Origin of the sequence: Azonexus sp. (genome assembly GCF_049652925.1) — a bacterium.
Classification (GTDB): domain Bacteria; phylum Pseudomonadota; class Gammaproteobacteria; order Burkholderiales; family Rhodocyclaceae; genus Azonexus.
The window spans coordinates 1-94,161 of record NZ_JBASFI010000027.1; the positions used below are offsets into that span (position 1 = coordinate 1).

A 94,161-nucleotide genomic window follows, 5' to 3' on the forward strand; every position below is an offset into this window, starting at 1 on the left:
TCGGCGAGGACTGTCTGAGGGGCGCAGCCCCGAGTTCCGCAGCCGCCCGGCGTTCCGAGTAGCGCAGGGAACCGGCGTAGCCGGCACCGACCCAGGGGTGGCCTTTTCTTTGGCTACTTTCTTTTGGCCACACAAAAGAAAGTACGCCCGCCAGCAAGGCGGAAACCCAAGCCAAAAATCAGGAAACCCTGATTCAGGCCACAAAACATCTATCCCCAACCTTGTCCCAAAGTGCCAAAATCGGCGAAAATCACCGGTTCTAGGCTTTTGCCTGAAGCACCCCCCATTTCCCCAAGGATTCTTCATGTCCAACCCCGAACAGCAAGCCCCGGTCCAGCAGGACGAAAACCAGCTCATCGCCGAGCGCCGCGCCAAACTGGCCGAGTGGCGAAAGACGGGGAAAGCCTTCCCGAACGACTTCCAGCGCGAGAACACCGCTGCCAAGGTCCTCGAAGGCTATGGCGAGAAGACGGCGGAAGAACTCGAAGGCTTGCCGGTCGAAGTCAAGGTCGCTGGCCGCATGATGCTCAAGCGCGTCATGGGCAAGGCTTCCTTCGCCACCATCCAGGATCTGTCGGGCCGCATCCAGATTTACGTGACGCGCGACCGCGTTGGTGAAGAGGTTTATGCCGATTTCAAGACCTGGGACCTCGGCGACATCATTGGCGTCACAGGCATCCTGATGAAGACCAAGACCGGCGAACTGTCGATCCAGGCCGCTGAAATCCGCCTGCTGACGAAGTCGCTGCGCCCGTTGCCGGACAAGTTCCACGGTCTGGCTGACCAGGAAATGAAGTACCGCCAGCGTTACGTCGACCTGATCATGAACGAGGAAACGCGCGCCACCTTCCGCGCCCGCTCGGACATCGTCGCCGCCATCCGCAACTACATGACCGGCCACGGCTTCATGGAAGTCGAAACGCCGATGATGCACCCGATCCCCGGCGGCGCCTCGGCCAAGCCTTTCGTCACGCACCACAACGCGCTCGACATGCAGCAGTTCCTGCGCATTGCCCCTGAGCTTTACCTCAAGCGCCTGGTCGTCGGCGGTTTCGAGAAGGTCTTCGAGATCAACCGCAATTTCCGCAACGAAGGTCTCTCGCCGCGCCACAACCCTGAATTCACGATGATGGAGTTCTACGAGGCGTATGCGAACTACCACACGCTGATGGATTTCACCGAAGGCCTGCTCCGTCACGCCGCCCGCGAAGCGCTGGGCAAGGAAGTCTTCATCTATCAGGGCCGCGAACTCGACCTCTCCAAGCCCTTCCATCGCCTGACCATCAATCAGGCCATCCAGCGCCAGCAGCCGGACTTCACCGACGAGCAACTGGCTGATACCGAATTCCTCAAGGCCAAGATCAAGCACTTCGGCGAGCCGCTCAAGCCGGGCGGCCTGGGCAGCCTGCAGTTGCAGCTGTTCGAAGCCTGTGCCGAAGCCCAGTGCTGGGAGCCGACTTTCATTATCGACTACCCGGTCGAAGTGTCGCCGCTGGCGCGTGCTTCCAATACCAATCCTGAAATTACCGAGCGTTTCGAGCTGTTCATTGTTGGGCGGGAGATTGCCAATGGCTTCTCCGAGCTGAACGATGCGGAAGACCAGGCGGCGCGCTTCCAGGAACAGATGAAGGCCAAGGATGCGGGGGATGAAGAGGCGATGTATTACGACGCCGATTTCATTCGCGCGCTGGAATACGGGCTGCCGCCGACTGGCGGGTGCGGGATCGGGATTGACCGGTTGATCATGCTGCTGACCGATGCAGCAGCGATCCGCGATGTGATTCTGTTCCCCTCCATGCGCCCCGAATGATGATCGGCTGCGCTTGGCGATACGGCGTTGCAACCGACCTTGCATAGCGCTGCTATGCGGCGGTCGGCTGCGCCTTGTCTCGCCGGCGCTCGCTCGATCATCGAGTTTTTCCGGTAATTTCTGATGCAAATTCGTCAGCTTCAAGTTGCTTGCGACCAAGTCCAGGATCGTCTGCTTCTGCGCATCTCGACGCAGGAAGACGAGGAATACCGGATCTGGCTGACCCGGCGCTTTCTGCGTGAACTGTGGCCGCACCTGTCCCGGCTTGCCGGGAAGCAGGCGGCGACGACGCCGATTGTTGGCGAAATTCCAGCCGATGATGCGGCCAACTTCGATCAGCCGTTTTCTGAAGAAAACGCCACTTTTCCACTCGGCTCAATACCGCTGCTCAGCAGCGAGCTCAAGGTCGACACCCTGAGCGATGGGACGTTTAACCTGAGCTTCCGCGAAGGCCGGGAGCGCAGTTTCCAGCTCGCCATGAACGTCGAGTTGCTGCAAACCCTCTGTGCCATGCTGCGCGCCGGCGCCGAGCATGCCCAATGGAATCTGGCGCTCGACGACGCCCCGGTGCCAGCGAGCCTCACGCCTGCCATCGATATCTCGCGCCTGCATTAGTGGAAAAACTGCAGCCCGCGCAGATCGAATTTGTCGCCTACGGCACGCCCTACTCCGCTGCCTTCGACGACGTCTATCACTCCGCCCTGGGCGGCCCGACACAGGCCCGCCACGTCTTTCTCGGTGGCAATGAACTGCCGCAGCGCTGGCAGGGCCGCGACCGCTTCGTCATCCTTGAAACCGGCTTCGGCACCGGGCTGAATTTCCTCGCCACCTGGCAAGCCTGGCGGGACGATCCGCAGCGTTGCCGGCGCCTGCATTTCATTTCCTGCGAAAAATTCCCGTTGACCGTGGCAGACCTCGCCACCTGCCAGCAAGCCTGGCCGGAATTCGGCGAGCTGGCGGCGGAACTGCAAAAGCACTGGCCGCCGCTGGCGCCCGGCATGCACCGCCTGCATCTCGACGGCGGACAGGTCATTTTGACGCTGCTTTTCGGTGATGCGTCAACGCAACTCCGCGCCATTGATGCCTCGGTCGATGCCTTCTTCCTCGACGGCTTTTCACCACAAAAGAATCCCGAACTGTGGTCACCGCAATTCTGCAAGGGCCTCGCCCGGCTCACCGCACCGGGCGCCACGCTGGCCACGTGGACAGTCGCCGGCCACGTCCGCCAGGCATTGAAAGACGCCGAGTTCGACGTCGAAAAACGTCCTGGCCCGGTCGGCAAGCGGCAGATGCTGGTCGGCCGCTTCCGTTCGCGCCGACCGGACCGTCACGTCGCGCCGACGGATCGCCGGGCCATCGTCATCGGTGCCGGTATCGCCGGCAGCGCCACGGCCTACGCGCTGGCCGCCGCCGGCTGGCAGGTCACCGTGCTCGAACAGGCAGAGGCCTCAGGAACCGGCGCCTCGAGCAATCTGGCCGGCATGCTGCGTCCGCTGCCCAGCGCCGACGACAACCGTCTTTCCCGCCTGACCCGCGCCGGCTTTCTCGCCACCCGCGCCCTGCTCGCCGGCCTGCCCGACGCCCGCTTGTCGCCCTGCGGCGTGCTGCATCTGGCCCGCGAGCCCGAACACGAAGCGCAGCAAAAGCGCGCCGTCGAACAACTCGGCTTGCCGCCCGAAATCCTGCAGTTCGTCGACAAGGATGAAGCCAGCCAATTGCTCGGCCAACCGGTCAATATCGGCGGCTGGTGGTTCCCGAGCGGCGGCTGGGTGCAACCGCCGTCGGTCTGCAAGGCAGCACTGGCCGCCTTTCCCGAAAAAATCACGACGCGCTTCAATGCCACGGTCAACCGGATTTTTCGGCCAAAAACGGAATGGCAGGCGCTTGATGCGGCCGGCAACATCCTGGCCGAAGCGCCGATTCTGATCATGGCCAGCGGCGCCGCCGCCCCGCGCTTCGAGCAATTCGCTTGGCTGCCGCAACGTTCCGGCCGCGGCCAGGTCAGCCATTTGCCAGCTGCCAACAGTACACCGCTCAAGGCCGTTCTGTTCCAGGTCGGCTACGCCATCCCGCCAGTTGACGGCACGCAACTGATCGGCGCCTCGCTTTCCTATGAGGACGAGGAGACCGCAGAACGCGAAAGCGACCACAGCGACAACCTCGCCCGACTCCGCCTGACCCTGCCCGACTTCGCCGCCGGACTCGACCCGGCCGCCCTGCACGGCCGAGTCGGCTTCCGCCCAATGTCGCCGGACCGCCTGCCCATCGTCGGCGCCGTCCCGGACACCCTGGCCGCCACGCCCAACACCCGCCTGCACAACATCCCGCGCCAGCCCGGCCTGTGGTGCGTCCAGGGTTTCGGGGCACGCGGCATCGTGTGGTCGGCGCTGATGGCCAACCTGCTGCTCAGCCAGATCGAAGGCGAACCGCTGCCCCTCGAACGCGACCTCGTCGATGCCCTCGACCCCGGCCGCTTCATGATCAAGGCGGCGCGCCATTCAGCCGAGACCTTTCCGGGTGATGAAGAAGCCAGCGAACCGTCAGCATGACGTTTGGGCATATCAATAGAAGACATCGATATTGGCGCCCGGCGCCGGGCGCGCTAAGCTAGGCAGCCCGTTTCCCGACTTTCCTTTTTCAACAACAACACAAAGAGAGACACGCATGAAGATCGAAACCATCGCCGTCCATGGCGGCTATTCGCCCGACCCGACCACCAAGGCCGTCGCCGTCCCCATCTACCAGACGACCTCCTACGCCTTCGACAGCACCCAGCACGGCGCCGACCTGTTCGACCTCAAGGTCGCCGGCAACATCTACACGCGCATCATGAACCCGACGCAGGACGTGCTCGAAAAGCGCGTCGCCGAAATGGAAGGCGGCATCGCCGGGCTGGCCCTGGCCTCGGGCATGGCGGCCATCACCGCCGCGATCCAGACCATTGCCGAAGCCGGCGACAATATCGTCACCTCGAGCACCTTGTACGGCGGCACCTACAACCTGTTCGCCCACACCCTGCCGCAATACGGCATCGATGTCCGCTTCGCCGACTACCGCGATCCGGCCGCCTTTGAAAAGCTCATCGACGCCAAAACCAAGGCCGTCTTCTGCGAATCCGTCGGCAACCCGCTCGGCAATGTCGTCGATTTCGAAAAGCTCGCCGAAATCGCCCACAAGCATGGCGTGCCGGTCATCGTCGACAACACCGTGCCCTCCCCCTACCTGTGCCGCCCCTTCGAGCACGGCGCCGACATCGTCGTGCACGCCCTGACCAAGTACCTCGGCGGCCACGGCAACAGCCTCGGCGGCATCATCGTCGACAGCGGCAAGTTCCCGTGGGCCGAGCACAAGGCCAAGTTCAAGCGCCTCAACGAGCCGGACGTGTCCTACCACGGCGTCGTCTACACCGAAGCCCTCGGCCCCGCCGCCTACATCGGCCGCGCCCGCGTCGTCCCGCTGCGCAACATGGGCGCCGCCATCAGCCCATTCAACGCCTTCCTGATCCTGCAAGGCATCGAGACGCTGGCCCTGCGCATGGACCGCATCTGCGAAAACTCGCTCAAGATCGCCAATTTCCTCAAGAGCCACCCGAAGTGCAGCTGGGTCAATTACGCCGGCCTGCCCGACCACAAGGACCACGCGCTGGTCCAAAAATACATGGGCGGCCGCGCCTCCGGCATCCTCAACTTCGGCGTCAAGGGCGGCAGCGTGGCTGGCGGCAAGTTCCAGGATGCCCTGCAACTCGTCACCCGCCTCGTCAACATCGGCGACTGCAAAACCCTCGCCTGCCATCCGGCATCGACCACCCACCGCCAGCTGTCGCCGGAAGAACTGGCCAAGGCCGGCGTCTCCGAAGACATGATCCGCCTGTCAGTCGGCATCGAGCACATCGACGATCTGATCGCCGATCTGGATCAGGCACTCAACGCCGCGTGATTAAAAGGCACTCAACAAAAACCCGGCCTCGTGCCGGGTTTTTTCTTTGAAGCGCGGCCAGTGTTGAGCCTGATTTTTCGGTCTGGGATGCGCCCTTTGCGGTCACAGGCGAGTTTGATCGCTTCAATGGTTCTAGTTCGATCCGATCAAGCGGAGCACAACAAAAGCAATCGCAAACAGCAATAGCGATAAATGTACCCCTCGAAGCAAATTGCCAATAATGGGGCGACTCTTAGCCACTTCTCTTGTTATCGAAAGGTATGACCCGCCTTGGCTTTCTGCAATTCGCTGAAAGTCATTTCGACAAAGAATACTCAGCACAAGGCCAAGGACTGCGAACGCAAGAAGCCCCAAAAACAATAGATCATCCGAAGATGCCATTTGCGCCAACCCAGTGATTAAACGGCAATGATCCTAGCATAGTGACTGGCTGGTCATGGCCGATTGCCGGCGTTCACCTGCAAACAATCTTGATTAACCCGGCAACAAATAAATTACTAGACGACTGGTCTATTTGTTGGCAAACTACGCCCCATGAACACTCGTCACGACAACACGCGCCAGCACATTCTCGACACCGGTCTCGGTATCTTTGCAGGGAAGGGCTTCGCCAGCGTTGGTCTGAACGAATTGCTGAAGGCCGCCGGCGTGCCGAAGGGCTCGTTCTATCACTATTTCGAATCGAAGGAAGACTATGGCAAGGCCCTGCTCGAAGACTACTTCGCGCGCTATCTGGCCGATATCGACAGTCTGTTTGCGCTCGAAGCAGCATCGGGCCATGAGCGCCTTATGCGCTACTGGCAGCGCTGGGTGGACAAGCAGTGCACTGAATGCGCCGAGCAGAAATGCCTGGTGGTCAAGCTCGCCGCCGAGGTCTCCGACCTGTCGGACACCATGCGCCTGACTTTGCGCGATGGTACCGACCGCATTGTGGACCGCATCGCCGGCGCCATTGAAGGCGGCGTCGCCGATACCTCGTTGCCAGCACTTGAGGCCCGGCCGACTGCGCAATTGCTCTATCAACTCTGGCTGGGCGCCAGCCTGCTCGGCAAGCTGCACCGCAACAGCCAGTCCCTCGAAAATGCTATGCGCTTTACCAGACAGTTGCTGACGCCTTGAATCATTGAACATCCGACCACAGGCCGCATGCTGTTGCGGCCTATTTTTAACCCGAACTCATAGACGACCGGTCTAATTTTCATCAGTTACCAATCAGGAGATTCAACATGACTTCCCTGTTCGACCCGATCCAAGTCGGCGATATCGCCCTCGCCAACCGCATCGTCATGGCGCCGCTGACACGCAACCGCGCCATTGCCGGCAATGTCGCCGGGCCGCTGACCGTCGAGTATTACCGCCAGCGCGCCACGGCCGGCCTGATCATCGCCGAGGCCAGCCAGATCAGCCCGATGGCCCAAGGCTACCTCGCCACCCCGGGCATCCACAGCCCGGAACAGATCGCAGGCTGGCGCCAGGTGACCGATGCCGTGCATGCCGCCGGCGGCAAGATCGTGCTGCAACTGTGGCACGTCGGGCGCATTTCGCACACCTCACTGCTGCCGGATGGCGCGGCGCCGGTTTCATCGACCGACAAGGTGGCCGAAGCCTCGACCTTTACCAGCGACGGTTTCGTCCCGGTGTCGAAGCCACGCGCCCTGCGCGACGATGAAATCCCGGGCCTCGTCGAGGATTACCGCCGCGCCGCGCGCAACGCCATCGATGCCGGCTTTGATGGCGTCGAGCTGCATGCTGCCAACACCTACCTGATCGAACAGTTCCTGCGCGACAGCGTTAATGACCGCAGCGGCCCCTACGGCGGCAGCATTGCCAACCGCACCCGCCTGCTGCTCGAAGTGGTCACGGCGATCACCAAGGAAATCGGCGCCGGCCGCACCGGCATCCGCCTGAGCCCGATGACGACTTTCACGGCGCCGCTCGACAGCGATCCGCAGGCGCTCTACGGCTATGTCGTCGAACAGTTGGCACCGCTCGGCCTGGCTTATCTGCACGTGATCGAAGGCGAAACTGGCGGCACGCGCACGCCCGAGGCCAAGGCTTTCGACTACGAAGCCCTGCATCGCGCCTTCCCGGGCGCCTGGATGCTCAACAACGGCTATTCGCGTGACTTGGCCATCGAGAATGTCGCAGCCGGCAAGGCCGACCTGGTTGCCTTCGGCCGCTCGTTCATCAGCACACCGGACCTCGTCCGCCGCCTGAAGGACGACCTGCCGCTCAATGAACTGCAGGCCGACAAGCTGTATGGCGGTGGGGCGGAGGGTTACACCGACTACCCGGCGCTGGCTGCCTGATCATCAACTGACTCGCGCCCCGACCGGCCAAGCGCCCGCCGGGGCCGACTTTCCCGGAAATACCATGTCCGAATACCGCCGCTGGCTGCCCGCCCTCGCCCTGATCGTCCTCTCGCTGACCTGGGGCTACACCTGGGTGCTCGCCAAGCAGGGCCTGGCCTACGCGCCGCCCTTCGCCTTTGCCGCTGAACGCTGCGTCGGCGCCGCCCTGGCGCTGATCATCGCGGTCAAGCTGAGCGGGCGTTCGCTGAAGCTGGTCGCCCCGCGCCAGACCATCGCCATTGGCCTGGCGCAAGTATCGGGGTTCATGATTTTCCAGACGTGGGCGCTGGTCGAAGGCGGTCCCGGCAAGACGGCGGTACTGATTTTCACCATGCCGATCTGGACGTTGCTGCTCGCCTGGCCCATCCTCGGCGAGCGCGTGCGCGGCAAGCAGTGGCTGGCCGCGGCGAGCACGCTGGGCGGACTGCTCCTCATCATCGAACCGTGGGACATGCACGCCAGCCTGTTCAGCAAGTTCCTCGGCCTCATGGCGGCGCTGTGCTGGGCGACCGGCACCATCCTGATCAAGCGCCTGCGCAGCAAAACGCCGGTCGACCTGCTGACCCTGACCACCTGGCAGATGATCATCGGTGCCGTTCCGCTCGTCCTGCTCGCCTTGATCGTGCCCGAACACCCGACAGAATGGAGCGGTAGCTATGTCGGCATCCTCATTTTCATGTCGATCGGCAGCACGGCTATGTGCTGGTGGCTATGGATCTATATCCTCGACCGCGTGCCGGCCTGGGAAGCAAGTCTGTCGGTGCTCGGCACGCCGGTGGTGGCCATTATTTCGTCGCGCCTGATTTTCGGCGAGGCCTTCAAAACCAGTGAAATCGCCGGCATCGTGCTGATCGGCAGCGGCCTGGCCCTACTTTCCCTGCTCGGCTGGGCAGCGAGCCGGCGCGATCCGGCAAAACAGATTGAGGAGGCAGCATGAACACCCTGCACGACACCAAACTCTCGATGCTCGACCTCGTTGCCATCCGCGAGGGCGGCACGACGGCCGAGGCGCTGGCCATCGCCCGCGATACGGCTCGCCATGTCGAGAAGCTCGGCTTCACCCGCTACTGGCTGGCCGAGCACCACAACATGCCGGGCATCGCCAGTTCGGCCACGGCCGTGCTGGTCGGCTACATTGCCGGGGCGACCAGCCGCATCCGCGTCGGATCGGGCGGCATCATGCTGCCCAACCATGCGCCGCTGGTCGTTGCCGAAGCCTTCGGCACGCTGGCCGAAATCTACCCCGGCCGCATCGATCTCGGCCTCGGCCGCGCACCGGGAACCGACCAGATGACCATGCGCGCGCTGCGCCGCGATCGCATCGAAACGGAAGCCGATTTCCCGCGAGCCGTCAGCGAACTGCAGCAACTGCTCGGCCCCCGTTTGCCGGAGCAGAAGGTGATCGCCGTGCCCGGCAACGGCACCGAAGTGCCGATCTGGCTGCTTGGATCGAGTCTGTTTTCCGCCCGCCTGGCGGCCGAACGCGGCCTGCCCTATTCCTTTGCCTCGCATTTCGCGCCGGCCATGCTGTTGCCAGCCATCGATATCTACCGGCGCAATTTCCGCCCTTCGGCCAAATTCGACAAGCCCTACGTGATGATCGGCGTGCCGGTCATTGCCGCGCCAACCGACAACGAAGCCGAGTTCCTGGCCAGCAGCACCTACCAGCGCGTCCTCGGGATCCTGCGCGGCGACCGGCGCAGCCTGCCAGCGCCAGTCGCCGACTTCCTGAGCGGTTTGCATCCGCAGGAACGGTCGGGCATCGCCGACTTTCTTGGCGCGGCTGTCATCGGCGGGCCGGATACCGTGCGCGCCGGCCTGAAGGCGTTGAAGCAGGCAACCAGTGCCGACGAAATTATCCTGGTCAGCGATATCTTCGACCCCGCGCTGCGTCTGCGTTCGCTTGAAATCACGGCTGATTTGTTTGTACCAGACGCCAGCTGATTCTCACCCATCACGATTAAACAACCCGGCCTAGCGCCGGGTTTTTTTACGTCATCTCATGCCAATAAATTTAACAATAAACAATAAATTCAATAATTTAAAACAAACACACGATACGAAAAAGCGATTCACCAAAAACCAGCCGATCTGTTGACCTGGATCATGATCCGCCCCGATTTATGACCAGAGAATGCCCCACACAGTCGCCGGAGGCTCCCGGCGACCAACAGACCAAAATCAAAATGGAGATAGCGCAATGCAGCAGCCAGTCAGCGAAATCAAGATCGTCATGTCCGACCCCACCGCACTCGGGGTCTTCGGCCTTTCCATGGTTACCTTTGTAGCAGCGTCGGCCAAGCTGGGCTGGACCAGCGGCGTCACCTACATCATTCCCTGGGCGCTGTTCCTCGGCTCCGTGGCGCAAATCTGGGCATCGATGGTCGACTTCAAGAAAAACAATTATTTCGGCTCCATCGTCCTCGGCGCTTATGGCTTGTTCTGGATCGCCGTCGCCATGCACTGGGCGATCAGCCTTGGCTGGCTGGGCCCCATTGGCGACAAGGGCGATCCGAAGCAACTGGCTTTCGCCTGCATCGGTTATTTCATCCTCTCCCTGTTCATCATGGTCGCCGCCTTCGAGGCCAACAAGGTCTTCGCCGCCATCCTGGTCCTCATCAACGTCCTGCTGCCGTCGCTCGCGCTGTCCATCCTCGGCATCAACGTGCCGCTGTTCGGCACCCTGGCCGCCTATTCCGAACTGGGCATCGCGCTGCTGGGTTTCTACGCAACCGGCGCCATCTTTCTCAACAACTTTTTCGGCCGCACCATCCTTTCGCTTGGTGCCCCGCTCGGGCTCATCGCCAAGGGCCCGGCACTGGTCAAGCCACAACTGGTCAAAGCCGCTGCCTGACTTGTCTCTGCGCCCATGACAAACCCGGCCAGACGCCGGGTTTGTCGTTTTTTTGCAGCGTAAAACATTTCAAATTTGGCCGTTTTTTCCGGTTGACCGTGGCATATCCGCCGGCGCCGGCCTGAGCCTCGCCGCAAACGCCTGTCGCTCTCCCGATGGCATTTATTTGTCCCCGCGAGCCGACGACGGAGAATGTCATCGTGCTATTCTGAATTGCGTTTCAACGTGATCAACCGGCAAGCGAAAGGAGTTCCCTCCATGCTGACCCCGACTCAGAAACAGACGGCGCAATCGATCATCAACCTCTTTGAAACCGGCGTGGTCCTCGGCGACTATGGCAGTGTGACGGTAATTCCCGGCGATACCGGCCACCTCACCTTCGGCCGTTCGCAAACAACCCTCGCCTCGGGCAATCTGCTCGATCTGCTGCAGCGCTACTGCACCAACGACGGCGCCCGTTTCGGGCCACGGCTGTCACCCTGGCTGCCACGTTTCGAAGCCATCGATCTGGGCCTGGACAACGAGCTTCGCTTGCACAACCTGCTGCGCGCGACGGCCGACGATCCGGTCATGCGCGAAACCCAGGACCAGTTTTTCGACGAGGTTTACTGGCAGACGGCCGCCCGCATCGCCGCCAACCTCGGCATCACCTCGGCCCTTGGCACTGCGGTGGTCTATGACAGCACCGTGCATGGTTCCTGGAAAGCTATGCGTGACCGCACCATGGCCCAGTCCGGCAGCCTCGCGGCGCTTGGCGAAAAGAAGTGGATCGCGGCCTACGTCGCGACCCGCCGCGCCTGGCTGACCAATCATCCGCGCAGCGATTTGCGCAAAACGGCTTACCGGATGGATGCCTTCCAGCGCCTGATCGAGCAAGGCTACTGGGGGCTGGAACTGCCGCTCGTCATCCGCGGCGCCGAAATCTCGCTGAGCACCCTGCGCGCCATGCCGCCCGGTTGCTACGACGGCCCGCAGCCCGGCACCCGCGCCATCGCGCTGCAAAGCCCGCTGGCCCGCGGCCTCGATGTCCGACTTGTGCAGTTGGGACTATCCGAACAAGGCGTCCCGATCAAAGCCGACGGCATCTTCGGCCAGACCAGTGCCAATTTGCTCAAGCAGTATCAGGCAAAGACAGGCTTACCTGCCACCGGCGTCGCCGACAGCACTTTGATTGCTCGCCTGGTCGCCTAGATTCGGGCTTGGGGCTGGACCTCCCCGGCCGGCAGCGGCGGTTGCGGCCGACTGATGACGTAGAGCACCACGGCACAGGCCACCAGAAAGGCGACCGTGGCCAGCGCACTTGGCACCCAGCTATCAGCCAGCCCACGCTCCATCCACAGCCAGATGAACAGGCCAAAGGCCGGCAAGGCCAGCAGGGCACAAAACACTGAGGTGGCCAGGGCCACCTTTTGCCCTATATGTCGTTTCAGATCACTCATTCGACTTCCTCTACCATCAGCCATATCGAGCGATTGTCACGCGCATCGCTGGTTGAAAGACTGAGCGCGCCGCCCTGATTACCACTGGCCTGGCGACCGCTGCCGCCGAGCTCGATCCATTCGCCCAGACGCCCGGAAACCGTCGTCGAAAGGCGCTGCGTGTTAATGCTGCCATAGCCGCCCTGACTGGCCGCCTGCTGGCTGATGTCGAGTGTGACATGGCTGCCGTTTACGCGCGGCACGGCATAAAAGCCGCGGCCTACATCCTGATAAATGACGTTCTCGTTGATCACCGCGCCGCCGGGGCCAATCACGACCTGGCGCATCGGGACGGGCAGCGAACGACCAACCTGGATGAAGGCCTGGCCACCTTCGACGGTCTGCACCATCTGCGCCGCGCTCTCGCCACGCACGCTCTTGGTATCCCAGACACTGGCTTCGACATGACTGCGCCGGGTGCTGCCAAGGACGACCTGACCGCTCGCCTCGGCACCCCTCGCGCTGTCTTCGGCCTGGCGGTTTTGCGAAACACGAATGATCAGGCGCCGGGTCGGCTTGTCGATGGCCGCCAGCGCCCGCTTGATGTCGGCCCGGTTGCGCGGCGAGGCCTTGAGAAACAGCTGGTTGTTCATGCCGGTCAAGGTGCCGCCCGGCTCGACCAGCGGCAACAGCGCCGGCAGCACATCCTCGACGTTCTTGCTCCGGAGTTCGATGACTTCCATCTGCTGGGCCCACAGCGAAGTGCTGAACAGGCAGGCCAGCAGGCAAAGAATGCGAAGGATCATGGACGTTCTCCGGTTGGCGTGACAGGTCACTCGAGACAGACGGCGACCCGGTAGCATTCGGCCAGATCTTCGGCAACCAGGCTGACGACGCCCGGATCGGCGCGTCCCAGATCAGCGCGTTCCTGAAGGATGGCCAATATCTTGGCCGGCGTCATTGATCTGCGATAAGGACGGTCCTGCGCCAGCGCCTGAAAGATATCGGCCACATTGATGATGCGCGCCTCGATGGGCAGCGCGGCCCCGCCGATGTGGAACGGATAGCCATGGCCATCCGGCGTTTCGTGATGCAGCGAGGCCCAGCGGGCGATTTCGGCGATGGCATGCAGCCGTTTGAGGACTTGCAGCGTCCCGTAGCTGTGGCTCTTCATGATGTCGAACTCATGCGCCGTCAGTGCACTTTCACCCTCGATGATCTCGTCGGGAATCTGCAGCTTGCCAATGTCGTGCAGCAAACCGGCCACTTCAATTTTTTCGCAGGTGATGGCATCGAGCCCGAGTCGTTCGGCGAGGTGGCGCGACAGCCGCGAGACGCCTTGCGAATGCCGCTCGGTGTAAGGCGATTTGGCGTCGATGATGCGCGAAAAAATGGTGGCGCACTGCTTGAACTCGATCCAGCCGATCATCTTCAGGTCGCCATGGGATTCCATTTCGGCTTGATATTGCTGCACCCATTCCGGCTGCAAGGCGAGCCAGAAAGCCTCTTCCTGCGAGATCAGTTCGAAGGCATCGACCAACTCGGGCGAAAACAGGCGCCCGCGCGCCGAAGCCAGACGGGCGCGAATCTCGTCAGCATGCGACAGCACGCTCTGATCGGCATGGTAGGGCGCAGCCAGGACATCAATGCGGTCGGCCAGATAGATCAGGTTGGCAAAGCGCACCGTATCACTGGGCAGTGTCTGTGTTACCAGCCATTCCCAGGCGCTGTGGTGATAACGGATGATCGGAGCCAGATGGGCCAGCGGCGGGAAGTCGGCCAGCAGTTCGTCGCCGCGAATGCAATGCTCTTCGGCGCCATCCCATTCGAGATCGACGACCAGACGATGGTGTACCCGCGTCGAAGACACGCCGCAATCATGCAGCAGGCCGGCATCGTAAAGGATCAGCTGATCGGCCTCGCTCCACCCCATGCGGATGGCCATCTCGCGTGCCAGCATGCCAACCCGGCGGCCGTGCATGACATCATCGACACCCACCAGATCGATGGTGTTGGCGATGGTCATCACCAGCTGCCGAAGATCAATGGCCAAGTCAGCAGGGAGCAAGGTTTCGGTCATCAGGTCAGCTCACCGCGTGGGGCAAGGCGAGGTACTCCCTGGAGTTCATTTCGGTCAGCCGGCTCACCGTGCGTGCAAACTCGCTGGCCTGCGTGCCCTCGGTGTAGAGCCCGTCAGCCGCACAGTCGGCGGTGATGATGAGCTTGACCTTGTGGTCGTAGAAAACGTCGACCAGCCACGTGAAGCGGCGCGCCTCGGAGGCCTGATGCGTGGTCATTTTCGGCACATGCGAGAGGAGCACGGTGTGGTAGCCGCGGGCGATTTCGAGATAGTCGTTCTGCGAACGCGGTCCGCCACAGAGGGTGCGAAAATCGAACCAGATCACGCCATGGCCACGTCGTACGGAATCGATGTCGCGGCCCAGCACCTCAATATGGCCACCCTTCTTGCCATCCTCCCCGGCAACCATTTTGAAATAGTCGAGCATCTTTTTTTCAGCCGTGGCGTCGGCCGGGTGATGATAGATTTCGACCTGTTCGAGCGCCCGCAAACGGTAGTCCGTACCGGCATCGACCTCGAAGACATCGAGATGCTTGTTGAGCAGAGCGATGGTCGGCAGAAAGCTTTCCCGATGCAGGCCGTTCGGATACAGCATATCCGGCGGATAGTTGGAAGTCATCACGATGATGACCCCTTGGGCAAACAGACCGTCCATCAAACGGCCAAGAATCATGGCGTCGGCAATGTCGGAAACGTGGAATTCGTCGAAACAGAGCAGGCGCACTTCCTTGGCGATCTGCTCGGCCAGCCTCAGCATCGGGTCCGGTTCGCCCTTGTATTTTTCGAGGTCATGATGAATCTGCTGCATGAAGGCGTGGAAGTGAATGCGACGCTTGCGCCGATAAGGCACCGAGTCGTAAAAGCAATCCATCAGGAAGCTCTTGCCGCGGCCTACCCCGCCCCAGAAATAGACGCCCTTGGGCGGCTTGGGCGGCGAAAGCAGGCGCTTGAAGGTGCTGCCACGGTCAACCTTAAAAAACAGCAAATTTGTATAAAGGCTCTGCAAGGCAGTCGCAGCAGTCATCTGGGCGGCATCGGCCATGTAGCCACGGGCATCGAGCAGGTTCTTGTAGGCGTCGAGCATGCCCTGCGCGGCGACATTGAGTTTTTTATGGGGCATTGGGGGTGAATCAGGTTTGGGGTAAAAACGTATTCTGCCAAAGAAAAAGGCGGGTGCGTTGCCGCAACCCGCCTTTCTGGCAAAGAAGAGTCAGCTTAGAAGTGCAGCGGACGCTTGTCGCAAGCCAGAGCTGCTTCATGCACCGCTTCCGACAGCGTCGGGTGAGCGTGGCAGATGCGGGCAAGATCTTCGGAAGCACCACCGAATTCCATTGCCACAACGGCCTCGGAAATCAGTTCGGAGGCATTGGCACCGATGATATGGACGCCGAGGATGCGGTCGGTCTGCGCGCAGGCCAGCATCTTGACGAAGCCGGACGGCTCGCCCATGCCCAGTGCGCGGCCATTGGCCATGAACGGGATTTTGCCAACCTTGTAGGCGGCGCCATCCGCCTTGAGCTGCTGCTCGCTCTTGCCGACCCAGGCGATTTCCGGTGCGGTGTAGATGACGCCTGGAATGGTGTCAAAGTTGCAGTGACCAGCCTGACCGGCCATCAATTCGGCAACCATGACGCCCTCTTCCATGGCCTTGTGGGCCAGCATCGGGCCACGCACGACGTCACCGACTGCCCAGACACCCGGGAGGTTGGTCTTGCAGTGGCCGTCAACTTCAACCATGCCGCGATCGGTCAGCTTGAGGCCAACGGCTTCGGCATTCAGGCCGTCGGTGTTCGGAATGCGGCCAATCGAAACGATCAGGCGGTCGGCGTCGAGCTTCTCGGCCTTGCCGTCCTTCGTTTCATAGGCAATCGAGACGCCCTTCTTGGTCGTCTTGATATCGCCAATCTTGACGCCGGTCTGGATGTTCAGGCCCTGCTTGGTGAACAGCTTGAGCGCTTCCTTGGCAATATCCTGATCAGCAAAAGCCAGAAAGTCGGGCATTGCTTCGAGGATGGTGACTTCGGAACCGACGCGACGCCAGACCGAACCCATTTCCAGGCCGATGACGCCGGCACCGATGATGGCCAGCTTCTTGGGCACGGATTCCTGATTCAGGGCGCCTTCGTTGTCCATGACGATCTTGTTGTCGACCGGCACGTTCGGCAAGTGACGCGGCTTGGAGCCGGTCGCGATGATGACCTGCTTGGCCAGCACTTCCTCGGCACCGACCTTGACCTTCCACAGATCGCCTTCCTTGCCGACGAAGGAACCGTGGCCGTTGAGCATGGTGACCTTGTTCTTCTTGAACAGACCCTTGATGCCGGAGGTCAGCTGGGTAACGATGGTGTCCTTGCGGCCCTTCATGACCGGCACGTCGATGGTGGCTTTGCCAACCTTGATGCCCTGGGCTTCAAAGCTGTGACCGGCTTCCTCGAACAGGTGCGAGGTGTGCAGCAGGGCCTTGGAAGGAATGCAGCCGACGTTCAGGCAAGTACCGCCAAGGCGCGGTTCGCCCTTCGGGTCGGCATACGGATTGGATTCGCAGCAGGCGGCTGAGAAGCCGAGCTGGGCGGCACGGATGGCAGCAACATAGCCGCCGGGGCCACCACCGATAACGAGCACGTCAAATTGCTTGGACATGTGTAAACCTTTCAGATTTCAGATGTGCAAAAGCGCCAGCGCCCTTTGCGGGACACTGGCGCCGGCCAACGTCGATTAGACGCCGAGCAGCAGGCGGGACGGATCTTCCAGCGCTTCCTTCATGGTCACCAGACCGAGGACGGCTTCGCGGCCGTCGATGATGCGGTGATCGTAGGACATGGCCAGATAGTTCATCGGACGCACAACGACTTGACCGTTCTCAACCATGGCGCGGTCCTTGGTGGCATGAATGCCGAGGATCGCGGATTGCGGCGGGTTGATGATCGGGGTGGACATCATGGAACCGAAGATGCCGCCATTGGAGATCGAGAAGGTACCGCCGGTCAGGTCTTCGATGGTCAGCTTGCCATCCTTGGCCTTGGCACCGAATTCGGCAATCTTCTTCTCGATTTCGGCGATGGACATCTGATCAGCATTGCGGATGATCGGCACGACCAGGCCGCGCGGCGAACCAACAGCGATACCGATGTCGATGAAGCCGTGGTAAACGATGTCGTTGCCATCGACCGAGGCGTTGAGGATCGGGAACTTCTGCAGGGCGGCACAGGCAGCCTTGACGAAGAAGCCCATGAAGCCGAGGCGAACGCCGTGGGCCTTTTCGAACTTCTCGCCGTACTGCTTGCGCAGCGCCATCATCGGACCCATGTTCACTTCGTTGAACGTGGTAAGGATAGCGTTGGTCGCTTGCGATTGCAGCAGGCGCTCGGCAATACGCGCACGCAGGCGGGACATCGGCACGCGTTGCTCGGTGCGATCACCAAGCGCAACGCTAACCGGCGGCGTCGGCATGGCTGCCTTGGCAGCGGCCGGAGCAGCGACCGGGCCAGACTTCGGCGCAGCAGCAACAGCATCTTCCTTGGTAACGCGACCACCACGACCGGAACCGGCGACGTCAGCGGCAGCGATGCCCTTTTCGTCGAGGATCTTGCGGGCCGACGGACTGGCCGTACCAGCCGGTGCGGCAGCAGCGGCAACCGGCGCAGCGGCGGCGGCAGCCTTCGGTGCCTCGGCAGCCGGGGCGGCAGCGCCAGCCTTGGCTTCGGTGTCGATGCGAGCGATCAACTCACCGGAGACAACGGTTTCGCCGTCAGCTTTGATGATTTCGACGAGAACGCCAGCAGCCGGCGACGGAACCTCGAGAACGACCTTGTCGGTTTCGATGTCGATCAGGATTTCGTCGCGAGCAACAGCCTCGCCGATCTTCTTTTTCCAGGAAGCGAGCGTGCCTTCGGCGACGGACTCGGAAAGCTGGGGAACTTGAACTTCGATAATGCTCATAGTGACTCCACTCTGCTGTAGTTATCAGTACTCGATCTTGCCCAGTGCGGACTCGATCAGTGCCTTTTGTTGCTCGTTGTGCTTGGCCAGATAGCCAACCGCCGGAGACGACGAAGCCGGACGAGAGACCAGCAACATCTTCTGTTTTACGCCCAACTGGGTATCCAGATGGTGACGGGATGCAATCCAGTACCAGGCGCCCTGATTGCGCGGCTCTTCCTGAGTCCAGACCACTTCGGTCGCCTTCGGATACTTGGCCAGTTCCTTCTCGAGCGAATCCTTCGGGAAGGGATACAGCTGTTCAACGCGAACGATGGCGATGTCGGTAATCTTCTTCTCGCGACGCGCTGCCAGCAGGTCGTAGTAAACCTTGCCGCAGCAAAGGATGACGCGCTTGACCTTCTTGGCATCGATCTCATCAACTTCGCCGATAACACGTTTGAACTCGCCGGTGGCCAGTTCTTCCATGCTGGAGGCAGCATCCTTGTGACGGAGCAGCGACTTCGGCGTCATGACGATCAGCGGCTTGCGCTGCATGCGAACACCCTGACGGCGCAGCATGTGGAAAACCTGGGCTGCCGTAGTCGGCACGCAGACTTCCATGTTCATTTCGGCACAAGCCTGCATGTAACGTTCGAGACGAGCCGAAGAGTGCTCCGGACCCTGGCCTTCGTAGCCATGCGGCAGCAACATCACCAAACCACAGGCGCGGCCCCACTTGGCTTCGCCGGAAGCGATGAACTGGTCGATGACGACCTGGGCGCCGTTGGCGAAGTCGCCGAACTGGCCTTCCCAGATAACCATTTCGTAGGGATTTGCTGAAGCGTAGCCGTAGTCAAAAGCGAGAACGGCCTCTTCGGACAACACCGAATCGAAGCACTGGAAGGTGGCCTGCTTTTCCTGCAGATTGCGCAGCGGGTAGTAGGTACCTTCATCCCAGTTTTCGCGATTCTGATCGTGGAAAGCAGCGTGACGATGGAAGAAAGTGCCACGGCCAACGTCTTCACCGGAAATACGAACGCCATAGCCAGAAACCAGCAATGAAGCGTAGGCGAGATTTTCGGCCATACCCCAGTCGACCGGAAGCTTGCCTTCGCCCATGGCGGCGCGATCTTCGGCAATTTTCTTGACACGGGAATGGAGTGTGTAGCCTTCCGGGAAGGTGGTCAGAGCCTTGGAGAGGCGCTTCAATTCCTTCATCGGTACGGTGGTATCGCAGGTTTCGATGTAGCCCTTGGTCAGGAACGGCGTCCAGTCGATAGTCATCGGATGCTTGTAGCCAGCCAGCACCGGGTTGTAGAGCAGCTCGCCCTTGTCGAGGTGTTCGCGATATTCCTTGATCATCTGATCAGGACCTTCGGCGGGTAGCACACCCTCAGCAATCAGACGGTCGCCATAGAGCTTGCGGGTACCCGGATGTTTGCTGATGATCTTGTACATCAACGGCTGGGTGACCATCGGTTCGTCCTGCTCGTTATGGCCGAGCTTGCGGAAACAGATGATGTCGACAACCACGTCCTTCTTGAACTGCTGACGGAACTCCATGGCCAACTGGGTGACCAGCGCCACTGCTTCCGGATCGTCGCCATTGACGTGGAAAATTGGCACATCGGCCATCTTGAAAATGTCGGTGCAGTAGTGGCCCGAGCGATAGTCACGCGGGTCGCTGGTCGTGAAGCCGATCTGGTTGTTCACGACGATGTGCAGCGTGCCACCAGTACCGTAGCCACGGGTCTGCGCGAAGTTGAGCATTTCCTGGTTGACGCCCTGGCCGGCAAGGGCAGAGTCGCCGTGCACCACGACCGGCAAAACCTTTGACTTGCCCTCTTCGCCACGACGAACCTGGCGTGCATACACGGAACCTTCGACCACTGGATTGACGATTTCCAAATGCGATGGATTGAATGCCAGTGTCAGGTGGCACGGACCTCCCGGCGTCGAAACGTCGGACGAGAACCCCATGTGGTATTTGACGTCACCAGCGGACAGGTCGCTCTTCTTCTTGCCTTCGAATTCGGCAAAAAGCATCGACGGGGCCTTGCCCAGCGTATTGACCAGCACGTTCAAACGTCCGCGGTGGGCCATCCCGATGACGACTTCGTCAATGCCCAGCTTGCCGCCAGTACGGATGGCCTCATCCATGGAGACGATCAGCGATTCGCCACCTTCCAGCGAGAAACGCTTCTGACCAACATACTTGGTATGCAGGTAGCGCTCCAGCGTCTCGGCTGCGGTCAACCGCTCCATGAGGCGTTTTTTCTGCTCGGCAGAGTAGGTCGGACGCGAACGAATACCCTCGAGACGCTCTTGCAGCCAGCGTTTCTCGTTGTAGTCGGACATGTACATGTACTCGACACCGACCGTGCCGCAGTAGGTCTGCTTCAAGGTTTCAAGGATATCGCCAAGCCTGGCCGTTTCCGGAAGCCCTTTCAGCGAACCAACGCTAAACGACTGATTCAGGTCGGCATCGGTGAAACCATAGAATGACGGCTCAAGCTCATCAATTTTCGGACGCGGCAAGCGCTTGAGCGGATCAAGATCGGCCCAGCGCGTACCAATCGAGCGATACGCCGTAACCAACTGACCAACTGCGGATTGCTTCTTGTTGTCGCCGCCTGCAGCAGGAGCCGGGCGGAAGCCGCCGTCTTTGGCCAGTTCGGCAAAAGCGGAAATCACCGGAGCATGCGCAACGTCACGCGCAACAAAGCCTGGCATCTGAGCCAGGCGGTCAAAATACTCGCGCCATTCTTCAGGCACGGCGGTCGGGTTGTTCAGGTAGTTTTCGTACAGCTCTTCGACAAATGGCGCATTCCCGCCAAAGTACATTGTGCTGTCAAATAAGTTGTTCATCGTAGTCATAGGCGTCCCCTCAAGGGTATTTTTTTCCACTGTAGCCACAGATAGCTTGATCACAAGTTTCCGCAGGTAAAAAAAGGGCGGCCACGCGGCCGCCCAATTTCTTTCTTAGCCGCGTTGGGCGAGCGGCACCACGTCGCGCTTGGCCGCACCCATGTACAGTTGACGCGGGCGACCGATCTTGTATTCCGGATCGGTAATCATTTCTTCCCACTGCGTCATCCAGCCAACCGTACGGGCCAGCGCGAAGATACAGGTGAACATTTCGGTCGGAATGCCGATGGCCTTCTGGACGATGCCAGAGTAGAAATCGACGTTCGGGTAGAGCTTCTTTTCGACGAAGTACGGATCTTCCAGAGCGATCTTTTCCAGTTCCATCGCCAGCTTGAAGAGGCGGTCGTTTTGCAGACCGAGTTCAGAAAGAACGTCAAAACAGACTTTGCGCATCAGCTTGGCGCGCGGATCAAAGTTCTTGTAAACACGGTGACCAAAGCCCATCAACTTGAACGAATCGTTCTTGTCCTTGGCACGATTGATGTACTCACCCACTTTCGAGACATCACCAATCTGCTCGAGCATCTGCAGACAGGCTTCGTTGGCACCACCGTGGGCCGGGCCCCACAGACAGGCGATACCGGCAGCGATACAGGCAAACGGATTGGCACCGGACGAACCTGCCAGACGGACTGTCGAGGTCGAGGCATTCTGCTCGTGATCGGCATGCAGCGTGAAAATGGTATCCAGCGCATTGACCAGAACCGGATTCGGCTTGTATTTTTCGCATGGATTGCCAAACATCATGCGCATGAAGTTGGCAGTGTAATCCAGATCATTATCCGGGTACATGAACGGAGCGCCGGTATTGTACTTGTACGCCATGGCGACAATAGTCGGCATCTTGGCGACGAGGCGATTAAAGCTGACATTCCGATGCTCCACATCAGAGAAGTCCATCGCATCGTGGTAGAAAGCAGAGAGGGCGCCGACAACACCGGTCATCACAGCCATCGGGTGAGCATCACGACGGAAGCCGGAATAGAACTTGGTCAGTTGCTCATGCACCATCGTGTGATTCTTGATTGTGCTTTCAAAAGCAGATTTCTGCTTCGCGTTCGGCAACTCACCGTTCTTCAGCAGATAAGTAACCTCGAGGAAGTTACAGTTCTCAGCAAGCTGCTCAATCGGATAGCCGCGATACAGCAATTCGCCTTTGTCACCGTCAATGAAGGTAACAGTGGACTTGCAACTGGCAGTCGAAAGGAAGCCGGAGTCATAAGTAAACAAGCCGGTCTTGGCACCCAAGGTGCGAATATCGACACAATCGTTGCCATGCGTCGGGGTCATAACCTGGAATTCGACGGGAGCCTGTCCATCGATTGTCAAAATTGCCTTGCGTTCAGTCGTCATGGAGTCATCCCTTTACAGGTGTTGGTTGTAACTGCAATGCCAAAAAAGCGGTCAACATTCCAAAGATAGAATGTAAACCTTACTCAACTCTTACGAATTAGCGCCACCATCTGCGCCAAGCGAGGATCATCGATCTCCGCCTTGCCTGTCAGCAAGTCCCAGAGATCGTAATCCTCCATGTCAGCAAGCTCCACGAACGCCTGTTGCTGGTCGTCGTTCAGTTTCTCAAACTCGCCACCATCAAGAAAACGCGTGAGGGTGATATCAAGCTCGAGAAGCGCACGACGAATACAGCGCCAGCGCAAGCGCTCGTAGTCCGCTCTTTCCATCAGACTGCGCGACGAACCATCATGTCCTTGATCTTGCCAATGGCCTTGGTCGGGTTTAGACCCTTCGGGCACACGTCAACACAGTTCATGATGGAATGGCAACGGAACAGTCGATACGGGTCCTCGAGGTTGTCGAGACGCTCGTTGGTCGCTTGGTCGCGCGTATCGGCGATAAAACGGTAAGCAGCCAGCAGACCAGCCGGGCCGACAAACTTGTCCGGATTCCACCAGAACGACGGGCAGGCCGTTGAACAGCAGGCGCACAGAATACACTCGTACAGGCCATTCAGCTCCTCGCGATCCTCTGGCGACTGCAGACGCTCGCGCTCCGGTGGAGGATCGTTATTGACCAGGTAAGGCTTGATCGAGTGGTACTGCTTGAAGAACTGAGTCATATCGACGATCAGATCCCGAATGACCGGCAGACCCGGCAGCGGACGCAGCACGATCGGCTGCTTCAAGCTGTCTATATCGGTCAGGCAAGCCAAGCCATTCTTGCCGTTGATGTTCATGGCATCGGAGCCACATACACCCTCGCGACAAGAACGACGATAGGAGATTGCGTCATCCTTTGCCTTCAGCTTGGTCAACGCGTCCAACAGCTTGCGGTCAGTCGGTTCGAGTTCAACCGAGATGTCCTGCATGTAAGGCGCGTCGTCCTTATCCGGATCGTAGCGATAGATACTGAATTGAACCATGCGTTTGCTCATTCTCGACTCCAATTAGTACGAGCGCGTCTTGAGCTCAACGGGCTCGACGGACAGGGGTTGCATGTTAACTGGCTTGTAGCAGATCGAGTTATCGACCGGCGAGAACAGCGTGTGCTTGAGCCACACAGCGTCGTTACGGCCATTCGGGAACTCGGCACTATCCGGGGCATCGTCACGCACATGTGCACCACGGGACTCCTTACGAGCCTCGGCGGAAATCATCGTAGCCTTGGCGACTTCGATGAGGTTTTCCATTTCCAGCGCTTCGGTCCGGGCCGTATTCCAGGCCATCGACTTGTCCTTGATTTCCAGATTGCGCGCAGCCTTTTCGACTTCGAGAATCTTGCTGACACCCTGCTTCAGCATGTCACTGAAGCGGAACACGCCGGCATGGTCCTGCATGGTACGCTGCATGGCCAAGCGAGTTTCGTGCACATTCGCACCGCCCTTGCGATTGTCGAGTGCGCTGATTCGGGCCAGCGTCTTATCGGCAACATCCTTCGGCAAATCGCGGTGAGCACGACCAGCCTTGAGGTCTTCAACAGCGGAGTCACCAGCCGACTTGCCAAAGACCAGGAGATCGAGCAGCGAGTTCGTACCGAGACGGTTAGCACCATGCACCGAGGCACAGGCACACTCGCCACCAGCATAGAAACCCGGAACAACGGCACTCATGTCGCCACCTTGCGGCATCACGACACGGCCGGAGTAGTGGGTCGGAATACCACCCATCTGATAGTGGCAGGTCGGCACGACCGGCAACGGCTCCTTCAGACAATCAACTCCAGCAAACTGCAGGCCGATTTCGTGGATGCCCGGCAAGCGCTTCATGATGGTAGCCGGATCGAGGTGGGTGATATCGAGCAGGACGTAATCCTTGTTCGCTCCACAGCCTCGACCTTCCTTGATTTCGGTAGTCATGGCACGGGAAACCACGTCACGCGACGCCAAATCCTTGGCGTTCGGCGCATAGCGCTCCATGAAGCGCTCCTTGCTGCTATTACGCAGGATGCCGCCTTCTCCGCGCACACCTTCGGTAATCAGCACACCGGCACCCGCCACCCCTGTCGGGTGGAACTGCCAGAATTCCATGTCTTCAAGCGGAATGCCAGCGCGAGCCGCCATACCCAGACCGTCACCGGTATTGATGAAGGCATTGGTCGAAGAATAATAAATACGGCCGGCACCGCCGGTCGCGAAAATGGTTGCGCGGGCGTGGAAAATCACGACCTGGCCGGTTTCCATTTCCATGGCGGTGACACCGAGGACATGGCCCTCTTCGTCGCGGATCAGGTCCAGCGCCATCCATTCAACGAAGAACTGGGTATTGGCCTTGACGTTGCGCTGGTACATCGCATGTAGCATGGCGTGACCGGTACGGTCAGCGGCAGCACAGGAGCGACGCACCGGCTTTTCGCCAAAGTTGGACATGTGACCGCCAAATGGACGCTGATAGATCTTGCCATCATCGGTACGGTCAAACGGCATGCCGTAGTGTTCGAGCTCGACGACCACTTCATTGGCCTTCTTGCACATGAACTCGATCGCATCCTGGTCACCGAGCCAGTCGGAACCCTTGACGGTATCGTACATATGCCACGTCCAATGATCTTCCTCGGAATTGCCGAGCGAAGCGGCAACGCCACCCTGCGCCGCAACCGTGTGCGAACGAGTCGGAAAAACCTTCGAAAGCACGGCAGTCTTCAGCCCGGCTTCAGACAATTGGATCGCTGAACGCAGACCAGCACCGCCAGCGCCAACAATCACTGCATCAAATTTGAGAACAGGAATACTCACGCTTACAGCCTCCAGAGAATCGCAGCAGCCCACGCGGTGTAACCTACCAACGCAGCAGCGGTCAGAACGTGCAGGGACAGGCGCAGGCCGGTCGGCTTCACGTAGTCCATCCAGATGTCACGCACGCCAATCCAGGCGTGGTAGAACAGACTGACAAAGAAAAGGAAGGTCAGGAACTTGATGACGCCATTGGCAAACACACCCTGCCAAGCGTCAAAGGTCGAAGGACGCACAACCAGCAGAACCGCGGCAATCAATACCGAATAGACCGCCATGATGACGGCCGTGGCACGCTGGATGATCCAGTCTTTCAGGCCGTAGTGGGCACCGACAACTATACGGTTGATCACAGCAACACCCCCCAGAGAATCAGGGTCAGCGGAATGCTGACAGCGAGAACAACGCCGGCAGACTTCCGGGCAGCCTCTTTTTCGATACCGACATGCAGATCGAGCAGGAGGAAGCGGATACCAGCACAGAAGTGGTGAACAAACGCCCAAAGAAGACCAGCCAGAATCACCTTGACCGGCAACATCCCAGCAATCGATTGGAAAGCAGCAAAGCTTTCAGGAGAGCCCACACTAGCCCCGAAGAGCCAGAGCACAACCGGGATACAAAGAAACAATCCCGCACCGCTGACACGATGAAGAATTGAAACCTTGCCCGGCAGCGGCAACTTTATTGTAGTCAAGTCCAAGTTTTTTGGACGTTTCTTGATGGTCATTTCTGCCATGAACGTCATCCCTCGCGTGAAGATGCGGTTAACCGCTTTTACGTGGTTTGAAAAGAGCTGTAATTATACATTCAAAACCATACGGAACGTGCCTTGCAGGGCGCTTTCCGAGCTAATCCAATAGTACTGCTTTATCTCACCCCAGATCATTCCGGTAGTAATGATGCTGCGTGGAATAAAGACCACGACGCCACTCCACCGGTTTATTGCCATAGGTATACGCCGTGCGTTCGACGAGCAGAAGGGGCTCGCCTAACTTGACTCCGATCATTTCGGCACTCTGAGCATCTGCGCCAACTGCACGTAAATGCTCTTCGGCGTGAATCATGCGAACCCCAAAATCGCTCTCAAAAAGACTGTAGAGCGAACGCTCGCCGCCCCGTAAGCGATCCAACGTCAAGCCATCAAACAAGTCGGCAACCAGATAGATCTGATCGAAAACTACCGGCTCGCCACTGAAACGCAGCAGGCGCTTGACATGAACCACCTTGCCACCTGCCTGCAAACCCAGGACAGCAGCAACCTCAGGTGACGCGTCGATGGTCTCGCAAAAGAACGGGTCGCTTACTGCATGCGCCGCCTTGCCATCATCCGGCACCAGCCTCAGAAAACGATAAAAGGATCGCGGATCGCTATGGGTCGCGACAAACGTACCCTTTCCCTGACGCCGGACCAGCATATTTTCAGCGGCCATTTCGTCAATGGCTTTGCGCACTGTCCCCTGGCTGACATTGAATCGCGCCGCCAACTCGCCTTCGCTGGGTATTGCATCACCCGGCCCCCACTCCCCCTCCTCCAGGCTACGAATCAAGAAATCCTTGATCTGGCGATAGAGGGGGCTGAAAGTCGGGGAACTTAGGCGGGGAGCAGGACGGGAGGCGTCACGAGTCATGGTCCAAATTTCAGCACATTTTGACCATACCGTCCACGAAAAGTTGTCTTATATAAGACAGATGATGAATTGACAGCCCGACGCTGAACTTTTACCATCTTGAGTTCTCGTGCCTGCTGACGCAAGGAAGTACAAAAAGCAGGTATTCGGGCAAATACGAACAATTTCAACCACGCTGTTTCAAACAGGAGCGATACATGTCCAAAGCCCCCATGCGCGTTGCCATTACCGGCGCCGCCGGCCAGATCGGTTATAGCCTGCTGTTCCGCATCGCCTCCGGCGAAATGCTCGGCAAAGACCAGCCGGTCATCCTTCAGTTGCTTGACCTGCCGCAGGCTCAACAAGCCGTCAAGGGCGTGATGATGGAACTGGAAGACTGCGCCTTCCCGCTCCTCGCTGGCATGGTTGCCACCGACGACCCGAATGTCGCTTTCAAGGACGCTGATGTCTGCTTGCTGGTTGGCGCCCGTCCGCGCACCAAGGGTATGGAACGCGCTGACCTGCTGACCGCCAATGGCGCCATCTTCACTGTTCAGGGCAAGGCCATCGCCGAGAACGCCAACGAGAACGTCAAGGTTCTGGTCGTCGGCAACCCTTGCAACACCAACGCTTTCATCGCCGCTGCTGCTGCCAAGAAGGTCGGTCGCACCAACCCGAACAACTACCACGGCATGCTGCGTCTGGACCACAACCGCGCCCTGTCGCAACTGACCAACAAGATCGGCCGCCCGGTTGCTTCCCTGAAGAAGCTGGTCGTCTGGGGCAACCACTCCCCGACGATGTATGCCGACTATCGCAACACCACCTCCAACGGCGACAGCGTCAAGGCCCTGATCAACGATCACGCCTGGAACAATGACGTCTTCCTGCCGACCGTCGGCAAGCGCGGCGCCGCCATCATCGAAGCCCGTGGCCTGTCTTCGGCTGCTTCCGCTGCCAATGCCGCCATCGACCACATTCGTGACTGGGTGCTCGGTTCCGACGAATGGGTTACCCTGGGCGTGCCGTCTGACGGCTCCTACGGCATCCCGGCCGGTATCGTTTTCGGCTTCCCGTGCGAGTGCAAGGGTGGTTCGTTCAAGATCATCCAGGGTCTGGAAATCGACGAGTACAGCCGTGAGAAGATCAACTTCACGCTCAAGGAACTGACCGACGAAGCCGAAGCTGTCAAGGACATGCTGTAATCCAGCATTAGTTCCCAGCTTCATTTAAAGGCCGCGGTAAAATACCGCGGCCTTTTTCATTTCCTGGTCCGAAAATCATGCGCCACCCCAAAGCAGTCCTTTTTGCCGGCGAAAAACCGTTCCCCATTCTGCCTGCCGTTGACCACTATGCAGGTTCGGAAAAACTGATGAAGAAGGCGCTGCAACTGCAGAACGAACTCGGCCCGATCTTCGACATCACTTGCGATTGCGAAGACGGCGCCCATGCTGGCGCCGAGCGTGAGCATGCTGAAATGGCGGCAGGTGTGATCATGAGCGACGACAATCGTTTCAACCGGGTCGGCGCCCGCGTCCATGACGTCACCCACCCGCACTGGCGGCAGGATATAGAGATACTGGTCGGCATTGCCGGCAGCCGACTGCCCTTCATCACGCTGCCCAAGCCGTGCAGCGCTGGCGATGTTCAGGTGCAGATCGAAGCTTTGCGTGAAATTGAGCAGCATTTTGGCGTTGACCGCAGGATTCCGGTCCATGTGTTGATCGAAACCCACGGAGCCCTGCGCGAGGTCTGGGAAATTGCCGCCCTGCCCGGCATTGAGAGTCTTGATTTCGGCCTGATGGATTTCGTCTCCGGGCACCACGGAGCCATCCCCGGCAGCGCCATGAAGAGCCCCGGCCAGTTCGATCATCCGCTGGTCGCCCGCGCCAAGTGCGAGATCAGTGCCGCCGCGCTGGCCTGCGGTGTGGTTCCGTCGCATAACGTGACAACTGAACTCAAGGATATCGACTACATCCGCAACGATGCCGAGCGCGCCCGGAAGGAATTTGGCTATCTGCGCATGTGGAGCATCCACCCGAACCAGATCGTGCCGATTGTCGAAGCCATGCGCCCGGATTTTTCCGAAGTGCAGGCTGCTGCCGAGATTCTGATTGCTGCGCAGGACAAGGATTGGGGGCCGATCCAGCACGATGGCAAGCTGCACGACCGGGCTTCCTACCGCTACTACTGGGAACTGCTCGAGCGCGCCCACGTCACCGGAATGGAGATTCCGGCGGCAGCGAGGATTCGCTTTTTTGCCTGAAATTCCGGTTGACCGTGGCATTGAGCCACCGCTGCCCATCCTCTACCGCGACGAGCAAATCGTCGTCATCGACAAGCCGCCCGGGCTGCTCGTTCACCGCTCGGAAATCGACCGTCACGAAACACGCTTTGCGATTCAAATCCTGCGCGACCAGATCGGCCAGTACGTTTGGCCAGCCCACCGTCTCGATCGTGGCACATCCGGCGTCCTGCTCTTCGGACTGAGCAAGGAAATCGCCAGCCAGCTCGGCCGACAATTCGAAGCGGGAACCGTGGAGAAGCGCTATCTGGCCGTTGTCCGTGGTTTCCCACCGGATTCTGGCAGCATCGACCACGCCCTCTCGCGACAACGCGACGCTTACGAATTTCAAGGGGAGCGCAGCAGTACCGAGCCACAATCAGCGCTGACGCACTTCCGAAAACTGGCGGAAATCGAACTACCGGTCGAGGTTGACCGTTATCCGTGCAGCCGCTATGCCCTGCTCGCGCTAGAGCCAGTCACCGGCCGCCGTCACCAGATCAGGCGCCACCTCAAACACATTGCCCACCCGATCATTGGCGATGCCACCTACGGCAAGGGGCGACACAACCGCTACTTCGCCGAACACCTCGGTTGTAATCGCCTGTTGCTGGCTTGCGTCGGCATGAGCTTCAACCATCCACTCGATGGACGGCGCATCGAAATAAAAGCGCCAGTGTCCGGCGAATTCGCCGCCACACTGGCGCTTTTTGGCTGGCCTTCCAGCGCAGATTAGGCGATATTTTCCTCAAGATGCTCCCTGAACTTCAGGTCGCGCTCAAGCTGGAGCATGTCCTGACCCAGGGCATCGCGAGCGGAAACCATCCCCACCGGCGCACCATTCTGATCGACCACCGGAACATGGCGAAAACCACCATCGACCATGAATTGCAAAGCGTAGCCGAGAGGTTTGTCGGCTCGAATCGTTTGCGGGTTGGCGACCATCACCTGCGACAAAGTTGTTTTATCCGGATCAAGGCCGCCAGCCAGAACCTTGTTGAGTGCATCGCGCTCGGTGAAGATGCCGACGATCCGGTTGCTTTCGACGACCAGCAAGGCACCGATACGCTTTTGGGCCATCAGGCTGCAAGCTGAGCGAACGGTACTTTCCTTGGTAGCCGAAACGACAGTTTGGCCGGCGATGATATTGCTAATGATTCTATTTGGCATATTTGTCTCCTGCGTTGTTGTAAAAATCAGCGGCGAGCTCCCGGCAAGCCGGAAAGCAGAGCACACGCGGAGATTACCCCAGCTTGATGACAATCACCGCAATGGCCACAAAGATGATGACCATGCCGATCAGCTCAACGTTCAATGAAAACCCCAAAAATATTCATTCACGGGGTCAGCTCGTAAACCACGCGAACCCGAGCATCTGCCTTGGCCAGATCAACAAAACCAATACCGCCCGGATGGGAGACCACCCATTTCAGCACCTCCTCAACGGAACCAACCTTGGCCGGCGGCTGCATGCGCCCTGAGAAAACCTGCCTCGACCAGTAGGCGTTTATTTCGGACAAATCCTTGCCAACCAGCAAGCCATAAAAACGCCCCCGGTCCGGATGGTTATCAGACAGATCGACCGGCTGCGCCTCGGCGCCATTGAAGTACTGACGATTGCGCCCAAAGAAAACGTTGATCACCTCGTTGCGCGTCATGGCCGCGACACCGCAGCGGGCATTGACGACGACCACCAGTTCGGCGCGCACCTTCGCTGCTGGCTGAACCAGCAGCCAGAAAACCGAGCCGAGAAGGATCAGGCGACGAAGTGGCATGGCCTCAGAAAACGAAATCCACGGTCAGCGAGAACACATCCATTTCACCATCCCACCGCGCCCGGTTGTCCTGGCGATAGGGGAAAAGCGAAGATGCTTCGCCACGGACGCCATCCCATTGCGCCTTGATGGCTACATTGCGGACCAAATCCCAGCGCATACCGGCAAAAATGGTTTGCTGGTCGGCATGTGAATCCTGCATAACATAGGCAGCGACAGCGCTTGGGGCGTTGCCACGCGACCTGGAGAGCACCCAGGAGTAGCCGAGATAAGGGGTTACTTGACCAATCCGGTAGCCAACCAGTGCGTAACCACCATCTGAACTCTCCAGCGCCTGACTACCCTGTTCAATGTGATTGAGCATCAACTGGGCTTGCCAGGGGCCGCGATCATAGACCAGGCCGAGTGAGTAATAGTGGGTCCGCGTGCCATGCGTCGCCAGGAAAGCCGCATCCTGCGCAGAAAGGGTGGCGCCGACCGCCTTTTTCAATACGGGCGCGATCGGCAAATCGTTCTTGAACTCAATATTGGCGTAGCTTGCCCGGACCTGCCAAGGACCACGCTGGTATTCGAGGTAGCCACCCAGCATCGGCGAGCCGGCAATATCCCACTGCTCGTCAGCCAATGGGATCCGGCCGTCGGAATGGCCGTAGAAGACCTTGCCCCGCAGAACGCTTTCGCCAAGGGGAACGGTGATCGCCGCATCGGCACCGTGAATGCTGTAAAAAGGCAAATACCAGAAATAGTCGCCGGGCGGACGGACCGTCAGGAAGGAATAACCGACCCAGCGCGAATCGGCCATCATGAAGAACTCAGTACCCAGCCGACCGGCCCGCAGGCTCAGATTGGGCATCGGATCATATTTTAGGAAGGCCCAGGAAATATCCGGGGTGAAGGTCTTGTCGTAGCGATAGCGACTGGTTGCCTGAACCACCGCCTCAAGCTGCGGATTGATGCGCCAGGCAGCTTGCAGACCGAGGACGCTGTCAATCAACGCGCTCCAGTCTTTGCCGACACCCCGGGGCTGGGAAATATCGCGGACGAACTCGACGTTATCGGTGGTCGTCCGGGCCAGGCCAAAGGTTCCGAATCCGTTCAGGCTGAAAGCCGAATCGGATTCGGCAATGACCGGCGGAGCGACTGCGAGGAATACTGAACTGGCAAGGAACAGGAGCGACCTGTTAAGTGAACACGCCCGCCCAGCTCGGCGAAATAGATTGGCAATCGTCATCAGTCGAATTTTCGTCAACATTCCGGACTGGCAACGCGGAAAGCGTTGTTCCCGCGCAGCCCGGTTCGCAGTTATTCCGGCAAGGCGATCTTCTGTTCAGTGCTGAACTGATAGTCCTTGAAGATGTGTTCTGCCGTCAGCAGTTGATAGCTGCCGTCAGCTGCCTTGCGCGTTGTGTCCTTGAGCCGATAGGTCAGGTGGCCACAGGTCCAGATATCGAAGTTGCGCATGTGGGTGCACAAACAGGTCTTGTCCATCACCGAAATCTTGCGGGCTTCGGGGTGCAACGCCACTTCCCGGTTGTAGGAGGTCACGTAGGCGCACTTGCCATTGGCGTCGAGCAGGTAGCCGTAGGCTTCGCAGTTCGGGCGGATGCCGGCGCCGATGCCCGGACTGCTCTTGATCATGCGCATCGGATAGCCGGTCGGGGAGATCTGGTTAACCTCGATGTCGTCTTCGCTGGCCTTGAAGTATTCCTGCTTGACCTTCTCCGGGAGACCGCACTCTTCGGAGACGGTAAAGCGGGTGGCCACCTGGACGGCAGCCGCGCCGCTTTCGAGGAAGGCCGTCGCATCGGACCCGGTGAAGATGCCACCGGCCGGAATGACTGGAATATCAAGGTGCTCATTTTTCAGGAACTGCATCACCTCGACGACGATGGTCGCCAGGTCGTACTTGGCCCAGTCCATGCCGAAGCCGAGGTGACCGCCGGCCAGCGGGCCTTCGACCACGATGTAGTCGGGCAGGCGACCGGTACGCATGCTCTTTTTCAGGAACAGTTGCAGGGCACGCACCGAGGAAACGATGATGCCGAGCTGGACGTCGCGAAAACGGGGGTGCTCCTCGATCAGCGCAAACGAGCCAAGGTGCAGGCCGGCCGCCAGCGTGATGCCTTCAATGCCGGAATCCATCGCAGCTTCCATGCGGACCTTGAGCGTCTCTTTCGGCGCGTTCATGGTCAGCTTTTCCATGCAGTTGATGAAGATCAGGCCGTTGCCAGTCTTGCGCGACATGGCTTCCTCAACGTGCAGTCGGGTGGCTTCGACCAGCTTGCCGAGGTCGAACTTGACCGATGACTTGTCTTCGTTCTCGACGTTGTATTTGTAAAGCGCGAGCTTTTCCTTGACGAACTTGGTCTTGTAACGACGATCCGAGACGGTCTTGATCATCGCATCGGAGATGTGGCCGACGCCGCCCAGACGGGCAACCTCGACAGCCAGATCGGCACTGGAAATATCAACACCCATGCCGCCGATCATGATTGGTACTAGCTCGTGCTTGCCAAGGCGCAAGCGGAAATCGTCCACACGCTTCATCATTTTCCTTATGAATACAGGCCGGTCCCCTCGCTCACGGCCAAGTGGCGGATTTTACGCCAATGTTAAGTCCGATGCGTGACGAGCCGGGGATAAATCAAGTTTCGCTTCGTCGACTGTGGCTAAACTTGTCACTTCGATCGACTCCTTGGCGATAGGTTCACATGCGTTTCTCAAATCACCCGTTCTGGCTGGTCGGCTTCCGGCCATTCTTCACCCTGGCTTGCCTGGCCGGCATGTTCCTGCCGGTCGTCTGGGCTTTGATCTTCAGCGGTGCCATCGAGGCGCCGACGGCGACTTTCACCTCCGTCCAGTGGCACGCTCACGAAATGTTCTTTGGTTTCGGCTGGGCGGTGCTCGGTGGCTTTCTGCTGACCTCGACCAAAAACTGGGTCAATATCCGCGGCTACCATGGCCCGGCGCTCATGCTGCTGGCCGCCGCCTGGATCATCGAGCGGATCGGCATGAGTTTTGGCGGAAGCTGGCCGAAAGTCCTGTTCCTGCTCAGCAACAATCTCTTTCTCGGCAGCATCGTCGCCATGCTGCTGTGGACGCTGATCCGCCATCGCGAGAAAGACAGCTACCGCGACAACGCCTTTTTCCTGGTCATGTTGCCCGGCTTCCTGCTGGCCAAATACTGGATGCTCGAAGGTGGCGACTTCACGGCCGGCTACAGCATGGCCATGGCGCTCTTTCGCCTGGCCTTCCTGGTCATGCTCGAACGGACGCTGACCGGTTTCATGAAGGCAGCGTTCCAGGCGCAGATCCTGCGCCATCCGGGACTGGACATGGCGATAAAACTGCTCGGCCTCATGCTGGTTGTCGAATTTGCCCTGCCCCGCCCGCTAACCGCAGCCATCTCGCTACTTCTCGCCACCCTGCTCGCCATCCGTTTTTTCTACTGGAAGCCGCAGTTGGCCTTCAAACGTCTCGACATCGGCGTCATGTACATCGGTTACCTGTGTATCGTCGCGCAACTGTTGATCGAAGCGCTCGGCCACGTCATGACCTTTGTCTGGATCGGCTCGGTGTCCGTCCATCTGTTTACCTTTGGCGCCATGGGCCTGGTCATTCCGGGAATGATCGTCCGCATTTCCAAAGGCCACACCGGCCGCAAGGTGGTGTTCGATGGTGGCGACAAGCTGGTGCTGGTCATCATGCTCGTCGCCCTGCTTGCCCGCATCATCGTCCCGCAATTCGCCCCGGCCGCCTATCTTGGCTGGATCCACCTGTCAGCAACCTGCTGGTTCGCTGCCTTCGGTATCCTCGCCTGGCGTTACATCCCCATCCTCATGCGGCCGCGCATCGACGGCCGCGAACACTAAAGCACGGCTTCGAACAACTCCAGTTGCGGCGGGCCGAGGTAGAAATCGCGCGGCGACTGGCCGGCCTGCATGTGCGCCTTGCGGAAGGCGTCCGACTGCGTCCAGTCGGCGAAGGCCTGCTCCGACTCCCAGACCGTGTGCGAGGCAAACAGCGTGCGTTCTTCGTTGGTATCGCCGCGCAGCAGGTTGAACGAGACAAAACCCGGCACCTCACTGAGGTAGCTGTTGCGATTGCACCAGTGGGCGACGAAATCGTCCTCCTTGCCGAGGGCGATGCGAAAACGGTTCATGGCGAGAAACATGGAATCTCCAGTGAAAAAACTGCGCATGCTTGTTGCTTACTCGGAAATACCGCCATCCTGACAGCAGCCACCATGAACGCATTCGATAACGACGACAAACTCGACTTCGGCCAACTGCCGCCGGCCGTAGACCACCTGCTGCAACAAGGCGTTGCCGCCCATTTCACCCACCCGGAGCTGGCCGAAAACGCCTTCCTGACCGCGCTCGCCCTGGCCCCGGATGCACTGCCAGCGCACCGCTGTCTGGTGAAACACTACAATCGCTGTCGGCAATTCGACAAGGCCCTGAGCGCCGCCCAGGGCTGGGTCGCCGCCGCAGCCGACCAGGCCGGACTGCCCGACAACTGGTTGCTCTGGCAATCCGCCCCCGGCAGCGCGCTCGCCGCGCTCAAGGCCCTGGCCTTCATCCATCTGCGTAACGGCCAGCCGGCTCAGGCCGAAGTGGCCATCAAGCGCGTGCTGGTTTTGGACCCGGAAGATGGCGTCGGCGGCTCAGTGATTGCTGCCTTGATCGACGAAACCCTAACCGCAGCCGAGTTTTCCGGCTGACCGGGAGGCATTCCACGGTCAACCGGAAATTTCGGCCAAAAACGAAATTTCAGGCCGGTATCTCAGCCTGATCCATGGCCCGGAACATCGAGCAGCGGCGGAAGACGTCCTCGGTCGGCGGCAAGGCTTTCTGGCTGCAGTATTTCGCCACCAGTTTGGCCAGCCCCTTGATGTCGCGGCCCGAGGCTTTCGGGAAAATATCGGGCAGGCGGTCGTGCAGGTCAGCCGGCAGATTGAGCCCGAATTGCGCCGCCATGACGCCCCAGATCTTCTTGCGGTCGACACGGTCCGGCGGATAAAAACGGATCAGCGCGATGCACCGCGAGACGATGGCTTCATCGATGTCATCGACGCGGTTGGTCGTCAGGAAGAGCAGTCCGTTGAAATACTCCAGCACGCGCAAGAACACGCCGACGACGGCGTTCATCGTGATGTTGTCGTCGCGCTTCTTGATGTAAACATCGGCCTCGTCGATCAGCATGACGGCACCCCAGCGCTGGGCACGGGTCAGCACTTCCTTGAGTGCCACCTCCATCGCCGCGACGTTGAGCCCGAGCTGGCCGGAATGCACGCGGTAGAGTGGCCGGCGGATGATCTCGGAATACACCTCGGCGGTCAGCGTCTTGCCGACGCCGGGAGGCCCGGCGCACAACACGGTCGTTCCGCCCGACTTGCCGGAGACGATGTCGTCCATCAGCACGTCCATCTCGGCGGTCAGGATGTCGATCAGGTCGGTCTGCTCGGGCGGCAGAACGAGCTTGGTCTTGAGTTCCGGCTGGTAGGCGTAGGGCTGCATGTCGTCCACATGAACCCAGACGTAATGGTGCAGATCGAGGTGAAACATCAGCATGTAGAAATGCACCGGCAGCTCGGTAAACAGGCCCTTGGCGATGCCGGCCTGGGTTTCCTCGATCTCGGCCTCTTCCTTGCCGGACAGCCGCGAATTGCGCTGCACGCGGCGGATGAACTTGGCCATGATGTCGCCCGTCGCATCGAGCGCCAGGACGCGCTCGCCGAGGATGCTTTCGTCGTTGACCAGCCGCGCCGGGCTGCCGGTCGATGACAAAATGATCATGTCCTTGCGCGAGTAGTCGGTATCGCGGTGCGTCGCCGTCGGGTTCTCGGCGAAGTAACCGACGCCGGTTCCGGAAAACTGCGCGCCGTACTGCCCGCGCCAGTCGAAATAGCGCTCGACGCCTTCGTCGTAGCTGGCCAGCAGCGCCGGTGTTTCCTTGACGAAACCCTTGGTGGCAAAGACTTCGGGGATCGTCCGGCCAGCGATGTCTGGGCCGGAAATGCGCAGCGTCGCCGTCGCCAGCCGCGCCTTGGCGTTAGCCTTGAGTTCGACGAAGATCTTGCCGGTTTCTTCTTCAGAAGGCGGCGTGAAGTCGAGCCGCGTCACCACGTAGGCCAACGGCTTGCCGGTGATGCCGGCCGAAAACAGCCAGCCGCGCGAGGCATTTTCGGCCAGATAACGGGCGATGGCCGGCACCGCCATCTCCAGTTCCTCGGCCTCGAAGCGCCGGCCGCCTTCGTGCAGCGCCTGGCGCAAGGTGGCGATCTGCGCCGCCCGCGCCCGCAATTCGCTGTCGCCTGCCGCGTAGAGGCTTTGCAACAGGTCGAGCTCGCCGTCCTCAAGCTGGTTGAACGAGACCTCGACACGATTGCCGAAACGCAATTGCTCGCGCACGAATTCCAGTCGCGGAAAAGACTGCATCATCGATTCGATGTGCCGCCGGTCGATTTGCAGCTTCATGCGCTGCCTCCCTGAGTTGTGCGATAGCAAGCACCTAGCCAGTTTCATGCCGCCACGGTCAACCGGAAAAATCGCCCAAAATCAGAATCTTGCCGGGCGCTGCCGATGTCGCCTTCGTGACATTCGTGGGACAATCCCGTCCCCGCTGTAGGAAGGACCACCATGCATCCCCGCAACAAGAACGCCGATGGCTACGATTTCGCCGCCCTGGCCGCCACCTCGGCCGCGCTCGCCAAACACATCAAGACAACGCAGGCCGGCACGCCGAGCATCGACTTCGCCAACCCGGCCGCCGTCAAGATGCTCAATCGGGCGATCCTCATGCATCACTACGGCGTCAAGGGCTGGGACATTCCGGCCGGCTACCTCTGCCCGCCGATCCCCGGCCGCGCCGATTACATCCACAGCGTCGCCGACCTGCTCGCCACCTGCAACAAGAAGAACATTCCGAGCGGCCCCGGCGTGCGTGTGCTTGACATCGGCACCGGCGCCAACCTCGTCTATCCGCTCATCGGCCACGCCGAATACGGCTGGTCCTTCCTCGGCGTCGACATCGACGAGGCAGCGCTGGCCAACGCGGCAGCCATCATTGCCAAAAATCCCGAGCTGGATGGCGAGATCGAACTGCGCCACCAGACCGTCTGGGAAAACATCTACACCGGCCTGCTGCGCTCCGGCGAAAACTTCGACCTGTCGATCTGCAATCCGCCCTTCCACAACTCGCCGGATGACGTTCACGCGGTCAGCCAGCGCAAGTGGAACAACCTCAACAAGCCAGGCGCCAAACGCGGTGCGGCCGAACCGCGCCTCAACTTTGGCGGCGGCGGTAGCGAACTGTGGTGCAACGGCGGCGAACGCGCCTTCGTCAAACTGATGATCGAGCAGAGTTGCAACATCCCGAAGCGCGTCATGTGGTTTACCAGCCTGCTCTCGCAAGGCGACAACCTGCCGCACATCGAATTGGCGCTCAAGAAGGCCAAGGTCGTCGACTCGCGCATCATCCCGATGGCCCAAGGCCAGAAGCAGAGCCGGCTGATCGCCTGGACCTTCTTCGGCAACGGCGAACGCGAGAAATGGCGCAAGGAACACTGGTCGTCCGCCCCGGCCTTCGGCACCACGGCACCCGACGCGCTACCGGCCTTCCCGGTCAGCGAAAGCGCCGACTAGGCTTCGCCCTCGCCGCGCGCCGTAGCCAGGTAGTCGCGCCAAAGATGGCCGTAACGGTCATCAAAAGCTGCGTCTATCAGCTCGGCCACCTGGATACGATCAACCCGGAAAGTTCGAAAGCCCTGGCGCAACTCGCACCAAGCGCCGAGCGTCCAGCAATGCCCCCAGAAAACCAGGCCGAGCGGCAGCAGCGTACGTTGCGAAAGCTCACCATCGGCCCGCCGGTAAGTAACTGACACCTTGCGGCCGCTTTCCATGCCGGCCCGCAGCAAGGCCATCGGCTCGCGCAAGGGCGCCGGCTGCAGGCAATCGAGTGCCAGAAAACGTCGGCTCGACGCCCCCACCCGTTCCTCCAGCGTCCGCGGCAGGACGGCCTCAATGCGCGCCATCGCCTGTTCCGCCGCCTTGCCCAGGGCAGAATCACCCCAGGCCCGAACCAGCTTGGCGCCGACCACCAGCGCCTCGAGTTCGTCGCCGGTGAACATCAGCGGCGGCACCTGGTAACCGCGGCGCAGGCGATAACCGATGCCGGCCTCGCCGTCGATCGGCGCGCCGGACTTCACCAGGTCGGCGATATCGCGATAGATGGTGCGCTCCGAGACCTCCAGCGTTTCGGCCAAGGTAGCGGCGGTAACGACGCGCCCATTACGAAGGAGCAGGATGATCTGGAACAGTCGGTCGGCCGGGCGCATGTCATGACAGGGAAAACGGGAATTTCAGCATAGCACGCCGTTTCGCAGGCCATGACAAGCCTCCTGACACCATGCTGTCAGGAGCCCCCAAGCAGAATGCAGCGCATCAACGGCATCCCGCCGCTGAACATTTACGGAGAAAACATCATGGACAATCCGCTGCGCTGGTTCGAAATCCCCACCACCGACCTTGACCGGGCCGTCGCCTTTTACCAGACCATCCTTGCCATCGAACTGCGCCGGGAACACTGCGGCGGCGGCAACATGGCCATCTTCCCCTACGCCGAGCCCTACCCGAGCGGCGCCCTGGTCGCCATGCCGCAACTGCAACCACGCGACAACGGCACGCTGATCTATCTCAATGGCGGCCCCGACCTCAATGTCGTGCTGGCGCGCATTCCGGCCGCCGGCGGCCAGGTCGTCATGGCCAAGACCGATCTTGGCAATAACATCGGCCACATCGCCCTGTTCATCGACTGCGAAGGCAACCGAGTCGGCCTCTACTCGAAGGACTGAGTTCGACTCCGGCAGTCTGGCGACAATAGGATTGCCAAGCGGCTAGCCCGTATAATTGCGGGCTTCCGTTTCCCTGGCTCCTCCATGTCCGACCGCCTTGCCGTCCTGCCCCAATACCTGATCCCGAAACAGGCGTTGACCGCCCTCGCCGGCAAGCTGGCCACAAAAGAAGCCGGCAGCCTGACAACCAGCGTCATCCGCTGGTTCGTCGGTCGCTACAACGTGAATATGGCCGAAGCAGCCAATCCGGACATCGCCAGCTACAAGAGCTTCAACGAATTCTTCACCCGGCCGCTCAAGGATGGCGCCCGCCCGCAGGCCGAGGCCGCTTTCATCAGCCCGGTGGATGGTGCGATCAGCCAGTTCGGCCCCATCGCACGCGACCAGATTTTCCAGGCCAAGGGCCACAGCTACTCGACCACCGCACTGGTCGGCGGTGACCGCGAATTGGCCAAGCAATTCGAGAACGGCAGCTTCGCCACCCTCTACTTAAGTCCGCGCGACTACCACCGTATCCACATGCCCTGCGCCGGCAAGCTCAAACGCATGATCTACGTGCCCGGCGAACTGTTCTCGGTCAATCCGACCACGGCGCGCGGCGTACCCGGCCTGTTCGCCCGTAACGAGCGCGTTGTCTGCGTGTTCGAATCCGAGTTTGGCCCCTTCGTCCTGACCCTGGTCGGCGCCACCATCGTCGGCAGCATGGCCACCGTCTGGCACGGCATGATCAATCCGCCGCGCCCGGGCGTCGTGCGCGAATGGCGCTACGACGAGCAGAACATCGTGCTGGAAAAGGGCGACGAAATGGGCCGCTTCCTGCTCGGCTCGACCGTCGTCATGCTCTTCCCGAAAGACACGCTGGCCTTCAACCCGGACTGGGCGCCAACCGGCGCCATCCGCATGGGCGAGGCGATGGGCGCCAAGCCCGTCTGAGTTACTGGAAAGCCCCGGGCGCCAGCATGCTGTTCGGGCGCATCGGGCGGCTGCCGACCGGGAACCGAAATTCCCCGCTCGGCATCAATTCGACCCCTCTTGCCTGACCCGGCGGCCTGACCGCACCACGCAGCGGCGACATATTGGTCAGGCGCAGCGGTACACCACCCGTTTCAATGAGATCGCCACGCGCCACCAGACGATTGCCATCGAACCGCCCCTGCGCCGGCTTGTACAGATCGCCCGGCCCGACCATCAGGTTGTTGAGCAGCCAGACTTCGACATCCGCCCCGATCTTTTCGCCAAAAACGTTCAGAAATTTTCCGGCATGGCTGTCGTTGATCAGCGTGTTGTGCGCCATGTACAGCGCGTTATCCGGCCAGCGCCGGCCTTCGGCGCCGTAGGCGACGATGCTCGGATTGTCCGTCCCGCCACTCTGGCCGATGGCGTTGCCGATGACGTAGGCGAGGCCGCCATTCGGGAACTCCAGTTCGTAGGACGCCCGACCGCCAGCGCCATCGACCAGCATGTTGTACAAAATATGATTTTCGCGGGCCCGCGACTTGACCAGATGGCCGATGTAGCCGTTGCGGAAGCGGCTACCGCGCAGCACGAACTTGCCGATCCCTCCGACATAGAGCAAGTGATGTAAGCTCCCCTTATGGTGCGGCGCATCGGCGAATTCGCTATCGACCACATCCAGGCTCTGTTCCGGTGAGTTCGCCGTCAAGATCCCCGTTTCATTGTCGAAAAAGGCGCAGGACTGGATCGTCAGCTCGCCCTTTTCGAAGCGGATTCCGGCGCCGTTAAGGTCAGCCACCCGGGCGCCACGGAATTCGATGTTCTCAATGCGCACCTTGCCGCCGCGGACGACCCAGATCGCCTTGCCCTCGGCGCTCTTGCCGTCGGCCAGCATGACCGGCCGGGCGCCGGAGCCGCGGATGATGATTTCATTTTTGGCCCAAATTACCGGTTGACCATGGTAATCGCCTGGACGAATCTCGATGACCTCGCCATCCTGCGCCAGCCGCGCCGCCTCGGTAATCGTGGTGATTTTCTCTCCCGGACCGACGACCATCGTCGCCGGCTTGGCGGCAATAGCGGCCAGCTTGGGATCAGCGGCAACCGTCTTCAATTGGCCATCCGGCGAACGGCGGATTTCGCCGAGATAATCCGGCGCCGGCGGTAGCTTGTCGGGAATTTGTGCTGCCACCCACCCGGTCTGAGCCAGGAGCAAGATCAGCAGACCCAAAGGCTGGAGGGTGCGACGGAAGCGTTCTCGAATCATCGGATTCTCCACAGGGCGGAAATTGAGCAGCCAGGTGCGGGCAAGGAAAACGGGAGATCAACCCGTCCCCCATGAAACGGCAGCAAGCATGCATTTGTCAACCGGCCAAGCCGTGGCAATATTCGCCATTCGGCCAAACTGGCGACAACCAGCCAGTCCGCAGCCCAATCCCGTTCATTCCCGTCAGGAGAAATCGATGCCCAGCTCCGCTTCATCCCTCCTTCGCCGCTGCATTTTTGCCGGCCTGCTCGCTGTCGCTTCCAGCTTCGCCACCGCCGAAGCACCACAACAGAAGGCCCAGGTTCCCGGCTATTACCGCCTGATGCTTGGCAATTTCGAAGTCACCGCGCTCTACGATGGCGCCATCGACCTCGACGAAAAACTGCTCAAAAGCATCGCCAAGCGCGACATCCAGCGCCTGCTTGCCCGCCAATTCCTGCAAGGCCCCAAGGTACAGACCGCCGTCAACGCCTACCTGGTCAACACCGGCAGCAAGCTGGTGCTGGTCGACGCCGGTGCCGCCAAGCTGTTCGGGCCGGGCCTCGGCAACATTGTCGATAACCTGAAGGCCGCCGGCTACGCCCCGGAACAGGTCGACACCGTGCTCATCACCCACCTGCATGGCGACCACGTCAATGGTCTGGTCACGGCTGAGGGCAAGGCCGTTTTCACCAACGCCGAAGTCTGGTCAGCCATGGCCGACAACGATTTCTGGTTGAGCGAAGAAATTGCCGCCAAGGCGCCGAAGGACTTCCAGGCCTTCTTCAAGATGTCGCGTGATGCCGCGGCTCCCTACCTGGCCAGCGGCAAGTGGAAAACCTTCGACAGCGACCGCGAATTGCTGGCTGGCGTCAGCAGCGTAGACACCCACGGCCACACCCCGGGCCACGCCAGCTACATGATCCAGAGCGACGACCACCGTCTGCTCATCCTCGGCGACCTGGTGCATAACCATGCCGTCCAGTTTGCCCGGCCCGAAGTTGCCTTTGAATACGACAATGACACCAAACAGGCCGTCGCCACCCGCAAGCGCATTTTCTTCATGGCAGCCAAGGAAAAGCTGATGGTGGCCGGCATGCACCTGCCCTTCCCCGGCATCGGCCACGTCCGCAAGGAATCGGCCGGCGGCTACGCCTGGGTACCGGCCGAATTCGCCCCGATGCCGAAATAGGGCGCCGCATGCAAATCTGGGTCGATGCCGACGCCTGCCCCGGCGTAATCAAGGAAATCATCTTCCGCGCCGCCGAGCGTCGGCAGATCCAGACCATCCTGGTCGCCAACCAGATGCTGCGCACGCCGCCATCGAAGTTCATTCGCGCCATTCAGGTGCCGAGCGGCTTCGATGTCGCCGACGCGCACATCGTCGATCAACTGACGGCAGGCGATCTCGTCATCACCGCCGACATCCCGCTCGCCTCGCTGGTCATAGCGCGCGGCGCCCACGCACTCAACCCGCGTGGCGAGATGTACACCACGGCAACCATCCAGGAACGCCTGACGATGCGTAATTTCATGGAAGAACTGCGTGGCGCCGGCCTCGAAACCGGCGGCCCCAGCGCCTTCAGCCAAGCCGACCGGCAAGCCTTCGCCAATCAGCTCGATCGTTTTCTGGCCAGAATTCCGATTGTCTGATCGGCTTCAACATTGCCATGAGGCAACCACGGGCCAGCCTTTAGCCAGCCCCGCCGGGCCATTAACTGACCCGAAAACCCATCACGTTGCTCATCAAAAACAACTGAGGCTGGGCGTCCAGCCAATCCCTTGCTTCAGCAAGCGTCGGGCGGATTTCGGTTTGGTAGGAAGCTAGGCCGACCACGGCTGGTATATTGATGACCTGCGCCGCCAGTGCTGTGTCGGTGGTCACGAAAACGACCCGGCAATTCGGATGTGATGCATAAGCGCCAAACAGAAGCGCGGCATACTCGGTCAGCACATCCTCGGTCAGCCCGTGTTTCGTCACCGCCGAAAAATCGTTGATGACGTAGCGCGCCTCATCGAAGCGAAAGTCGCTCTGAACATTCTTGACAGACTCGATGAACTCCCAGCCAGGAACAACCCCTGAAAACTGATTGACCACGCCTTCAGGTTCCCAGACGATTTCGTAAGCCATACACCACCTTGGTAAAGGATTAAATCGCAACGACCGCGACCATTCTATTCATTCAAGATAATACATCCGGCACAACCTGTTCAACATCTAGTGCAAGCCATAGGTATCCCGCACGGCCATTTAATTGGACAACCATTGAAAAGAAAAAATCCCCTGTCGGTTGCCCGACAGGGGATTTTTACGGTCGACCGTAAAAAACGGCCAGAACCGAAATTACATCTCGACGGTAGCCGCCTGTTCCACAAACTCCGGAATCTGGTCGAAGTTCATGTAGCGGTACACTTCGGCAGACTTGGCATTGACCAGCTTGATCTGCTCCATGTATTCCGGAACGGTCACGATGCGGCCGGCCAGGGCGCACATGGCGGCCAGTTCGGCGGAACCCAGATAGACCTGGGTGTCGATACCAAGGCGGTTCGGGAAGTTGCGGGTGGAGGTGGAGATCGCGGTGGAACCCTTGCGGATCTGTGCCTGGTTACCCATGCATAGCGAGCAGCCCGGCATTTCCATGCGCGCGCCGGACTTGCCGAGGACGCCGTAGTAGCCTTCTTCGGTCAGGATCAGCGCATCCATCTTGGTCGGCGGGGCGATCCACAGACGGGTCGGGATGTCGGACTTGCCTTCGAGGACCTTGGCGGCAGCACGGAAGTGGCCGATGTTGGTCATGCAGGAGCCGATGAAGACTTCGTCGATCTTGGCGCCGGCGACTTCGGACAGAACCTTCACATCATCCGGGTCGTTCGGGCAGGCCAGGATCGGCTCGGTGACTTCGGCCAGGTCGATTTCGATGACGGCGGCGTACTGGGCGTTGGCGTCAGCCTTGAGCAGCGTGCCATTCTTGATCCAGTCTTCCATGGCGTTGATGCGGCGCTTCAGGGTGCGGGCATCGGCGTAGCCTTCGGCGATCATCCACTTCATCAGCGTGATGTTCGAACGCATGTACTCGACCATCGGTTCCTTGTTCAGGGCGACGGCACAGGCAGCAGCAGAACGCTCGGCGGCGGCGTCGGACAGCTCGAAAGCCTGTTCAACCTTGAGATCCGGCAGGCCTTCGATTTCGAGGATGCGACCGGAGAAGACGTTGATCTTGCCCTTTTTCTCGACGGTCAGCAGGCCGGCCTTGATGGCGTACAGCGGAATGGCGTTGACCAGGTCGCGCAGGGTGATGCCAGGCTGCATCTGGCCCTTGAAGCGGACCAGCACGGATTCCGGCATGTCGAGCGGCATGACGCCGGTGGCGGCGGCAAAGGCGACCAGACCGGAACCGGCCGGGAAGGAGATGCCGATCGGGAAACGGGTGTGCGAGTCACCGCCAGTACCGACGGTATCCGGCAGCAGCAGGCGGTTCAGCCAGGAGTGGATGACGCCGTCGCCCGGACGCAGCGCAACGCCGCCACGGGTCGAGATGAAGGACGGCAGTTCGCGGTGCATCTTGACGTCGACCAGCTTCGGATAGGCGGCGGTGTGGCAGAAGGACTGCATGACGAGATCGGCGGAGAAGCCGAGGCAGGCCAAGTCTTTCAGTTCGTCGCGGGTCATCGGGCCGGTGGTGTCTTGCGAACCCACGGTGGTCATCTTCGGCTCGCAGTAGGTGCCCGGCAGGATGCCGGTCACGCCGCAGGCCTTGCCGACCATCTTCTGGGCCAGCGAGTAGCCCTTGCCATCGTCGGCCGGGTTTTGCGGCAGACGGAACAGGGTGCTTTGCGGCAGACCGAGGAACTCACGCGCCTTGGTGGTCAGGCCACGGCCGATAATCAGGGGGATACGGCCGCCGGCGCGGACTTCATCCATGATCACTAGGGTCTTCAGTTGCGATTCGGCGATCACGGCACCGTTCTTGGTGGCGGTGACCTTGCCGGTGGTCTGATCGACCTTCAGTTCGATCTCGTCGCCCATGTCCATGGCGCTGCAATCGATTTCGATCGGCAGGGCGCCGGCATCTTCCATGGTGTTGAAGAAGATCGGGGCGATCTTGGAACCCAGACAGAAACCGCCGAAACGCTTGTTCGGCACAAACGGGATGTCTTCGCCGGTGAACCACAGCACCGAGTTGGTGGCGGACTTGCGCGAGGAACCGGTACCGACCACGTCGCCGACGTAGGCGATCAGGTTGCCCTTGGCAGCCAGCTTTTCCAGTTGCTTCAACGGACCGCGCGAGCCCGGCTCGTCAGCTTCGATACCCGGACGCGGGTTCTTGAGCATGGCCAGGGCGTGCAGCGGGATGTCAGGACGCGACCAGGCATCCGGTGCCGGCGACAGGTCGTCGGTGTTGGTTTCGCCGGTGACCTTGAAAACGGTCAGCTTCTGCGAAGCCGGCACTTCCGGACGTGAGGTAAACCACTCGGCGTCGGCCCAGGACTGCATGACAGCCTTGGCGTTGGTGGCGGCGGTAGCATTGCTGGACTTGGCCAGTTCGGCGACATCGTGGAAGAAGTCGAACACCAGCAGGGTCTTCTTCAGGCCTTCGGCGGCAACGCTGCCGCAGGTCGGGCAGCCGAGCAGGTCGATGAGCGGCTTGACGTTGTAACCGCCGAGCATGGTGCCGAGCAATTCGGTGGCTTTTTCCTTGGAAATCAGGGCACAGGCTTCTTCGCCCTTGGCAACCTTGGCCAGGAACTCGGCCTTGACCTTGGCGGCATCATCGACACCGGCCGGAACGCGGTAGGTGATCAGCTCGACCAGGGCGGCTTCTTCGCCCTTCGGCGGATTTTTCAGCAGGGCGACCAGTTCGGTGGTCTGTTGCTTCGACAGCGGCAGCGGGGGGATACCGAGGGCTGCACGTTCTGCGACGTGGGCGCGATAGGCTTCAAGCACGGCGACTTCCTTTCGTAAAGGGTTGCTCTGGAAAACGAATATTCTACGACAACGGCGGTCGCCCGATAGTTCGAAAACCGGGCCATCAACCGTGACTTGCGGGTCTTATATATTTTATATGTTATATCACCTGCAAGGCTAGACCCGGATGGCCCAAAACGCTGCCCTAGGGCAAATCGCCCATTTTTTAGGCACCACCCCTAAAAGCCTTGCTGCTCAATGCATTGCAGCATCTGTCCCGAGCTTATCCACAGCCTTGTCCGACCAAAACGGGGATAAAGAGTGCTTATGGTAGGAGTTTTCCTGCCGTCGAATTTGCTGCGGCGCATCAATTCCTAGCCCAAAACCAGGTCGATCGCCCAAAAAACCGACCGATGCGCCATTTCATTTTTAGGCATTTTTCCCGGTTGACCGTGGAACACGGCCAGCCAAGCCGGACAGCTTCGCGATCAGGCGTGTGCGGCACGCTTTGCCCGTACAATTTGTGCCATCACCCAACCGGCCATCGACATGAAATTCCAAGGCACCGATACCTACGTCGCCACTCGCGACCTGACGCTGGCGGTCAACGCCGCCATTGCCCTGCAACGCCCATTGCTCATCAAGGGCGAGCCGGGCACCGGCAAGACCCTGCTCGCCGAGGAAGTTGCCAGCGCGCTGAACATGCCGCTGTTTCAGTGGCACATCAAGTCGACAACCAAGGCCCAGCAGGGCCTCTACGAATACGACGCCGTTTCCCGCCTGCGCGACTCGCAACTCGGCGATCCGCGCGTCGAAGACATCAGCCACTACATCGTGCACGGCGTCCTCTGGCATGCCTTCGAGTGCGACGAGCCGTCGGTCGTCCTGATCGACGAAATCGACAAGGCCGACATCGAATTCCCCAACGACCTGCTGCGCGAGCTGGACCGCATGGAATTCCATTGCTACGAGCTGCACCGCACGATCAAGGCCAAACACCGGCCGCTGATCATCATCACCTCCAACAACGAAAAGGAGCTGCCCGACGCCTTCCTGCGCCGCTGTTTTTTCCACTACATCAAGTTCCCGGACAAGGAAACGATGCAGCGCATCGTCGCCGTCCATTTCCCGGTGCTCAAGCATGAACTGCTCAAGGAAGCACTCGAAGTCTTCTTCGACCTGCGCGACGTCCCGGGCCTCAAGAAAAAGCCCTCAACCAGCGAACTGATCGACTGGCTCAAGCTGCTACTGGCCGAAGACATCCCGCCCGAAGCCCTGCGCGCCAAGGAGGCGAAGGACGCCATCCCGCCGCTGCACGGCGCCCTGCTCAAGAACGAACAGGACGTCCATCTCTTCGAACGCCTGGCTTTCATGGCGCGCCGCAAGCAGCCGTAAATGCTCGTCGATTTTTTCCTGCACCTGAAATCCCGCCAGCTGCCGGTTTCCACCAACGAACTGCTGGCCCTGCTCGAAGCACTGGAAGCCCGGCTGGTCAGCGGCAGCCTTGACGATTTCTACCTCCTCTCGCGCGCCATCCTGGTCAAGGACGAAGCACTTTACGACCGTTTCGACCGCGCCTTCGGCGAGTATTTTCGCGGCATCGAAGCCCTGCCCGGCTTCGCGCCGGAAGTGCCGGAGGAATGGCTCGAAATGGCGGCCCGCCGCCATCTGTCGGAAGCCGACCGCCTCAAGCTGCAGAAACTGAGCTACGAAAAGATATTCGAGCAACTGAAAGAACGACTGGCCGAGCAGAAAGAACGCCATTCCGGCGGCAGCAAGTGGATCGGCACAGCCGGCACCTCGCCCTACGGCCACGGTGGCTACAACCCGGAAGGCGTGCGCATTGGCGGCGAATCGGTCGGCAATCGCACAGCCATCAAGGTCTGGGACCAGCGCGAGTTTCGCAACCTCGACGACTCGGTCGATCTCGGCATTCGCAACATCAAGGTAGCCCTTCGCCGCCTGCGCCGCTTTGCCCGCAAGGGGGCAGCAACCGAACTCGACCTCGACGGCACCATCGCCGGCACCGCCCGCAACGGCGGCTGGCTCGACCTGCACCTCCGGCCGGAACGCCACAACGCCGTCAAGGTCCTGCTCTTTCTCGACATCGGCGGCTCGATGGACGACCACATCCAGGCCTGCGAAGAACTGTTCTCCGCCGCCCGCGCCGAGTTCAAGCATCTCGAACACTTCTACTTCCACAACTGCGTCTATGAAGGCGTGTGGAAAGACAATCGGCGGCGTCATGGCGAAAAGCTGTCGACCTGGGACGTCATCCACACCTACGGCCCCGACTACAAACTGATCTTCGTCGGCGACGCCAGCATGAGCCCCTACGAAATCGCCCGCCCCGGCGGCAGTGTCGAACACTGGAACGAAGAAGCCGGCGCCGTCTGGCTCGAACGCCTGCTCGCCACCTGGCCCCACGCCGCCTGGCTCAACCCGCTACCGGAGGCGCACTGGACCTACACGCCATCGATCCAGATGATCGAGCAATTGCTCGGCAAACGCATGTTTCCGCTGACCATCGACGGCCTGGAACGAGCGATGCGGAGCTTGTCGAAGTAAACGGGGAATTGCCGCTGGGTTTCCGCCTTCGGCCAGGAGCTGCAGGTCAGGTTGAAGGCTGGGATGGCAGCTTCAGAACGCTAAGCCGCCAATGGCCTTAAAGGCATTAATCACTTTGACTGTAAGAACCTCAGAACGCACGCGAGGACTTCTTTGTTCCATGACCACATGAAGGAATGTCCCATATCAAGAATTTCAAACTGGGCGCCATTGATGTTTGTCGCCAAGTATTGACCGTGGGCCAGTGGAAGTAAGGCGTCGTATCGTCCATGTATCACCAGGGTCGGCACGTTAATTCGGGTGACCAGTTGCAAGCGGTCAGGCGATGCCGCAACTGCCAGGCCATGATGGAAACCTGCTGCTATGTCGGGCGAGCGCTGAACTGCAACACGTAAAGCCTGCTCCAGTTGAATCTTTGGGTATGGGCGCGGTCCGCCGTAGGTCACTTTCCAACCGTCACTCATGCTTTGCAGAACACTGTCCAGTGATTGCGGTCGATTCAGTGAGGTAGCGAAGACGTAGTCTAGGTAACTTTGTTCAGGGCCAGGAAGGGAAAAGCGCTCAGTACTATTCCCCATTGTGGCGGCCATGTAAGGCCGATGGTCGGCAGTCGATGAAATCAGCACAATGCGCTTGAGAATATCCGGAAAGCCTGTCGCCAGCAGTTGTGCGATGTATCCGCCCATCGACAGTCCAATGACGGTCGGCTGGTCCAACCCGTAGCTTTGAATGACATCAACCGCATCATCAGTCAGCGCATTGAGGTCATAGGGGTTCGCTTGAAAATCAATCTTTGATGATTTTCCGGTGTCACGGTGGTCATAACGAACTACGTAAAAGCCTGCCGAGGCCAGTTCTTCGCAGAATTCGTCTGGCCAGAAGATACCTTGATTCATCGCCCCCATTACCAACAAGATAGAGGGGTTCTCTGACTTTCCAAATGATTGGGTCCAGAGGTTTAGGCCTCGAGGTGACGTGATGAGTTTCTGCATGAATTAGCTACCATTTAGCAGTTGTCCTGCAAGTGAAAGAATACCTCGAATAGCCGGCCATCAGCGGGAATGGTCAGGGCCACAACTGCTTACTTGATTATTGCAGAAGGTTGTCTGCTCATACGAGAGAGGTCTTCCCGAGCGTCCCCTTCAACTGCATGTCAGCCCGTGGGGCGCAATACTCGAATGGCCGTTTTGGGCGACAAAGTTGCCGACCTTTTCTCCGACTTCCGCAACCTACAACGGCGGCAACCCGCAGCGCTGGCGCGCCTTGTTGCAGGCCGCATGTTCGGTATCGAACTCCCGGCAGGGCGAGGGCCGAACGTCGTAAATCGTGCATTGCACCGCCACACCGACCTCGCCGGCCAGCGCAACGCAGCGCGGCGGGCTGGCGTCGGTGCCGCACAGGCGGACGATGGCTGGCGTCACCGGCACCGTCATTTCCACCGGCACGCCCTGCCCCCAGGCAAAGGCGCCACCGGCCAGCTCGGCCGGGTGGAAATCGACACGCAGGCTGGCGCAGCAGGCGCCGCAGGTCTGGCAGACGCTCATGGCAGGCTGACCCGGCAGCGCCACAACTCGTGGCCTGAGGCGAGATATTTCTTTTCGAAGGGCGTCATCGGGTCATTGGTCTGCCACGGCTCGGCAACCACTGTCTGGCCGCTCAGCAGGCTCAGCGCCTGGGCCATTTCCTCTATGTAGATGCGCCAGTTGCTGCGGCACTCCACCTCGCCGCCCAGTTGGCGCCACACCGGAAACACCGCATGGCCCTGCCAGCGCCGGGTCAGATGGCCGATCTTCGGCCACGGGTTGGGGTAGAGGTTGTAATGGCGGACGAGGCGAATTTTATGCTCGGCGAGCAGGCGCCAGAAATCAACCAGATCGGCGCGGATCAGCGCGGCATTGGCCGGCATCGGCAAGGGTTTGCCGCGGCTGATGCGGTCGACCGACTGATCGACGCCGAAAACGAAATGATCCGGGAAGCTTTCGGCGATGCGCTGCGTGCTCCAGCCGACACCGCAGCCGGCATCGAGGATCAGCGGCGCCTGCGGATTCCACGCCTCGCGTGCCGCCATGGCCAGCGCGAAAGCCTCGCGGTTGTAATCGGCAACTGGCTTCCGGAATGGGTGTGCCATGTGGCGGCGGACGAGCGCTTCGAGGTCGCGGTGCGGTCCTTCCTGGGCGCTCGAAATCAAGCGGGAGTTGCCAGACACGGGTTCGTCCATCATGCCGCCAGCCGTTCCGGCGTCAGCAGGCCCTCGGCGACCAGCGCTGAATCGATATCGGCCGCCCCCTTGATCGGCCGCAGCCGGTCATAAAGCGCTTCAGCCTCCGGGTAATGGCGCCGCATCATCGCCAGCCATTGCTTGAGACGGCCGCCAGCATGCACCGCCACCACTTTCTTGCGTACGCCCAGCCAGTAATCACCAACGGCCGGCCTGATTTCATCCCAGCCTCCGGTTTCCTCTCCACGTACGCGCCGCGCCAGCAGCGGGTCGGCCACGGCACCGCGGCCAACCATAATGTCGGCACAACCGGTCGCCGCCTGGCAATTGCGAAAATCCTCGACGGTCCATACCTCGCCGTTGGCGATCAGCGGAATATCGATGGCGGCGCGCACCCGGTCGATCCACTCCCAGCGCGCCGGCGGGCGATAACCATCAGCCTTGGTCCGGCCATGCACAATCAGTTCGTCGATGCCCGCGGCGACCAGCGCCTGGGCGTTGTCGACGGCCCGGCTGGTATTGTCGATGCCAAGGCGCATCTTGGCCGTAAACGGGATGTGCGCAGGCACCACGGCGCGCACGGCGCTGGCGATCTCGTTCAGTAGCTCGGGTTCGCCGAGCAAGGCAGCCCCGCCGCGATGGCGATTCACCGTCGGTGCCGGGCAGCCAAAATTGAGGTCAATGCCAGCCGGGTTGAGCGTCACCAGCCGCGCCGCATTCGCGGCCATCAAAAACGGATCGGAACCGAGCAACTGGACGCGCATCGGCGTCCCGGCCGCCGTCTTGCTGCCATTCATCAGTTCCGGGCAGATGCGCTCATAGGTTTTGGCCGGCAGCACATTGGCCGAGACCCGGACAAATTCGCAGATGCCCCAGTCGTAGCCGCCAATGGCCGTCAGCACTCCGCGCAACAAATCGTCAGCGAGCCCTTCCATGGGGGCGAGAAGAATGCGGGACATGCGGCGAAATCCGGGTCAGAAAAGGAAGGGGCGAATTATAAGCCGCCGACGCTGGCGAGTTGGCGAGACCAGGAAAACGCGAAGATCGGGGAAGTTGGGAACGATTTGAATTGGCAGACATCGGCCATGAGCGGTCCTTCAAGAAACCGCTCCATTGCTGCTATTCGCCAGATCATTATTGCCATCGGCATAGCGACTTTTCGCCGGTCTGTACTATCATTGCATATGCGGACCGGTGAGTTCGTTGAATAAATGTTAGGTGACTAAATGCTCCGATACGCAGCAGCTCACGCCATTACCTCTTACCAACGCCACCTTTCACCGCTGAAGGGTTATTCATGTGCTTATCGAGCAAAAACAGGCCGCTGCTCCTGCTCTGAGTTCGCGCGCCGCTTTGTATTACGAGCCGGTTTTGTGCGTTTGCTCCAAGTGCTACCGAGGCAATTCGCACGCTGCCGCAAGGCGTCTCTGGCTCTCGCTGATGAGCATGAACAACAGCGCAGGGAAGATGGCACTTGGCACGACCCATACCCTAAAGAGTGTGTCGTTGGCGCCCTCGACTGCGGTGGAACAGCATGCTGCATATGGCCGTTCTGACAAAAATCGGCCACTCATAAAATTACTTCAAAGCTGACATTCGCTGCGAGTTTTGGATGTAAGTGATCAGCTTGATATTCCATATGGTTCAAGGCACGATGCTGGCATGATCACTATTTTTATAATGCTGCGTTAGGCCGCATATGCTTTGGCTCCTATTTCTCTCTGCACCTTTAGTCCTAGCCGCAGGGCTGAGCTTGTTGCCGCACATATCTAGCCGAATCTGGTTCTACATAACTGTCGCAATAGTAATCATCGAAATTGTGTCGCTTGGAAAGCCAAACTCAGCATGGGGGGTTCAGCACGTTCTGGCACTGTGGCTACTTGGCATTTTATTGCCGTGGCTGCTCTCTTTTGCTTTCTTGCGAGTCGCCCACTACCCACGTCGCCCAGTACCGACAGCATGTGGTTTCACCATCGTCTATTTCTTTTCACTTGCAGCGTGTCTTTTTGTTGGCGATTGGTTGGGGCTTATCCCCCAATAAGCAATAACACTACAGTTAAGCCAAGGTATGAACATCCTAGAACTCTATGAAACATACATCGGGATGTGGCCGTGCAGCGTGCAAATTGACGACGCTCATCTGTCAGACCGTGACGCTTCCTTCATTGAGTCGCCGCAACTCATTGTCTTCAACCCGGAGTCAGGTGCGTGACTGGTCGAAAGAAGCTACTTCTCTGGCTTGGTCTGATAGTGTCATTGCCAGCCGGTGGCTATGCAGCATTCTGCTTTGTATTTTACGCTTGGCTGAATGCAGCCGATCCGGTGCGATGGCCTGCTGAGAGGCGTTCAAAAGCGATGCTTGGTGGCAAGCCCCTGGAGGCCCCGTGAATAACTCGGGTAAAGTTAGCCATGCCCAAGGTCGAGAAAGCCGCGCATGGAGCGATTGTGAGGGTTTGGGAGGCGCGATTAGCATGAAGTCCCGTTATCGAGCGTTCCGTCTGCAACCGGCAGGGACGGCGCTTCTCTCTGTGCAGGCCGAAGAGCAACAAAGACGCTCCGGCCATCTTCCCGCCGACGCTGAGTTACTGTGGGAAATTCAAGCAGACAGCTCAGAAGAAGCAGCCGATATTCACCTTTTAAGGCTTGGACTTTCCGGCGCTGGATGCCGGGACATGCTTGAACAGCTAGAACCATTCTCTCGCCAGATGGCGGAAGACCTTTTTTCGACCTTCCCGGACTGGGAGCGCCATCTGACCATCGTTGCTGACGATGGGGAGAATTTCTTTAACGTTCAGGTTCCTGCACCAGAGGGATCGAAGGGCGGCCCTTTGGAAGTGTCATCCCTTTACAACCAAGAGGTGACAGTCTTCTACGCGTCAATTCACCAGCACTTCTTCTCCGTGCTTGGCAATGCCGACGAACCGGGAGGTGCCATAGCACTCATTCGGAAATTGCTCGACGAGCAGCTTGTCGTGGTTTCGTATATCTGCACGGGCGACGCCAACATCAAGGATGGGGTCTTTTCGAGCAACCTAGTTCCGCCCAGTGAGATTCCCGGTGCCAATTACGAGTATTACTACACCACTTCGATGCGTGTGCGCTCATGGAGAGGCACTTACGATGCCGACATCGCCGCCCCATACGTCAGCAGCAGGCCCAAGAACTAGGCCAGGGCTTCCTCTTCCTCGACTTCCTTGCGACGCATCTCGTCAATCTCGTCGCTCGTCAGCTCCTTGATGGCGTGATTTTCAAATACACACCCGGCAATTCACAAGGTAGGGCATCAGCAGGTCGCTTTCGTTCTAAGACTTCTCACCTGCCAATAATGCGCCTTGATCGCGCCATGGTTGCTATGCACTTGTCGTTACAGTAAGGTGTTAAAACTATGGCGATTACACCTGCTCAGTGCAAACAATACCTAGATGACTTGCCGCCAAGCCAGCAAGCACGTTTTCTAGCCCACTTTGGACATCAGCTAACGGTGGTTGCTCGTGACGCATACGAACATCTAGGCCCTGGCGTTGATGATCCACGATGCCTCCGAGATTTGAACGAAATTTACCACCGGATATTTCCACAGATTGGCGCTCTAACAAACGGACTCACCCCGCCATTCGCCAATGAAGACCTAATGCCGTGGCTTCTGGCTAAGGGCAAGCCATCGCTTTCGACACGCTGCCTCGTTGCATTTGAACGTGCAGTAGCGTTGTCATCCAGAGCGCAGACCCCCCTTTAATAACTCGCGCCGTGGGAAGCCATGTCTGAGGTCGAGAAAGCCGCGTATGGAGGGATTGTGAGGGTCTGGGAGAGGCGAGGGGAGTGTTGAAGGAATGAGCTTTGAATGGCCGGAGGTTGCTGGCCTGATCCTGGTGGTGGTTGGACTACATTGGGTAGTCAAACGAAACATCCCTGTCGGGCTTGAGGGCAGGCCGCCATCCTTTTATCTCATCGGGAAATGGGCCGTCCTGGCGGGGCTAGTTGCTATCCTGGCTGGTCTGGTATTGGTGTTCGATCTGCCCAAGCAGATTGCGGTCGATAAGTGCCTGGATGCAGGGGGTAGTTATGACTATGAGCGAGGCCGATGCGAATTAGGCACCCAGGGCAGTTCCCGTTAGTTGCTAGGCACGCCCAAGGTGGAAAAGCCGCGTATAGAGCGATTGTGAGGGTCTGGGAGGGCCGCCAATGACTAAAGGGAAGCGTTTGCGTCTTGCTCTGCTGGCAAGTGCCATCCTGGTCGCGACCAATGCGGTCGCAGAAAGCCCGTATTTCGCCCCTGGTGTAATTAGTCGTGTGCCGGTAGGCAAAGAGAGGACAAAGGGCAATACGATCCGCACCGAGACGGAATGTGTTCAGAGACGGGGAGAGTGGTTCTCCGGTGAGGGATATTCATACTGTGTGCTGCCGTATGCTGACGCGGGAAAGCTGTGCCGGAACTCCAAAGACTGCGTCGGACACTGCATCATGCCTCTGGACAAGAAAGCTCTCGATGGGGCTGAACTGCCTCCCGGCCACGGTTTATGCCAACTTAACGACGTTGTTGATGATTGTGGTCGTTATCACTTCGAGAACGGCAAGGTAAAGATATTCAAGTGTGACTAACCGGAGACAAGGATGAGTAGGCACTGCTGCGACATGATGATGCAACAGTTTGGGCGCTCATGCCCCGACCACGATAGTTCCTCTGACTATCCCGAGGCACTTACGATGCCGACATCGCCGCCCCATATGTCAGCAGCAGGCCCAAGAACTAGGCCAATGCCTCCTCTTCCGCCACACCCTTTGCTGCCGGTCGTGCCTTGGCAAAGCGGACGTTCAGGAACGTAGAAGTGAGTGGCCTGCGCGGCTTTTTGCGCAGGGCCACTCGACTGCCGGGTTATGCCTTGGTGGATACATGTTCAAAGGCAAAGTCGGTGAAGACAACGCGAAACTCGGCCGAGGAGACAAAGAGCATTCGCACTTCAGTTCCCTTGGACGAAATGTCGAACTCCCAATAGCCAAGATCACCCAACTCCGCTTCGAATTCCTTTTCCTTTGGGAATAGCTGCTCGAATACCGACACGCCAGAGAAGGTGAGGGTGTAGTAGATGGGATGGGTGAGATTGATGTCCCAGCCGTCAAACTCCAACACCAGTGACTCTCGCTCAAAGTCACAGGAAATTCGCTTGATTTCAGAGTCATGAAGCGTGAAGCCAGATTGAAATTCAACCAGAGCCGGCGGAAGTCGAAGTTGGATGGCGGAAAGATGGGCGTCGTAGCGCGCGAATACTTCAAGCGCCGCTTCGCAGCCAGACTCCCACCATTCAAGCGTAAAGAACTTCACATTGGCTCCGAGGCATAACAGTTATTCACGAACAGAAACGTCCGGATGATTGCTAATAATACGGACGCGATTGAATCGCCCCTAAGTTTTTGAATGACATGGAGATTATCTGATGCCGGTCTCCTTATCAATCAGCAATCATACGGACAGCACCAACGTCCGGTATGGAGGCGTTTCTTGAGGGGCCGCTCTTGGCCGACTTCTGTCCGATGGCTGAAGACACCGTGCCCAATATAGGTAGCCGCTCTTGGAAAGAAGGCACAGTCAAACCGCGCCCTTCGGTCGCTTGGACGTGCCGCAAGCGGCACGCCATTTACTTTGCACGTTAGGGCTTCAGACCATGACCTCAATGGGCAATCTCTTCGCAATGCTGGCCGCCGAGATTGAACATCCGTATTTATTGGCCTTAGCAGCGTGTATCGCCGCCCCATTTGTTTGGTGGATAGGCTCTTTCACGCCATCGCCTCCTCTTCCGCCACACCCTTGCGACGTATCTCTTCAATCTCGTCGCTCGTCAGCTCCTTGATGGCGTGATTTTCAAATCCACACCCGGCAATTTACAAGCTAGGGCATCAGCAGGTCGCTTTCGCTCTAAGACTTCCCCACCTGCCAACAATGCGCCATGATCGCGCCATGGTTGATATGCCAATAGAGTTGAGGCAGGATGCACGAATGGCCCTCAATCGTTTCATCCTCGCGCTACTTCCCGTCTGGTCAGCAGAGTTTCTGCTGTTTGCTATGGTGCATGGCTATTCGATAACCAATGACCACATCCTTAGCGCTTCATGGCTGGCGTCATCCCTACTTCTCCCCATCGTTGCAGGAAACCGGATAGCACGACAGGGTGGAAATCGCATGGTTGGGTGCGCTGGTGGCGCTTCTGTTTCTGTCGTAACTTTAGTCTGCCTCGTTGTCATCGAGGTTTTCAGCACTTCCGACTGGCTGGCAGTCAGTGGCTTTGCCTTTGCCACAATCATTTTCACGATGCCAATACAGAGCCTCAGCGGCCTTGTTGGTCACTGGATTCACCAACGACCGCGATCAAGGCAGCAAGCACTGTGAATAACGCAGGCAGCCTCGATAGACATGAAGTCCAGATAACCGCATACGGAGCGATTGTGAGGGTTCTGGTGTGATTGATCCGGCAATGAAGAAGGTCACGAAATACTATGGCACATGGGCTGCCATGTGGGTCGCCATCGCCTTCTTCGGCAACACGTTCGCCGGTCACGGTGAATACGGCCTCACTGCCCAATTCGTGCTGGGGATAACAGGGCTACCCCTTGCGCTTCTATCTTGGCAACTCCGTTTTGATGGATCACTAGATGGCACGCTACTGGCAGGGGTAATTGGCTTGGTTCAATGGTCAGTTGTTGCCGAAGCGAATGTGCGTTGGGAAGCCTGGCGAAAGTCACGTCATGGCTGAACCGAAGCAGCGCCCACCTTTCCCGAAGCTATTCTTCATTGGCCTAGTGGTCGCCGGAATCGCTGCGTTTTCGGGGATGGGCTACATGATCACCACCGCCATTGAGATGGTGCGCAGTGGTCGCGGATTGGAAACCTACCGGACCTTCTGGCTCGTGGAGTTCAATTGGTTGAGCTTCTTGGTTCTCGTGGCAGGCACGGTGCTGGCACTGGTCGTTGCTGGATTGATGCGCTTTTGGGAATTCTTGCAGTGGCGCTCGTTGGAGAAGAAATATGGCGACACTGACAAAAACTAGGCTCGTACTTGTGATTCACGGTGTAACCAGTGGCTTCGATACGCGGACCGAGCTCGAACAAAAGTTCTCCAACGCCAATTTCCCCCAAAATATGCCGTCCGAGCTAACTGAAATGCTATTGGAGCAGTATGCAAACTCTGCCTGCTAACACTGCGGTCAAGGCCGCTCCCTCCGGTCGCTGGACGCTGCGCGATAAAGCTCCGCGCAGCGCCCCTTACCTACAACGTTAGAAGTCATGTTCAGTCGCAAACTAATTCTCTGGTTAGCATTCATTGCATCAGGAGCTATTGCTTATCCACTCGTTTTCTGGGAAGCATTCTGGCCACTCGGTCGTGTTATTGCCGGGTGGTATGCAATCCTCGTTATTGTTGTTGTAGTCGCAGCGGGCATTCTTGCCCTGTCAATCAAATGGGGGGCAGTGCAATACCGCCCTGGCTTTTTTGATCTCTTCATTTTTTAGCGTCCATATGCGCACCTCAATCACCAGAGGCCTGATTTTTCTGCCCAGCCTTGTTGCACTCTGGTATTTCATCGGGCAATTTTTTGCTCCCGACGCATGCTTGGACCATGGCGGCAGTTTCAACTATGCCTCGTGGGAATGTAGTTACACGGAAAACTATCCGTACATCGCTACACCGTTTTTCAGCCTTGGCTCGTTCTGGCTTTTCCTATGGTGCGCCACCGCCTCATTGGTCGCACTCCGCTTCTATCGCAGGGGTAGCAATGCCTTCTAACATTCCGGTCAAGGCGCGGCCTTCGGCCGCTGGGACGTCCCGCAAGCGGGCCGCCCCTTACCTTGCACGTTGGGCGTCGCAAACCTTATGAGCACATTCATTCGCAACGTCACCTTCGCTCTGGTCGCACTAACAGTTGTCACAGGTATATTTGTCGAGTCGTTCTTGTCCATTCTTGGGGCACAAATCCCAAACACCACAGAACTTCGCTGGTCGTTAATACTGGGCATGCCAATAGTTCTCTTTCTGTCGTACGCATGGCTAAATCGGCAACCGGCCAAGACCCTGCTTACTGCCGCCGTACAGTCAATCGGATTGCTTGCTCTGTTTATTGCACCCTATGGGTGGGTGGTGCGCCATGCCCAATAAATTAGCGCCCAACACTACGGTCAAGGCCGCTCCCTCCGGTCGCTGGACGCTGCGCGATAAACCGCCGCGCAGCGCCCCTTACCTACAACGTTCCTGAGCGTCCGCTTTCCCAACTGGCCTATGTCCGCAAAGGGCACCAAGCAGTCCGTCCGCCCCCCTACCCCGCCAGTGCCGCCGTAACGATCGCCTGCGCCTCGCTGACCAGTTCGGCGAGATGTTCGGCGCTCTTGAAGCTTTCGGCGTAGAGCTTGTAGATGTCTTCGGTGCCCGATGGGCGGGCGGCGAACCAGCCGTTGGCGGTGCTTACCTTGAGGCCGCCGATGGCGGCGCCATTGCCGGGGGCCGTGGTCAGGCGGGCGGTAATCGCTTCGCCGGCCAGCGTTAAAGCGCTGACCTTGTCGCCGGTCAGTTGCTTGAAGGCGGCTTTCTGTTCGCGACTGGCCGGGGCGTCGATGCGGGTGTAGTACGGCGTGCCGTAACGGGCGGCGAGTTCCTGGTAATGGCGGCCAGGATCCTGGCCGGTGACGGCGGTGATTTCGGCGGCGAGCAGGCCGAGGATGATGCCGTCCTTGTCGGTGGTCCACACCGTGCCGTCACGCTTGAGGAAACTGGCGCCAGCGCTTTCCTCGCCGCCGAAGCAGATGCTGCCGTCGAGCAGGCCGGCCGAAAACCACTTGAAGCCGACCGGCACTTCGTAGAGCGTGCGGTCCAACCCGGCGACAACACGGTCGATCAGGCCACTCGACACCAGGGTTTTGCCGACCGCCGAAGCCGCCGACCATTGCGGACGATGGGACAGCAGGTACTGAATGGCGACGGCGAGGTAATGGTTGGGATTGACCAGGCCCAGCGAGGGCGTGACGATGCCGTGGCGGTCGACATCGGCGTCATTGCCCCAGGCAATGTCGAAGCGGTCCTTGAGGGCGACCAGGCTGGCCATGGCATAGGGGCTGGAACAATCCATGCGGATTTTGCCGTCGTGATCGACAGTCATGAAGCCGAAGGCCGGATCGACCGCCGGATTCACCACCTCGATGTCGAGGCCGTAATGCTCGGCAATCGGCTGCCAGTAGGCGACGGCCGCGCCGCCCAGCGGATCGACGCCGATGCGCAGCTTGGCCTTGCGAATCGCGTCCATGTCGATGACCTCGCCGAGTTCCGCGATGTAGGGCGTCATCAGGTCGACCGCCCGGGTCGTCGGTGCGGCCAGGGCCTGCGCGTAGGGAAGCCGCTTGACGCCGCGATTGCCGTCGGCCAGCAGGGCATTGGCGCGCTGCTCGATCCAGCCCGTAACGTCGGTGTCGGCCGGGCCGCCGTGCGGCGGGTTGTACTTGATGCCGCCATCCTGCGGCGGATTGTGCGAGGGGGTGATGACGATGCCGTCGGCACGCTCGGCCAGATTGCCGGCATTATGGACGAGGATGGCGCGCGAAATGACGGGTGTCGGCGTGTAGCCGTCATCGGCCTGGAGATGCGTTAGCACGCCGTTGGCGGCGAGAACTTCGAGGGCAGTCAGCTGGGCTGGGCCGGATAGCGCGTGGGTATCCTTGCCGAGGAAGAGCGGGCCGCTGATGCCGGCCTGGGCGCGGTATTCGGCGACGGCCTGGGCGATGGCGAGAATGTGCGCCTCGTTGAAACTGCCATTGAGTGCCGTGCCGCGATGCCCGCTGGTGCCGAAGGCAACGCGCTGGGCCGGATCGCTGGCGTCCGGCAGATTCCGGTAGGCCGCCAGCAGGGCGGGAATGTCGGTCAGGCTGGATTTCGGGGCCGGCTGGCCGGCAAGGGGATGCGCCATGGTGATGTCCTGGGGTAGAGGTTTTCCGGCCGCTTGCCGGCATCTGCCAGCAGCGGGGACGACATGGTAACAAAGGTTTATGACCGGCAAGTATTTCGCACTCAGCAACGGGACGACCGGCGACTGGATTCTGCACCCAACCGCCGGCAGGAACTGTGCCCTGGCGCATATAATCCCACCCCATGCTGCGCTTAGTTCTCGATACCAATGTCGTCCTCGACCTCTTTCACTGGGGCAATACCGATGCCGTGCCGATCATGGCGGCGCTGGAGGCCGGGCGGATTCAATGTGTCGTCGACGCCCGCACGCTCGACGAGCTGCAACGCGTGCTGACCTATCCGCAACTCAAGCTGACGCCTGACATGATGGTCGAACGCTACGCCCGCTACACCAGTCTGGTCGAGGTTTTTCCCGAAGGCGAAGCGCCGAAGCTGCCGCGCTGCAAGGACAGGGACGACCAGAAATTCCTTGAGCTGGCCGCCCGCTGCGGTGCCAACCTGCTGGTCAGCAAGGACAAGGCGCTGCTCTGCTTGCGCGGGAGAACCACCCTTGGCTTCCAGATCGTCAAACCGGCGGCGGCATCGCTGTTACTGGCAACTTGAGGCAAACCTGGCGCCCGACTTGAATCCCACGGTCAACCGGAAAAAACGGCCAAAATCGAAAAATGAAATGCGGGGCGGATCGAGTTGGCGTTACTTGCCGTCAGTCTCGTATATCTGCGAGAGCAGCAGGTGAAACGCAGAGGTACGCGCCGGCTCGGTCGGGCGAACGACCCCGTGCTCCTGCAAGACGGCGATCAATTTCATTGGCGCAACGTGCTTGTCGCCAACGATCTCGACATGCCCGGCCTGCACTTCGACACGCGTCAGCCGGTGATCGTCTTCAACCATGGCATTGCGCTGCTCGGCCAGCGAGAAAATGTCGTCGTCCTCGATGCAACGGCCGTTCTCCTCATGGCGACAGGCATCGCGCTCATCGGTATCGATTTTCAGATAGCGGACGACTTGATCGGTCAATGCGCCCGGCTCGCGAATAAACCGCGACGAGTAGGTGATGTCTGCCCACTTCGGACCGGTCGCCACGTAGCAACTCAAGGGCAGTAGCCCGAGCGTCAGCGGGTACAACCAGGATTTGCCGCAGGTGCGGGCCGCCTCTATTCCCGAGAAAGGCCCCGAGACGGTGACCAGGCGCAAATCGACGTGCGGCGTACGGGTCGATTCGGTCAGTGTGCCGCGGGCGATCAACGCGCCCTGGCTGTGGCCGATCACCGTCACCTGCGGCACATGCGACTGCTCGACGAGTTGCTCGATTGCCGCCCTCAGTGCAGCCGCACTGTGCGCCAGTTTGGCCCGGTCATCATAGGTAAAGCAGGCCGATTGCTGACCATGGAAGGCCAGCACCTGAGCCAGGCCGCGAAACTGGCCCGATGAGCCAAAACAACCATGGACCAGCACGTTGATCGGCTGGCTCGCATCAAATCGCAAGCTTCGATCCGGATTGTCCGTGCACGGCCCTAGGCCGGGAATGTTGATGGTGACGCTGGGCTGCGGTTGGTGGCCGGGTTCGAGATCGAGCGCATGCGTCGCCTGGCGCGTCGCGCAGCCACCAAGAAGACTGACGGCGACCATGAAGAAAGCGATGCGAACCATGTTGGACACCTGACAGATTTGACGGGAGCGCTGAATCCTACGGTCAACCGGAAAAAATAGCCAAAATCAAAATAACGAGCGAACTTTGGTTTGCCCTTCAAACACCTTCCGGACTCCCCGGCAGCGCGAGCGTTTCGCTATCGTCCTTCAAACCGATCCCGGTCAGTTGCCGGGCCAGGGCGGCACGGATCAGCCAGGCCAGCTTGACCGAGGCGGCGGCCGGCGTCAGCCCGGCCGGGCGGATGTTGGAAAGGCAATTGCGCTCGGCGTCGAGCCGGCCGATCTTCGGCGCGAAAGTCAGGTAGGCGCCGAGGCTGTCCGGTGACGAGAGGCCCGGTCGCTCGCCCAGGATGACGAGCACCAGCCGCGCCCCGAGCACGGCGCCAACTTCATCGCCCAGCGCCACCCGGCCCTGGCGGGCAATGACCGGCGGTGCGATACGCAAGCCATCGAGCAGGGGCAACAGGGCATCCAGCAGCGGCAAGGCGTTCTCATGCACGGCGGTCGCCGAGAGGCCGTCGGCAATCACGATGGCTACATCGGGTGCATCGGGAGGACGCTGGGCGAGAAGCTTCGCGGCGCTGGCCTCGTCGAGACAGCGGCCGAGGTCGGGGCGTTGCAAGTAGGTGTGGCGGTCGATGGCCCGGCTATGGACAACGAGCGGTTCGGCCCCGCCCATCTCGCGCCAGCGGGCAACCAGCCCGTCGACATCGAGCGCCTGATGCACGGCGTCGCGGGCCAGGGCATGGGCGACATCGAAACTGAGGACGGCAGCCGTCGGCAGACTATTGCCGGCGCGGCCCAGGGCAATGCGGGCGGCGGTCAGCGTCGCCAGCGCTTGCCAAGGGTCCGGGCGCTTCATTGCAGGCGCCGCCGCAGGTCGGCCAACAGCCGATGATCGGGACTGGCCGGCAGCAGGCGCCCCGCCCGGTCGGTCAAACCCATGTTCTCCAGCCAGACTTCGAATTCCGGTGCGCGCTTCAAGCCCAGCGCCTGACGCACGAACAGCTGGTCGTGGAAGGAGGTGCTCTGGTAATTGAGCATGATGTCGTCGGCCCCCGGCACGCCCATGATGAAATTGACCCCGGCTGTGCCGAGCAGCACGAGCAGGTTGTCGATGTCGTCCTGATCGGCTTCGGCATGGTTGGTGTAGCAGATGTCACAGCCCATCGGCAGACCGAGCAGCTTGCCGCAGAAATGGTCCTCCAGCCCGGCGCGGATGATCTGCTTGCCGTCGTAGAGATATTCCGGGCCGATGAAACCGACCACGGTATTGACCAGCAGCGGCTTGAAATGGCGGGCCACGGCGTAGGCGCGCGCCTCGCAGGTCTGCTGGTCAACGCCGTGGTGGGCGTTGGCCGACAGGGCACTGCCCTGCCCGGTTTCGAAATACATGACGTTGTCGCCGACCGTCCCGCGTTTAAGCGATAGCGCCGCCTCCCTCGCCTCGTGGAGCAGGGCAAGGTTGATGCCGAAGCCGGCATTGGCTGCCTCGGTGCCGGCGATGGACTGGAAGACCAGATCGACCGGCAGGCCCGCCTCGATGGCGCGGATCTGGCTGCTGACGTGGGTCAGGACGCAGGATTGGGTCGGAATTTCGAAGCGGCCGATCAATTCGTCGAGCATCCGCCACAAGCTGGCGAGCGCCGGCAGGCTGTCCGAAGCCGGGTTGATGCCGATCACCGCGTCGCCAACGCCGTACATCAGGCCGTCGAGCATCGAAGCGGCGATGCCGCTGGCATCGTCGGTCGGATGATTCGGCTGCAGGCGCACGGCCAGCCGGCCGGGCAGGCCGATGGTGTCGCGGAAAGCGGTGACCACCCGGCACTTGCGGGCCACCGCGATGAGATCCTGATTGCGCATGAGCTTGCTGACCGCCGCCGCCATTTCCGGCGTGATACCCGGCGCCAGCGCCGCCAGTTCGGCCTCGCCCGTCGTCTCGTCGAGCAGCCATTCGCGGAATTCACCGACCGTCAGCGAAGCGACCGGCGCGAAGGCCGCGGCGTCGTGGCTATCGACGATCAAGCGGGTGACTTCGTCGATTTCGTAGGGGATCAGCGCCGCATCGAGAAAGCAACGCAAGGGCAGATCAGCCAGCACCAGCCGTGCTGCCATCCGCTCGGCCGCACTCTGGGCAGCGATGCCGGCCAGCGCATCGCCGGAACGGGCCGGGCTGGCCTTGGCCAGCACTTCGCGCAGATCGGCGAAGCGATAGCCTTGCGAACCGACGCTGGCCCGATAGCTCATGTCATTGGCGCCGGCGGAAAACCCAGCTCTTGTCGTCGGATGCTTCGGGGGCGAAAGCGTAGCCGTCGCTGTCAAAATCCTTGAGCCCTTCCGGCTCGCTCAACCGATTGACCACGGCGTAGCGCGTCATCAGGCCGCGCGCCCGCTTGGCGTAGAAGCTGATGATCTTGTATTTGCCGCTCTTCCAGTCCTCGAACACCGGCTGGATGACCGTCCCGTTGATCTTGCGACCGACGGCGGCCTTGAAATACTCCTCGGAAGCGAGGTTGACCGCGACCGGCCGTGGCATTTCCGCCAGTTCGGCATTGATCGCATCGAGCAGGCGCTCGCCCCAGTAGGCGTAAAGATCCTTGCCGGCCTTGTTGGCGAACTTGGTGCCCATTTCCAGGCGATAGGGCTGCATGAGGTCGAGCGGCTTGAGGATGCCGTAGAGGCCGGAGAGGATACGCACGCGTTGCTGGGCGAAATCGAGATCGTCGGCGCCCAGCGTTTTTGCCGCCAGCCCGTCGTACACGTCGCCGTCAAAAGCCAGCACGGCCTGCTTGGCGTTTTCCGGCGTGAAAGGCAGCGACCAGTCGGCGTAACGATTGAAATTGAGCAGCGCCAGCGGGTCGGAGAGGTCCATCAAATTTGCGATATCGGCCGGCGACAGTTTGCGCAGCTTTTTGATCAAGGCTTCCGAGTGCTTCAGGTAGGCCGGCTGGGTGTGCGTGGCGACGTGCGGCGGGGTCTTGTAATCAAGCGATTTGGCGGGGGACAGGAAGATCAGCATGGTCGGTTGGCGCGGGTTGGCAATGCCCCGATTTTACGCGAGGGCGACCCGGCCACGCGGACTGTCGCGGCGGATGTCGCTGGGCGAACAGCCGAAACGGCGGCGAAAGCGCACAGCGAACTGCGACGGCGACTGGTAGCCGACCTCGCCGGCAATCCGCGTCACCGGCTGCGCGGTCGATTGGAGCAGGGTAAGCGCCGTCGACATGCGCACGTCGAGCAGGATTTCGGACAGCGAGCACTCCTCGGCGGCCAGATGACGGCGCAGGCTGGCCTCGCTCATGGCGAAATGGCCGGCCACTTCGGGCGAATGCCATTCATGCGCCGGATCGCCGGCGAGCAGGCGACGCACACGCGGCGCCAGGCTCGCGTCGTCGAGCAGCAGGCAACCGACGCCCTCCAGCCAGACCAGCATTTCGAGCGCCCGATGAGCGACCACCGCATCGGGCAGCGCCGCATCGTCGAACGATTGCGTCAAAGCCGTAAAAGCATCGGCAAAGGCTGGCACCACCTTGCCCAGCGTCACCACCGAGCGCGGCCGTTCATTGGCCGTTGGCGCCCTCCACCGTTCGAGCAGGCCGCGCTCCCAGGCCAGCCAGCGGGCGCGATAGCTCGGCGCCTCGCCTAGATAATTGGTCACATCGAAGGCTTGGCCACCGGCCAGCGCCACCGCCTGACCGGCCTCGACGCGGAAGGTGCCGGCCTCGCCGTGCAGAATCTTGTAGCCGGATTCGACGAGGACCAGCGTCGGCAGGTCGATCCACAGCCGCCGGAACTGCAATGGCTGGCGCTGGACGATGCTGCCCGAGACGGCAATACCGGCGCGCTGGACGATGGTTGGCTGCATGCTATTTCTCCAGGAAGACCGGCGGCATGCCGGCCTTTTCGCCCATGTTAACGCGAACCAAGCAGGGTCACGCTAGCCTTGCCGAGGCCATTGGCCCAGGCCATGAAGCCAACCAGCGCCGGGGTAGCATTGGCCGGCAGGTCAAGCTTGTCGACCTTGAGCGCATGCACAGTGAATACGTAGCGGTGCGTCTGCCCGACCGGCGGGCAACTACCGAGGTAAGCCGCCGCACCGTTGTCGCCGGCAATGGTGCGGGCGCCGGCCGGCAACGCGCTACCAGCGCCATTGCCGGCAGCAGCATTCAGATGATCGCTACCAGCTGGCAGGTTGGCGACCACCCAATGCCACCAACCGGAACCGGTCGGCGCATCCGGGTCGTACATGGTCACGACAAAACTGCGCGTCCCGGCCGGCGCCCCCGACCAACGCAAGGCCGGCGAGACGTTGCCGCCGTTGCAGCCGAACACGTTGGCGTAATGCGCCGGCGCCAGCCGACCATCCGGTCCGGCCTCGACGACCAGACGAAAATCATCGGCACGGGCCAGCCCGCAGGCCAACAGGGTTATAACCAGCGTGAGGCGAAAAAAGGTTTTCATGGAAAGGCTCCAAGTGTTGAAGGGAGCCATCAGTCTGCCCACACAGCCTTTCGAGCGCCGCTTCGTGGCGCGCAAGGATTGTCCCGATTCGCTCACTATTCGCTCACGATGCGATCCACACCATCGATCCTGCGACGCCACCCCGCCCCCCTGTTAAAATCCCATCTTTGAATTTTCTGGATCACCGATGAAACGCACCCGCTTTGGCTCTCGCGACCGTCTTTCCCGCGATGCGGCTGAACTACAACGTCTGGCCACCGGCCTTTCCGAATCCGGCGGCAAGCTGGAAGACGCCTACTGGGAAGCGCAACTGGCTGAAGTCGTCGACAGCCTGCTCAAAAACGGTGACGAGGATGACATCAACACCGCGCTCGACCGCCTGTTCGAAGCCAACCCACGGGCCCACGACGAACTGGCCGACATGGTCGAATCGCGCGCCGAAACCAACCGGGTCGAAGCTCAGGGTCAGGAATACGACGTCCAGCTCTTCGCCGCGCCCGTCCTCGCCTGGTCGCGCTTCTCGATCCCGGCCAGTCCGCTCCCCAAGAGCACGCTGGAGGCGCTGCACGTTCATCTCGGCGCCCATGTCTTTGGCGGCGACGCCCGCGTCGCGCTGGCCGATTTCCTGTTCAGCCCGGACCAGTTGCCGCGCAGCTTCTGCGACACCTGGCAACTGACCAAATTGCTCGGCGAAGCCGCATTGGCCGGCAAGCATCTGGCCGTCGATACGGCCGGCATGGCCGAAACCAACCGTTTTCTGTCCGACGTCCGCTACATCGTCGGCACCGTCGTCGTGCCGCGCGGCAAGCCGCTGTTCCGCTGGAACGAAAAGGACGGCAACAAGGAAACCGCGCTCAAGGAATGGATCAAGCAGGGCAGCCCGAATATCGAGCCGCTGCTCACTGGTTGCGCCTGGCAACCGCTGCTGCCCGATTCCTACCACGCCTCCTGCCGCAATGCCGACCGCCTGTCGCGCCCCTATTCCCTCAAGGCTTCGGTCGCCTTCCTGCAGAGCATGCTCGCCCTCATGCCGGCCGACATCCGCGCCGTCGTCGGCCCGTGCTACGACCGCCGCATGGAGGAATACCGCGTCGGCCTCGGCCCGACGACGGGTGAGGAGGTTTATCACGGCATCGTCTGGCCCCTGCTCGGCGCCGAGGACGAAGCCACCGACGCCGCCGGCGAAATCGAAGCCGTGCTGCGCGAAGCCGGCGTCAAGGACGTGCTCTTCCTCGACCATCACTTCCCGATGGAATTCTGCGACGACTGCGGCGCCCCGCTCTTCCCCAACCGCGAAGCCGAACTGGTGCACGCCGAAATGCCGGAACAACCTGCTACCAATTCGCAAGTCCTGCATTGATGAAACCGAGGCCGTCATTCCCGCGAAAGCGGGAATCCAGTATTTTGCCGAGCATGGATTCCCGCTTGCGCGGGAATGACCAACCGAAACCATGAGCCAATCCACCAACGCCGACTGGCTGGCCCGCAGCCAGGCCGCCGTCTGGCACCCGTGCACGCAGATGCAGCACCACGCGCAGACGGCCTCGCCCGGCCACCTGCCACTGGTGCCCATCGCCCGCGGTCAGGGCGCCTGGCTCTACGACTTCGACGGCAAGCGCTACCTCGACGGCATCAGTTCGTGGTGGACCAACCTCTTCGGCCATGCCAACCCGCGCATCAACGCCGCTTTGCGCGACCAGCTTGAAACCCTCGAACACGTCCTGCTGGCCGGCTTCACTCATCAGCCCGTGGTCGAGCTCTCCGAGCGTTTATCGGCGTTGACCGCGGGAACCCTCGGCCACGCCTTCTACGCCTCGGACGGCGCCTCGGCCACCGAGATCGCGCTGAAAATGAGCTTTCACTACTGGCGCAACATCGGCCGGCCGGAAAAGGCTGAATTCCTCTGCCTGCAAGGCAGCTACCACGGCGAAACGGTCGGCGCGCTGGCCGTCACCGATGTCGCCATCTTCAAGGATGCCTATGCGCCGCTCGTCCGCGCCGCAACGGTCATTCCTTCGCCAGATTTCCGCCAGGCCGAAGCTGGTGAATCGCCGGCCGACGTCGCCCGCCGCGCCGCCGCCGCGCTGGAAGCCCACCTTGAACGTCACGGCGAAAACATCGCCGCCCTGATCGTCGAGCCGCTCGTCCAGGGTGCCGCCGGCATGGCGATGTACGACCCGGAATACCTGCGCCTCGCCCGCCTGCTATGCGATCGCTACGAAGTGCACCTGATCTGCGACGAAATCGCCGTTGGTTGCGGCCGCACCGGCAGCTTCTTCGCCCACGAACAGGCCGATATCCGCCCCGACCTCATGTGCCTGTCGAAAGGCATTTCCGGCGGCTACCTGCCGCTCTCCATCGTCCTGTCCACCGACACCATCTACAACGCCTTCCTTGACGATTCGGTAACCCGCGCCTTCCTCCACTCGCATTCCTACACCGGAAACCCGCTGGCCTGCCGCGCCGCCCTCGCGACACTCGATATTTTCCAGTCCGACGACGTTCTCACGGTCAACCGGAAAAAAGCGCAAAAAATGGAATCCGCCCTCGCCCCGCTGGCCGACCATCCGCAAGTCAAACACCTGCGCCAGCGCGGCATGATCGCCGCCTTCGACGTCGAAACCGCCGACCCGCACTTCTCCCGCAAGTTCTACCGCGCCGCACTGGAGCGCGAAGCGCTGATCCGCCCGATCGGCAATACCGTCTACCTGATGCCGCCATACATCGTCAGCGACGAGGAAGTCGAGCACCTGAGTAAGGCGATCAGCGAATCTCTCGGCAAAACACTGGGAAAATCGGCGTAAGAAACGCCAGCCAGCACGGCTGCTCTTGTCCCATAGACCTCAGCTTCGGTTTATCGCCTGATCGTCGGAGCCCTTGTATCGGGCAGTAGACTTGGCTATTTGCGCCAAGAGGCGGCACACAATGAACTGCACCCCAAGTTGGCACTCAAAGCAAGGAGAGCAAAAGACAAGCCGCAAGCTGCGGAGAAACCCATGTTGGATGATGATGCACGGTTCCAGATAATCAATCAGCGCTTTCCGCATATCGGGACGAAGCTTCGTGCGTTGTGGGAACAGCCGGGAATCGATGCCTATTTCAAGGTCTGGTTGAATGAAACAGGCGGCAGTTCGTGCCTCGGCTTTCCGAAAGACGTGGTTGCTGCATTGCGGGAATTGCGCGCCACCCATGAAAAATCTTTCGTCGCAGAATCCGCGGAGCGGCTCTTCCCGGTAGCAACGGAGTTGGCCGGGAATGAAAATTTCCCCATCGTCAATGAGCGTTTCCCGCATATCGGGGAAAAGCTGGCAGTGATGTGGGGTTCCCACGTTTTTTCTGGTTTTATCAACGGGCTGTTCCACGACACTCGGGGTGGAGCCCGGAAGGGATTCCCCAAGGAAATTTCGGTCGCGCTGTTCCGACTGATGCAGGAGCACGACCGACTGTTTCCGGAACTGGCCTATCAGGCGCAGGATATCTGGAGCCTGAACAACAGGGAGTAGCGCGAGGCTCTTGGTTCGGACGTCGAAATGTATCGCCAGGTTGGCCAGGAACTTTGGTAGCGACGGGTTTCAAGGTCCTGCCATTCTGCTTTTCGGGAAGTCGTCATCGCCACGAGTGACTGCTATCAGGTGTCTCTGCCGGCCCAAGTCGGCCAAGACCTGCTGGTCAGGTTGGTGCCATGGAAGGCGGCTTCAGACTGGGAGCAGACTGATCGTTAAGGGGGTCTCAACTTTCAATCCACTTCCTTGCGCTCTCGATATTGTCAAAGAGGCGGGTATCCCACTCATTGTCCAATTCATTTGAAATCGACAAGTAGGATTCGACAAGTTGTCGAACGTGGCCGCCAGGAACGACGATGGCACCCTTCAATGAAGCCTTGCTTTTGGAAGCACCTTTATCGATAGCAGCGGCATATTCAATTTCGCTAAGTTCCATTGTTAACTTGGTGATTCGTGACATATCCCATATAGAGGTTCTCACCATATCGAATCTATCGTCTCCACAAAAAACCATATTAACTACGTCTATCTCCGCAGCCGACACTTCGCCGAAGAACTCAGCTTCGAAGTTACAATTCGTCCAATTGATGCGATGTGGCATGGCTTTTTTGAGGTGGAAATTGCCCAGAAATCATAGCATGGACCCCATTTCAATGCAGATTCCAAAATGGATTTGCATGTGCAGAAGTCCGAAATCCTCTGACCGCAACCGCTGCATTGCCGCCTGTGGCTCTACAATCCGAACCGGCCTGAATGGGCACTCAACTGCAGTTCGACAAGGTTGGTCAAGAGGAAGATTTTACCGGTCAATTTCTATGAGATTAGGCGGTCAAGCAGACACGGTTCGGCACTCAGGCAAACGCATCCAAGAATTCTAAATCCAGACAGATAATTTCCTGCGAAGCGTTGTCCAATCGGGACTGGCGCAATCCCGGACCTTCCTGCAAGTTCGCGGTTTGGTGATGGCCACGCGCTTTGAGGAGTCACCATGGATGCCCCCATTGATTTGCCGCCTGCCGGCACGCCGGATAAAGCTTCTTGCCCCGTCGCGCCCATGCTTGCCGCCAGTCCGCAACTCGGGGAAGACTCTTTCCGCCGGGTAGTCGAGTGGGCACCGAGCGCCATGGTGATGATCGACCTCGATGGCATCATGGTGCTGGTCAACGCGCAGACTGAGAAAATGTTCGATTACCAGCGCCAAGCGCTGATCGGAAAACCGGTCGAAATTCTGGTTCCCGAGCGTTTCCGGCAGCACCATAGAGCCTACCGTAGCGGTTATTTCAGTGACCCGCAGCCACGCCCGATGGGTATCGGTCGCGACTTGGCGGGTTGCCGCGCCGATGGCAGCGAATTTCCCATCGAAATCGGCCTCAATCCGATTGCCACCGAAGCCGGCGTGATGGTTCTCGCATCGATCATCGACATCACCGAACGGCAACGCGCCCAGCAGCGCCTCGAAGAGGCCTTGCGCGAAAAAACCGTGCTGCTCAACGAAGTCCATCACCGGGTCAAGAACAACCTGCAGGTCATCACCAGCCTGCTCAACCTGCAGGCCGACTTTGCCGCCGATCCGCGCCTGCGGGCGATGCTGGCCGAGAGCTGCGGGCGGGTGAAGGCCATGGCGCTAACCCACCAGCTGCTTTATGAGCGAAAAGACTTTTCCCGCCTTGATCTGGGGGATTATCTCGACCGCCTGGTTCAATCAATCCGCTCCAGCTACCGGGGCGCCGGGGACCGCATCAGCCTGCGCATGGTCGTGCCCGAAGCCGAAGTCCAGATCGACCTCGAACGGACCATTCCCTGCGGCCTGCTGGTCAATGAGCTGGTCACCAATTCATTCAAGCATGCGTTCGCCGAGGAACATCCCGGGGAAATCGTGATCGAAATAGAAGAGGGAGCCGATGGCTTGGTTTGCCTCAGCGTCGCCGATGACGGTATCGGCCTTCCCCCGGAAAGTGAATTGGCACAAGGGTCGTCTTTGGGTTTGCAACTGGTTCAACTATTCAGCGAACAGCTGCATGGCACGCTGACTATCGATCGTACGAAGGGAACACGGTTTTCCATGTATTTCCCGAAAAGTATTGCGGCCAAGGAGGCTTCATGAGCGCTCGGTTACCGATCAATCTGATGCTGGTAGAAGACGAGCGCATCGTCGCCTTTGACTTGAAGCGCCAGTTGCAGGGTTTTGGCTATCACGTCGGATGCGTCGCCGCCAGCGGCGAACAAGCCATCAGCCAGGCAGCCGAATTCAAGCCCGATTTGGTGCTCATGGATATTCACCTGGAGGGCCGCATGGACGGCATCGAAGCCGCCGCGGCGATTCGCGCCCACCATCAAATACCCGTCGTATTCCTGACCGCCTACGCCGAGGATGACACCTTGCGGCGCGCCCTCGACAGCCGCCCCTTCGGCTATCTGATCAAGCCGTGCGAAGGCCGCGAACTGCATGCAACGATCCAGATGGCGCTGGCTCGCCGGGAAGAGGAAGTAGCGGTAGAACAAAGCGAACAGCGCCTGAAACTTGCGCTCGATGCTGCCTCGCTCGGGGTCCTTGAATGGAGCCCGGCCTCGAATCGACTGAAAGGTGACATTTTCCTTGGCATGCTGTTCGGCAACCGGCCGCAACCGCTCGATGAGCCGTGGGATACCTTCATTGACCGAGTCCACGAAGCTGACCGCGAACGCGTCAGCCAGGCGCTGACCGCCAAATCGCTGGACGGCAACGCCGTCAGCGTCGAATTTCAACTCGCCGGCACCGCCCTCCCGATCCGCCGCATGGAAGCGCACGCCAAGGCTTACGGCGAGGACGGGACGGTTCAACGTGTGGTCGGAATACTCCAGGATGTGACGCAACGCCATCACAACGAGGCCATGCTGCGCCAATCCAGCGTTGTATTCCAGACCACGGCCGAGGCCATCGTAATCACCGACGCCAGGCACCGGATCGTTGCCACCAATACTGCCTATTCCCGTATCACGGGATACCAGGAGAATGAAGTACTCGGACTTGACCCCGATATTCTGCTGCGGGTCAGTCCGGCCTGTGAGCACTATGAAAACAGCTTCCTGGCCGGTGCGGATGGTTTCTGGCAAGGCGAGGTACGTTGCCACCGCAGTAACGGCAGCGAATTTCCCGCCTGGCAAAGTGTCAGCGTCGTCCGCGATGCCAACGGCAGCGTGACGCATTTCGTCACTGCATTTTCCGATGTCACAGCCATTTACGATGCGCAGCAAAAGCTTCAGCACCTGGCCCATCACGATCCCCTGACCGGCTTGCCCAACCGCCTGTTGTTCGATGAACGGCTCCGATACGCCCTTGAGCAGGCAACGCGCAACGAACAGCGCTGCATCTTGCTCTTTCTTGACCTTGATGGTTTCAAGGTGATCAACGACACGCTCGGCCATGCCGTCGGTGATGAACTGCTGCGTATCGTTGGCGACAGGTTACGAGACGTCCTGCGCAGCAGTGACACGATTGCCCGACTGGGCGGTGACGAGTTCGTGATTCTGGCCGGCAGTTTCAATCCAGTCTACGCCGCACAGCTGGCCGAAAAAATCCTCGATCAGTTGCGTCTCCCTGTCACGGTATCCGGAGAGTCACTTTCCATCACCGGCAGTCTGGGGATCGCCATGTTTCCGGACAACGGGACCGATAGTCAGCAATTGATGCGAGCCGCCGACATGGCCATGTATACGGCCAAGGCCGAGGGGCGTAACCGCTATCACTTTTACGCGGCAGACATGTCCGAGCGGGCACATCAACGGATGAACATCGAGCAGGGACTGCGTCGCGCCCTGGTTACCGATGGCCTGGTCGTGCACTATCAGCCACGCGTCGATCTCGGCAGTCGCCGGATTGTCGGGGTCGAAGCACTGGTCCGCTGGCAACACCCGGAACGCGGCATCATTTCCCCGGTCGACTTCATCGGCATTGCCGAAGAGTGTGGAATCATCGAGCACCTGGGGCGCTGGGTACTGAACCGCGCCTGTTCCGAAATGCTCGAAATTGTCCTGGGAAAGTCGGCTACTGAAACCTTTCACGTCGCCGTCAACGTCTCGCCACGACAATTCCTCGGCGTGGATTTCGTCGCGATTGTCCGCTCCGTGCTCAGTGAAACGGGCTTTCCGGCCAGCGCACTCGAACTGGAAATCACCGAAAGTACGCTGCAGGCAACGGAGCGCAGCTTGTCCATACTCCACGCCCTCAAGGAACTGGGCGTGGCGGTCAGCATCGATGACTTCGGCACCGGCTATTCGTCACTGAGCGTCCTGCGCGACCTGCCCATCCAGCGCATCAAGATCGATCGATCGTTCATCGTCGATATCCCGGCCAGCCAGAATCAGCGGGCCGTCGTGGAAGCCATTGTCGCGCTGAGCAAGGCCATGTTCATGCAGATTACGGTCGAAGGCATCGAGCACGCAGCCCAAGCAACGATCCTGCAGGAACTGGGTTGCCAGGAAGGCCAGGGCTTCTTGTTTGCCCGACCGCTTTCCCTCATCGACTTGCAGAAACTTCTCGACCACGGACTGGTCATCGAATGATCCTTCGGCATGGCAAGCGATTGCCTAACCGCCAGTGCCATCCATGCCATTCGCGGCGGCGAAGCGCTGCGGGTTTAGTGGTCCCGCTAATTTCCAACGAGCAATGGAGGAATCTCGCGACCAGCGCACGCTAATGCGCCGCCGATGAAAAGCGCGACATTCCCGCGGGTCTGCGGGAAAATATCGCCCCATGACTTCCCCCTCCATTGAAGACCGCCTCGCCAGCGAACTGGCGGAGCTTGAAACTGCCGGCCTGACCCGTCGCCGCCGCGTGCTCGAATCGCCCTGCGGCCGCATTGCCACGGTCGACGGGAAAAATGTGCTGAATTTCGCCGCCAACGACTATCTCGGGCTGGCCGGCAATGCCGAGATCGCCCGGGCGCTGGCCGATGGCGCCATCCAGTGGGGCGCCGGCGCCGGGGCATCGCACCTGGTCAGCGGCCACCTCGCGCCGCACGACGCGCTGGAAAAGGAAATCGCCGCCTTCACCGGCTTTCCACGCGCCCTGACCTTCTCGACCGGCTACCTGGCCAACCTCGCCGTAACGCCGACGCTGGCCGGGCGCGGCGATGCGGTCTTTGCCGACAAACTCAACCACGCCTCGCTGATCGACGCCATGCAACTGGCCAAGGCTAACGGCGCCGACGTCCTGCGTTATGCGCACAACGACGTCGCGGCGCTCGAAAAGCTGCTGGCTGCCAGCACGGCTGCCCGCAAGGTCATCGTCACCGATGCCGTGTTCAGCATGGACGGTGACCTCGCCCCGCTGCCGCTGATCTTCGCGCTGGCCGAGCGTTACGACGCCTGGCTGGTCATCGACGACGCGCACGGCTTCGGCGTGCTCGGGCCGCAGGGCAAAGGCAGTCTCGGCCACTTCAACCTGCCGGCATCCCCGCGCATTTTGCTCATGGGCACGCTGGGCAAGGCGGCCGGCGTCGGCGGTGCCTTCGTCGCCGGTTCGGCTACGGCCATCGAATACCTGCTGCAAAAAGGCCGCAGCTATATTTTCACCACGGCCCAGCCGCCGGCCATCGCCTGCGCGCTGTCGAAAAGCCTGCAAATCATCGAAACCGGCGACGCCCGGCGCGCCTCGTTGAAAGCCCGCATCGGCCAGTTGCGCGACGGGCTGGCCGGCCTGCCGCTCAAGTTGCTGCCGTCACTGACCGCCATCCAGCCGCTCATCGTCGGCGAAAACGACGCCGCCGTCGCCCTCGCCAAAGCCCTCTGGGAGCGCGGCCTGTGGGTGCCGGCCATTCGCCCGCCGACGGTACCGAAAGGCACGGCGCGGCTGCGCATTTCGGTTTCCGCCGCCCATACCGAAGCCGACATTGACCAACTTGTCACCGCCCTGAAGGAACTGGCATGACCGCTCCCCTCATTTTCCTGCCCGGCTGGTGCGTTGGTCGCGGCCCGCTCAATGCCACGGTCAACCGGATAAATGGCCAGATTTTCGACTTGCCCGGCTACGGCAGCGCCCCGCTGATCACCGATTTCTACGCCGCGGCCGACGACATTGCAGCCCGCCTGCAACCCGGCACAACGCTGGCCGGCTGGTCGCTCGGCGCCCAACTGGCGCTGGCCGTTGCCGCCCGCCATCCGGACAAGGTCGGCAAGCTCATTCTCGTCGCCGGCACAACCTCCTTCGTCCAGCGCGACGGCTGGCCGCACGCCATATCGCCGGCCATGCTGGCCGAGTTCGCCGCCGGCATCGCGGCCGATGTCGAGGCCATGCTGCCCCGCTTCGTCGGCGGCTTCAATCGCGGCGACGCCCGCGCCAAGGCTGTGACGCTCGAACTCCTCCAGCTGGCCGACCCACGCCCGTCCGGCGAAGTGCTGGCGACCGGCCTCGACTGGCTGCGTGACATCGATCTGCGCGACCTTGCACCACAGGTCATGGCGCCGACCTTGCTCATCCACGGCGCAGCCGATCCGCTCATGCCGCAAGGCGCTGCCGAAGCCCTCGCCGCCCTGATTCCCGACGCCAGACTGGCCGTCTTCGACGACTGCGCCCACGCCCCCTTCATGTCCCGGCCGGACGATTTCCACGCCACCGTGCACCAGTTCCTGAATGACTAGACCGTCCAAGGCACGTATCCGGCAATCCTTCGAACGCGCCGCCCCGACCTATGACAGCGCCGCCGACATCCAGCGCCGTATCTGCACGCAACTGGCCGACGGCCTGCCAGCCATCACCCCGGCCTGCCTGCTCGATGCCGGCTGCGGCACCGGCTTTGCCCAGGCCGACCTGCTGACCCGTTTTCCGGATGCCCACGCCATCGCCCTCGACCTATCGCCAGCCATGCTCGACCGGGTTGCCACGCCGTGCTGCCGCATCGCCGGCGATCTCGAACACCTGCCGCTGGCCGATGCCAGCCTCGACCTCTACTGGTCCAGCCTTGCCGTGCAATGGTGCGACCTTGCCACAGCACTGCGCGAAGCCCACCGCGCGCTACGCCCGGCCGGCCTTGTCGCCCTGGCCAGCCTCGGCCCGGCCACCTTCCATGAACTTCGCCACGCCTTCGCCGACGTCGACCACTACCGCCACACGCTGAGTTTCCACAGCCCCGAGGAAATCCGCAAAATCGCCGTCAATCTCAGCTTTGCCACGGTCAACACGAAAAAAGGCATAAAAACCGCACACTATCCGGATTTCAAGACACTGCTCCGCGCCGTCAAGGCGATCGGCGCCAACCAGCTCGGCGACGGCCGGCGGACCAGCCTGATGAGCCGCACCACCTTCCTGCGCGCCGAGACGGCTTACGAACAATTGCGCACCCCGGCCGGCCTGCCGCTGACCTACGACGTGATCTACCTTTACGCCAGCAAATGAGCGCCCAAAAATGAGCCCCGCCTACTTTCTGACCGGCACCGACACCGAAATCGGCAAGACCTTCATCACCTGTGCCCTGCTCCACCGCGCCGGGCTTGATGGCCTGAAAGCCGTTGGCCTCAAGCCGGTCGCCGCCGGTACCGATGACGCCGGCCTCAACGATGATGTCGAAGCCATCCGCGCCGCCAGCAATGTCGAGTTACCGCGCCAGACCATCAACCCCTGGTGCTTCAAGCCCGCCATCGCCCCGCACATCGCCGCGGCTGAAGCCGGCGTGCAAATCGAATTCGGGCCGATCAAGGCGAGTTGCGATGACGCCCGGCAGCAAGCCGACCTGGTCATCGTCGAAGGTGTCGGTGGATTTTGTGTACCGTTGGGTACTGAACGGAACGCCGCCGATCTGGCCGTCGACCTGAGCCTGCCGGTCATTCTCGTCGTCGGCATGCGTTTGGGCTGCATCAATCACGCGCTGCTGACGGCTGAAGCCATCGCCGCCCGCGGCCTGAAACTGGTCGGCTGGGTGGCCAACCACATCGATCCGGCCATGTCGCGTTTCGATGAAAATCTGGCAACGCTGCAAAAGCTGCTGCCGGCCCCGCTGCTCGGCGTCGTACCGCATGGGCCGCAAAACGGCCCAATCGGCGCCGCTGCTTTCCTGAAACTACCCGGCGCTTAAAACCGCTGCAATTTCGCGCAGGCGCTGCTGCAGGCCGGCCACTGCCTCGGCCTGATCAACGAGAAGGCCATCACGCGCCTGTTGCTCGACAATGCAGGCATCAGCCGCACCAGCCTCGTCGGAAAACGTAGCCAGCAAGCCTTTGACCGTATGGGCCTCGCGGCGCAGCACTGCAGCATCACCGGAGGCCAGGGCGGTCGCCAAAGCCGCGCAGTTGCTGCCGACATCCTGCACAAACATGTCGACCATCATTGCGAATATCTCTTCGTCGCCACCGAGGCGATCAAGAATCGACGCTTTGTCCAACACGAAAGCCCCTGCCATATTCATCTCCATTCAACCCGCCTGCCCCTGCAGGAAATCGGCCGGGATCAATCAAATTCAGATCTGCGGCATCTCTTCGTCGCGGAAGCGCTGGCGGATATCCAGCACATGCTCCCAGCCGGCAAGGAAAGCCTCGACGCACATCGGATCGAAATGCTTGCCGCGCCCGTCCTCCAGAAACTGGCAGGCATCCTCCAGCGACCACGCCCGCTTGTAGGGCCGCTCGGAGGTCAGCGCGTCAAAGACATCGGCCACCGCCACGATCCGCCCGAACAGCGGAATCTGATGGCCTTTGAGGCCATACGGATAGCCCGTCCCGTCGTATTTTTCATGGTGCGAAATTGCCACCTCGGCCCCGGCTTGAATGACTTCCGAACGGCTGTCCTTGAGCAGTTCGTGCCCAAGCCGCGCATGCCCTTTCATGACCTCGAATTCTTCCGTCGTCAGCTTGCCGGGTTTGAGCAGGATGTAATCGGGAATACCGATCTTGCCGACGTCGTGCATCGGTGCTGCCTCGAGGATCAGCTTTTGCTGAGCGATGCTCAGATCAAGGCCCAAAGCGATGATCTGCGAGTAATGCGCCATGCGCTGGATGTGGGCGCCGGTTTCCGGGTCGCGGAATTCGGCCGCCCGCGAGATGCGGAAAATCAGCTCCTTCTCGCGCTCGCGAATTTCAGCCGTGCGCTCTTCGACCAGCGAACTAAGGTGCTCGGCGCGGTCCGCCAGGTATTTCTGCCCGGTACGCAGCGACAACATGTTGCGGGCACGGGCTGAAAATTCGATACGGTCGATCGGTTTGGTCAGGAAGTCGTTGGCACCGCCAAGCAAGGCATCGTAACGAATGTCCTTCTGGTCGTTGGCGGTAATCATCAGCACCGGAATCTCGTTGCGCCCGTGCAGCGCACGGAAGGCGCTGATGAACTTGAGACCGTCCATGTCCGGCATCATGTAATCGACAATGACCAGATCGGGCACGTTGCTGCGGCACCACTCAAGCGCTGCCACGGGATGATCGAACAAGGTCGGGCTGCAGTCACCCAGTTTGAGCACCAACGCCTTGATAAGCGTCAGATTGATGTCACTGTCATCGATGATCAGGACGTTGTGCATGTACTTCCCTGCTTGCCGGATAGTTGTTTCCGGCAGTATATAATGCCCCGCCATGAAACTGCTCTTCGACCTCTTCCCCGTCATCCTCTTTTTCGCCACCTTCAAGTATGCGGAAAAGAGCCCCGAACTCGCGGCCAGCTGGATGGGCTCGCTGCTTGGCTTCGTCCCGGACGATGCCAAGATGGCGCCGATCCTGCTCGCCACCGTCGTCGTCATCGTCGCCACGGTCGCTCAGATCATCTGGGTGCACTTCCGCCACGGCAAGGTCGACAAGATGCTCTGGGTCAGCCTCGTCCTTGTCGTCGTCTTCGGCGGCCTGACCCTGGCCTTCCAGAACGAAGCCTTCATCAAGTGGAAGCCGACCATCCTGTACTGGGTTTTCGCCGGCAGCATGGCCTTCAGCGCCTACGTACTCAAGAAAAATGCCATCAAGGCCATGCTCGGTGAGCAACTGACGCTGCCCGAACCGGTCTGGGTCAAGGTCAACCTTTCATGGATCGCCTTCTTTCTGGTCATGGGCGCCCTCAACCTGTTCATCGCCTTCAATTTCCCGACCGATGTCTGGGTCAATTTCAAACTGTTCGGCGGCATGGGCCTGATGCTCGTCTTCGTGATCGGCCAGGGCATGCTGCTGTCGAAATACGTCGAGGAAGAAAAATAATGCTCTACGCCATCATCGCTGAAGACAAAGCTGGCACGCTGGACCAGCGCATGGCCGCCCGCCCCGCCCACGTCGAGCGCCTGCAGGCGCTGCAAGCCGAAGGTCGCCTGATCCTGGCCGGCCCGTGCCCGGCCATCGACTCGCCCGATCCCGGCCCGGCTGGTTTCTCGGGCAGCATCATCATTGCCGAATTCGCTTCTCTGGAAGCCGCCCGGACCTGGGCCGATGCCGACCCCTACATCGTCGCCGGCGTCTATGAAAAGGTCGTCATCAAGCCGTTCAAGAAAGTGTTGCCGGCGTGAGTGCCGAAACCATCGAACTGTTGCGCCAGCGCCTGGCCGTGCTGCAACCGTCATCAATCACCATCGTCGACGACTCGCACCGCCACGCCGGCCATGCCGGTGCGCGCGAAGGCGGCCACTACCAGTTACAAATTGTTGCACAGGCATTCGCCGGTAAAAGTACCATGGCCCGTCATCGCATGATTTATGATGCTGCAGGTGATTTGATGCGCGGCAGAATTCATGCGCTCAGCATTCGCGCCGAAGTACCCGGCGACGTATAATTTTTCTGTTATTCCCTCCACCCAAGGATAGATACATGCTCAAGCTCTCCCGTCTGGCCGCTCTGCTGATCGCTGGCGCCATCGTTTCTGCCCCGGCTTTTGCTGCCGAGAAGGGCAAGGCTTTCGCCACCGTCAATGGCCAGCCGATTTCCCAAGCCGTCTACGACGCTTTTGTCACCGAACAGAAGGCCCAGGGTGCCCCGGATTCGCCGGAACTGCAAAATGCCGTCAAGGAAGAACTCGTCCGCCGCGAAATCCTCGCCCAGGAAGCCAAGAAGAAGGGCCTCGACAAGAGCGCCAATATTCAGGGCCAGATCGAACTCGCCAAGCAAGCCGTGCTCATTCGCGCCTTCCTGACCGACTACGTCAAGGCTCACCCGATCAGCGACGCCCAGCTCAAGGCAGAGTACGAACTGATCAAGACCAACCTCGGTTCGACCGAATACAAGGCCCGCCACGTGCTGGTCGAGAAGGAAGACGAAGCCAAGGCAATCATCGCCAAGCTCGAAAAGGGCGAGAAGTTCTCCGAACTGGCCAAGGCTTCGAAGGATCCGGGCTCGAAGGACAAGGGCGGCGAACTCGGCTGGAGTTCCCCGAACGCCTACGTCAAACCGTTCGGCGAAGCGCTGGGCAAGCTCAAGAAGGGCGAGTATACGAAGGCCCCGGTCAAGTCCGATTTTGGCTACCACGTCATCCAGCTTGACGATTCCCGTCCGATGACCCCGCCGCCGTTCGATCAGGTCAAGCCGCAGCTCCAGCAGCGCGCCGGCCAGCAGCAGGTCGAGAATCTGGTCAAGGAACTGCGTGGCAAGGCCAAGGTCGACTAAACCTTTGCCGAGATGCGAGAATGCCCACCCTGCGGTGGGCATTTTTGTTTGTGGGAGACGAGTGTGTTCAACAGCCTGAAAAAACTGTTCAGCGGCAAACCGGGGCAAACCGGCACCCCCCACTCCGTCCCGGCTGCACAAACCACCAGCGCAAGCACCCAGTTTCTTCGCCGAGAAGCGGTTTTCGACCGCAACAATCGTCTTTCCGGCCACGTTTTTACGCTGCAGGAATCGACAACGCTGGCCGATGCCGATGATGTTCGCCAACGAAGTTTTGACGAGACCCTGCTCGACACGCTGAATACCAGCACTGACGCTTGGAATACCAGTCTCGCCTTCATTCCGCTCAATTCCGCCAGCCTCGACCTTGCTGCGGTCGACCGTCTGAAATCGTCAAATATTGTGTTGCTCGTCCAGTTGGCTGCCGACGCCGAAGCGGACATCGTGTGCGAGGCCATCGACCGGCTGCACGAGCGCGGCATCCAGATCGGCGTTTTCCGTCAGCCAAAGAACCCGGCTTTCGCCAGGGTCATCCAGCTGGCTGATTTCGCCGCGATTGATATCGCTGCCAACGAAGCCGATACCGCCCGTGATTTTTCCGCGGCGGTGCGGGCCAGCGAGGGAGAACGTCCAAAGAAGCTACTGGCCTGCAACGTCGAAACGCTCGACGACCTGCGCTTCTGCCAGCAGTGGCATTTCGACAACTTCCACGGAAAGTTCGCCAGTTCGGCCTCGGGTGTCCGGGCCGAGAACAGTGGCGACCCGCACAAGGCCTTGCTGCTGAATATGATGCGTCTGGTTCAGGGCGATGCTGAAAACTCCGAGATTGCAGCGGCCATGAAGCAGGACCCTTTGCTCAGCTTCCGCATCCTGCGTTACCTGAATTCCCCAGCCCTCGGCCTGACGCATCGCATCGACTCGCTGGCCCAGGCGCTGGTCATTCTCGGCCGGCAGCGCCTGACCCGCTGGCTCTCGGTGCTGCTCTTTTCGGTGCGTGACCCGCATTTCGGCGACTGGCTGCTGGTCGAGAACGCGCTGACCCGTGGCCGATTGATGGAGGTACTTGGCGAGCAGTCGATGCCGGGCGTCGCGCATGACCCGCTGTTCCTGACCGGAATTTTTTCCTGCCTCGGCGAATTGCTGCATCGGCCGCTGGCGGAAACACTGAACGACATGCTGCTGTCCGACGACATCAAGAATGCGCTGCTTGAACGCAGCGGCCCTTATGCACCACTTCTGGCCGTCGCCGAAGCCAGCGAGGACTTCGATCTGCCACGTATGAAGGAAACGGCGCTGGCGGCCGGCGTCGACCCGGCAACGGTCAACCGCGCCTTGCTCGCCGCAACGGCTTGGGCCAGTGAAGTGACCGAATACTGGGAATAAGCCTGGCGGGCTGATATTCGCCGAAAAAATTGATGCAGGTTGAGGCCGTAATTGGCTGGCGGTGGCTAAATCCGCTGCAATGGCCATTCGTCTTTTATTCGCCGCGCTCAGCCTGATTTTTTTGCTGCCGGCCCACGCCGACCAATCCCTGCAAGCCTGGATCGACACCGCGCTGCCGGGCACTGTCCTGCGCCTGCCGCCCGGCACCTATCGCGGCCCGGCCAGCATCACCAAGCCCTTGACGCTGGAAGGCAACGGCAAGGTCATCGTCGATGGCGGCGGCAAGGGCACGGTGCTGACCATCAAGGCCGACAAGGTGACCATTCGCGGCCTGACCCTGCGCGCCAGTGGCGATTCGCATGACGCCATCGACGGCGCCATCATGGTGACCGAAGGCAGCGGACTGCTCATCGAGAACAATGTGATCGAGGACGTGCTGTTCGGCATTTCGCTGCACCGAACGACCGACAGCCTCGTCCGCCATAACCGCATCCGCTCGCGCCCCGTTGACTCGGCCGACCGTGGTGACGGCCTGCGCCTCTGGTACAGCACGGGCAACCGCATCGAGAACAACGACATCGCACAGATTCGCGACATCACGGTGAGCAATTCGCCGCACAACCGCTACACCGGCAACACCATCCGCGACAGCCGGCGCGCTTTCAATTTTCTGTTTTCGCACAGAAGTCTGGTTGACCGTAACATTCTCGAAAAGAACTCGACGGGGATCATCGCCCTCAACTCCGATGGCCTGATCATCCGCAACAACCGCATCCTGCACGCCATGGACGCCTCCGGCGCCGGCATCGCGCTCAAGGAAACCTCGGCGGCGCTGGTCATCGACAACGAAATCGTGCATTGCGCCCACGGCATCATGGCTGATTCGCCGATGGATGCCATCAACCGCATTGTCTTCATTAACAACGTGATCGCCCACAACATCACCGGCATCTATTTCTACGGAGCCAAGGGCGGCCACATTGCCATCAACAATACTTTCCGGAGCAATTTATGGCCGGTCACCATCATCGGTGACGGCGACCCGATGAACGACACCTGGTGGGGCAATACCTGGGATACCTACGAGGGTTTCGACCTCGACGGCGACGGCTTTGGCGACAAGCCGCACGAACTGCACGCTTACGCCGATCGCCTGTGGATCGAGACACCGAGCGTCACGTTCTTCCGCAACTCGCCGGTCCTTGAACTGCTCGACTTTCTCGAACGGCTGGCACCTTTCTCGGCGCCTTCGCTCATCCTGCGCGACACGGCACCGCGCATGCAGCCGGCCAAAGCCTACAACTGATATTCGTCGCCGCCGCCCTGCATGGCCATTTCGACCACCCGTTTCGACAGATGCGGGGCAAACAGCGAAATCAGGTCGTAATCGTAGCGGCGCAGATAAGTACCGCGACGCAAGGCGAGACGTGTGGTGTTGGACTCGAACAGGTGGGCAGCATCAAGCGCCACCAGACCGACATCGCGCTGGGCATCGAAAGCCAGCGCCGAAATGATGCCCAATCCCAAGCCGAGGCTGACATAGGTCTTGATCACGTCGGCATCGAGGGCGGTGAGTGCGACATTCGGCTGCGCGCCGATGCGCTCGAAGGCGCGGTTGATGCGCGAACGGCCGGTAAAGGCCGTGTCGTAGGTAATCAGCGGCCATTTCGCCAGTTCGTTGAGTGACAGCGGCTGCGATTTGAGAATGGGGTGGCCTTCCGGGGCGATCACGCAATGCGTCCATTGGCGCACGGGCAACGTGATCAATTGCGGATACTGGTCGAGGGATTCAGTGGCAATCCCGATATCGGCTGCGCCGGCGACCACCCATTCGGCGATCTGGATCGGGCTGCCCTGGTGCATTTCGAGCTTGACGTCCGGGTGTTGCGCAACGAAATCCCGCACCACCACCGGCAAGGCATAACGCGCCTGCGTATGCGTTGCGGCCAGGATCAGGCGGCCGGAATTTCCCGTCGCGAACTCGGCGCTCGCCCGTTTGAGGTTTTCCGCTTCACGCAGGATGCGTTCGGCGATGGCCAGCACCGCCTTGCCCGGCTCGGTCACGCCGGTGAAACGCTTGCCGCTGCGCTCGAAGATGGCGATGCCGAGTTCGTCTTCGAGCAGCTTGACCTGCTTGGAGATGCCGGGCTGAGAGGTGTAGAGCGATTCGGCCGCCTCGGAGACATTGAGTCCCTGGCGCTGGATCTCGACGATATAGCGTAGCTGCTGAAGTTTCATGGGGCGACTTAATAACTGAACGATATAACAATCTAACTCAATATTCTTTTTGATTCAATTGGCCGCGGTTAACATGGCTGCCATGGATTACCTCTATACCCTTTCCGGCTTCGCGGTTGGCGCCATTGTCGGGCTGACCGGCGTTGGTGGCGGCTCGCTGATGACGCCGCTGCTCGTGCTGCTGTTCGGCGTGCCGCCAGCGACCGCCGTGGGCACCGACCTGCTTTATGCGGCGATGACCAAGGCCGGCGGCACCGTGGCGCACGGCAGGAAAGGCCATATCGACTGGGCCGTCACCGGTCGGCTGGCGCTCGGCAGCATCCCGGCGGCGGCAATTACGGTCTATATCCTGTCGCAACTGCCGAAGGGCAGCAATGTCATCGGCCAGATCATCTCGAACGGCCTCGGCTTTGCACTCATGCTGACGGCCATCGCCATCCTGTTCGGCCGCAAGCTGCGCGAGTACGCAGCGAAGCACGAAGATTCGCCGCTGCGCCAATGCTGCCTGGGCAAGATTACCGTCGCCGTCGGCGCCATTCTCGGCGTCCTGGTCACCATTTCTTCGGTCGGCGCTGGCGCCCTCGGCGTTGCCGCGCTGTTTTTCCTCTACCCAAAACTTTCTTCGGTCCGCATTGTCGGATCGGATGTCGCCCACGCCGTGCCGCTGACGCTGGTCGCCGGCCTTGGCCACTGGATGCTCGGTGGTGTCGACTGGGCGCTGCTCGGCGCGCTGCTGCTCGGTTCGCTGCCCGGCATCTGGCTGGGCACACAGGTTTCCGCCAAGGTGCCGGAACATATCCTGCGCCGCCTTCTGGCTGCCATGCTGGTGCTGATCGGCACCAAGCTGGTTTTTGCCTGACGTTTTCCCCAAGGACGTTTCATGTACAAATACGATGCCATCGACCGCCAGCTCATCAATGAGCGCGTCGACCAGTTCCGCGATCAGGTCCGCCGCTGGAAAGCCGGCGAACTGAGCGACGACGAATTCCGCCCGCTGCGCCTGCAGAACGGCCTTTACATCCAGCGCCACGCGCCGATGTTCCGCATTGCCGTGCCTTACGCCATGATGAATTCGGCCCAGCTGCGCCAGCTCGGCCAGGTCGCCAGCAAGTACGACCGCGGTTACGGCCATTTCACGACGCGCCACAATCTTCAACTGAACTGGCCGAAGATCGAGGACGTGCCGGAGATTCTGGCCGAACTGGCCGAAGTCGAGATGCACGCCATCCAGACCTCGGGCAACTGCCTGCGCAACATAACCACCGACCAGTTCGCCGGCGTCGCCGCCGATGAAGTGATCGACCCGCGCCCGCTGGCCGAAATCCTCCGTCAATGGACGACCTTCCACCCGGAATTCGCCTTCCTGCCGCGCAAGTTCAAGATCGCCATTTCGGGAACGAAGGAAGATCGCGCCGTGACGTGGTTCCACGACATCGGCCTGCAGTTGCAGGAGCAAAACGGTGAAACGGGCTTCCGCGTCATCGTCGGTGGCGGCCTCGGCCGGACGCCGATCCGCGGCCAGATCGTTCGTGAATTCCTGCCCTGGCAGCACATCCTGACCTATTGTGAAGCGATTCTGCGCGTCTATAACCGTCAGGGCCGCCGCGACAACGCCTACAAGGCGCGCATCAAGATTTTGGTGCAGTCGCTTGGCGTCGAAGCCTTTGCCCAACAGGTCGAAGAAGAATGGGCGCATGGCAAGGATGGCCCGGCCACCATCACGCAGGCCGAATTCGACCGCGTTGCCACGCACTTCACCGCGCCAGCCTACGAAAATCTGAGCGCCGACGATGCCGGCCTGAGCGAAAAACTGGCATTTGAAAAATCGTTCAAAAACTGGGTTGACCGTAGCACTCACCCGCACAAGGTGCCGGGCTACACCGCCGTCACGCTGTCGCTCAAGAAGCACGGCGTTGCGCCGGGCGATATCACTTCCGAGCAGATGGCCGTCGTCGCCGACCTCGCTGACCAGTACAGCTTCGGCGAACTGCGCATCAGCCACGAGCAGAACATCATCCTGGCCGACGTCAAACTCGCTGACCTCTACGAAGTCTGGGAAAAGGCCAAAGCCGCCGGACTGGCGACGCCGAACATCGGCCTGCTGACTGGCATCATCTGCTGCCCGGGCGGCGATTTCTGCGATCTGGCCAACGCCAAGTCGATCCCCATCGCCAATGCCATCCAGGCCCGCTTCGACGACCTCGACTATCTGTTCGACATCGGCGAGATCGACCTCAACATCTCCGGCTGCATGAACGCCTGCGGCCACCACCACGTCGGCCACATCGGCGTGCTCGGCGTCGACAAGAACGACTCCGAGTTCTACCAGGTCACGCTGGGCGGCCGTCAGGGCAACGACGCGAAGCTCGGCAAGGTCATCGGCCCGTCGTTCGCGGCCGATGAAATGCCCGATGTCGTCGACAAGATCATCAAGGTTTACATCGAAAGCCGTCACCCCGACGAGCGCTTCCTCGACACCTTCGATCGCATCGGCATCGACCTGTTCAAGAACCGCGTTTACGAAGGCCGCGCCCACGGCAAGGCCAAGGCTGCACAAAAGGAGGCCGCATAATGCCGCAACTGATCAAGCACCTCGCCGCCGCGGCCGATAGCTGGACAACCCTCGACCTCGCTGAAGGCGAAACGCCGGAAACGGTTGCCCTGCCGGCCGGCGACGTCATCTTCCCGCTCGCCGTCTGGCAAGCTCGCAAGGCCGAGATCATCTCCTGCCACAAACGCATCGGCCTGCTCATCCAGCCGGACGAGCGCGTCGAAGATGTCGCAGCCGATCTCGATTACTTCATCGTCATCGCCGTCAACTTCCCGAAATTCGTTGATGGCCGCGGCTACTCGACGGCCAGCCTGCTCCGCCAGCGTTACAAGTATCAGGGCGAACTGCGCGCCGTTGGCGACGTGCTGCACGACCAGCTGTTCTACATGCAGCGCGTCGGTTTCGACAGCTATGCGCTGAAGGACGGCAAGAACGCTGTGTACGCTATCGAAGCCGGTTTCAGCCCGTTCAGCGACGCCTACCAGACCTCAACCACCCAGCCGCAACCCATTTTCCGCCGCCGCGCCTAGGACCCATCCATGTCCCCCAGCCTGCTCAACATCACGCCCGAACTGACGGCCAGCGTCGCCACCAAGACCAAGGCCGTGCAAGCCATGCTCGCCGACATTGCCGCCGACTGGTCGACCGCTGCCTTCGCCAACAGCCTGGGCGCCGAAGACATGGTGCTGACCGACCTCATCGTCAAGGCCAAGCTGCCCATTGAAATCTTCAGCCTCGACACCGGCCGCCTACCGCTCGAAACCTACGACCTCATGGACGCCCTGCGCAAACATTACGGTCTCAAGCTGAAAATCTACTTCCCGCAAGCCGAAGAAGTCGAAGTCTTCGTCCGCAACCATGGCATCAACGGCTTCTACGACTCCGTCACGCTGCGCAAAGCCTGCTGCTACGCCCGCAAGGTCGAGCCGCTAAAACGCGCCCTGGCCGGCAAACGCGCCTGGATCACCGGCCTGCGCGCCCAGCAAGCGACCACACGCACCGGCCTGCCCTTCCGCGAATACGACGAAGGCAACGGCCTGGAGAAATTCAATCCCCTTTCGGACTGGAGCGAAAAAGAAGTCTGGGCCTACATCAAGCACAACGACGTCCCCTACAACGCCCTGCACGACAAGTTCTACCCCAGCATCGGCTGCGCCCCCTGCACCCGCGCCATTTCGCCGGGCGAAGATGTCCGCGCCGGACGGTGGTGGTGGGAGAATCCGGAAACCAAGGAATGCGGGCTGCACGTCAAGGGCTGACCCCGTTCAAGACATTCAGAACCCGGCTTCGAGCCGGGTTTTTTATTGGTTAGCGCCAGAATGGTTGGTCAGACAGGGGATTTACGTCAAATACACGATTGCTACGGTCAACCGGAAAAAGTGGGCGAAAATGAAGTGGCTCCAGCCCTTTGGCTCGTGTCATGAAGTAATTTCGGAGTTCACCGATTGAATCGATGCGATTGCTAAGAGTCTGGCGTGCTCTCGTCTCAACAACGGTTTTGATCTCTCGACTTATCCAACGCTCCTGCTTCCATGAAACTTATACAGCCCACCGAATTTCGCACCCTCTACAAGTACACAAGTCAGCGCTGGCTGGATAGTTTGTTGCGAAAGGGACGGTTTCGAATCGGAAGCTTGTACGAGTATCGAAGTTATGAGCATGCTGAGATTGGGGACACCGATGAGGGCAAGAAGCAGTTTGCATTCTGGGGCACCGGCACGATAAAAGGGCTGACAGTCGCAGAGCTCAATCAACAATTCCCGAAGCTTCACATAGGAAATACCTCGAACAAAGTGCTGATCCCTAGTAGCGAAAAGGACGAGCAGATTCCTGTTGGGATAGAGATTCATTCCCCAGATAGTTATCTGTTCTGCATGACCGAAGTATTTGATAAAGAGGTCATGCGACGCTTTGGATACGACGCCTGTTTAGAGATCACAGATCCGAGCCGCTTCTTTGTACAACTCTCCAAGGCAATGCGACCATTTGCAAATTTCGGTTCAATGGAACGTTGCCAATATGGAACGCGGTATGGGCTCTACGAACATCACACGGAACTCAGACCGCAGATTTTGAAACCGGAGGCACTTCAACATCAACGGGAAGTGCGAATCTTGTGGGACCCAAAAATAAGTCAAAGCCAGCAGCCTCTAGGCACTCCAAATCTATTTCCCATCTTTGTGTGCCGCCCCAAGGCAGCAATGTTTCTTCGACGTGTGGCATAGCTGACAACCCAAGGGGCCGGACTCGAATTAAATCTAGGCCAGCAGCAAGTGCTGGTCTCCGATATTTCCAATCTCGGCGGCAGACACGCCTGTTTCCAGCGCAAACTCAGGCCAGTTCCTGATCGCCTCCCTGACTTTCCTGATAACCCGCGGAGCAGTGCCAATCTTGAACCTGTCGGCTTCGGCCAGCAGATCATCTTCGCTGAAGTTCTTGAATTTCCCATTCACCGACATAAGGTGCTGGTTGGTCCATTCTCCGGCCGGGTTGTGGGCGAAGGTGATGTCGTAGGCGGGGGACAGGGCCCAGGTTTCGTTGGCTTTTAGTCGGAACGAGATGTTCTTGGTGTGATCGTCGCAGTTGCGCGCCATGACGTTGAAGGCCATGCGCCGGAACGCCTCTTCCTTCTGCTCGTAGGGCAGCCCGAGTTTGTCCATGACCAGGAACAGCTGCGAGTAGGCGTTGGTGCCCTTTTTCTTGTAATCCAGGTGGTCCATGGCGCACAAAGTCTGCATGTGGTGGCGGACGGCGCCGTCTTCGCGGTCGAAGCGGCGCGTCATGAAGTGCGCCCGGCCGTTTTCTTCAAGCAGCCGGCATTCCATCATCTCGATGCCGGCCGCCCTGGCCATCAGGGAATAGGCCTGCTCAATGCGGCCGTAACCGCCCGAGGCACCGAGTTCGAGGTCTTTGCCGATGCCGTCGAACTTGAGCAGCCAGTGTTCGAAACCATCGCCGGCTTCGAACTGCCCGGAGCGCACCTCGTTGGTCGTCCGGTTCCAGGCGATGACGGCCTTGGCGCGCGCGCCGCCGGCCGAGGTGCCGACGTCGATGATGCTGCGCAGGGCGGCGTCGGTCTGCTCGTCGTCTTCAATCGTCCCGGCAACTGCCTTGCGCGCTTCGCTGACCAGATCGCTCAGTTCGATGGGCGTCGGCTTCTGGCGGATGGGGCCGCGCCCCGGCTTGAAGACCATGGCGCCCATGGCGCGGTTGCCCATGTAGGCCAGCCGGTCGATTTCAGAAACCTGGTTGGCCGGAATACCGCGGTCGGCCATGTATTTGTTGATCAGCGCGTTGCCGAAATCATCCGGGAGCGCATCGCTCAACATCGCCGGCAACGCCTTGTAGGTTTCACGCGGCAAATCGGTAAAGATGTAGGGATCTTCGCGCAGCGGCATGCGCAGGGGCGACGGTTCAACCCCTTTGGCGATGAAGCTCGGGGCGTAGGCAAAGGCGTAGAAGCCATAGGCCGGATCGAGGGCAACGGCGCCCATCAACTGGCCCCACAGATGGACTTCGACGCGGTCGACGTGTTTATACGGCGCAGCTCGGGGACGACGGGGTTTGGAAGGAGTATCCATGGTGTCTTTGCCTTATTTTGCCGGCGACGACTTGACCCGAACCGACGTTGCCCGCTGCCGCTCCCGACGGGCACGAACCATGTTCAGCGGATTGATGGTGGCGGTCGGCGCGAGAAGCGCCAGCCAGTCTTCCCGATCAAGCGCGCGCACGACAGAGAGCAGGCTGGCGGTACTCGAACCTGCACCCGCCTCGAGGTTCTGCAGGGCCCGGCGACTGATACCGGCCCGTTCGGCCAGCAGGGTCTGGTCGATATTTCGGCTGAGCCGGAGCTTCTTTACCTGCTCCCCCAGCAGCGCTTCGAGTTCGGCTAAAGTATGGCTGGACTGCATATCAACTCTCCATAACGCGCATTATTACGCGCACAATAAGCACCATTTTATACTACGCGCATCTTTTAACGCATAACATAACACAACAAACTATTCGTTACGCGCACTATATTGCGCTCAAATTATCAATACTCAATTTTGGCGCAATATATTGCGCCTAAAAACATTTGCAGAATAGATGCCGGCGCCTTCCGTATATGGAATCCGGCATCATGCGTGCCCCGGAGCGCCGGTTTTCGGTGAAAAGACTTGATTGCCACGGTCAACCCGAAAAAAAGACCAAAATTGCAATGCCTCGGCCTCCATTTCAAGGCCTTTACCAGCAAGGGCGACTGGCCGAAGCGGTGAGCGCACCGCCACCGACGACAAGAATGCACAAGGCATTTTAAAATAACCAGGGATTTACCCTGAGACACTTATAGCGAGACCACTCAAACGGGTTACGATTGCACCGTATCTCCAACGACAAAGCACCGCGTCGGGCAAGGTTTCCGCCTGACAGATTCATAAAGCTCCAGCCCCCAGACTCATGTCCAGCATCGATCCGCAACAAAGTTACCTGCTTCAACCCCGGCCACAGCGCTGGAAATTCCATCTCCTTCTTGGCCTCATCGTTGTCGGCACCGCCCTCGCCGGCGTTGCCTGGGTGGAACTTCAGGAATCGTTCATCCAGGCCAGCCACTTCGCCGAACGGGCGAGAACCTCGACCTGGACCGTTGAGCCCGGCGCCGACAAGGACATCTGGCTGCCCACCACCGGCCCCTACGAGCAGCGTCTGGGCTATGCCCAGCTCAACACCTTCCTGCCGCGCCTGGCCAGTGCCGGCTTCACCGTTGCCGCCCAGGCCCGCCAATCGGAGGGCTTTCGCGCCATTGTCGGACGCGGCCACTTTCCCATTTACCGCGAGAAATCCCGGGCCGGCCTGACCATCCTCGACCGTAACGACCAGTCGCTCTACGACAGCCAGTACCCGCGCGTACAGTACGCCGATTTCGAGGCCATCCCGCCGGTGCTGGTCGAGGCTCTGCTGTTCATCGAGAACCGCGACCTGCTCGACGCCAATGCCCCGAAACACAACCCGGCGGTCGATTGGGG

General features: G+C 60.2%; 93 protein-coding genes and 1 pseudogene. 52 read left to right on the forward strand and 42 right to left on the reverse strand.

Annotation, left to right across the window (positions count from 1 at the left end):
- The first annotated feature begins 304 nt into the window (after window positions 1-304).
- The 10 genes from lysS (at window position 305) to WBK19_RS14590 (ending at window position 12,142) form a co-directional block, all read left to right on the forward strand.
- Entirely contained in the window at window positions 305-1,810 is a 1,506-nt protein-coding gene (gene lysS / locus WBK19_RS14545) for a lysine--tRNA ligase (RefSeq protein WP_511290921.1), read from the forward strand.
- A gap of 123 nt (window positions 1,811-1,933) precedes the next feature.
- Window positions 1,934-2,425, forward strand: a complete 492-nt coding sequence (locus WBK19_RS14550) for a hypothetical protein (protein ID WP_511290923.1) — start codon at window positions 1,934-1,936, stop codon at window positions 2,423-2,425.
- Window positions 2,425-4,359, forward strand: coding sequence for a bifunctional tRNA (5-methylaminomethyl-2-thiouridine)(34)-methyltransferase MnmC2/FAD-dependent 5-carboxymethylaminomethyl-2-thiouridine(34) oxidoreductase MnmC1 (mnmC, locus tag WBK19_RS14555; protein ID WP_511290925.1), 1,935 nt, complete (start codon window positions 2,425-2,427; stop codon window positions 4,357-4,359). The genes WBK19_RS14550 and mnmC overlap by 1 nt, the downstream gene beginning before the upstream one ends.
- Before the next feature lie 115 nt (window positions 4,360-4,474).
- Window positions 4,475-5,746 carry an O-acetylhomoserine aminocarboxypropyltransferase/cysteine synthase family protein gene (locus WBK19_RS14560; protein ID WP_511290927.1) on the forward strand — a complete coding sequence of 424 codons (1,272 nt, stop codon included), beginning with the start codon at window positions 4,475-4,477 and terminating at the stop codon, window positions 5,744-5,746.
- 534 nt (window positions 5,747-6,280) lie between these two features.
- On the forward strand, window positions 6,281-6,865 hold the full coding sequence (gene curR / locus WBK19_RS14565; RefSeq protein WP_511290929.1) for a TetR family transcriptional repressor CurR: 585 nt from the start codon (window positions 6,281-6,283) through the stop codon (window positions 6,863-6,865).
- 107 nt (window positions 6,866-6,972) lie between these two features.
- Window positions 6,973-8,055: an alkene reductase gene (locus tag WBK19_RS14570; RefSeq protein ID WP_511290931.1), complete on the forward strand. Its 1,083-nt coding sequence runs from the start codon at window positions 6,973-6,975 to the stop codon at window positions 8,053-8,055.
- Between the two features lie 64 nt (window positions 8,056-8,119).
- Window positions 8,120-9,034, forward strand: a complete 915-nt coding sequence (locus WBK19_RS14575) for a DMT family transporter (protein WP_511290933.1) — start codon at window positions 8,120-8,122, stop codon at window positions 9,032-9,034.
- Entirely contained in the window at window positions 9,031-10,041 is a 1,011-nt protein-coding gene (locus WBK19_RS14580) for an LLM class flavin-dependent oxidoreductase (protein ID WP_511290935.1), read from the forward strand. The genes WBK19_RS14575 and WBK19_RS14580 overlap by 4 nt, the downstream gene beginning before the upstream one ends.
- A 256-nt stretch (window positions 10,042-10,297) precedes the next feature.
- Window positions 10,298-10,951, forward strand: a complete 654-nt coding sequence (locus tag WBK19_RS14585; RefSeq protein WP_511290937.1) for an acetate uptake transporter — start codon at window positions 10,298-10,300, stop codon at window positions 10,949-10,951.
- Between the two features lie 258 nt (window positions 10,952-11,209).
- Window positions 11,210-12,142, forward strand: coding sequence for a chitosanase (locus WBK19_RS14590; protein ID WP_511290939.1), 933 nt, complete (start codon window positions 11,210-11,212; stop codon window positions 12,140-12,142).
- Here the strand turns inward: WBK19_RS14590 and WBK19_RS14595 are convergent.
- From WBK19_RS14595 to WBK19_RS14660, 14 genes are all read right to left on the reverse strand, one after another.
- Window positions 12,139-12,390, reverse strand: coding sequence for a hypothetical protein (locus tag WBK19_RS14595; protein ID WP_511290941.1), 252 nt, complete (start codon window positions 12,388-12,390; stop codon window positions 12,139-12,141). The genes WBK19_RS14590 and WBK19_RS14595 overlap by 4 nt on opposite strands.
- Window positions 12,387-13,175: a secretin N-terminal domain-containing protein gene (locus tag WBK19_RS14600; RefSeq protein WP_511290943.1), complete on the reverse strand. Its 789-nt coding sequence runs from the start codon at window positions 13,173-13,175 to the stop codon at window positions 12,387-12,389. The genes WBK19_RS14595 and WBK19_RS14600 overlap by 4 nt, the downstream gene beginning before the upstream one ends.
- Window positions 13,176-13,201: 26 nt before the next feature.
- Window positions 13,202-14,449: an HD-GYP domain-containing protein gene (locus WBK19_RS14605; RefSeq protein WP_511290945.1), complete on the reverse strand. Its 1,248-nt coding sequence runs from the start codon at window positions 14,447-14,449 to the stop codon at window positions 13,202-13,204.
- A 4-nt stretch (window positions 14,450-14,453) separates the two neighbouring features.
- Entirely contained in the window at window positions 14,454-15,569 is a 1,116-nt protein-coding gene (zapE, locus tag WBK19_RS14610; RefSeq protein WP_511290947.1) for a cell division protein ZapE, read from the reverse strand.
- 95 nt (window positions 15,570-15,664) lie between these two features.
- Complete coding sequence (lpdA, locus tag WBK19_RS14615; protein WP_511290949.1) at window positions 15,665-17,089, reverse strand: dihydrolipoyl dehydrogenase; 1,425 nt, start codon at window positions 17,087-17,089, stop codon at window positions 15,665-15,667.
- A 75-nt stretch (window positions 17,090-17,164) separates the two neighbouring features.
- On the reverse strand, window positions 17,165-18,388 hold the full coding sequence (odhB, locus tag WBK19_RS14620) for a 2-oxoglutarate dehydrogenase complex dihydrolipoyllysine-residue succinyltransferase (RefSeq protein ID WP_511290951.1): 1,224 nt from the start codon (window positions 18,386-18,388) through the stop codon (window positions 17,165-17,167).
- 24 nt (window positions 18,389-18,412) lie between these two features.
- Window positions 18,413-21,247, reverse strand: a complete 2,835-nt coding sequence (locus tag WBK19_RS14625; protein WP_511290953.1) for a 2-oxoglutarate dehydrogenase E1 component — start codon at window positions 21,245-21,247, stop codon at window positions 18,413-18,415.
- A 105-nt stretch (window positions 21,248-21,352) separates the two neighbouring features.
- The gene (gene gltA, locus WBK19_RS14630; protein ID WP_511290955.1) at window positions 21,353-22,651 is read right to left on the reverse strand and encodes a citrate synthase; all 1,299 of its coding nucleotides are present in this window, start codon (window positions 22,649-22,651) and stop codon (window positions 21,353-21,355) included.
- A gap of 83 nt (window positions 22,652-22,734) precedes the next feature.
- Window positions 22,735-22,980: an FAD assembly factor SdhE gene (locus tag WBK19_RS14635; RefSeq protein WP_511290957.1), complete on the reverse strand. Its 246-nt coding sequence runs from the start codon at window positions 22,978-22,980 to the stop codon at window positions 22,735-22,737.
- The gene (locus WBK19_RS14640) at window positions 22,980-23,690 is read right to left on the reverse strand and encodes a succinate dehydrogenase iron-sulfur subunit (RefSeq protein ID WP_226400362.1); all 711 of its coding nucleotides are present in this window, start codon (window positions 23,688-23,690) and stop codon (window positions 22,980-22,982) included. Before WBK19_RS14640 ends, WBK19_RS14635 begins: the two co-directional genes overlap by 1 nt.
- Before the next feature lie 12 nt (window positions 23,691-23,702).
- Window positions 23,703-25,487, reverse strand: a complete 1,785-nt coding sequence (gene sdhA, locus WBK19_RS14645; protein ID WP_511290959.1) for a succinate dehydrogenase flavoprotein subunit — start codon at window positions 25,485-25,487, stop codon at window positions 23,703-23,705.
- Between the two features lie 2 nt (window positions 25,488-25,489).
- Window positions 25,490-25,837, reverse strand: a complete 348-nt coding sequence (gene sdhD, locus WBK19_RS14650) for a succinate dehydrogenase, hydrophobic membrane anchor protein (protein ID WP_511290961.1) — start codon at window positions 25,835-25,837, stop codon at window positions 25,490-25,492.
- Window positions 25,834-26,220, reverse strand: coding sequence for a succinate dehydrogenase, cytochrome b556 subunit (sdhC, locus tag WBK19_RS14655; protein WP_511290963.1), 387 nt, complete (start codon window positions 26,218-26,220; stop codon window positions 25,834-25,836). Before sdhC ends, sdhD begins: the two co-directional genes overlap by 4 nt.
- A gap of 136 nt (window positions 26,221-26,356) precedes the next feature.
- The gene (locus tag WBK19_RS14660) at window positions 26,357-27,112 is read right to left on the reverse strand and encodes a GntR family transcriptional regulator (RefSeq protein WP_511290965.1); all 756 of its coding nucleotides are present in this window, start codon (window positions 27,110-27,112) and stop codon (window positions 26,357-26,359) included.
- Between the two features lie 197 nt (window positions 27,113-27,309).
- Between WBK19_RS14660 and WBK19_RS14665 the strand changes: the two genes are divergently transcribed.
- The 3 genes from WBK19_RS14665 (at window position 27,310) to WBK19_RS14675 (ending at window position 30,111) form a co-directional block, all read left to right on the forward strand.
- On the forward strand, window positions 27,310-28,296 hold the full coding sequence (locus tag WBK19_RS14665; RefSeq protein WP_511290967.1) for a malate dehydrogenase: 987 nt from the start codon (window positions 27,310-27,312) through the stop codon (window positions 28,294-28,296).
- A gap of 77 nt (window positions 28,297-28,373) precedes the next feature.
- A complete protein-coding gene (locus tag WBK19_RS14670; protein ID WP_511290969.1) occupies window positions 28,374-29,357 on the forward strand; it encodes an HpcH/HpaI aldolase/citrate lyase family protein in 984 nt (327 codons plus the stop codon).
- Window positions 29,350-30,111 carry a tRNA pseudouridine(65) synthase TruC gene (locus tag WBK19_RS14675; RefSeq protein ID WP_511290971.1) on the forward strand — a complete coding sequence of 254 codons (762 nt, stop codon included), beginning with the start codon at window positions 29,350-29,352 and terminating at the stop codon, window positions 30,109-30,111. The genes WBK19_RS14670 and WBK19_RS14675 overlap by 8 nt, the downstream gene beginning before the upstream one ends.
- On the opposite strand, the gene WBK19_RS14680 is transcribed toward WBK19_RS14675, so the two are convergent.
- The 4 genes from WBK19_RS14680 to WBK19_RS14695 all read right to left on the reverse strand — a co-directional run bounded on the left by WBK19_RS14680 (window position 30,108) and on the right by WBK19_RS14695 (window position 33,697).
- Complete coding sequence (locus WBK19_RS14680; RefSeq protein WP_511290973.1) at window positions 30,108-30,545, reverse strand: CBS domain-containing protein; 438 nt, start codon at window positions 30,543-30,545, stop codon at window positions 30,108-30,110. The genes WBK19_RS14675 and WBK19_RS14680 overlap by 4 nt on opposite strands.
- Window positions 30,546-30,712: 167 nt before the next feature.
- Complete coding sequence (locus WBK19_RS14685; protein WP_511290975.1) at window positions 30,713-31,150, reverse strand: hypothetical protein; 438 nt, start codon at window positions 31,148-31,150, stop codon at window positions 30,713-30,715.
- A 4-nt stretch (window positions 31,151-31,154) separates the two neighbouring features.
- The gene (locus WBK19_RS14690; RefSeq protein ID WP_511290977.1) at window positions 31,155-32,381 is read right to left on the reverse strand and encodes a hypothetical protein; all 1,227 of its coding nucleotides are present in this window, start codon (window positions 32,379-32,381) and stop codon (window positions 31,155-31,157) included.
- Between the two features lie 71 nt (window positions 32,382-32,452).
- Complete coding sequence (locus WBK19_RS14695; protein WP_511291101.1) at window positions 32,453-33,697, reverse strand: nitronate monooxygenase; 1,245 nt, start codon at window positions 33,695-33,697, stop codon at window positions 32,453-32,455.
- A gap of 164 nt (window positions 33,698-33,861) precedes the next feature.
- Between WBK19_RS14695 and WBK19_RS14700 the strand changes: the two genes are divergently transcribed.
- Window positions 33,862-35,022, forward strand: a complete 1,161-nt coding sequence (locus WBK19_RS14700) for an NnrS family protein (RefSeq protein WP_511290979.1) — start codon at window positions 33,862-33,864, stop codon at window positions 35,020-35,022.
- Here the strand turns inward: WBK19_RS14700 and hmuQ are convergent.
- On the reverse strand, window positions 35,019-35,324 hold the full coding sequence (gene hmuQ, locus WBK19_RS14705) for a heme-degrading protein HmuQ (protein WP_511290981.1): 306 nt from the start codon (window positions 35,322-35,324) through the stop codon (window positions 35,019-35,021). The genes WBK19_RS14700 and hmuQ overlap by 4 nt on opposite strands.
- 72 nt (window positions 35,325-35,396) lie before the next feature.
- Here hmuQ and WBK19_RS14710 point away from each other — a divergent pair, with 72 nt between their 5' ends.
- Entirely contained in the window at window positions 35,397-35,873 is a 477-nt protein-coding gene (locus WBK19_RS14710) for a hypothetical protein (RefSeq protein WP_511290983.1), read from the forward strand.
- A gap of 49 nt (window positions 35,874-35,922) precedes the next feature.
- Here WBK19_RS14710 and WBK19_RS14715 read toward each other — a convergent pair whose 3' ends face one another.
- The gene (locus WBK19_RS14715) at window positions 35,923-37,629 is read right to left on the reverse strand and encodes an AAA family ATPase (protein ID WP_511290985.1); all 1,707 of its coding nucleotides are present in this window, start codon (window positions 37,627-37,629) and stop codon (window positions 35,923-35,925) included.
- A 162-nt stretch (window positions 37,630-37,791) separates the two neighbouring features.
- Between WBK19_RS14715 and rlmF the strand changes: the two genes are divergently transcribed.
- On the forward strand, window positions 37,792-38,796 hold the full coding sequence (rlmF, locus tag WBK19_RS14720) for a 23S rRNA (adenine(1618)-N(6))-methyltransferase RlmF (RefSeq protein WP_511290987.1): 1,005 nt from the start codon (window positions 37,792-37,794) through the stop codon (window positions 38,794-38,796).
- Here rlmF and WBK19_RS14725 read toward each other — a convergent pair.
- The gene (locus tag WBK19_RS14725; protein WP_511290989.1) at window positions 38,793-39,488 is read right to left on the reverse strand and encodes a helix-turn-helix transcriptional regulator; all 696 of its coding nucleotides are present in this window, start codon (window positions 39,486-39,488) and stop codon (window positions 38,793-38,795) included. The genes rlmF and WBK19_RS14725 overlap by 4 nt on opposite strands.
- A 96-nt stretch (window positions 39,489-39,584) precedes the next feature.
- On the opposite strand from WBK19_RS14725, the gene WBK19_RS14730 reads away from it, so the two are divergent.
- Window positions 39,585-40,004, forward strand: coding sequence for a VOC family protein (locus WBK19_RS14730; RefSeq protein WP_511290991.1), 420 nt, complete (start codon window positions 39,585-39,587; stop codon window positions 40,002-40,004).
- An 84-nt stretch (window positions 40,005-40,088) separates the two neighbouring features.
- Window positions 40,089-40,937, forward strand: coding sequence for an archaetidylserine decarboxylase (asd, locus tag WBK19_RS14735; protein WP_511290993.1), 849 nt, complete (start codon window positions 40,089-40,091; stop codon window positions 40,935-40,937).
- Between the two features lies 1 nt (window position 40,938).
- Here asd and WBK19_RS14740 read toward each other — a convergent pair whose 3' ends face one another.
- Window positions 40,939-42,225 (reverse strand): hypothetical protein, encoded by a 1,287-nt coding sequence (locus tag WBK19_RS14740; RefSeq protein ID WP_511290995.1) that lies wholly within the window; start codon window positions 42,223-42,225, stop codon window positions 40,939-40,941.
- A 196-nt stretch (window positions 42,226-42,421) separates the two neighbouring features.
- Between WBK19_RS14740 and WBK19_RS14745 the strand changes: the two genes are divergently transcribed.
- Together WBK19_RS14745 and WBK19_RS14750 are read left to right on the forward strand one after the other, a co-directional pair.
- Window positions 42,422-43,396 (forward strand): MBL fold metallo-hydrolase, encoded by a 975-nt coding sequence (locus WBK19_RS14745; protein WP_511290997.1) that lies wholly within the window; start codon window positions 42,422-42,424, stop codon window positions 43,394-43,396.
- An 8-nt stretch (window positions 43,397-43,404) separates the two neighbouring features.
- Complete coding sequence (locus WBK19_RS14750) at window positions 43,405-43,857, forward strand: YaiI/YqxD family protein (protein WP_511290999.1); 453 nt, start codon at window positions 43,405-43,407, stop codon at window positions 43,855-43,857.
- Between the two features lie 61 nt (window positions 43,858-43,918).
- Here WBK19_RS14750 and WBK19_RS14755 read toward each other — a convergent pair whose 3' ends face one another.
- Entirely contained in the window at window positions 43,919-44,335 is a 417-nt protein-coding gene (locus WBK19_RS14755; protein WP_511291001.1) for a hypothetical protein, read from the reverse strand.
- Between the two features lie 213 nt (window positions 44,336-44,548).
- Entirely contained in the window at window positions 44,549-47,149 is a 2,601-nt protein-coding gene (gene acnB, locus WBK19_RS14760) for a bifunctional aconitate hydratase 2/2-methylisocitrate dehydratase (RefSeq protein WP_511291003.1), read from the reverse strand.
- Between the two features lie 510 nt (window positions 47,150-47,659).
- Between acnB and WBK19_RS14765 the strand changes: the two genes are divergently transcribed.
- Window positions 47,660-48,505: an AAA family ATPase gene (locus WBK19_RS14765; protein ID WP_511291005.1), complete on the forward strand. Its 846-nt coding sequence runs from the start codon at window positions 47,660-47,662 to the stop codon at window positions 48,503-48,505.
- Window positions 48,506-49,678, forward strand: a complete 1,173-nt coding sequence (locus WBK19_RS14770) for a vWA domain-containing protein (protein WP_511291007.1) — start codon at window positions 48,506-48,508, stop codon at window positions 49,676-49,678.
- A gap of 110 nt (window positions 49,679-49,788) precedes the next feature.
- Here WBK19_RS14770 and WBK19_RS14775 read toward each other — a convergent pair whose 3' ends face one another.
- From WBK19_RS14775 to WBK19_RS14790, 4 genes are all read right to left on the reverse strand, one after another.
- Window positions 49,789-50,670 carry an alpha/beta fold hydrolase gene (locus WBK19_RS14775; protein WP_511291009.1) on the reverse strand — a complete coding sequence of 294 codons (882 nt, stop codon included), beginning with the start codon at window positions 50,668-50,670 and terminating at the stop codon, window positions 49,789-49,791.
- A 237-nt stretch (window positions 50,671-50,907) separates the two neighbouring features.
- Window positions 50,908-51,222 (reverse strand): YkgJ family cysteine cluster protein, encoded by a 315-nt coding sequence (locus WBK19_RS14780; protein WP_511291011.1) that lies wholly within the window; start codon window positions 51,220-51,222, stop codon window positions 50,908-50,910.
- Window positions 51,219-51,899 (reverse strand): tRNA (guanine(46)-N(7))-methyltransferase TrmB, encoded by a 681-nt coding sequence (trmB, locus tag WBK19_RS14785; RefSeq protein WP_511291013.1) that lies wholly within the window; start codon window positions 51,897-51,899, stop codon window positions 51,219-51,221. Before trmB ends, WBK19_RS14780 begins: the two co-directional genes overlap by 4 nt.
- Window positions 51,896-52,855, reverse strand: coding sequence for a tRNA dihydrouridine synthase (locus tag WBK19_RS14790; protein ID WP_511291015.1), 960 nt, complete (start codon window positions 52,853-52,855; stop codon window positions 51,896-51,898). Before WBK19_RS14790 ends, trmB begins: the two co-directional genes overlap by 4 nt.
- Before the next feature lie 267 nt (window positions 52,856-53,122).
- On the opposite strand from WBK19_RS14790, the gene yidD reads away from it, so the two are divergent.
- From yidD to WBK19_RS14810, 4 genes are all read left to right on the forward strand, one after another.
- Entirely contained in the window at window positions 53,123-53,452 is a 330-nt protein-coding gene (yidD, locus tag WBK19_RS14795) for a membrane protein insertion efficiency factor YidD (RefSeq protein WP_511291017.1), read from the forward strand.
- A 915-nt stretch (window positions 53,453-54,367) separates the two neighbouring features.
- Window positions 54,368-55,063, forward strand: a complete 696-nt coding sequence (locus WBK19_RS14800) for a hypothetical protein (protein WP_511291019.1) — start codon at window positions 54,368-54,370, stop codon at window positions 55,061-55,063.
- Between the two features lie 663 nt (window positions 55,064-55,726).
- Entirely contained in the window at window positions 55,727-56,011 is a 285-nt protein-coding gene (locus WBK19_RS14805) for a hypothetical protein (protein WP_511291021.1), read from the forward strand.
- 67 nt (window positions 56,012-56,078) lie between these two features.
- Window positions 56,079-56,495 (forward strand): hypothetical protein, encoded by a 417-nt coding sequence (locus tag WBK19_RS14810; RefSeq protein ID WP_511291023.1) that lies wholly within the window; start codon window positions 56,079-56,081, stop codon window positions 56,493-56,495.
- Window positions 56,496-56,769: 274 nt separating this feature from the next.
- Here the strand turns inward: WBK19_RS14810 and WBK19_RS14815 are convergent, their stop codons facing one another.
- Window positions 56,770-57,216: a hypothetical protein gene (locus tag WBK19_RS14815; protein WP_511291025.1), complete on the reverse strand. Its 447-nt coding sequence runs from the start codon at window positions 57,214-57,216 to the stop codon at window positions 56,770-56,772.
- A 672-nt stretch (window positions 57,217-57,888) separates the two neighbouring features.
- Here WBK19_RS14815 and WBK19_RS14820 point away from each other — a divergent pair.
- The 4 genes from WBK19_RS14820 (at window position 57,889) to WBK19_RS14835 (ending at window position 59,397) form a co-directional block, all read left to right on the forward strand.
- Window positions 57,889-58,278 carry a hypothetical protein gene (locus tag WBK19_RS14820; RefSeq protein WP_511291027.1) on the forward strand — a complete coding sequence of 130 codons (390 nt, stop codon included), beginning with the start codon at window positions 57,889-57,891 and terminating at the stop codon, window positions 58,276-58,278.
- Between the two features lie 85 nt (window positions 58,279-58,363).
- Window positions 58,364-58,642, forward strand: a complete 279-nt coding sequence (locus WBK19_RS14825; protein WP_511291029.1) for a hypothetical protein — start codon at window positions 58,364-58,366, stop codon at window positions 58,640-58,642.
- Window positions 58,635-58,937 (forward strand): hypothetical protein, encoded by a 303-nt coding sequence (locus WBK19_RS14830; protein WP_511291031.1) that lies wholly within the window; start codon window positions 58,635-58,637, stop codon window positions 58,935-58,937. The genes WBK19_RS14825 and WBK19_RS14830 overlap by 8 nt, the downstream gene beginning before the upstream one ends.
- A 235-nt stretch (window positions 58,938-59,172) precedes the next feature.
- A complete protein-coding gene (locus WBK19_RS14835) occupies window positions 59,173-59,397 on the forward strand; it encodes a hypothetical protein (RefSeq protein ID WP_511291033.1) in 225 nt (74 codons plus the stop codon).
- Between the two features lie 800 nt (window positions 59,398-60,197).
- Here the strand turns inward: WBK19_RS14835 and pgm are convergent.
- The gene (pgm, locus tag WBK19_RS14840; RefSeq protein WP_511291035.1) at window positions 60,198-61,835 is read right to left on the reverse strand and encodes a phosphoglucomutase (alpha-D-glucose-1,6-bisphosphate-dependent); all 1,638 of its coding nucleotides are present in this window, start codon (window positions 61,833-61,835) and stop codon (window positions 60,198-60,200) included.
- Between the two features lie 182 nt (window positions 61,836-62,017).
- Between pgm and WBK19_RS14845 the strand changes: the two genes are divergently transcribed.
- A complete protein-coding gene (locus tag WBK19_RS14845; RefSeq protein ID WP_511291037.1) occupies window positions 62,018-62,437 on the forward strand; it encodes a putative toxin-antitoxin system toxin component, PIN family in 420 nt (139 codons plus the stop codon).
- A 90-nt stretch (window positions 62,438-62,527) separates the two neighbouring features.
- Here WBK19_RS14845 and WBK19_RS14850 read toward each other — a convergent pair whose 3' ends face one another.
- From WBK19_RS14850 to WBK19_RS14875, 6 genes are all read right to left on the reverse strand, one after another.
- Window positions 62,528-63,484 (reverse strand): esterase/lipase family protein, encoded by a 957-nt coding sequence (locus WBK19_RS14850; protein ID WP_511291039.1) that lies wholly within the window; start codon window positions 63,482-63,484, stop codon window positions 62,528-62,530.
- A 97-nt stretch (window positions 63,485-63,581) separates the two neighbouring features.
- A complete protein-coding gene (gene eutC / locus WBK19_RS14855; protein ID WP_511291041.1) occupies window positions 63,582-64,346 on the reverse strand; it encodes an ethanolamine ammonia-lyase subunit EutC in 765 nt (254 codons plus the stop codon).
- Entirely contained in the window at window positions 64,343-65,731 is a 1,389-nt protein-coding gene (locus WBK19_RS14860) for an ethanolamine ammonia-lyase subunit EutB (protein WP_511291043.1), read from the reverse strand. The genes eutC and WBK19_RS14860 overlap by 4 nt, the downstream gene beginning before the upstream one ends.
- A gap of 1 nt (window position 65,732) precedes the next feature.
- On the reverse strand, window positions 65,733-66,503 hold the full coding sequence (gene yaaA, locus WBK19_RS14865; RefSeq protein WP_511291045.1) for a peroxide stress protein YaaA: 771 nt from the start codon (window positions 66,501-66,503) through the stop codon (window positions 65,733-65,735).
- A 33-nt stretch (window positions 66,504-66,536) separates the two neighbouring features.
- Entirely contained in the window at window positions 66,537-67,349 is an 813-nt protein-coding gene (locus tag WBK19_RS14870; protein WP_511291047.1) for a helix-turn-helix transcriptional regulator, read from the reverse strand.
- Between the two features lie 47 nt (window positions 67,350-67,396).
- The gene (locus tag WBK19_RS14875) at window positions 67,397-67,945 is read right to left on the reverse strand and encodes a YbhB/YbcL family Raf kinase inhibitor-like protein (protein WP_511291049.1); all 549 of its coding nucleotides are present in this window, start codon (window positions 67,943-67,945) and stop codon (window positions 67,397-67,399) included.
- 187 nt (window positions 67,946-68,132) lie between these two features.
- Between WBK19_RS14875 and WBK19_RS14880 the strand changes: the two genes are divergently transcribed.
- The 3 genes from WBK19_RS14880 (at window position 68,133) to WBK19_RS14890 (ending at window position 71,448) form a co-directional block, all read left to right on the forward strand.
- On the forward strand, window positions 68,133-69,305 hold the full coding sequence (locus tag WBK19_RS14880; RefSeq protein WP_511291051.1) for a DUF2863 family protein: 1,173 nt from the start codon (window positions 68,133-68,135) through the stop codon (window positions 69,303-69,305).
- 91 nt (window positions 69,306-69,396) lie between these two features.
- Window positions 69,397-70,749: an adenosylmethionine--8-amino-7-oxononanoate transaminase gene (bioA, locus tag WBK19_RS14885; RefSeq protein ID WP_511291053.1), complete on the forward strand. Its 1,353-nt coding sequence runs from the start codon at window positions 69,397-69,399 to the stop codon at window positions 70,747-70,749.
- 192 nt (window positions 70,750-70,941) lie between these two features.
- Complete coding sequence (locus tag WBK19_RS14890) at window positions 70,942-71,448, forward strand: hypothetical protein (protein ID WP_511291055.1); 507 nt, start codon at window positions 70,942-70,944, stop codon at window positions 71,446-71,448.
- Between the two features lie 226 nt (window positions 71,449-71,674).
- Here WBK19_RS14890 and WBK19_RS14895 read toward each other — a convergent pair whose 3' ends face one another.
- Window positions 71,675-72,049, reverse strand: a complete 375-nt coding sequence (locus WBK19_RS14895; protein ID WP_511291057.1) for a hypothetical protein — start codon at window positions 72,047-72,049, stop codon at window positions 71,675-71,677.
- A 387-nt stretch (window positions 72,050-72,436) separates the two neighbouring features.
- Between WBK19_RS14895 and WBK19_RS14900 the strand changes: the two genes are divergently transcribed.
- The 6 genes from WBK19_RS14900 (at window position 72,437) to bioD (ending at window position 79,496) form a co-directional block, all read left to right on the forward strand.
- Window positions 72,437-73,552: a sensor histidine kinase gene (locus WBK19_RS14900; protein WP_511291059.1), complete on the forward strand. Its 1,116-nt coding sequence runs from the start codon at window positions 72,437-72,439 to the stop codon at window positions 73,550-73,552.
- Window positions 73,549-75,990: a two-component system response regulator gene (locus WBK19_RS14905; RefSeq protein WP_511291061.1), complete on the forward strand. Its 2,442-nt coding sequence runs from the start codon at window positions 73,549-73,551 to the stop codon at window positions 75,988-75,990. Before WBK19_RS14900 ends, WBK19_RS14905 begins: the two co-directional genes overlap by 4 nt.
- 190 nt (window positions 75,991-76,180) lie before the next feature.
- Complete coding sequence (gene bioF, locus WBK19_RS14910) at window positions 76,181-77,356, forward strand: 8-amino-7-oxononanoate synthase (RefSeq protein WP_511291063.1); 1,176 nt, start codon at window positions 76,181-76,183, stop codon at window positions 77,354-77,356.
- Window positions 77,353-78,066: an alpha/beta fold hydrolase gene (locus WBK19_RS14915; protein WP_511291065.1), complete on the forward strand. Its 714-nt coding sequence runs from the start codon at window positions 77,353-77,355 to the stop codon at window positions 78,064-78,066. Before bioF ends, WBK19_RS14915 begins: the two co-directional genes overlap by 4 nt.
- Entirely contained in the window at window positions 78,059-78,820 is a 762-nt protein-coding gene (bioC, locus tag WBK19_RS14920; protein WP_511291067.1) for a malonyl-ACP O-methyltransferase BioC, read from the forward strand. Before WBK19_RS14915 ends, bioC begins: the two co-directional genes overlap by 8 nt.
- Before the next feature lie 10 nt (window positions 78,821-78,830).
- Window positions 78,831-79,496: a dethiobiotin synthase gene (gene bioD, locus WBK19_RS14925; RefSeq protein WP_511291069.1), complete on the forward strand. Its 666-nt coding sequence runs from the start codon at window positions 78,831-78,833 to the stop codon at window positions 79,494-79,496.
- Here the strand turns inward: bioD and WBK19_RS14930 are convergent.
- Both WBK19_RS14930 and WBK19_RS14935 read right to left on the reverse strand, forming a co-directional pair.
- Window positions 79,482-79,820, reverse strand: coding sequence for an Hpt domain-containing protein (locus WBK19_RS14930; RefSeq protein WP_511291071.1), 339 nt, complete (start codon window positions 79,818-79,820; stop codon window positions 79,482-79,484). The genes bioD and WBK19_RS14930 overlap by 15 nt on opposite strands.
- Before the next feature lie 57 nt (window positions 79,821-79,877).
- Window positions 79,878-80,930: an HD domain-containing phosphohydrolase gene (locus WBK19_RS14935; protein ID WP_511291073.1), complete on the reverse strand. Its 1,053-nt coding sequence runs from the start codon at window positions 80,928-80,930 to the stop codon at window positions 79,878-79,880.
- A 52-nt stretch (window positions 80,931-80,982) separates the two neighbouring features.
- Here WBK19_RS14935 and WBK19_RS14940 point away from each other — a divergent pair, with 52 nt between their 5' ends.
- From WBK19_RS14940 to nosD, 6 genes are all read left to right on the forward strand, one after another.
- Window positions 80,983-81,591 carry a septation protein A gene (locus tag WBK19_RS14940; protein WP_511291075.1) on the forward strand — a complete coding sequence of 203 codons (609 nt, stop codon included), beginning with the start codon at window positions 80,983-80,985 and terminating at the stop codon, window positions 81,589-81,591.
- Window positions 81,591-81,893 carry a YciI family protein gene (locus WBK19_RS14945; protein WP_511291077.1) on the forward strand — a complete coding sequence of 101 codons (303 nt, stop codon included), beginning with the start codon at window positions 81,591-81,593 and terminating at the stop codon, window positions 81,891-81,893. Before WBK19_RS14940 ends, WBK19_RS14945 begins: the two co-directional genes overlap by 1 nt.
- Complete coding sequence (locus WBK19_RS14950; protein WP_511291079.1) at window positions 81,890-82,156, forward strand: BolA family protein; 267 nt, start codon at window positions 81,890-81,892, stop codon at window positions 82,154-82,156. Before WBK19_RS14945 ends, WBK19_RS14950 begins: the two co-directional genes overlap by 4 nt.
- A 35-nt stretch (window positions 82,157-82,191) precedes the next feature.
- Window positions 82,192-82,983 (forward strand): peptidylprolyl isomerase, encoded by a 792-nt coding sequence (locus WBK19_RS14955; protein WP_511291081.1) that lies wholly within the window; start codon window positions 82,192-82,194, stop codon window positions 82,981-82,983.
- Between the two features lie 63 nt (window positions 82,984-83,046).
- Window positions 83,047-84,366: an EAL and HDOD domain-containing protein gene (locus WBK19_RS14960; RefSeq protein WP_511291083.1), complete on the forward strand. Its 1,320-nt coding sequence runs from the start codon at window positions 83,047-83,049 to the stop codon at window positions 84,364-84,366.
- A gap of 79 nt (window positions 84,367-84,445) precedes the next feature.
- Window positions 84,446-85,672 (forward strand): nitrous oxide reductase family maturation protein NosD, encoded by a 1,227-nt coding sequence (gene nosD, locus WBK19_RS14965; RefSeq protein ID WP_511291085.1) that lies wholly within the window; start codon window positions 84,446-84,448, stop codon window positions 85,670-85,672.
- Here the strand turns inward: nosD and WBK19_RS14970 are convergent.
- Window positions 85,663-86,604, reverse strand: a complete 942-nt coding sequence (locus WBK19_RS14970; RefSeq protein ID WP_511291087.1) for a CysB family HTH-type transcriptional regulator — start codon at window positions 86,602-86,604, stop codon at window positions 85,663-85,665. The genes nosD and WBK19_RS14970 overlap by 10 nt on opposite strands.
- An 82-nt stretch (window positions 86,605-86,686) precedes the next feature.
- On the opposite strand from WBK19_RS14970, the gene WBK19_RS14975 reads away from it, so the two are divergent.
- The 5 genes from WBK19_RS14975 to WBK19_RS14995 all read left to right on the forward strand — a co-directional run bounded on the left by WBK19_RS14975 (window position 86,687) and on the right by WBK19_RS14995 (window position 91,380).
- Window positions 86,687-87,463, forward strand: a complete 777-nt coding sequence (locus tag WBK19_RS14975; RefSeq protein ID WP_511291103.1) for a sulfite exporter TauE/SafE family protein — start codon at window positions 86,687-86,689, stop codon at window positions 87,461-87,463.
- 21 nt (window positions 87,464-87,484) lie between these two features.
- Window positions 87,485-89,176 (forward strand): nitrite/sulfite reductase, encoded by a 1,692-nt coding sequence (locus WBK19_RS14980; protein ID WP_511291089.1) that lies wholly within the window; start codon window positions 87,485-87,487, stop codon window positions 89,174-89,176.
- Window positions 89,176-89,685: a DUF934 domain-containing protein gene (locus WBK19_RS14985; RefSeq protein ID WP_511291091.1), complete on the forward strand. Its 510-nt coding sequence runs from the start codon at window positions 89,176-89,178 to the stop codon at window positions 89,683-89,685. The genes WBK19_RS14980 and WBK19_RS14985 overlap by 1 nt, the downstream gene beginning before the upstream one ends.
- Before the next feature lie 9 nt (window positions 89,686-89,694).
- Complete coding sequence (locus tag WBK19_RS14990; RefSeq protein WP_511291093.1) at window positions 89,695-90,414, forward strand: phosphoadenylyl-sulfate reductase; 720 nt, start codon at window positions 89,695-89,697, stop codon at window positions 90,412-90,414.
- A 273-nt stretch (window positions 90,415-90,687) separates the two neighbouring features.
- Window positions 90,688-91,380 (forward strand): hypothetical protein, encoded by a 693-nt coding sequence (locus WBK19_RS14995; RefSeq protein WP_511291095.1) that lies wholly within the window; start codon window positions 90,688-90,690, stop codon window positions 91,378-91,380.
- A 33-nt stretch (window positions 91,381-91,413) separates the two neighbouring features.
- Here WBK19_RS14995 and WBK19_RS15000 read toward each other — a convergent pair whose 3' ends face one another.
- Together WBK19_RS15000 and WBK19_RS15005 are read right to left on the reverse strand one after the other, a co-directional pair.
- Complete coding sequence (locus tag WBK19_RS15000; protein ID WP_511291097.1) at window positions 91,414-92,736, reverse strand: type II toxin-antitoxin system HipA family toxin; 1,323 nt, start codon at window positions 92,734-92,736, stop codon at window positions 91,414-91,416.
- Between the two features lie 12 nt (window positions 92,737-92,748).
- Complete coding sequence (locus WBK19_RS15005; RefSeq protein ID WP_511291099.1) at window positions 92,749-93,066, reverse strand: helix-turn-helix domain-containing protein; 318 nt, start codon at window positions 93,064-93,066, stop codon at window positions 92,749-92,751.
- 529 nt (window positions 93,067-93,595) lie between these two features.
- On the opposite strand from WBK19_RS15005, the pseudogene WBK19_RS15010 reads away from it, so the two are divergent.
- A pseudogene (locus WBK19_RS15010) lies at window positions 93,596-94,161 on the forward strand (glycosyl transferase family 51); the annotation flags it as partial.

What these genes read in the sequence shown, in the direction of transcription:
- WBK19_RS14825 (WP_511291029.1), top strand. Translation starts at nt 58,364, where the DNA reads ATGAAGAAGGTCACGAAATACTATGGCACATGGGCTGCCATGTGGGTC.
- yaaA (WP_511291045.1), bottom strand. Translation starts at nt 66,503, where the DNA reads ATGCTGATCTTCCTGTCCCCCGCCAAATCGCTTGATTACAAGACCCCG.
- WBK19_RS14845 (WP_511291037.1), top strand. Translation starts at nt 62,018, where the DNA reads ATGCTGCGCTTAGTTCTCGATACCAATGTCGTCCTCGACCTCTTTCAC.
- lysS (WP_511290921.1), top strand. Translation starts at nt 305, where the DNA reads ATGTCCAACCCCGAACAGCAAGCCCCGGTCCAGCAGGACGAAAACCAG.
- nosD (WP_511291085.1), top strand. Translation starts at nt 84,446, where the DNA reads ATGGCCATTCGTCTTTTATTCGCCGCGCTCAGCCTGATTTTTTTGCTG.
- rlmF (WP_511290987.1), top strand. Translation starts at nt 37,792, where the DNA reads ATGCATCCCCGCAACAAGAACGCCGATGGCTACGATTTCGCCGCCCTG.
- WBK19_RS14930 (WP_511291071.1), bottom strand. Translation starts at nt 79,820, where the DNA reads ATGGCAGGGGCTTTCGTGTTGGACAAAGCGTCGATTCTTGATCGCCTC.
- WBK19_RS14725 (WP_511290989.1), bottom strand. Translation starts at nt 39,488, where the DNA reads ATGCGCCCGGCCGACCGACTGTTCCAGATCATCCTGCTCCTTCGTAAT.
- lpdA (WP_511290949.1), bottom strand. Translation starts at nt 17,089, where the DNA reads ATGTCCAAGCAATTTGACGTGCTCGTTATCGGTGGTGGCCCCGGCGGC.
- yidD (WP_511291017.1), top strand. Translation starts at nt 53,123, where the DNA reads ATGCTCCGATACGCAGCAGCTCACGCCATTACCTCTTACCAACGCCAC.
- WBK19_RS14955 (WP_511291081.1), top strand. Translation starts at nt 82,192, where the DNA reads ATGCTCAAGCTCTCCCGTCTGGCCGCTCTGCTGATCGCTGGCGCCATC.
- asd (WP_511290993.1), top strand. Translation starts at nt 40,089, where the DNA reads ATGTCCGACCGCCTTGCCGTCCTGCCCCAATACCTGATCCCGAAACAG.
- WBK19_RS14800 (WP_511291019.1), top strand. Translation starts at nt 54,368, where the DNA reads ATGAAGTCCCGTTATCGAGCGTTCCGTCTGCAACCGGCAGGGACGGCG.
- WBK19_RS14875 (WP_511291049.1), bottom strand. Translation starts at nt 67,945, where the DNA reads ATGAAAACCTTTTTTCGCCTCACGCTGGTTATAACCCTGTTGGCCTGC.
- WBK19_RS14640 (WP_226400362.1), bottom strand. Translation starts at nt 23,690, where the DNA reads ATGAGCAAACGCATGGTTCAATTCAGTATCTATCGCTACGATCCGGAT.
- odhB (WP_511290951.1), bottom strand. Translation starts at nt 18,388, where the DNA reads ATGAGCATTATCGAAGTTCAAGTTCCCCAGCTTTCCGAGTCCGTCGCC.
- WBK19_RS14665 (WP_511290967.1), top strand. Translation starts at nt 27,310, where the DNA reads ATGTCCAAAGCCCCCATGCGCGTTGCCATTACCGGCGCCGCCGGCCAG.
- WBK19_RS14810 (WP_511291023.1), top strand. Translation starts at nt 56,079, where the DNA reads ATGACTAAAGGGAAGCGTTTGCGTCTTGCTCTGCTGGCAAGTGCCATC.
- WBK19_RS14730 (WP_511290991.1), top strand. Translation starts at nt 39,585, where the DNA reads ATGCAGCGCATCAACGGCATCCCGCCGCTGAACATTTACGGAGAAAAC.
- bioC (WP_511291067.1), top strand. Translation starts at nt 78,059, where the DNA reads ATGACTAGACCGTCCAAGGCACGTATCCGGCAATCCTTCGAACGCGCC.
- trmB (WP_511291013.1), bottom strand. Translation starts at nt 51,899, where the DNA reads ATGATGGACGAACCCGTGTCTGGCAACTCCCGCTTGATTTCGAGCGCC.
- WBK19_RS14945 (WP_511291077.1), top strand. Translation starts at nt 81,591, where the DNA reads ATGCTCTACGCCATCATCGCTGAAGACAAAGCTGGCACGCTGGACCAG.
- WBK19_RS14670 (WP_511290969.1), top strand. Translation starts at nt 28,374, where the DNA reads ATGCGCCACCCCAAAGCAGTCCTTTTTGCCGGCGAAAAACCGTTCCCC.
- WBK19_RS14750 (WP_511290999.1), top strand. Translation starts at nt 43,405, where the DNA reads ATGCAAATCTGGGTCGATGCCGACGCCTGCCCCGGCGTAATCAAGGAA.
- curR (WP_511290929.1), top strand. Translation starts at nt 6,281, where the DNA reads ATGAACACTCGTCACGACAACACGCGCCAGCACATTCTCGACACCGGT.
- WBK19_RS14830 (WP_511291031.1), top strand. Translation starts at nt 58,635, where the DNA reads ATGGCTGAACCGAAGCAGCGCCCACCTTTCCCGAAGCTATTCTTCATT.
- WBK19_RS14635 (WP_511290957.1), bottom strand. Translation starts at nt 22,980, where the DNA reads ATGGAAAGAGCGGACTACGAGCGCTTGCGCTGGCGCTGTATTCGTCGT.
- gltA (WP_511290955.1), bottom strand. Translation starts at nt 22,651, where the DNA reads ATGACGACTGAACGCAAGGCAATTTTGACAATCGATGGACAGGCTCCC.
- WBK19_RS14915 (WP_511291065.1), top strand. Translation starts at nt 77,353, where the DNA reads ATGACCGCTCCCCTCATTTTCCTGCCCGGCTGGTGCGTTGGTCGCGGC.
- zapE (WP_511290947.1), bottom strand. Translation starts at nt 15,569, where the DNA reads ATGCCCCATAAAAAACTCAATGTCGCCGCGCAGGGCATGCTCGACGCC.
- WBK19_RS14695 (WP_511291101.1), bottom strand. Translation starts at nt 33,697, where the DNA reads ATGAAGCGTGTGGACGATTTCCGCTTGCGCCTTGGCAAGCACGAGCTA.
- WBK19_RS14755 (WP_511291001.1), bottom strand. Translation starts at nt 44,335, where the DNA reads ATGGCTTACGAAATCGTCTGGGAACCTGAAGGCGTGGTCAATCAGTTT.
- WBK19_RS14870 (WP_511291047.1), bottom strand. Translation starts at nt 67,349, where the DNA reads ATGCAGCCAACCATCGTCCAGCGCGCCGGTATTGCCGTCTCGGGCAGC.
- WBK19_RS14770 (WP_511291007.1), top strand. Translation starts at nt 48,506, where the DNA reads ATGCTCGTCGATTTTTTCCTGCACCTGAAATCCCGCCAGCTGCCGGTT.
- WBK19_RS15000 (WP_511291097.1), bottom strand. Translation starts at nt 92,736, where the DNA reads ATGGATACTCCTTCCAAACCCCGTCGTCCCCGAGCTGCGCCGTATAAA.
- hmuQ (WP_511290981.1), bottom strand. Translation starts at nt 35,324, where the DNA reads ATGTTTCTCGCCATGAACCGTTTTCGCATCGCCCTCGGCAAGGAGGAC.
- WBK19_RS14935 (WP_511291073.1), bottom strand. Translation starts at nt 80,930, where the DNA reads ATGCACAACGTCCTGATCATCGATGACAGTGACATCAATCTGACGCTT.
- WBK19_RS14560 (WP_511290927.1), top strand. Translation starts at nt 4,475, where the DNA reads ATGAAGATCGAAACCATCGCCGTCCATGGCGGCTATTCGCCCGACCCG.
- WBK19_RS14995 (WP_511291095.1), top strand. Translation starts at nt 90,688, where the DNA reads ATGAAACTTATACAGCCCACCGAATTTCGCACCCTCTACAAGTACACA.
- WBK19_RS14700 (WP_511290979.1), top strand. Translation starts at nt 33,862, where the DNA reads ATGCGTTTCTCAAATCACCCGTTCTGGCTGGTCGGCTTCCGGCCATTC.
- WBK19_RS14975 (WP_511291103.1), top strand. Translation starts at nt 86,687, where the DNA reads ATGGATTACCTCTATACCCTTTCCGGCTTCGCGGTTGGCGCCATTGTC.
- WBK19_RS14625 (WP_511290953.1), bottom strand. Translation starts at nt 21,247, where the DNA reads ATGACTACGATGAACAACTTATTTGACAGCACAATGTACTTTGGCGGG.
- WBK19_RS14835 (WP_511291033.1), top strand. Translation starts at nt 59,173, where the DNA reads ATGTTCAGTCGCAAACTAATTCTCTGGTTAGCATTCATTGCATCAGGA.
- WBK19_RS14860 (WP_511291043.1), bottom strand. Translation starts at nt 65,731, where the DNA reads ATGAGCTATCGGGCCAGCGTCGGTTCGCAAGGCTATCGCTTCGCCGAT.
- WBK19_RS14850 (WP_511291039.1), bottom strand. Translation starts at nt 63,484, where the DNA reads ATGGTTCGCATCGCTTTCTTCATGGTCGCCGTCAGTCTTCTTGGTGGC.
- WBK19_RS14590 (WP_511290939.1), top strand. Translation starts at nt 11,210, where the DNA reads ATGCTGACCCCGACTCAGAAACAGACGGCGCAATCGATCATCAACCTC.
- WBK19_RS14680 (WP_511290973.1), bottom strand. Translation starts at nt 30,545, where the DNA reads ATGCCAAATAGAATCATTAGCAATATCATCGCCGGCCAAACTGTCGTT.
- WBK19_RS14780 (WP_511291011.1), bottom strand. Translation starts at nt 51,222, where the DNA reads ATGAGCGTCTGCCAGACCTGCGGCGCCTGCTGCGCCAGCCTGCGTGTC.
- WBK19_RS14600 (WP_511290943.1), bottom strand. Translation starts at nt 13,175, where the DNA reads ATGATCCTTCGCATTCTTTGCCTGCTGGCCTGCCTGTTCAGCACTTCG.
- WBK19_RS14575 (WP_511290933.1), top strand. Translation starts at nt 8,120, where the DNA reads ATGTCCGAATACCGCCGCTGGCTGCCCGCCCTCGCCCTGATCGTCCTC.
- WBK19_RS14660 (WP_511290965.1), bottom strand. Translation starts at nt 27,112, where the DNA reads ATGACTCGTGACGCCTCCCGTCCTGCTCCCCGCCTAAGTTCCCCGACT.
- WBK19_RS14605 (WP_511290945.1), bottom strand. Translation starts at nt 14,449, where the DNA reads ATGACCGAAACCTTGCTCCCTGCTGACTTGGCCATTGATCTTCGGCAG.
- WBK19_RS14710 (WP_511290983.1), top strand. Translation starts at nt 35,397, where the DNA reads ATGAACGCATTCGATAACGACGACAAACTCGACTTCGGCCAACTGCCG.
- WBK19_RS14595 (WP_511290941.1), bottom strand. Translation starts at nt 12,390, where the DNA reads ATGAGTGATCTGAAACGACATATAGGGCAAAAGGTGGCCCTGGCCACC.
- WBK19_RS14685 (WP_511290975.1), bottom strand. Translation starts at nt 31,150, where the DNA reads ATGCCACTTCGTCGCCTGATCCTTCTCGGCTCGGTTTTCTGGCTGCTG.
- pgm (WP_511291035.1), bottom strand. Translation starts at nt 61,835, where the DNA reads ATGGCGCATCCCCTTGCCGGCCAGCCGGCCCCGAAATCCAGCCTGACC.
- WBK19_RS14985 (WP_511291091.1), top strand. Translation starts at nt 89,176, where the DNA reads ATGCCGCAACTGATCAAGCACCTCGCCGCCGCGGCCGATAGCTGGACA.
- WBK19_RS14820 (WP_511291027.1), top strand. Translation starts at nt 57,889, where the DNA reads ATGGCCCTCAATCGTTTCATCCTCGCGCTACTTCCCGTCTGGTCAGCA.
- WBK19_RS14715 (WP_511290985.1), bottom strand. Translation starts at nt 37,629, where the DNA reads ATGAAGCTGCAAATCGACCGGCGGCACATCGAATCGATGATGCAGTCT.
- WBK19_RS14970 (WP_511291087.1), bottom strand. Translation starts at nt 86,604, where the DNA reads ATGAAACTTCAGCAGCTACGCTATATCGTCGAGATCCAGCGCCAGGGA.
- bioD (WP_511291069.1), top strand. Translation starts at nt 78,831, where the DNA reads ATGAGCCCCGCCTACTTTCTGACCGGCACCGACACCGAAATCGGCAAG.
- WBK19_RS14980 (WP_511291089.1), top strand. Translation starts at nt 87,485, where the DNA reads ATGTACAAATACGATGCCATCGACCGCCAGCTCATCAATGAGCGCGTC.
- WBK19_RS14690 (WP_511290977.1), bottom strand. Translation starts at nt 32,381, where the DNA reads ATGACGATTGCCAATCTATTTCGCCGAGCTGGGCGGGCGTGTTCACTT.
- WBK19_RS14765 (WP_511291005.1), top strand. Translation starts at nt 47,660, where the DNA reads ATGAAATTCCAAGGCACCGATACCTACGTCGCCACTCGCGACCTGACG.
- WBK19_RS14580 (WP_511290935.1), top strand. Translation starts at nt 9,031, where the DNA reads ATGAACACCCTGCACGACACCAAACTCTCGATGCTCGACCTCGTTGCC.
- WBK19_RS14905 (WP_511291061.1), top strand. Translation starts at nt 73,549, where the DNA reads ATGAGCGCTCGGTTACCGATCAATCTGATGCTGGTAGAAGACGAGCGC.
- WBK19_RS14585 (WP_511290937.1), top strand. Translation starts at nt 10,298, where the DNA reads ATGCAGCAGCCAGTCAGCGAAATCAAGATCGTCATGTCCGACCCCACC.
- WBK19_RS14880 (WP_511291051.1), top strand. Translation starts at nt 68,133, where the DNA reads ATGAAACGCACCCGCTTTGGCTCTCGCGACCGTCTTTCCCGCGATGCG.
- WBK19_RS15005 (WP_511291099.1), bottom strand. Translation starts at nt 93,066, where the DNA reads ATGCAGTCCAGCCATACTTTAGCCGAACTCGAAGCGCTGCTGGGGGAG.
- bioF (WP_511291063.1), top strand. Translation starts at nt 76,181, where the DNA reads ATGACTTCCCCCTCCATTGAAGACCGCCTCGCCAGCGAACTGGCGGAG.
- WBK19_RS14940 (WP_511291075.1), top strand. Translation starts at nt 80,983, where the DNA reads ATGAAACTGCTCTTCGACCTCTTCCCCGTCATCCTCTTTTTCGCCACC.
- WBK19_RS14890 (WP_511291055.1), top strand. Translation starts at nt 70,942, where the DNA reads ATGTTGGATGATGATGCACGGTTCCAGATAATCAATCAGCGCTTTCCG.
- WBK19_RS14775 (WP_511291009.1), bottom strand. Translation starts at nt 50,670, where the DNA reads ATGCAGAAACTCATCACGTCACCTCGAGGCCTAAACCTCTGGACCCAA.
- bioA (WP_511291053.1), top strand. Translation starts at nt 69,397, where the DNA reads ATGAGCCAATCCACCAACGCCGACTGGCTGGCCCGCAGCCAGGCCGCC.
- WBK19_RS14895 (WP_511291057.1), bottom strand. Translation starts at nt 72,049, where the DNA reads ATGCCACATCGCATCAATTGGACGAATTGTAACTTCGAAGCTGAGTTC.
- sdhC (WP_511290963.1), bottom strand. Translation starts at nt 26,220, where the DNA reads ATGGCAGAAATGACCATCAAGAAACGTCCAAAAAACTTGGACTTGACT.
- WBK19_RS14570 (WP_511290931.1), top strand. Translation starts at nt 6,973, where the DNA reads ATGACTTCCCTGTTCGACCCGATCCAAGTCGGCGATATCGCCCTCGCC.
- eutC (WP_511291041.1), bottom strand. Translation starts at nt 64,346, where the DNA reads ATGAAGCGCCCGGACCCTTGGCAAGCGCTGGCGACGCTGACCGCCGCC.
- WBK19_RS14790 (WP_511291015.1), bottom strand. Translation starts at nt 52,855, where the DNA reads ATGTCCCGCATTCTTCTCGCCCCCATGGAAGGGCTCGCTGACGATTTG.
- WBK19_RS14745 (WP_511290997.1), top strand. Translation starts at nt 42,422, where the DNA reads ATGCCCAGCTCCGCTTCATCCCTCCTTCGCCGCTGCATTTTTGCCGGC.
- WBK19_RS14740 (WP_511290995.1), bottom strand. Translation starts at nt 42,225, where the DNA reads ATGATTCGAGAACGCTTCCGTCGCACCCTCCAGCCTTTGGGTCTGCTG.
- WBK19_RS14550 (WP_511290923.1), top strand. Translation starts at nt 1,934, where the DNA reads ATGCAAATTCGTCAGCTTCAAGTTGCTTGCGACCAAGTCCAGGATCGT.
- WBK19_RS14900 (WP_511291059.1), top strand. Translation starts at nt 72,437, where the DNA reads ATGGATGCCCCCATTGATTTGCCGCCTGCCGGCACGCCGGATAAAGCT.
- WBK19_RS14990 (WP_511291093.1), top strand. Translation starts at nt 89,695, where the DNA reads ATGTCCCCCAGCCTGCTCAACATCACGCCCGAACTGACGGCCAGCGTC.
- WBK19_RS14805 (WP_511291021.1), top strand. Translation starts at nt 55,727, where the DNA reads ATGAGCTTTGAATGGCCGGAGGTTGCTGGCCTGATCCTGGTGGTGGTT.